At 61.0% G+C, this 115,343-nt stretch carries 100 protein-coding genes and 4 pseudogenes (2 of these 104 only partly in view); 46 read left to right on the top strand and 58 right to left on the bottom strand.

The features are described 5' to 3' along the window. From GQ59_RS21575 to GQ59_RS30700, 4 genes are all read right to left on the bottom strand, one after another. Positions 1-1,732: the 5' portion of an acetate--CoA ligase family protein gene (locus GQ59_RS21575; RefSeq protein ID WP_201772431.1), read on the bottom strand. Its footprint begins 410 nt before the window's first position; the window shows 1,732 of its 2,142 coding nt (coding positions 1-1,732); the start codon lies at positions 1,730-1,732; the stop codon falls past the left edge of the window. Positions 1,733-1,744: 12 nt separating this feature from the next. Further along, the gene (locus tag GQ59_RS21580) at positions 1,745-2,608 is read right to left on the bottom strand and encodes a p-hydroxycinnamoyl CoA hydratase/lyase (protein ID WP_037084884.1); all 864 of its coding nucleotides are present in this window, start codon (positions 2,606-2,608) and stop codon (positions 1,745-1,747) included. A gap of 114 nt (positions 2,609-2,722) precedes the next feature. Beyond that, a complete protein-coding gene (locus GQ59_RS21585) occupies positions 2,723-3,451 on the bottom strand; it encodes an SDR family oxidoreductase (RefSeq protein ID WP_037084886.1) in 729 nt (242 codons plus the stop codon). Between the two features lie 26 nt (positions 3,452-3,477). Further along, on the bottom strand, positions 3,478-4,269 hold the full coding sequence (locus GQ59_RS30700) for a helix-turn-helix transcriptional regulator (RefSeq protein WP_162183309.1): 792 nt from the start codon (positions 4,267-4,269) through the stop codon (positions 3,478-3,480). Between the two features lie 124 nt (positions 4,270-4,393). Here GQ59_RS30700 and GQ59_RS21595 point away from each other — a divergent pair, with 124 nt between their 5' ends. Continuing rightward, positions 4,394-4,927, top strand: a complete 534-nt coding sequence (locus GQ59_RS21595) for a VOC family protein (protein WP_037084889.1) — start codon at positions 4,394-4,396, stop codon at positions 4,925-4,927. Between the two features lie 170 nt (positions 4,928-5,097). On the opposite strand, the gene GQ59_RS21600 is transcribed toward GQ59_RS21595, so the two are convergent. Continuing rightward, on the bottom strand, positions 5,098-6,276 hold the full coding sequence (locus GQ59_RS21600; protein WP_037084891.1) for an alpha/beta hydrolase family protein: 1,179 nt from the start codon (positions 6,274-6,276) through the stop codon (positions 5,098-5,100). Between the two features lie 80 nt (positions 6,277-6,356). Then, positions 6,357-7,577, bottom strand: a complete 1,221-nt coding sequence (locus GQ59_RS21605) for an FAD-dependent monooxygenase (protein WP_037084895.1) — start codon at positions 7,575-7,577, stop codon at positions 6,357-6,359. A gap of 469 nt (positions 7,578-8,046) precedes the next feature. On the opposite strand from GQ59_RS21605, the gene GQ59_RS21610 reads away from it, so the two are divergent. From GQ59_RS21610 to GQ59_RS21630, 5 genes are all read left to right on the top strand, one after another. Beyond that, the gene (locus GQ59_RS21610) at positions 8,047-8,493 is read left to right on the top strand and encodes a tripartite tricarboxylate transporter TctB family protein (protein ID WP_051904119.1); all 447 of its coding nucleotides are present in this window, start codon (positions 8,047-8,049) and stop codon (positions 8,491-8,493) included. 3 nt (positions 8,494-8,496) lie between these two features. Beyond that, positions 8,497-10,002 (top strand): tripartite tricarboxylate transporter permease, encoded by a 1,506-nt coding sequence (locus GQ59_RS21615; RefSeq protein ID WP_037084897.1) that lies wholly within the window; start codon positions 8,497-8,499, stop codon positions 10,000-10,002. A 36-nt stretch (positions 10,003-10,038) separates the two neighbouring features. Then, positions 10,039-11,022: a Bug family tripartite tricarboxylate transporter substrate binding protein gene (locus GQ59_RS21620; RefSeq protein ID WP_037084899.1), complete on the top strand. Its 984-nt coding sequence runs from the start codon at positions 10,039-10,041 to the stop codon at positions 11,020-11,022. Between the two features lie 72 nt (positions 11,023-11,094). Further along, positions 11,095-12,072 carry a Bug family tripartite tricarboxylate transporter substrate binding protein gene (locus GQ59_RS21625; protein WP_037084901.1) on the top strand — a complete coding sequence of 326 codons (978 nt, stop codon included), beginning with the start codon at positions 11,095-11,097 and terminating at the stop codon, positions 12,070-12,072. 82 nt (positions 12,073-12,154) lie between these two features. Further along, entirely contained in the window at positions 12,155-13,138 is a 984-nt protein-coding gene (locus GQ59_RS21630) for a Bug family tripartite tricarboxylate transporter substrate binding protein (protein ID WP_037084905.1), read from the top strand. Positions 13,139-13,317: 179 nt separating this feature from the next. On the opposite strand, the gene GQ59_RS21635 is transcribed toward GQ59_RS21630, so the two are convergent. From GQ59_RS21635 to GQ59_RS21660, 6 genes are all read right to left on the bottom strand, one after another. Then, positions 13,318-14,130, bottom strand: a complete 813-nt coding sequence (locus GQ59_RS21635) for a class II aldolase/adducin family protein (RefSeq protein ID WP_084683250.1) — start codon at positions 14,128-14,130, stop codon at positions 13,318-13,320. A 12-nt stretch (positions 14,131-14,142) separates the two neighbouring features. After that, positions 14,143-15,096 carry an NAD(P)-dependent oxidoreductase gene (locus GQ59_RS21640; protein WP_051904120.1) on the bottom strand — a complete coding sequence of 318 codons (954 nt, stop codon included), beginning with the start codon at positions 15,094-15,096 and terminating at the stop codon, positions 14,143-14,145. 129 nt (positions 15,097-15,225) lie between these two features. Then, positions 15,226-16,824, bottom strand: a complete 1,599-nt coding sequence (locus tag GQ59_RS21645; RefSeq protein ID WP_037084909.1) for a thiamine pyrophosphate-dependent enzyme — start codon at positions 16,822-16,824, stop codon at positions 15,226-15,228. A 195-nt stretch (positions 16,825-17,019) separates the two neighbouring features. Beyond that, positions 17,020-18,249, bottom strand: coding sequence for an amidohydrolase family protein (locus tag GQ59_RS21650; RefSeq protein ID WP_007761608.1), 1,230 nt, complete (start codon positions 18,247-18,249; stop codon positions 17,020-17,022). 37 nt (positions 18,250-18,286) lie between these two features. After that, the gene (locus GQ59_RS21655; RefSeq protein WP_037084912.1) at positions 18,287-18,622 is read right to left on the bottom strand and encodes a hypothetical protein; all 336 of its coding nucleotides are present in this window, start codon (positions 18,620-18,622) and stop codon (positions 18,287-18,289) included. Beyond that, a complete protein-coding gene (locus GQ59_RS21660; protein WP_037084914.1) occupies positions 18,609-18,974 on the bottom strand; it encodes a Rieske (2Fe-2S) protein in 366 nt (121 codons plus the stop codon). Before GQ59_RS21660 ends, GQ59_RS21655 begins: the two co-directional genes overlap by 14 nt. Positions 18,975-19,068: 94 nt before the next feature. Between GQ59_RS21660 and GQ59_RS21665 the strand changes: the two genes are divergently transcribed. Beyond that, positions 19,069-19,875, top strand: a complete 807-nt coding sequence (locus GQ59_RS21665; RefSeq protein ID WP_051904121.1) for an IclR family transcriptional regulator — start codon at positions 19,069-19,071, stop codon at positions 19,873-19,875. 85 nt (positions 19,876-19,960) lie between these two features. After that, positions 19,961-20,452 carry a MarR family winged helix-turn-helix transcriptional regulator gene (locus GQ59_RS21670; protein WP_037084915.1) on the top strand — a complete coding sequence of 164 codons (492 nt, stop codon included), beginning with the start codon at positions 19,961-19,963 and terminating at the stop codon, positions 20,450-20,452. 255 nt (positions 20,453-20,707) lie between these two features. On the opposite strand, the gene GQ59_RS21675 is transcribed toward GQ59_RS21670, so the two are convergent. The 6 genes from GQ59_RS21675 to GQ59_RS21700 form a co-directional block, all read right to left on the bottom strand. Further along, positions 20,708-21,109 carry a response regulator transcription factor gene (locus GQ59_RS21675; RefSeq protein WP_037084919.1) on the bottom strand — a complete coding sequence of 134 codons (402 nt, stop codon included), beginning with the start codon at positions 21,107-21,109 and terminating at the stop codon, positions 20,708-20,710. Positions 21,110-21,120: 11 nt separating this feature from the next. Then, positions 21,121-22,827, bottom strand: a complete 1,707-nt coding sequence (locus tag GQ59_RS21680) for a sensor histidine kinase (protein WP_037085134.1) — start codon at positions 22,825-22,827, stop codon at positions 21,121-21,123. A 178-nt stretch (positions 22,828-23,005) separates the two neighbouring features. Then, positions 23,006-23,521: an RES family NAD+ phosphorylase gene (locus tag GQ59_RS21685; RefSeq protein WP_037084921.1), complete on the bottom strand. Its 516-nt coding sequence runs from the start codon at positions 23,519-23,521 to the stop codon at positions 23,006-23,008. Continuing rightward, positions 23,514-23,882: an antitoxin Xre/MbcA/ParS toxin-binding domain-containing protein gene (locus GQ59_RS21690; protein ID WP_037084924.1), complete on the bottom strand. Its 369-nt coding sequence runs from the start codon at positions 23,880-23,882 to the stop codon at positions 23,514-23,516. The genes GQ59_RS21685 and GQ59_RS21690 overlap by 8 nt, the downstream gene beginning before the upstream one ends. 75 nt (positions 23,883-23,957) lie before the next feature. Then, on the bottom strand, positions 23,958-24,602 hold the full coding sequence (gene scpB / locus GQ59_RS21695) for an SMC-Scp complex subunit ScpB (protein ID WP_037084927.1): 645 nt from the start codon (positions 24,600-24,602) through the stop codon (positions 23,958-23,960). A gap of 2 nt (positions 24,603-24,604) precedes the next feature. Further along, positions 24,605-25,513, bottom strand: coding sequence for a DUF1403 family protein (locus GQ59_RS21700; RefSeq protein WP_051904136.1), 909 nt, complete (start codon positions 25,511-25,513; stop codon positions 24,605-24,607). A gap of 349 nt (positions 25,514-25,862) precedes the next feature. Between GQ59_RS21700 and GQ59_RS21705 the strand changes: the two genes are divergently transcribed. The 3 genes from GQ59_RS21705 to recX all read left to right on the top strand — a co-directional run bounded on the left by GQ59_RS21705 (position 25,863) and on the right by recX (position 28,881). Beyond that, a complete protein-coding gene (locus tag GQ59_RS21705) occupies positions 25,863-27,377 on the top strand; it encodes a S10 family peptidase (protein WP_037084932.1) in 1,515 nt (504 codons plus the stop codon). Between the two features lie 121 nt (positions 27,378-27,498). Further along, a complete protein-coding gene (locus tag GQ59_RS21710) occupies positions 27,499-28,221 on the top strand; it encodes a L,D-transpeptidase (RefSeq protein WP_037085137.1) in 723 nt (240 codons plus the stop codon). Positions 28,222-28,320: 99 nt separating this feature from the next. After that, on the top strand, positions 28,321-28,881 hold the full coding sequence (gene recX, locus GQ59_RS21715) for a recombination regulator RecX (protein WP_037084933.1): 561 nt from the start codon (positions 28,321-28,323) through the stop codon (positions 28,879-28,881). A 24-nt stretch (positions 28,882-28,905) separates the two neighbouring features. On the opposite strand, the gene GQ59_RS21720 is transcribed toward recX, so the two are convergent. The 4 genes from GQ59_RS21720 to GQ59_RS21735 form a co-directional block, all read right to left on the bottom strand. Next, positions 28,906-29,373: a group III truncated hemoglobin gene (locus tag GQ59_RS21720; RefSeq protein WP_037084937.1), complete on the bottom strand. Its 468-nt coding sequence runs from the start codon at positions 29,371-29,373 to the stop codon at positions 28,906-28,908. Positions 29,374-29,635: 262 nt separating this feature from the next. After that, positions 29,636-30,841, bottom strand: a complete 1,206-nt coding sequence (gene pcaF, locus GQ59_RS21725; RefSeq protein WP_037084940.1) for a 3-oxoadipyl-CoA thiolase — start codon at positions 30,839-30,841, stop codon at positions 29,636-29,638. 11 nt (positions 30,842-30,852) lie between these two features. Beyond that, the gene (locus GQ59_RS21730; protein WP_037084943.1) at positions 30,853-31,542 is read right to left on the bottom strand and encodes a CoA transferase subunit B; all 690 of its coding nucleotides are present in this window, start codon (positions 31,540-31,542) and stop codon (positions 30,853-30,855) included. Beyond that, positions 31,539-32,261 (bottom strand): 3-oxoacid CoA-transferase subunit A, encoded by a 723-nt coding sequence (locus GQ59_RS21735; protein WP_037084946.1) that lies wholly within the window; start codon positions 32,259-32,261, stop codon positions 31,539-31,541. Before GQ59_RS21735 ends, GQ59_RS21730 begins: the two co-directional genes overlap by 4 nt. A 209-nt stretch (positions 32,262-32,470) precedes the next feature. On the opposite strand from GQ59_RS21735, the gene GQ59_RS21740 reads away from it, so the two are divergent. Together GQ59_RS21740 and GQ59_RS21745 are read left to right on the top strand one after the other, a co-directional pair. Then, on the top strand, positions 32,471-33,226 hold the full coding sequence (locus GQ59_RS21740; RefSeq protein WP_037084948.1) for an IclR family transcriptional regulator: 756 nt from the start codon (positions 32,471-32,473) through the stop codon (positions 33,224-33,226). Between the two features lie 85 nt (positions 33,227-33,311). Beyond that, positions 33,312-33,560, top strand: a complete 249-nt coding sequence (locus GQ59_RS21745) for a WGR domain-containing protein (protein WP_037084950.1) — start codon at positions 33,312-33,314, stop codon at positions 33,558-33,560. Positions 33,561-33,623: 63 nt separating this feature from the next. Here GQ59_RS21745 and pobA read toward each other — a convergent pair whose 3' ends face one another. Further along, on the bottom strand, positions 33,624-34,796 hold the full coding sequence (gene pobA, locus GQ59_RS21750; RefSeq protein WP_037084952.1) for a 4-hydroxybenzoate 3-monooxygenase: 1,173 nt from the start codon (positions 34,794-34,796) through the stop codon (positions 33,624-33,626). 116 nt (positions 34,797-34,912) lie between these two features. On the opposite strand from pobA, the gene GQ59_RS21755 reads away from it, so the two are divergent. The 5 genes and pseudogenes from GQ59_RS21755 (at position 34,913) to GQ59_RS21775 (ending at position 40,190) form a co-directional block, all read left to right on the top strand. Next, positions 34,913-35,809, top strand: coding sequence for a helix-turn-helix domain-containing protein (locus GQ59_RS21755; RefSeq protein WP_037084954.1), 897 nt, complete (start codon positions 34,913-34,915; stop codon positions 35,807-35,809). Between the two features lie 268 nt (positions 35,810-36,077). Then, positions 36,078-37,103 (top strand): ABC transporter substrate-binding protein, encoded by a 1,026-nt coding sequence (locus tag GQ59_RS21760; protein WP_037084955.1) that lies wholly within the window; start codon positions 36,078-36,080, stop codon positions 37,101-37,103. Positions 37,104-37,134: 31 nt separating this feature from the next. Further along, complete coding sequence (locus tag GQ59_RS21765; RefSeq protein ID WP_037084956.1) at positions 37,135-38,016, top strand: ABC transporter permease; 882 nt, start codon at positions 37,135-37,137, stop codon at positions 38,014-38,016. Further along, a pseudogene (locus GQ59_RS21770) lies at positions 37,992-38,740 on the top strand (ABC transporter ATP-binding protein). The gene GQ59_RS21765 and the pseudogene GQ59_RS21770 overlap by 25 nt, the downstream one beginning before the upstream one ends. Positions 38,741-38,813: 73 nt before the next feature. After that, positions 38,814-40,190 (top strand): LLM class flavin-dependent oxidoreductase, encoded by a 1,377-nt coding sequence (locus GQ59_RS21775; RefSeq protein WP_037084958.1) that lies wholly within the window; start codon positions 38,814-38,816, stop codon positions 40,188-40,190. Between the two features lie 99 nt (positions 40,191-40,289). On the opposite strand, the gene GQ59_RS21780 is transcribed toward GQ59_RS21775, so the two are convergent. From GQ59_RS21780 to GQ59_RS21815, 8 genes are all read right to left on the bottom strand, one after another. After that, positions 40,290-41,849, bottom strand: coding sequence for a putative bifunctional diguanylate cyclase/phosphodiesterase (locus tag GQ59_RS21780; RefSeq protein ID WP_037084961.1), 1,560 nt, complete (start codon positions 41,847-41,849; stop codon positions 40,290-40,292). Between the two features lie 196 nt (positions 41,850-42,045). Beyond that, positions 42,046-43,734, bottom strand: a complete 1,689-nt coding sequence (locus GQ59_RS21785) for an ATP-binding protein (protein ID WP_244448024.1) — start codon at positions 43,732-43,734, stop codon at positions 42,046-42,048. Further along, the gene (locus GQ59_RS21790; protein WP_051904123.1) at positions 43,718-45,238 is read right to left on the bottom strand and encodes an ATPase domain-containing protein; all 1,521 of its coding nucleotides are present in this window, start codon (positions 45,236-45,238) and stop codon (positions 43,718-43,720) included. Before GQ59_RS21790 ends, GQ59_RS21785 begins: the two co-directional genes overlap by 17 nt. A gap of 219 nt (positions 45,239-45,457) precedes the next feature. Beyond that, positions 45,458-46,522: a DUF2218 domain-containing protein gene (locus tag GQ59_RS21795; protein WP_037084965.1), complete on the bottom strand. Its 1,065-nt coding sequence runs from the start codon at positions 46,520-46,522 to the stop codon at positions 45,458-45,460. Further along, a complete protein-coding gene (locus tag GQ59_RS21800) occupies positions 46,519-47,346 on the bottom strand; it encodes an ABC transporter ATP-binding protein (RefSeq protein WP_037084966.1) in 828 nt (275 codons plus the stop codon). The genes GQ59_RS21795 and GQ59_RS21800 overlap by 4 nt, the downstream gene beginning before the upstream one ends. Then, entirely contained in the window at positions 47,343-48,383 is a 1,041-nt protein-coding gene (locus GQ59_RS21805; RefSeq protein ID WP_037084968.1) for a FecCD family ABC transporter permease, read from the bottom strand. The genes GQ59_RS21800 and GQ59_RS21805 overlap by 4 nt, the downstream gene beginning before the upstream one ends. Continuing rightward, complete coding sequence (locus GQ59_RS21810) at positions 48,380-49,423, bottom strand: FecCD family ABC transporter permease (RefSeq protein ID WP_037084970.1); 1,044 nt, start codon at positions 49,421-49,423, stop codon at positions 48,380-48,382. The genes GQ59_RS21805 and GQ59_RS21810 overlap by 4 nt, the downstream gene beginning before the upstream one ends. Then, positions 49,420-50,400 carry an iron-siderophore ABC transporter substrate-binding protein gene (locus GQ59_RS21815; RefSeq protein WP_432762603.1) on the bottom strand — a complete coding sequence of 327 codons (981 nt, stop codon included), beginning with the start codon at positions 50,398-50,400 and terminating at the stop codon, positions 49,420-49,422. Before GQ59_RS21815 ends, GQ59_RS21810 begins: the two co-directional genes overlap by 4 nt. A gap of 341 nt (positions 50,401-50,741) precedes the next feature. Between GQ59_RS21815 and GQ59_RS21820 the strand changes: the two genes are divergently transcribed. Then, the gene (locus GQ59_RS21820) at positions 50,742-52,898 is read left to right on the top strand and encodes a TonB-dependent siderophore receptor (RefSeq protein WP_037084973.1); all 2,157 of its coding nucleotides are present in this window, start codon (positions 50,742-50,744) and stop codon (positions 52,896-52,898) included. Positions 52,899-52,946: 48 nt separating this feature from the next. Here the strand turns inward: GQ59_RS21820 and GQ59_RS21825 are convergent, their stop codons facing one another. Further along, entirely contained in the window at positions 52,947-53,834 is an 888-nt protein-coding gene (locus tag GQ59_RS21825; protein WP_174459631.1) for a helix-turn-helix domain-containing protein, read from the bottom strand. Positions 53,835-54,169: 335 nt separating this feature from the next. On the opposite strand from GQ59_RS21825, the gene GQ59_RS21835 reads away from it, so the two are divergent. Next, positions 54,170-54,931, top strand: coding sequence for an SDR family oxidoreductase (locus GQ59_RS21835; protein ID WP_037085144.1), 762 nt, complete (start codon positions 54,170-54,172; stop codon positions 54,929-54,931). 47 nt (positions 54,932-54,978) lie between these two features. On the opposite strand, the gene kdgR is transcribed toward GQ59_RS21835, so the two are convergent. Next, positions 54,979-55,773 (bottom strand): DNA-binding transcriptional regulator KdgR, encoded by a 795-nt coding sequence (gene kdgR, locus GQ59_RS21840; RefSeq protein ID WP_037084980.1) that lies wholly within the window; start codon positions 55,771-55,773, stop codon positions 54,979-54,981. A 190-nt stretch (positions 55,774-55,963) separates the two neighbouring features. On the opposite strand from kdgR, the gene bglB reads away from it, so the two are divergent. From bglB to GQ59_RS21880, 8 genes are all read left to right on the top strand, one after another. After that, positions 55,964-57,082: a beta-galactosidase BglB gene (gene bglB / locus GQ59_RS21845; RefSeq protein WP_037084983.1), complete on the top strand. Its 1,119-nt coding sequence runs from the start codon at positions 55,964-55,966 to the stop codon at positions 57,080-57,082. 117 nt (positions 57,083-57,199) lie between these two features. After that, entirely contained in the window at positions 57,200-58,483 is a 1,284-nt protein-coding gene (locus GQ59_RS21850; protein WP_037084985.1) for an ABC transporter substrate-binding protein, read from the top strand. A 72-nt stretch (positions 58,484-58,555) separates the two neighbouring features. Beyond that, positions 58,556-59,449 (top strand): carbohydrate ABC transporter permease, encoded by an 894-nt coding sequence (locus GQ59_RS21855; protein ID WP_037084987.1) that lies wholly within the window; start codon positions 58,556-58,558, stop codon positions 59,447-59,449. Further along, positions 59,430-60,347 carry a carbohydrate ABC transporter permease gene (locus GQ59_RS21860; RefSeq protein ID WP_037084989.1) on the top strand — a complete coding sequence of 306 codons (918 nt, stop codon included), beginning with the start codon at positions 59,430-59,432 and terminating at the stop codon, positions 60,345-60,347. Before GQ59_RS21855 ends, GQ59_RS21860 begins: the two co-directional genes overlap by 20 nt. Before the next feature lie 12 nt (positions 60,348-60,359). Beyond that, complete coding sequence (locus GQ59_RS21865) at positions 60,360-61,454, top strand: ABC transporter ATP-binding protein (RefSeq protein WP_037084991.1); 1,095 nt, start codon at positions 60,360-60,362, stop codon at positions 61,452-61,454. A 35-nt stretch (positions 61,455-61,489) separates the two neighbouring features. After that, a complete protein-coding gene (locus GQ59_RS21870; protein ID WP_244448025.1) occupies positions 61,490-62,746 on the top strand; it encodes a Gfo/Idh/MocA family protein in 1,257 nt (418 codons plus the stop codon). A 5-nt stretch (positions 62,747-62,751) separates the two neighbouring features. Then, positions 62,752-63,774 (top strand): Gfo/Idh/MocA family protein, encoded by a 1,023-nt coding sequence (locus tag GQ59_RS21875; protein ID WP_037084995.1) that lies wholly within the window; start codon positions 62,752-62,754, stop codon positions 63,772-63,774. Next, positions 63,771-64,841, top strand: a complete 1,071-nt coding sequence (locus tag GQ59_RS21880; protein ID WP_037084996.1) for a Gfo/Idh/MocA family protein — start codon at positions 63,771-63,773, stop codon at positions 64,839-64,841. The genes GQ59_RS21875 and GQ59_RS21880 overlap by 4 nt, the downstream gene beginning before the upstream one ends. A 32-nt stretch (positions 64,842-64,873) precedes the next feature. Here the strand turns inward: GQ59_RS21880 and GQ59_RS21885 are convergent, their stop codons facing one another. Together GQ59_RS21885 and GQ59_RS21890 are read right to left on the bottom strand one after the other, a co-directional pair. Further along, positions 64,874-66,550: a response regulator gene (locus GQ59_RS21885; protein WP_037084998.1), complete on the bottom strand. Its 1,677-nt coding sequence runs from the start codon at positions 66,548-66,550 to the stop codon at positions 64,874-64,876. A 10-nt stretch (positions 66,551-66,560) separates the two neighbouring features. Further along, positions 66,561-72,785, bottom strand: a complete 6,225-nt coding sequence (locus tag GQ59_RS21890) for a HAMP domain-containing protein (RefSeq protein WP_152564422.1) — start codon at positions 72,783-72,785, stop codon at positions 66,561-66,563. A gap of 323 nt (positions 72,786-73,108) precedes the next feature. On the opposite strand from GQ59_RS21890, the gene GQ59_RS21895 reads away from it, so the two are divergent. Together GQ59_RS21895 and GQ59_RS21900 are read left to right on the top strand one after the other, a co-directional pair. Beyond that, the gene (locus GQ59_RS21895; RefSeq protein ID WP_037085147.1) at positions 73,109-74,137 is read left to right on the top strand and encodes a four-carbon acid sugar kinase family protein; all 1,029 of its coding nucleotides are present in this window, start codon (positions 73,109-73,111) and stop codon (positions 74,135-74,137) included. 3 nt (positions 74,138-74,140) lie between these two features. Next, a complete protein-coding gene (locus GQ59_RS21900) occupies positions 74,141-74,845 on the top strand; it encodes a FadR/GntR family transcriptional regulator (protein ID WP_037085000.1) in 705 nt (234 codons plus the stop codon). Between the two features lie 46 nt (positions 74,846-74,891). Here the strand turns inward: GQ59_RS21900 and GQ59_RS21905 are convergent, their stop codons facing one another. From GQ59_RS21905 to GQ59_RS21915, 3 genes are read right to left on the bottom strand one after another with little or no spacing between them, the layout of a single operon-like run. Beyond that, positions 74,892-76,010, bottom strand: coding sequence for an iron-containing alcohol dehydrogenase (locus tag GQ59_RS21905; protein ID WP_037085001.1), 1,119 nt, complete (start codon positions 76,008-76,010; stop codon positions 74,892-74,894). A gap of 10 nt (positions 76,011-76,020) precedes the next feature. Continuing rightward, entirely contained in the window at positions 76,021-76,968 is a 948-nt protein-coding gene (gene pdxA, locus GQ59_RS21910) for a 4-hydroxythreonine-4-phosphate dehydrogenase PdxA (protein ID WP_037085002.1), read from the bottom strand. Further along, a complete protein-coding gene (locus GQ59_RS21915) occupies positions 76,968-78,161 on the bottom strand; it encodes a sialidase family protein (RefSeq protein WP_037085004.1) in 1,194 nt (397 codons plus the stop codon). Before GQ59_RS21915 ends, pdxA begins: the two co-directional genes overlap by 1 nt. A 434-nt stretch (positions 78,162-78,595) precedes the next feature. Between GQ59_RS21915 and GQ59_RS21920 the strand changes: the two genes are divergently transcribed. From GQ59_RS21920 to GQ59_RS21940, 5 genes are all read left to right on the top strand, one after another. Beyond that, positions 78,596-80,092 carry an ABC transporter substrate-binding protein gene (locus GQ59_RS21920; protein ID WP_037085006.1) on the top strand — a complete coding sequence of 499 codons (1,497 nt, stop codon included), beginning with the start codon at positions 78,596-78,598 and terminating at the stop codon, positions 80,090-80,092. 83 nt (positions 80,093-80,175) lie between these two features. After that, positions 80,176-81,090, top strand: a complete 915-nt coding sequence (locus GQ59_RS21925) for an ABC transporter permease (protein ID WP_037085008.1) — start codon at positions 80,176-80,178, stop codon at positions 81,088-81,090. Between the two features lie 11 nt (positions 81,091-81,101). Continuing rightward, the gene (locus GQ59_RS21930) at positions 81,102-82,025 is read left to right on the top strand and encodes an ABC transporter permease (protein ID WP_037085009.1); all 924 of its coding nucleotides are present in this window, start codon (positions 81,102-81,104) and stop codon (positions 82,023-82,025) included. Then, positions 82,018-83,634 (top strand): ABC transporter ATP-binding protein, encoded by a 1,617-nt coding sequence (locus tag GQ59_RS21935; RefSeq protein ID WP_037085010.1) that lies wholly within the window; start codon positions 82,018-82,020, stop codon positions 83,632-83,634. The genes GQ59_RS21930 and GQ59_RS21935 overlap by 8 nt, the downstream gene beginning before the upstream one ends. Before the next feature lie 36 nt (positions 83,635-83,670). After that, positions 83,671-84,552, top strand: coding sequence for a dihydrodipicolinate synthase family protein (locus GQ59_RS21940; RefSeq protein ID WP_037085012.1), 882 nt, complete (start codon positions 83,671-83,673; stop codon positions 84,550-84,552). A 100-nt stretch (positions 84,553-84,652) separates the two neighbouring features. On the opposite strand, the gene GQ59_RS21945 is transcribed toward GQ59_RS21940, so the two are convergent. From GQ59_RS21945 to GQ59_RS21980, 8 genes are all read right to left on the bottom strand, one after another. Then, entirely contained in the window at positions 84,653-85,717 is a 1,065-nt protein-coding gene (locus GQ59_RS21945) for an ABC transporter ATP-binding protein (protein ID WP_037085014.1), read from the bottom strand. 20 nt (positions 85,718-85,737) lie between these two features. Beyond that, positions 85,738-86,541 (bottom strand): ABC transporter permease, encoded by an 804-nt coding sequence (locus tag GQ59_RS21950; protein ID WP_037085015.1) that lies wholly within the window; start codon positions 86,539-86,541, stop codon positions 85,738-85,740. A gap of 6 nt (positions 86,542-86,547) precedes the next feature. Beyond that, positions 86,548-87,396, bottom strand: a complete 849-nt coding sequence (locus GQ59_RS21955; protein ID WP_051904124.1) for an ABC transporter permease — start codon at positions 87,394-87,396, stop codon at positions 86,548-86,550. Between the two features lie 97 nt (positions 87,397-87,493). Continuing rightward, positions 87,494-88,534 (bottom strand): ABC transporter substrate-binding protein, encoded by a 1,041-nt coding sequence (locus GQ59_RS21960; RefSeq protein WP_051904125.1) that lies wholly within the window; start codon positions 88,532-88,534, stop codon positions 87,494-87,496. Beyond that, the gene (locus GQ59_RS21965) at positions 88,503-89,522 is read right to left on the bottom strand and encodes a dipeptidase (protein ID WP_051904126.1); all 1,020 of its coding nucleotides are present in this window, start codon (positions 89,520-89,522) and stop codon (positions 88,503-88,505) included. Before GQ59_RS21965 ends, GQ59_RS21960 begins: the two co-directional genes overlap by 32 nt. Continuing rightward, positions 89,519-90,256 (bottom strand): hypothetical protein, encoded by a 738-nt coding sequence (locus GQ59_RS21970; RefSeq protein ID WP_037085020.1) that lies wholly within the window; start codon positions 90,254-90,256, stop codon positions 89,519-89,521. Before GQ59_RS21970 ends, GQ59_RS21965 begins: the two co-directional genes overlap by 4 nt. Beyond that, a complete protein-coding gene (locus GQ59_RS21975; RefSeq protein ID WP_037085022.1) occupies positions 90,253-91,962 on the bottom strand; it encodes a hypothetical protein in 1,710 nt (569 codons plus the stop codon). Before GQ59_RS21975 ends, GQ59_RS21970 begins: the two co-directional genes overlap by 4 nt. A gap of 5 nt (positions 91,963-91,967) precedes the next feature. Further along, on the bottom strand, positions 91,968-92,726 hold the full coding sequence (locus GQ59_RS21980; RefSeq protein WP_051904127.1) for an IclR family transcriptional regulator: 759 nt from the start codon (positions 92,724-92,726) through the stop codon (positions 91,968-91,970). Positions 92,727-93,094: 368 nt separating this feature from the next. On the opposite strand from GQ59_RS21980, the gene GQ59_RS21985 reads away from it, so the two are divergent. The 3 genes from GQ59_RS21985 (at position 93,095) to GQ59_RS21995 (ending at position 95,385) form a co-directional block, all read left to right on the top strand. Beyond that, positions 93,095-93,868, top strand: a complete 774-nt coding sequence (locus GQ59_RS21985; RefSeq protein WP_037085023.1) for an amino acid ABC transporter substrate-binding protein — start codon at positions 93,095-93,097, stop codon at positions 93,866-93,868. A gap of 78 nt (positions 93,869-93,946) precedes the next feature. Continuing rightward, the gene (locus GQ59_RS21990) at positions 93,947-94,627 is read left to right on the top strand and encodes an amino acid ABC transporter permease (protein ID WP_037085025.1); all 681 of its coding nucleotides are present in this window, start codon (positions 93,947-93,949) and stop codon (positions 94,625-94,627) included. Continuing rightward, a complete protein-coding gene (locus GQ59_RS21995) occupies positions 94,624-95,385 on the top strand; it encodes an amino acid ABC transporter ATP-binding protein (RefSeq protein ID WP_037085027.1) in 762 nt (253 codons plus the stop codon). Before GQ59_RS21990 ends, GQ59_RS21995 begins: the two co-directional genes overlap by 4 nt. A gap of 344 nt (positions 95,386-95,729) precedes the next feature. On the opposite strand, the gene GQ59_RS22000 is transcribed toward GQ59_RS21995, so the two are convergent. The 4 genes from GQ59_RS22000 to GQ59_RS32385 form a co-directional block, all read right to left on the bottom strand. Further along, positions 95,730-96,023, bottom strand: coding sequence for a type II toxin-antitoxin system RelE/ParE family toxin (locus GQ59_RS22000; protein ID WP_037085028.1), 294 nt, complete (start codon positions 96,021-96,023; stop codon positions 95,730-95,732). After that, entirely contained in the window at positions 96,020-96,328 is a 309-nt protein-coding gene (locus tag GQ59_RS22005) for a type II toxin-antitoxin system RelB/DinJ family antitoxin (RefSeq protein WP_037085031.1), read from the bottom strand. Before GQ59_RS22005 ends, GQ59_RS22000 begins: the two co-directional genes overlap by 4 nt. A gap of 243 nt (positions 96,329-96,571) precedes the next feature. Beyond that, positions 96,572-96,814, bottom strand: coding sequence for a DUF982 domain-containing protein (locus tag GQ59_RS22010; protein ID WP_037085155.1), 243 nt, complete (start codon positions 96,812-96,814; stop codon positions 96,572-96,574). Positions 96,815-97,006: 192 nt separating this feature from the next. Continuing rightward, entirely contained in the window at positions 97,007-97,429 is a 423-nt protein-coding gene (locus tag GQ59_RS32385) for a hypothetical protein (protein ID WP_156376359.1), read from the bottom strand. A gap of 475 nt (positions 97,430-97,904) precedes the next feature. On the opposite strand from GQ59_RS32385, the gene GQ59_RS22025 reads away from it, so the two are divergent. Further along, complete coding sequence (locus GQ59_RS22025) at positions 97,905-98,123, top strand: helix-turn-helix domain-containing protein (protein ID WP_037085034.1); 219 nt, start codon at positions 97,905-97,907, stop codon at positions 98,121-98,123. 44 nt (positions 98,124-98,167) lie between these two features. Continuing rightward, positions 98,168-98,460 (top strand): annotated as a pseudogene (locus GQ59_RS22030) (J domain-containing protein); the annotation flags it as partial. Positions 98,461-98,590: 130 nt separating this feature from the next. Here GQ59_RS22030 and GQ59_RS22035 read toward each other — a convergent pair. After that, positions 98,591-100,131 (bottom strand): annotated as a pseudogene (locus GQ59_RS22035) (ISL3 family transposase). Between the two features lie 479 nt (positions 100,132-100,610). Here GQ59_RS22035 and GQ59_RS32045 point away from each other — a divergent pair. Further along, positions 100,611-100,880 (top strand): annotated as a pseudogene (locus GQ59_RS32045) (ATP dependent DNA ligase); the annotation flags it as partial. Between the two features lie 110 nt (positions 100,881-100,990). After that, positions 100,991-101,335 carry a hypothetical protein gene (locus tag GQ59_RS31380; protein ID WP_037085036.1) on the top strand — a complete coding sequence of 115 codons (345 nt, stop codon included), beginning with the start codon at positions 100,991-100,993 and terminating at the stop codon, positions 101,333-101,335. A gap of 625 nt (positions 101,336-101,960) precedes the next feature. Here the strand turns inward: GQ59_RS31380 and GQ59_RS22045 are convergent. The 7 genes from GQ59_RS22045 to GQ59_RS22075 all read right to left on the bottom strand — a co-directional run bounded on the left by GQ59_RS22045 (position 101,961) and on the right by GQ59_RS22075 (position 110,617). Next, positions 101,961-103,919 carry a methyl-accepting chemotaxis protein gene (locus GQ59_RS22045; protein ID WP_432762602.1) on the bottom strand — a complete coding sequence of 653 codons (1,959 nt, stop codon included), beginning with the start codon at positions 103,917-103,919 and terminating at the stop codon, positions 101,961-101,963. A gap of 438 nt (positions 103,920-104,357) precedes the next feature. Beyond that, entirely contained in the window at positions 104,358-105,557 is a 1,200-nt protein-coding gene (locus GQ59_RS22050) for an MFS transporter (protein WP_152564418.1), read from the bottom strand. Between the two features lie 68 nt (positions 105,558-105,625). Continuing rightward, positions 105,626-106,588, bottom strand: a complete 963-nt coding sequence (locus tag GQ59_RS22055) for an aldo/keto reductase (RefSeq protein WP_037085039.1) — start codon at positions 106,586-106,588, stop codon at positions 105,626-105,628. 57 nt (positions 106,589-106,645) lie between these two features. After that, positions 106,646-107,509: a fumarylacetoacetate hydrolase family protein gene (locus tag GQ59_RS22060; RefSeq protein ID WP_037085041.1), complete on the bottom strand. Its 864-nt coding sequence runs from the start codon at positions 107,507-107,509 to the stop codon at positions 106,646-106,648. 89 nt (positions 107,510-107,598) lie between these two features. Continuing rightward, the gene (locus GQ59_RS22065; protein ID WP_037085043.1) at positions 107,599-109,104 is read right to left on the bottom strand and encodes a tripartite tricarboxylate transporter permease; all 1,506 of its coding nucleotides are present in this window, start codon (positions 109,102-109,104) and stop codon (positions 107,599-107,601) included. 3 nt (positions 109,105-109,107) lie between these two features. Further along, positions 109,108-109,557 carry a tripartite tricarboxylate transporter TctB family protein gene (locus tag GQ59_RS22070; RefSeq protein ID WP_051904130.1) on the bottom strand — a complete coding sequence of 150 codons (450 nt, stop codon included), beginning with the start codon at positions 109,555-109,557 and terminating at the stop codon, positions 109,108-109,110. Between the two features lie 88 nt (positions 109,558-109,645). Further along, positions 109,646-110,617, bottom strand: a complete 972-nt coding sequence (locus tag GQ59_RS22075) for a Bug family tripartite tricarboxylate transporter substrate binding protein (protein ID WP_051904131.1) — start codon at positions 110,615-110,617, stop codon at positions 109,646-109,648. Positions 110,618-110,846: 229 nt separating this feature from the next. Here GQ59_RS22075 and GQ59_RS22080 point away from each other — a divergent pair, with 229 nt between their 5' ends. The 4 genes from GQ59_RS22080 to GQ59_RS22095 form a co-directional block, all read left to right on the top strand. After that, positions 110,847-111,938, top strand: a complete 1,092-nt coding sequence (locus GQ59_RS22080; RefSeq protein ID WP_037085046.1) for a LacI family DNA-binding transcriptional regulator — start codon at positions 110,847-110,849, stop codon at positions 111,936-111,938. A 76-nt stretch (positions 111,939-112,014) separates the two neighbouring features. After that, on the top strand, positions 112,015-114,147 hold the full coding sequence (locus tag GQ59_RS22085) for an acetate--CoA ligase family protein (RefSeq protein ID WP_037085048.1): 2,133 nt from the start codon (positions 112,015-112,017) through the stop codon (positions 114,145-114,147). 22 nt (positions 114,148-114,169) lie between these two features. Continuing rightward, a complete protein-coding gene (locus GQ59_RS22090; protein WP_037085049.1) occupies positions 114,170-115,312 on the top strand; it encodes a thiolase family protein in 1,143 nt (380 codons plus the stop codon). Next, on the top strand, positions 115,305-115,343 hold the start of the coding sequence (locus GQ59_RS22095) for a Zn-ribbon domain-containing OB-fold protein (RefSeq protein WP_051904132.1). Its footprint extends 390 nt past the window's final position; the window shows 39 of its 429 coding nt (coding positions 1-39); its start codon is at positions 115,305-115,307; its stop codon lies beyond the right edge, outside the window. The genes GQ59_RS22090 and GQ59_RS22095 overlap by 8 nt, the downstream gene beginning before the upstream one ends.

Raw genomic sequence — 115,343 nt, forward strand, 5'->3', positions numbered from 1 at the left:
CAATGCTGGCATACATCTTTTCATGCGCCGCCCGCAGCGCCGGTTCATCGGCGATATTGACAATAACGCCGCCCACATCGCTTTTGTGAGCAAGCTCGGCGGCCTGCGCCTTCATGACGACCGGATAACCGACATCGGCTGCGATCGTCGCTGCTTCGTCGGCGGACTTGGCCAAAGCGCCCTTCGGGATGTGGATGCCGAGATCGGTAAGGATCCGCTTTCCGTCATACTCGACCACGAGACCCGAAGGTGGCAGTTTGGCGATCCGTGCGCCTTCCGGCGCCCGGTCCTTCGTGGCGGCGAGCGCAGCCGCATAATTCATCACCACCGCCATGGCGCGCATGGCGCGTTCCGGCGAGCGGAAGAACGGAATGCCGCTCTCGCGCACCGCCTTCATGAAGGTCGGGTCGAGCGGATAATCGTCGCCGACGATGTTGAGGATGACCGGCTTTGTCGCGGTCGCGGCGACTGGGATGATGGCGTCGGACTTCTTGATCTGCATCGGCGGCGAGCCGCCCGCGTGCGACAGGAAGACGATGCCCACATTCGGATCCTTCAGCATGGATGCCGTGGACGTTCCGAAAATACCGGGATTGGAGAAGCCGGTCGTACCGATGTCGAACGGGTTGTCGACATGGACGTAGGGCGGCACTTGCGTTGCAAGCTCGGCATGCACCTCATCCGACAGCGTCGCGATCGGCAGGCCGACGCGTTCGCAGAAATCGAAGCACAGGCCGCGGATGGCGCCGGAATTGGTGACGATGCCCGCCTCGCCCGGCGGCGGCGACGGATAGCGGGCGAGGATCGCGGTGACGTCGAACAGTTCGTCGGTCGTCTCGACCAGGGCGACGGCCTCGTTGCGCACGGCCGTCTGCATCAGCGCATGGTCGCCGGCAAGCGCGCCGGTATGCGATTGCGCGGCTTGCTTGCCGCGCTCGCTGGAGCCGGGATGCAGCATCACGATCGGCTTGCCGAGCTCGCGGGCGCGCCGCGCGACGGTGAGGAACTTTTGCGGGTTTTTGACCTGTTCGACATAGACCGCGACGACGGCGTTGTCCTTGTCCTCGATCAGCCAGCCGACCAGGTCCTCGGCGGCGATCACCGCCTCGTTGCCGGTGGCGATCACATAGGAAACCGCGATTTCGCGGGAATGCATGGCGAAGCGGATATTGGCCGCCGTCGCGCCGCTCTGGGCGACGATCGCGACTCTGGAACGCTCGCCGACGCCTCGGAGGTCGACCGGCTCGAACGTCAGCGGAATGCCGTCGACATAGTTGGTATAGCCCATGCAGTTGGGTCCGAGCATCGCCATGCCCGCCTTGCGGCAGATCTCAGCAAGCTCATCCTGCTGCCGGCGGCCCTCCTCGCCGGCTTCGGCGAAACCGGAAGAGTAGACGATGACACCCGCCACATCGCGCTCGACGCAGGCAAGAACCGAGTCCCTGATCGCCACCTGGGGCACGATGAGGATCACCACGTCGACGTCATCAGGAAGGTCGCCGATGGTCTTCACGCAGGGGCGACCGTTGATCTCGTCGCGCGAACGGCTGACGAGATGCAGGTCGCCGGCATATTTGAAAAGTTCGAGATTGGCGAGCACGCCGCCGCCGATCGAGGCGGGATCCGGCGACGCGCCCACGATCGCGATCGATCGTGGGCGCAGAAGACGGTCAAGATCGAACGGCTTGGCCGGATCGAGCGTCTTGGGAGCGGTGGTCATCGTATCAGCCATGGGAGCCACTTCTTAATCGCGACGGTAGGCACCGAGGCCCGGGCGGAAGGATTTCTCGTCCAGGAACTGACTCATGCCGGTATTACGGCCGTTTTCCGGGTCGCGGAGTTCCGTCTGATCGGACTTCGCCATCAGGTACTCGCCGGCCTGTTCCCAGGTAAGGTCGCGGGTGAAACGGCAGGCTGTCTTGGCCTGGCGCAGCACGAAGGGGTTCTTGCCGATCAGCGTCATGGCGAGCTTGCGGGTCTCGGCCTTCAGCTCGTCCGACGAGACGGCCTTGTTGACCAGCTTCATTTCCGCGGCCTGCTGGCCGGTGAAAGTCTCCCCGGTCATGATGTAATACATCGCGTCGCGGAAGCTCATCGTCTCCAGCACCGACTTGGTGACGATACCGGCCGGGATGATGCCCCAGTTGATTTCAGAAAGGCCGAATATGGCATCTTCCGAGGCGATCGCCAGATCGCAACCGACCAGGAACTGGAAGGCGCCACCAAAACACCAGCCGTTGACCATGGAGATGGTCGGCTTCGGGAAATACATCATCCGGCGCCACTGCCATGCGGCGTTCGCCCGGAACAGGCGTTCACGCTGGATCGGCGGCACCTTGTCGGTGGCGCGGAAATATTCCTTCAGGTCCATGCCGGCCGAGAAGGATTCGCCTGCGCCGGTGACGACCATCACCTTGCAGCGGTCGTCTTCTTCCAGCGCGTCCATGATCGCGTTCATTTCCCAGACGATGCCGGGGTTGATGGCGTTGCGCTGCTTCGGACGGTTGAGCGTCACCCAGGCGATACCCTCGTCGAAATCCACGGTAACATATTCGCCCCACCTGCCATTGTTCTGGCCGGCGGCAGCGGATTCGGTCTGGTTTTCCATAGCAAATTCTCCCTACTGGGGAAATGGATATCAGGGACCCGAATATGCGTCAAGCGACTTTCAATTTCGGGTCTTGCGAAAAGAAAGCAGCTTGCTGCCGTACCGAACCGATGCTTAACCGCGGCCGAGGAATGGCATTTCGACCGGCAGGATGATGCTTTCGTAAAGGTTCACGTCGTCTGGCAGCGTCGCCATCAGCACGACGATCCGTGCTACATCCAGAGGCATCATCGTTGCGGGACGCACCTTGTCGGTAACGCCGGGAACCAGCGAGCTGACCGTCGAGCCCGGATGCACCATGGAGACCGCGATGCCGTGCTCGCGGCCGTCGACGGCGAGCGAACGGGTCAGGCCCTCGAGCGCGAACTTGCTTGCCGTATAGGCGGCGGTATGGCCGCGCGGAACCTTGGACGACAGGCTGCCCATGTTGATGATCCGGCCGCGCTTCTGTTCCTGCATGATGGTGAAGGCGGCGCGGCTGCAATAGAAGACCGAGTGCAGGTTTGCCCCGATCACCTCGTGCCAGCGCTCGTTGGTGAGCTTTTCGACCGGCGTATGATCCGCGATGCCGGCATTGTTGATCAGGATGTCGAGCCGGCCATATTTTTCCTTCACCGTCGCGAACAGCCTTTCGACCTGCGCGTCGTCGGTAACGTCGGTCGGTACGACGAACGCTTGGCCACCTTCGGCCTCGATCTCGGCCACCAGTTTTTCAAGCTTGTCGGCGCTGCGGGCGGCAAGCACGGTGACGGCACCCTCAGCGGCAATCGCCCTGGCGATACCCCAGCCTATCCCTGAGCTGGCGCCGGTGACGATGGCAATGCGGTCCTTGATCGAAATCATCTGAAATTCCTCCTCGAATTGATGCGCTAGGCGCGCGAAATTCCTTCATAAAGTGCTTCGAGCCCGCGCCGGTCGCTGACCCCGAGCTTGCGATAGGCGCGCTGGCGGTAGGTGACGATGCTCGAAAGCGCGAGCCCCACCTTTTCGGAAATTTCCCGATGCGTGCGGCCGAGCAGCAGGCCGGCGGAAACCTCGGCCTCACGGCCCGAAAGTGCAAAGCCCGCCTGCAGCAGCCGCCCGGCGATCTCCTGCTGCGGCGGATGCAGGGGCACCGCCTGCGGCCGGCCCTGCAGGCGCACATGCTTCACGACCATGGCCATCAGGAGCGGTGCGAAGCCTTCCAGCCGTTCAACCGCGGAGAGCGGGAACGGACCGCTTTCGCGGGTGCGATAGAGGCTGGCGAAGATCCGCGGTTCCTCCGAGTGATAGATGGTCAAGCGTTCGAGCACGTGGGCGCGCTCGTAGCAGTCGCGACGGTATTCGGGGTCGCGGATGCCGTTCCAGGCCTGGCGCACCACCTGCACCCTGGCAAGTCCGGGGCCTCCGTTCAGCATCTGGCGGGTCACTCGATCGCGTTGCCAGTAACGGCGGGCGTAATCGAGCGAGGCGCGCTCGGCAAAGCCCGGAATGGTCGAGTGATAACCGCAGGCGAAGAGATAGGTGAGCGACCCGTCTTCCTCGGCCTGGAAGGCGGAACAGAAATCGGTGCCGGCGATGCCGCGCAGGGTTTCCAGCAGTTTTTCGGGGAAGCCGGGCTCGCCGACCTCGTTCATGAGGGCGGCCATGACGGTCATGTTGTCTCCATCAAGAGCAGGCATTGACGCCTCCAGGGTTGAGAACAAATCTGTCGGGGGCATGTCCACCTGCGAGGTGGACATGGGAGGGTCGGCAAAGGCCTACCATCACGGCCAATGCAACAAGCCTGGATATGGAGGAACCACCATGGTCGACGCACCAAAGCTTCGCAAACTCTATCACTTTTCCTACCCCTGCCGCGATGGCGAGGAGACACGCAAGTTCTACGAGGATCTGCTTGGCCTGCCGCTGGTCAACTGCATGACCGCCGACAAGGTGCCTTCGACGGGCGAAGAAAAGCCCTACGCGCATTTCTTCTTCGAAATGGGCGACGGCTCCTATATGGCCTTCTTCGACCTCGGCGAAAACATCATGCCGCTTCCCTCGCCGAACACGCCGGACTGGGTCCAGCACTTCGCCATGGAAGTCGATTCGGTCGATGAAGTCCTGACGTTCAAGAAGCGGCTGCAGGATGCCGGCGTGAAGACGACCGACGTCATCGACCACGAGTTCATCAATTCGATCTACTTCTTCGACCCGAACGGCCTGCGCCTGGAAATCACCGCCCGCACGGAAGAACCGGGCTATCTGGAACAGGCCGCGTCGGAAGCCCACGACGCCATGAAGGCGTGGATTCAGAAGAAGGCCGGCATGATCGCCAGGAAGTCGGCCGCCGCTTGAGATAGCCAATTGGGGACCGGACGAATGTCGAGCCCCCAATCCCGCCATGAAGGCGGAAGATGAAATTGGAGCACCACCGTTCCGGAATGGACGGTGGTGCTTTTCATGAAAGCTCACGTTCAATCCTCCCGATGGTCTGGAACTCGCTCCCGACGAGCTCCAGATTGTCTTCAAGACAACAACCCCTGCCGCTTGCTCCAGTCCACCACCCGGTCGATGCAGGTTTTGAGAAGCTCCGGCTGACCGAGGTAATAGTGGGTCGCGTGCGGGATCGTCATGTATTCCTTGTTCTCGGTGGCGAGCGCCGCCCGGATCGTCGGATTGTGGGTCGCCGGGACCGCCTCGTCGGCATTGTTCTCGATCTGCAGTACCGGCGAGCGCTTGATCAGCGCCGCGTTCATCGGACCCTTGGCATTCGAGAGGTCGTAGCTCCATTGCGAAAGCCAGGAACGCAGCGTCGTGAAGCGGGCAAGCCCTACCGGACCGACATTGACCGTGCGCGGATCACCCATATAACTCCTGCCGATCGGCCGGTCGTTCGGGTCGATAGTGCCGTCGAACCAGCGCACGTCGCACATGGTGCGGTGAACGACAAAGGCGCGCTCCTGCTCGAACGAGCCACGGCGCTTCAGCTCCGCCAGCATGGCGAGCGCCCAGTGGGTGATCTTGCGGTTGCGGGCAACCTGGGCAGCCCGGAAGCGCTGGATGAATTCAGCCGAATAGGGCGGCTGGTGCGGGCATTCGGGCGAATAGATGTCGAATTCCGGGTCGCGCAGATCCGGGTCCAGTTCGTCGAGAACCGACGGGTCGAGCCATTCGGTCAGCGTTTCGGCACGTGACAGGTGGGCCGCGATGAAGATCACGCCGTCGGCGGGCCTCAGGCCCGCTTCAACGAGGTTGACCTCGTCGCCGGCCGGAGTGTGGGTGATCGTCGGGTTCTCGGCCTGTGCCTGATAGAACAGAGACAGCGAACCGCCCCCCGACCAGCCGACCAGCACGACCTTTTCGTAGCCGAGTTCGCCCCTGGCATAATCGAGCCACTTGCCGAGGTCGATTGCCACCTTCTCCATGATCAGGGCGGTGTCGTTCTTCGGATAACGGCTTGCGGCGCAGAGCACGTGCAGACCGGCATCCGCAAGCGCGGTCGGCATCGGCAGGAGCTGCAGCGTCGAGGTTGGGTGCATGAAGACATAGACCGTCTTCGACGGCGCATCGGCGCCGCGCAGGAGCTGGCCCTCGAGATTGACCCTGCCGGAATTGCCGGCAAAGCCGTAGGTCTCGGTGTATTTCGCGGTCTCCGGAAAGGAGACGATCAGCGGGATCCGCTGCCATTCCGCCTTGGTGGTCATGGTGTCCTACCCGTTACGCTTCGCCCGCTCAGCCGGCGGAACCGGCGAACGGGCTTTTGAGATTGAGCTGTGAATGCGCCTTAAGCGACCGCTTCCGGTGACCTGGTCCCCGCCACGACCGGCACCGAAGTGGCGTCATAGGTGAACAGCCATTCGTAGCGCTGGTTGATCTTGTCTTCCTGCCATTCGGCATTGACGTAATCCTCCGCGAGCTTCGGATCCTTCAGCGCGGCATTGTGGAAACGGCTGAGATTGCCTTCCGCGCCGCGGACGATCTTGCCGGTGCGCTCGACGCGGGCCGCCTCATAACCGGCGAAGGCCGCTTCATAATTGCCGTTGTTCTCGGCAAGCGCACGAGCGAGAACGAAGCCATCCTCGATCGCCATCACCGCGCCCTGGGCAAGGAACGGCAGGGTCGGATGGCAGGCGTCGCCGAGCAGCGTCACGCGGCCGCGGGTCCATTCGTCCATCGGCGGACGCAGCATCAAGGCCCATTTGTAGGGCACATCGATCGCCTTGATCATCGTGTGGATGTCTTCGTGCCAGCCTTCATAGTCGGCCAGGCATTCTTCCACAGTGCCTGCGACCGACCAGGATTCCACCTGCCAGTCGGCGCGCTCGACCACCGAAACGTAGTTCATCAGCTTGCCGCCGCGCAGCAGGTACTGGATGACGTGGCCGCCGGGGCCGATCCAGTTGGTGCCGACCGGGCGCAGCATGCGCTCCGGCAAGCGCTCGACCGGGATGACGCCGCGCCAGGCGACGATGCCGGTGAATTTCGGGTCGTCGCGGCCGAACAGTGTCTCGCGGATCTTCGAATGTACCCCATCGGCGCCGACCACGATATCCGAAGTGGCGGTGGTGCCGTCGGCGAAGGCGATGGTCGCCCCCTTGTCGTCCTGGGTTATCCCGACGCATTTCTTGGACAGCTTGATCGCATCGGGCTTGATGCGACGCACGCCGGCTGCCAGCGTCTGGTGCAGGTCGTTGCGGTGGATGGTGATATAGGGGAAGCCGTAGCGCTCGATGGAAAGCGGGCCGAGGTCGAACAGTTTCCAGGACTGCCCGGTGTTCCAGAGACGAATCTCCTTGCCCTGCGCCTGTGAGGCGATCGACATGATGTCCTCTTCGAGCCCGAGCGAAAACAGAACCCGCGTGCCGTTGGCGCTGACCTGGACGCCGGCGCCGACTTCCTTCAGTTCGATCGCCTGCTCGTAGACGTCGACGTCAAACCCCTGGCGGAGCAGCGACAATGCCGCTGTAAGCCCACCGATCCCTCCTCCCACAACAGAAATCTTCATTTAGTTATCCTTTGAAATTCTGCAGGCAATCTCTCCCGACGCGCATGCAGCTGTCAACTATTTTTGATAAAGTATAATTGACTTTGTTCAAAACCAATTTCATATCTGCCTGTACGAGCTTTCGGACAGGCCCTTGGGAGACGACGGCTGCAATTGAAAGTTTCAGTCCACAGATCAAAAACAGGAAAGGATGTCGCGAAATTACACCTGAGATATCTGGCTTCCTGATATGAATGCGATAGGATCGAATACGGTGGGCGGCTGTGATATCTGATCGGCACGGGAGACCGCGGAATTCGATTGACTGACAAGAGGAATACTCTTGTATATAGTCAAATCTAGTTGCCTATAGACGAATTCAGGGCTGCGAATTCGAGGCGCCGCCCGGGGAGCATGCATAATGACGGTTTGGCCGGCGCCCAAGAGGAGCCAGACCGGTTCACATAGTCGGGTTTTCAGGGAGGAAACCATGGTCATCAAAAGTCCGCAGGATTTCGGCGCGGGCATCTTGTTCATCCTTTTCGGCGCGGTTGGCCTCTATGTCGGGTCCGACCTCTCCTTCGGTTCCGCCCGCAACATGGGCCCTGGCTATTTCCCGATGATCATTTGCGGCCTGATCGCACTGATCGGGCTGATCGTCACGGCAAAGTCGCTGGCGATCGAAGGTCCGGCCATCGAACGCATACGGTTCCGCCCGATCATCTTCATCCTGCTGGCGATTGCCGCCTTCGGCATCCTGATCTCCGAAATCGGCGCGGTAATCTCCTCGATCCTGTTGATCATGTTCGCTGCCTATGCACGGCGCGACGTCAACCCCATCGAAACCGTCGTCTTCGCGGTCACCACGGCGGCGTTCGTCGTTATCATCTTCGTGTACGCGCTTGGGCAGCCGATGCCCGTCTGGTGGGGCAGGTAATCCATGGAAGTCTTTGAACACCTCGCAACCGGTTTCATGGCTGCAGGCTCTATCGAGAACCTGATGTTCTGTCTGATCGGCGTCGTACTCGGCACGCTGATCGGCGTTCTTCCTGGCATCGGCCCCATTCCTGCGCTTGCCATCCTGCTGCCGATCACCTTCGGGCTTGATCCGCTTTCGTCGCTGATCATGCTGGCCGGGATCTACTACGGGGCACAATATGGCGGCTCCACCACCTCGATCCTGGTCAATATGCCGGGTGAAGCCTCTTCGGTCGTGACCTGTATCGAGGGACATCAAATGGCCCGCAAGGGCCGCGCGGGTGCGGCGCTCGCGATCGCCGCCCTCGGCTCGTTCTTCGCCGGCACGATCGGCACCGTGTTCATCGCGGCCTTCGGTCCACCGCTCGCCTCGATCGCCCAGCAGTTCAATTCGCCGGATTATTTCGCACTAATGCTGCTCGGCCTCGTCATGGCGATCGTTCTGGCGCACGGTTCGGTCCTGAAGGCTGTCGCGATGGTGCTGATCGGCCTGCTGCTCGGCCTCGTCGGCACCGACATCAACACGGGTCTTACCCGCTATACCTTCGGCCTTTCGGGCCTCTGGGAAGGCATCGACTTCCTGCCGCTGGTCCTCGGCCTCTTCGGCATCGTGGAAATCATCCGCAATCTCGAGAACCCGCCGTCGCCGCGCGAAGCGATCAGCACCCGCATGCGTGACATGTGGCCGACCAAGAAGGAATTCAAGGAAGCCTATCCGGCCGCCCTCCGCGGCACGGGCCTCGGCTCGCTCCTCGGCATCCTGCCGGGCGGCGGCGCGGTTCTTGCCTCTTTCGCCAGCTATACGCTCGAAAAGAAGATCTCGAAAAACCCGCGCAAGTTTGGCACCGGCGCGGTCGAAGGTGTCGCGGGCCCGGAAGCGGCCAACAACGCTGCCGCCCAGACCTCGTTCATCCCGCTTCTGACGCTGGGCATTCCCTCGAACCCGATCATGGCGATCATGATGGGCGCGATGATCATCCAGGGCATCCAGCCGGGTGCGGCGGTCATGACCACCCGCCCCGACCTCTTTTGGGGCATGGTCGCATCGATGTGGATCGGCAACCTGATGCTCGTCGTCATCAACCTGCCGATGATCGGCATCTGGGTGAAGCTGCTCTCTGTTCCCTACCGCCTGCTCTACCCGGCGATCCTGCTGTTTTGCGCGATCGGCGTCTACTCGACGAGCACCGAGCCGTTCATGATGGTTCTGATGATCGTTTTCACGGTCTTCGGTTACATCCTCTTCAAGCTCGGCTGCGAGCCCGCACCCATGGTGCTCGGTTTCATCCTTGGCCCGTTGATGGAGGAAAACCTGCGCCGTTCGCTGGTCATCTCGCGCGGCGATCCGACGATCTTCATCGACCGTCCGATCTCGGCCACGCTTCTGGTGGCGACGGTCCTGATGCTCTGCCTGATCATCTTCCCGCAGTTCCGCAAGACACGCGAGGAGGCGTTCCAAGAGGAATAACGGGCATTCCGCAACAGTTTTTTGGAGGAGGAGCCAATGACTGAACAACATCTGAAACTGACAAGACGCACCCTGATTGCAGCGGCCACGATGGCCGCCGTTCTCCCCGGTGTCTCGTTCGCACAATCCAGCTATCCCAACGCCACGATCACCTTCGTATGCGCCTTTCCGGCCGGTAGCGGCGCCGACATTCTGGTCCGCTTCTTCTCCGAAAAGGTGGCGGCCGTTTCAAAGCAGACGGTGATCGTCGAGAACAAGCCGGGCGCCAACGGCAATATCGCTGCCGAATATGTCAGCCGCGCCAAGCCGGACGGCTACACGGTCTATGTCCATTCCGGCACCTCGACCGCGGCCAACATGTCGCTGTTCAAGAAACCTTCGATTGACGTCACTCAGGCGTTGCGCGGCGTCCAGTTCATCAACAAGCAGCCCTTCATGATCGCGGTCGCGGCGGACAGCCCGATCAAGGACATGAAGCAGCTTACCGAGCATCTGAAGGCCAAGGCGGGCGATGCCACCTATGGCTCGACCGCGACCTCGGGCAAGGTTCTCGCCGAAGTCTACCTGCAGCTGGCAGGGGTCTCGGCGACCGAAGTCGCCTACAAGACCGGCCCGGATTCACTGAACGACATCACCAGCGGCCAACTCGATTTCGCGGCGCTCGATCCGGTCTTCGCGCTCAGCCAGCAGCGCGAAGGGCGACTGCGGCTGCTTGCGGTCGGCTCGCCGCAGCGCATGAAGTCGACGCCCGAAATTCCGGCCATCAAGGAATATGGCCTCAATGTCGACCAGCTCGGATGGTGGGGTGTGTTCGTGCCGGCCAAGACGCCGGACGATGTGGTCCTGAAGCTGAACGCGCTGTTCCGCGACGTGCTCGACCAGCCGGCAACGGAAGCCTTCCTGAACAAGTTCGGTGGGGACGTCTACAAAGGAACGCCGAAGGAGGTCGACGAGCTTCTTGCGAAGACCGTCGAGGAGTGGCGTGCCTATGTGGCGCTGGCGAAGATCCCGCAAAACTGAGGCTTGTTCAACGGGCTTTGCGGGAAGCTTTTTTGGGAATGAATGGGGCGTTCAAGGGAGGAACTTGTACCGATGATCACTGAAATCTCACGCAGAAACCTGATGATGGCGACTGCCGCGGCCGCCGCGCTCGCGCCTTTTGGTGCCTTTGCGCAGGGCGCTTATCCGAACGGCCAGATCACTTTCGTCTGCGCCTTCCCGGCCGGCTCCGGTGCCGATGTCCTGGTCCGCTTCTTTGCCGACAAGTTCGCCAAGGTCTCCGGCCAGACGGTGATCGTCGAAAACAAGCCGGGGGCCGCCGGCAACATCGCCGCCATGTACACCGCCCGCGCCAAACCGGACGGATATACGATCTACGTCCATTCCGGCACCTCGACAGCGGCCAACATGTCGCTGTTCAAGGCGCCGCCGATCGACGTCGTCAAGGAACTGCAGACCACCTCCTTCATCAACAAGCAGGCCTTCATGTTCGTGGTGGCTTACGACAGCCCGATCAAGGACATGAAGGAACTGACCAGGGTGTTGAAGGAAAAGGGCAACAACGCCAGCTACGCAACGGCTGCCACGTCCGGCAAGGTTCTCGGAGAAATCTACAAGCAGGTTGCCGGTGTCGATCCGGTCGAAGTCTCGTTCAAGGACGCCAAGGATTCGCTCAACGACCTGCTGAGCGGCTCTCTCGACTACGGCGTCCACGACCCGGTCTTCTGCCTGTCGCAGGCCAACGAGAAGCGCGTCCGGATCCTCGCGACCGGTTCGCCGATACGGCTGAAGTCGCTGCCGAACATCCCGACCGCCAAGGAACAAGGTTACGACATCGACCAGCTTGGCTGGTGGGGTTCCTTCGTTCCGAAGGCGACGCCGAAGCCGGTGGTCGACAAGATCAACGCGCTGTTCAACGAGCTCCTGGCTCAACCCGATACCGTCGCTTTCCTCGCGAAATTCGGCGGCGACGTCTATGTCGGCACCCCGGACGAGGGTCAGGCGCTGCTCGCCAAGACCGTCGAGGAGTGGAAGACGTACGTGGCCATGGCCAAGATTCCGCAAAATTAATCAACCGATTCGAAAGACCCTCTCGCCATAGTGCGGCAGGTTCTTTCGCAGGGACCCTTACAAACCGCATAGGAGATAAAAAGTGACAAAATGGCTTAAGAAGATCGCGCAAGCCACCGCCGCCGTGGCGATGCTGGCGGTCGCACAGATTGCACATGTTACGCCCGCCCAGGCCGCCTATCCGGAGCAGACGGTCACCTTTGTCTGCGCCTTCCCGGCAGGTTCCGGCGCCGACGTTCTGGTCCGCTATTTCGCGGACAAGGTCTCCAAGGTCGCCGGCGCCACGATCATCGTCGAAAACAAGCCGGGTGCGCTCAGCAACATCGCCGCTGAATACACGTCGCGCTCCAAGCCGGACGGCTACACGATCTTCGTCCATTCCGGCAACTCGATCGCCGGCAACATGTGGATCATGAAGAAGCCGCCGATCGACGTCGGCAAGGACCTGATGACGATTGCGACCATCAACAAGCAGGCCTTCATGATCGCCGTCGCCAAGGACGCGCCCTACAAGGACCTGAAGGAACTGACCGCCGCCATGAAGGAAAAGGGCGACGGTGGCTCCTATGCCGTCAACGCCACTTCGGGCAAGGTCATGGCCGAAGTCTACAAGCAGAAAGCCGGCCTCGAGACCGTTTCGGTCCAGTACAAGACCGCGGCCGACTCGCTCAACGACATCACCAGCGGCGCAATGGACTTCGGCTCCTATGATCCGGTCTTCGCCCTCGCGCAGCAGCGCGAAGGCCGCTTCCGTCTTCTCGGCGTCGGCTCGCCGGAACGCATGAAGGGCGCTCCGAACATCCCGACCCTGAAGGAACAGGGCTTTGACGTCGACCAGCTCGGCTGGTGGGGTGCCATGGTTGCCAAGGGCACGCCGGAAGACATCACCACCAAGATCAACGGCTGGTTCAACACCGTTCTGCAGCAGCCGGAAACCCAGAAGTTCCTGGCAGACCAGGGCGGCGACCCCTTTATCTCTACCCCGGCCGAAGCCCAGGCTCTGATGATCAAGACGATCGCGGAGTGGAAGGACTACGTCGCCATCGCCCAGATCCCGCAGCAGTAAGGTGCGTTCGGGCGTGGCCTCAGAAATCGATCCGGTGAATCGATTTCAACGGCGAACGCCCGCGCCCCAGCGGAGGGCTGGCGGCGGCGAGAACCCAAAAGAAAGCCGGCGGAAACGCCGGCTTTTCATTGCGGAGAATGACGGGAAGACCTGCCTCTTCCCGCAGGGAGATCCCGGTGTCAGTCCCGATAGCTCGGATCGATCCGATCCAGCTTGCGCAACATCGCCGGCCATTCCTTCAGTCCCGGCTTGGCCGGCGACATCTCGTACATATGCGCGGTCAGTTCGGCGATCTTCTCCTGCGGGATCGTGAGGCCCTGCGGCTGGGCGGCCATGGCGGCGAGCTGGGCGCGGGCGGCCTTTTCCAGCCAGAAGGTCCAGACGAACGCCTCGCCGACACTTTCGCCTGATGTCAGCGTGCCGTGGTTCTTGAGGATCATGTTCTTGTGCGGGCCGAGGTCGTGGATCAGCCTTTCCTGCTCTTCCATATTGAGGGCCAGGCCCTCGTAGCCGTGATAGCCGATGCGGTTGTAGAAGAACATCGAATGCTGGGAGAGCGGCAGCAGGCCGCAATCGAGCATGGAAAGCGCCATGCCTGCCTCGGTATGCAAATGCATGACGCAGTTGAGCTCGTGGCGCGCCTTGTGCACGGCGTGGTGGATGACGAAACCGGCGCCGTTCACCGGATAGTCGGACTTGCCGATGATCTTCGCCTCGTGGTCGATCTTGACGAGGTTGCTCGCCTTGATCTCGTCGAAGGCCATCCCGAAGGGGTTGATCAGGAAGTGGTCTTCCGTGCCCGGGACGCGGGCCGAGATATGCGTGTAGATGAGGTCGTCCCAGCCGTAGAGTGCTGCGAGGCGATAGGCGGCGGCGAGATCGACGCGGACGGCCCATTCCTCGTCGGTGACCGAGGCGCGGTCGAACTCGGTAATGACTTCGCCGGACTGGTCCTGCCCTGCCAGTCCGATGACGTGACGTTGAAATGCCATGTTACTTCCTCCCTACAGTTCAAAAGCCCAGATCGCGATCGGGACCACCGGCGTCGGCAGTGGCGTTCCCTTGAAAAACGCTTGGACATTCTCGACCAGCAGAAGGGCCATGGCGAGGCGGGTTTCGGTGGTGGCACTGCCCTGGTGCGGCGTCATGATGACATTCGGCATCCACAGCAGTTTTTCCGAAACCCTCGGCTCGTTGGCGAACACGTCCAGGGCCGCAAAACCGAGCTTGCCGGATCTAAGCGCCTCCACCAGCGCCGGCTCGTCGACGATCGAACCGCGCGAAACGTTGACCAACGTCCCTTGAGGTCCGAGCGCCTCCAGCACTTCGCGGTTGACGATTTTTCTGGTGTCCTCGCCGCCGCGGCTGGCCACGACGAGAAAATCGCTCTCGTTTGCCATCGCAACGAGGTCCGGCATGTAGGTATAGGGGACGGGTTTCTGCCGCGGACCATGATAAGAAACCCGCATGCGAAAAGCGGCTGCCCGTTCTGCAATCGCCGCGCCGATATTGCCGAGCCCGATGATACCGATCGCCTTGTTCTTGAGCGACCGGCCGAGCGGCACCTTTGCCGCGATCGTCGTCCATCGACCGTCGCGGATATATTGGGTCTGGGGCACGATATCGCGGGCCGAGGCCAGCATCAGCGCCATGGCGAGGTCAGCGACATCCTCGGTGAGCAGGCCTGGCGTGTTGGAAATACCGATGCCGCGTGCCTTGACGGTCGGCATATGGATCGAGTCGATGCCGATGCCGTAACAGGCGACCAGCTTCAGATCAGGGAATTTTGCGAGTATATTCGCATCGGCGCCGACGCCTGGATCGGTGACCAGCACCTGCACGCCCGGTATCTCGCCGGCTGCAGCCAGATCCGCAACCGACATATGCCGCCCGCCCATGCCTTCGAGCGTCGAGACCACGGAAGCCGGCAGGACTGCCGTCAGCACTACGATACGCATGGTTTTCTGATCTGATGTCACGGAAACGATGCCCTCCCCGGATCGAAATCTTGGAGCCGACTTTATACGGCTCCCTGCCATGACGATAGGTCTTTTCGTTGATGTCGAACGGAATTCATCATCAACGGATTACCCGTGGATGAACTTCCAGGGGCTCACTTCGCTTTCGAGCGACAGCGGGACTTCGATCAGCCACGGGCCGCCGCGCGCAATCGCGGTCTCGATTGCCGTGCGGAGATCCTCCGGTGCAATCACCCGGGCGAAATCCACATGGAAGGCGGCCGCGAGCTTGTCGAAATCCGGGTTCTTCAGCTCCGAACCGATCAGTCGTCCGCCGAAAGCTTGGCTCTGGTCGCGCTTCACGTTGCCGAAGGCGGAGTTGTTGAAGACGACGGTGATGACGTCTATGCCGTATTGGGCGGCGGTGGCCAGCTCCTGGGCGGCGAACATGAAGCCGCCATCGCCGGCGATCGATACGACTGGCACGTCCGGCCGGGCCACCTTGACGCCGAGCGCGGTTGGAAAGCCGAAGCCGAGTGTGCCCTGGAAGCCGGTCGAGATGAAGGTGCGTGGTTCGTAGACCGGATAGCAGTACCAGGACGCAAAGCCGGACTGGCAGACCTCTTCGACAAGGATGCCATCATCGGGAAGGGCTGCACGGATCGCCTGCAGGTATCTGTAATGTGGCGAGATTTCCTGGATGGCTTGCGCCGTTCGCGCCCGCGCCTCTCGGATCGCTTCCTGCCAGTTGTTGGAAGGCGTCCGGGGCTTGAGCTCATCGAGTAACGCAGTGAGGGAGGTCTTCGCCCGGCCGAGTACGCCGAGGGCCTCCGGCGTACGGGTCAATTCTTCCGCGTCGATCTCCAGCCGGATCACCGGCACTTCGGCTCTCGGCTTCCAACGCCAGCCCGGCACCTCGAGCCGGGTGCCGATGCCGATGACGCAATCGACGAGCGGCCACAGCTCTCGCGCTTCGGCGATGGTGAGGCCAAGTTCGTGGCGGTTGGAGACCACGCCGCGTCCGGAACGAAAGCCGACCACCGGCGCATGCAGCATTTCGGCAAGCCGCAACACCTCGTCACGGGCCTCGAATGCGCCAGGACCGACGAAGATGATCGGTCGCTCAGCCCTGCCGATCACCGCCGCCGCTTCACCGATCGCCACATCGGCCACCGGATCCGGATGGTTTTCCAGCGGCCGGACGATCTCGAAATCACCCTCGGCTGTAAACTGTTCCCACGGCATTTCGACCGTCGCCGGCCCCGGCTTCAGCGAGCGCATCTCCCGGAAGGCATGGGCAATGGCGGCGGAAACACTGCCTGCCCGGTCCGCGCGTTCGGCCGATTTGGCGATGCCGGCGAGAACGGCGCGCTGGTCGCGCATCTCGTGCAGATGGCCGCGGCCCTTGCCGAGAAACGTGGTCGGCACCTGCCCGGTCAGGCATAGCACCGGCTCGTTGCTGCCCCAGGCCGTCAGCAGCGCAGCAGCCGTGTTGAGGACGCCTGGCCCCGGCACCACCGAATAGACGCCGGGGTTGCCCGAGGCGCGGGCGTAACCGAAGGCCATGTAGGCGCAGGTCTGCTCGTGCCGCGGCGTGATCACCCGCATGCCGTCGCGCTGAAAGGCGTCGAACAGGCCGTAGAGCTGGGCGCCTGGTATGCCGAAGACGGTGTCCACATCGTGGGCGCGCAGTGAAGCGACGATGGAATCGCCTCCGGTAATGGTCATGTGCCAGATTCCCTCTTCCCGATTTCAGTTGCTGCATAAAAGGAGATTGTGGCGCAGCGGTGCGAGGACCCCTCCCCGTTGTGGGAAGGGGACTTCGCTCCGCACAAAACCCCTCGAACCGGCCGGCCTCCCCACAAGGACGGGGGTTAGGACCGCAGCGGCCATATCCTCAACGCAAGTTGCTCGATTTCTTCGTCACAAGGTCTTACGCGGCGTCGGGTCGAGATTGAACAGTTTTGCCGCGTTCAGTCCCAGGATATTCCGCTTCGCCTGTTCGCTCAGGAACGGCAGGTCGTAGATCTCCTGCGGCAGGTCGAAATCGAAATGCGGCCAGTCGGATGCAAACAGGAGCTGGCTCTCGGCATTAATCATCTCCAGCGTCAGCTGCAGCGCCTTCATGTTCACCGTTTCCATCGGCTGGGTCGTGTACCAGCAGTTTTCGCGCATGTATTCGCTCGGCAGTTTCTTAAGCTGCGGGGCTTCCGACGGTCGCATAAGGTACTGGTCGTCGAGACGCTGCATCAGGAACGGGATCCAGGCGAGCCCACTTTCCACCCAGATGCTTTTGAGTTTCGGAAACCGCTCCGGAATGCCGTTGAGGATCCAGTTGGTCATGTGCACCATGTTGCACCAGACGAAGCCGAGCGCATGCATGCCGAGGAAGCGGTTGATGGTCGCCAGCGACTGGTCCTGCCAGTGATAGGCGGCGTGGAAGGCGATCGGAAGGTTGCGCTCTTCGAGCATCGCATAGATGCGCATGTAGTCGTTGTGGTGTACCGCCTTGTGGCGGACGGACGGAACGCAGAAGCCGATGACCCCCGGCTGGCCGGAAAATTCCTCGATGGTGCGTTCTGCTTCCTTGGGCACGTTGAAAGGCAGGTAGGCGAGCGTCTTCAGCCGGTCGTCCTTGGAGAGCACCTTGTCGATCAGCCAGCGATTATAGGCGCGGCCGAGATAGACTTCCATTTCCGGCTGCGGATGCAGGCCCAGCGTCAGCATCGGCGTCGGGAACAGCACCATGTAGTCGACGCCGAGCGCGCTCATCGCCCGGCGCGACAGCGTGACATCGCGATGCACTCCGTCATCGACCTTTTCGCGGATGCCGGCCTGGTGCGGAATGCGGCCGCCGACATCCTGGTATTTGAGGCCCATGTCGCCGTTGAGGCCATAGGAGGCGGTGCCCATCTTCTCGTCGTGGAAGAGCATCGCCTGATGGCGGATGACCGGGTCCTCGATATATTGCACCAGTTCGTGCCAGGAAATCGTCTCGGTGTGGTGGGCATCCACATCGCAGATCAGCCAGTCCTCGAAACCGCGCTTTTTGGCGGCCCGGTTGGCATGCGCGAGGATGTCGCGCGTATCGGTGAAGACGTCGATCTGCTGCACCGGCAATTCGCGGGCGCGATCCTTGTTGGAAATATCCATGTTCGCTCTCCTCAGGCGAAAGAGTGGATTTTATCGTTCAAAGCTCATCCGGCCGGCGACGGTACCAGAGCGCCAGTTCCATCGGCCCGAGATGCAGGGCGCGCAGGATTTCGGAAACGGCCGACAGCGCCTCGGTAGCGGTCACCGTCTCGTCGCGGGTGCCGGTCAGCGGCCGGAACGTACGTTCCTCGCCGTCACTTTTGGCGACGTAAAGTCGGATCGCCGCCGTCATCATCCGCGCCACCGCCTCGTCGGAGACGCGCGATGCCTCGCCGTTTTCGAGCAGCTCGGCCGTCGCCTTCTCGATCTCGGCGGTGGCGTCCTCGATCCAGCCATAGGGATCGTTGCGCAGGGTGGGTTCAGAGGACGACATAGATCTGTCCCTCCCGGATCGCCAGTTCGGCGCGGTGCAGGCGGTATTTGGCCGGCCCGGCATTGCGGCCGGTTTCCAGGTTGAACTCCCAGCCGTGCCACGGACAGGCCACATGCATGTTTTCTTCATTGTATTGAAGCGTCCGCACCTCCTGCCTTTCATCGACGGGCTCGATGACCTGCGGATAGATGCGGCCCTGACAGATTGGCCCCTGCCGATGCGGGCACATGTTGTGCCAGGCATGCAGCGCACCCTTCACCCGAAAAATGCCGATCTCCCGTTCCCCGCAGGCCACGACCTTGCGGCCGCCATCGGCAATCTCATCCTCCGAACAAACCAGATATTCCGCCAAGGTTTCCTCCTTATCCTTCGCGCCGATTTCAATATTCTTGAAATCATTCAGTTATATTGTATAAAGATGGATGAAGACGTCAAGCGGAGAGGTCATGGACGCGTCGGTAAAACAAAAAACGGCAAGCAAGGACCCGGAAACCAAGGGCGTCGGCATCCAGTCGCTTGAAAAGGGACTGAAGGTGCTGACGGCAATCCAGCATGCCGGCCGCGCCATGCGGCTGAACGATATCGCGGCCGCCGCCGGCATGACGCCGAGCATGGCGCATGGTTATCTGGTCAGCCTGGTGCGCACCGGTTTTGTCGCTCAGGACCGGCTGTCCGGCCTTTACGATCTCGGCGATTCCGCGTTGCAGCTCGGCCTGGCCTCGCTTTCGCGCACCGATTTCCTCAGCCTTGCCCGCGCGACGATCTCGCAGCTTGCCGCCGAACTCGGCGAGACGGTGACGCTGGCGGTGTGGAACGGCGATGCGCCTGTCGTGGTCGACAAGATCGAAGGTCGCTCCGACAGCGTCTACGAGATCAAGGTCGGTTCGCTGGTGCGGCTGTGGCCGACGGCGACCGGCCGGGTTTTCATGGCCAACCTGCCGAACGCCGAGTGGGAACATCATCTGCGCGCCATGATGCAACAGGAGGGCAAAGCGGAAGCCTCGGCCGCGCGTTTCATAACCGAACTCACGGATGTCCGCCGCGAAGGTTATGCCTCAACGCTGCCGGCCACAGTGCCGGATTTTTCTGCCGTTGCCGCTCCCGTCTTCGATCACCGGGCGCACCTGAAAGCGGTCATCACCGTACTCGGTCGCCAGGATGGCTTCGATATTGCGCCTTCGGGCCTGCCGCTGACCGCCACGCTGCGTGCTGCCAGGTCCCTGTCGGTGCGGCTCGGCGCTTCAGTAAGTTGAGGGTATCGTCCAACCCGACTTGTGCGGCTGCGTTTTCTCCGCTACCCCGCTCATATAACCGTTTTGAAGAGGTCGCCGCATCGTGATGGCTGAAGACATCAAGCCCGAAGAAGCAAGCACCAGCGACTGGGTGATGCAGCAGCCCCGGGCAATCTACTTCCTGAACCAGGCAAATCATGCCGTGCGCAGCCGGCTGGAGGCGGCGCTGTCGGCGCTGCAGATGACCGGTATCCAGTATACGGTGCTGAGCGTGATCGGCAGCCGCGACGGCCTTTCCTCGGCCGAACTGTCGCGCCGTTTCTTCGTGACACCGCAGACGATGAACGAGCTGATCGGCGGGCTGCAGCGCCGCAATCTCATCACCCGCAAGGAAGATCCGGCCAACCGCCGCATCCTGCGCATGAGCCTGACGACCGAAGGCAAGCGGATGATCAAAGCCTGCGATGCAGCGGCCGACACCGTCGAGCGCGAAGTGTTTTCGTTCCTGCCACAGGAAAGCTACCAGCAGCTCCGCGACCTTTGTCGTCTCGTCGCCCGCAATCTTCGCGAACGCGACGAACCCTCGAAGGGTGAGTGACGAGAGCCTCGCCTCGGCGAAAGTTTTTCGTCATCACCGCGCAAGCCTTTGGCGCCGATGCTTTACAAAACGTTGATTTGACGGCGGCATAGCGTCGGTTCTTAGGTTCCCAGAGCCGCCATGATGACGGTTAGAGGCTCGCGCCCAGCTTAAATTAGGGCCGCGGGCCTCGTCCGGAAATCGTCGCAAACTCACAGCGGTGCATCGATAAGCTCGACGCCCGCTGCAGACTGCTCACGCCGCCTTGCCTTGAAATCAAAGCGCCCGGCCGACCGCCCGGTCGTTTTCGAGGCGGGCGATGCATCCGGCGAGCTTTGCCAACAGAAGATCGAAATCGATCGGCTTGGTTAGATAGTCCGCCGCCCCTGCCCGCAGGCCCGTCAACACGTTGTCCTTGTCGGTCAAGGCCGACAGCAGGATGAAGGGTATATTGAAAAGCTCGGCATGGTTCATCTGGATTTCTGCCAGCAGCTGATGACCGTCCATCACGGGCATCGAAATGTCGCAGATGACGATGTCCGGCCAATACGCCAGGATGGCTTCGAGACCCTCTTGCCCGTTGGCCGCCTCCAGAGTTGCAAATCCGGCGTCCGCCAGTTCCTCAACGATGAGCTGGCGGATATCCGCTTCGTCGTCGATGCATAATACGGTAATCATCCTGCCATTCCCTAAGCTGCACGTTTGATGAGATTTGCAAGCGGTCCCTTGTTCGGGAGCGCCACCGTGAATGTCGTTCCCCGGCCGAGTACACTCTCGACGGAGATCGAACCGCCATGCAGGTCGACGATCTGCTTGACGAGGTTAAGGCCGATGCCCGTGCCGGCAATGCCGGTCGCGCTGCGGGCTCGGTAGTAGGGCTGGAAAAGCTTCGGCAGGTCCTCGGCATCCATGCCGATGCCGGCATCCTGGATCGATACATAGGACACGCCGTTCTTCGTCGAGGTCCGGATATGGATGTCCGGCGCCTGCGGCGCATATTTGACGGCATTCGAAAGCAGGTTGGTGAAGACCTGTTCGATCGTGGTGCGATCGGCGAGGATCGTCTCCGGCAGTTGCGAAAGGTCCCGGTGAATCGTGTGAGATTTACGAACATCCATCTGTCGGGCACAGCAGGATTCGATGATTTCCGCCAGCGAGAGACGTTCCGGCTGCAGTGTCGTCTTGCCGGTCTCCAGCCGGCCCGCCGACAGGATGCTCTCCATCAGGTCGACCATGCGCAGCACGGCGGCGCGGATCTGGGCCGACTTTTCTTCCACATACTCGGGTTTCTGGTTGGTTTTCGTGCGCGACAGGCGCTGCGCCGCAGCATCGATGATGGCAAGCGGCGTGCGGAACTCATGGGAAGCCATGCTCACGAACTGACGCTGCAGGGCATTCACATGCCGTTCCTGTGCCAGAAGCCTGTCCAGTTCCTCCCGCTGGCGCTCGATCTCCGCCGTCCGGAGCCTGACGCTCTCTTCGAGCTGGTCGCGGTGGCGCATCAGTGCCAGACGGCTCTCGGAGAGGTCGAGGGTTGTCTTGCGCAGGCCCATGCCCAGGAAGATCACCACCCCCATCGCCACGATGATGCCGGCAATGCCAACCGGAGCGATTTGCTCGATGAGCATCAGGCCCGGTCGAATGGGCTGCCATGCCATATATCCAAGCGTCGAGCCGGCAGTGGCCATGACCGGAATGGCTGCAGTTGATTCAGCAGCGTCGGTGGTAAAATGCAGCGTCTCGATCCGGGCGTAACGAGCGATCTTCTCGACCGCGCTGGCATCCAGAAATCTTACGGCAACCGCAATGAATTCCTTGCCGGGGGCGACCGAGACCTCGTCGCTGCTCGGGACGATCGGTCTTGCGCTGACGACAGCCGGCCGGCCGGCGATCGAGAGGATCTTCTCCGCAAAAATCTCGGCAAGCACCGGGGGATTGGAATCGCCGGGTGCGATCCGTCTGTGGAGCGCCGCGCGGATGTCTTCCCGCAAGGCCGCCGCAGCCATTTCATCGCCCAGAAAGGTCAGGGCCGCAATATCCTCGCCGTCCCGCATGGCGAAGACGAGTTCGTTGCGCTCGTTGAACACGTAAGTGCGGTCATGGCTGAAATATTTGTGCATCCATGTACCGATATTGTCGGCAATCCATGGGTGATCGTCTTTGGCGACAAGCAGGACCGCGTCGTTCCATACCGTGACGCTTTCCAGTTCATGCTGTACAGCTTTCACCTGCTCGTCGAGGCCCTGTTCGACGTAACCCTTCTGCCGGGTCAAGGCGAGATCGTCCACCTTCGCCGAGGCAAGCCACATGAAGCCGGCGAGAAGCAGCGCCGTCAGGGCCGTCAGCAAAGTCAGCACGATCGTGACGTGCGATGTGATACGAATGTTCTGCTGCATATGCACCGCTTTCTCTCGGTTCATCATGCACTCAAAACATTACATTCCACTAAATTTTAAATGCCAAGGTTGAACGGAGTATTTTCCATACAGCTGTGGGTGTGACATCGAGCGACCTTGATTTCATGCCGCGTCGGATCGATTCCATTCGTTGAGAGAAACTACGCCGCTTTCCCAGCTATAACCAGGAAGCCGGGCCTTTCGGTAGTCGACCGTCGGGGTCGGTGACCGTGAGCTTCGGCTGGTCCTTGCCGTTCCAGCGCCAGAGAGCGACGCAGGTTCCGCCCGGCGACATGAAGGATGGATAAACGACGCCATCATGGCCCTCCTGGTGCAGCCTCTCTCTGAGGAGATGCGTTGACGGTGACCGCCCGGCGTCGAGGTCATCGCGCCATTCGCAGCGGTGGATTGTCTCGTCGATACCGAAGCCGTCCAAAACCTCGGGGCTGGTCAGATCCGCGAGTCGCGCGCGCTCGAGTCGAAGCTGCGCGATCAGGGCGGGGTGCTGTACGAAGCCCTGATTGTACTCCGCCCAGGCCGTGGAAAGCTCGCGCGCCGCATAGATGGTCGCTACGCCGACCGGGTTCCATCGGCCGCCGAAACGGGCGGCGCCCTCCCCGGAAAGCGGCGCATGCGCCCAGCGCGGCACATAGGCACGCCAAAGGATTATCGGTTCAGAGACCAATTCAGGCATAAACGCCGGAGCGCACCGCCTCCAGATAGGCGAGCACCTTGTCGGCCTTGCCCTCGCCGACGAGGTCATAGGCCGTCTTGCCGGCCCAGCCGGGGATCGGCTGATGCTTGAACCAAATCGCCGCGCGGTTCTCGTCGCCGGCCATCTCGCTCGCCATCGCCAGAATGCGAACGACAGGGGAGAGCGCCAGATCGACCTTGCGGGCGCCGCTTTTGGCCGTCAGCGTGTTGCGGGCGACACCGATCAGTTTTGCCAGTTCCGCATGCGTCAGGCCGAGAAGATCGGACACCCGCCGCGCCGATAGAAGCGCGGACTGGGGTTCACGGAAAGCGGCGGCGCCGACTTCAAAAGCATGAGCCATTCGAAATTCCTGATCCAGTTTTGATCATCTGCCGCTCAATATGAGCCCAATATCCGCACATTTCAAGCACTACGGCTAGTCGTCGTCGTCTTCCAGTTCCGGCTCCACGAAATCGTCGACCGGCAGCGTGCGGCTCAGCAGTCCGGCGTCCTCCAGCATTTCCGTATCCGGCAGGTCGCGCAACGTGTCGAAGCCGAAGGCGGTGAGGAAGGCCGGTGTAGTGATATAGGTATATGGCGCACCGGGCGTCGGACTGCGCGGACCAGAGGCGAGGAAGCCGAGCTGCCGAAGCGTCGCGATCGTATCGCGGCTTACCTCGCGCCCGAAAATCTTTGAAATTTCGGCGCGCGTCACCGGCTGGAAATAACCGACCGTCATCAGCACCAAGGCCTGGTGATCGGTCAGATCTGCCGGAGGGGCATTGGCGGCGCCGGAGGCATGAATGACATCGGCGAACTCCGGCCGGGTGCGATGCTGCCAGCCGCCGGAGACCGCGACGAGTTCATAGGGTCGACCGTCGAGCGCCTCCCGGATCTCCTCGATGATCGCTTCGATATCGCAGTCCTCGCCGACGACGCGCTCCAGCACCTTTCGGGTGACCGGCTCAGAAGAGGCAAAGATCACCGCCTCCACCCGCGCCGCCCATTGGCGATGCCGCGCCTCCTGCGGCAGGTGGAGAAGCTCCTTGTCGAGTACGATTTGCCGCGCCCGCTTCGCCATGCTCAGAGCCCGTAGATGCGGAAGGTGGGGCGGCCGGAAAGCTCGCGCACCGCTTCCAGCTGCTGCAGCCTCTCGAACAGTCGGCGCGACGCAAAACGGGAAAGGTTCGGCGTTTGCAGCGAGCCCGACACGGCGTCATCGGAGAGCAGCAGGCGCAGCCCGTCCTCCGCCCCTTTGGCACGCAGCTTCGGCGTGACGACGGCAAGTCGCTCGGCGCGCCGGGCAATCTCAGCTGCCAGCCGGCCGGCTTCGGTCGCGGCATGCACGAGAGCCAGGCAGATCGCCCGGTCGAACCCGTCTTCGCCGGGCCGGATGCGGCCGCGCCCGCCTTCGGCGCGGAACACCGAAGAAAAGCGCTGGCTCATCAGCAGCGGCACCGGCACGGACCAGCGCAGCTTCTGCGCCAGAAGCAGATCGGCAAGCCACCAGCCGAGCGCTTCGGCATCCGGGCGGATCGTGTGCGTCTCGCGGATGATCGCCGCGGCCGCGAACGGCCCGGCTGATCCTGTCAGGCCGAGGTCGTCAAAAGTCTGCGCAAGGGTTGCCATCGGCTCGTCCCATTTGATGCCGAGCATGCCGGCCGTCGCCTGCAGCACCTCCGCATCGAGCGTGGCCGCACGCGAGCCAAGCCGCTTCCAGGCCGAAAGGATCTGCCCGGCCGGACCCGGATCGTCCCCCGGCTTGCGCAGCAGCCAGGCGTCGCGCAGCCCCGTCTCGTCTTCCGAACGCCCCGCAAGCCGTACCGCCGCCGTCGCGCATTTCAGCGCCATCCGCTGCCGCCAGGCGCCGGCCCAGTCAGGTTCGGCCCGAACGATCTGGTCGAGCGGATAAAGCGCGCCACCCGCCATGAAGGCCGCATCCGCGGTGTCTGCGGCAAAGGTCTGGGGACCTGCCCAGCGAACGGCCGGCATGGGCTGAAACGGCGTCTTCGGAGATACGGCCTTGGGAATCATGGCGACGAGCGTAAATTTTATGTGCGCTTGTGGCCATCGATCGCGTGGAAATCCGCACCGTCAGCCTGCGGATTTGCACCGATATTTGCAATTTTCGCTCCGCGACACCGGAATGGGCCTGTTCGGTCACGGGAGAGTGTGGCGGAATCCTCGCGATATTGGTAGGCGCCGCTGCTAAAACGCTGAAAATCAGCGAACCGAGTCCCCTGTCCCCGTCGATCAATAGGAGTTGAGTTTTGCGGATCGGCGCGCCGCCCTACATAGGGTGCGGCTGGTCAAGGAGGATTTCAGTTTGACGTTTCATCGGATGATCGCATGTCTCGCCATAGTCCTGGCCCTTTCAGCGCCAGTTCTGGCGCAGCAGCCGCGCGGCGGCGACGAGAACCGCGAGCGCGGCAGTCAGACGGAGCAGAGCGCCGGCGGCGGCATATTCAGCCTGATCCCGGCCGATTCCACCACGGAACATGTCTTCAAGGCGCCTTCCGGCAATCTCGCCTATACGGCGACAGCCGGCACGCTCGATCTGTTCGGTCAGGACGGCAACCGCTCGGCGAAGATCTTCTATACCGCCTATATCGCCAGGGACCGGTCACCAGGGCGGCCGCTCACCTTCGCCTTCAACGGCGGCCCGGGCGCTGCCTCCGCCTATCTGCATCTCGGCCTGGTCGGCCCGAAAATCCTGGAATTCGGCGCGACCGGCGACAACGGCACGACGCCTCAGCTGAAGGACAACCCGGAAAGCTGGCTCGCCTTCACCGATCTCGTGCTGATCGATCCGGTCGGTACCGGCTGGAGCCGCGCCGCCAGCAACGATGCGGCCGGCAGCTATTACGGCGTGCGGCAGGATGCCGACAGCCTATCCAAGGCGATCGCGCTCTACGTCCAGAAGAACAACCGGCTCGATGCCCCGAAATACCTGCTCGGCGAAAGTTATGGCGGTTTTCGCGCCGCCAAGGTCGCCGTGTCTCTGAAGAACAGTCAGGGCATGCTGGCTTCGGGCATCATCATGCTATCGCCACTGGTGGAAGGCCGTTTCCTCGCCAATTCCGACGATCCCTTGAGCGCGGCGCTGCAGCTTCCCTCGCTCGCCGCAGCCGAGCTGGAGCGCCGCAACCAGTTCACGCCGGAAAAGCTTGCCGATGCCGAGCGTTTCGCCATCGGTGACTATCTCGTGGGACTTGCCGGCCCCTCCCCCACCGGCCAGACGGCCGATACGCTCTATGGCCGGGTTTCCGAACTCACCGGCATTCCGAAGGACATCGTTGCCCGCACCCGCGGTTTCGTCGGCGATGTCTATGCCAAGCAGATGGGGGGAACGGGAAAGATCGTCAGCCCCTATGACGCGGCCTACGCGGTGCCGGATGCCTATCCGGAAGATGCCGTCACCCGCAACGACGACCCGATCCTCGAAGGTTACACGCGTGCCTATGGCGCCGCCTTTGCCGCCTATGCCCGCAACGAGCTCGGGTTTGCGAGTGAAATGACCTATTCGCTGCTGAACGAGGACGTGAACCGTCGCTGGGAATGGAACGGTAGCCGTGGCGGCGACTCGCGCTCGCTCGCCAGCGCGTCGACGGATATCCGCGACCTGCTGTCTGTCATCCCGTCCTTCAAGCTGATGATCGCCCACGGCTACAGCGACGCGCTGACGCCTTACGGTGCCAGCCGCTACGTGATTGACCACCTCCCGCCTGAACTCGCTGCCGGCCGCACCGAGCTCAAGGTCTATCGCGGCGGACACATGTTCTACACCAGGCCGGATTCGCGCAGGAGCTTTGCGGAGGACGTCAGGGCGTTTTACGAGGCCAAGGGGACGGATTGAATTTGCCCGCCTTTCGATGACGGCAAGGTCACCGTGATGTGAATGCATCGCGCCTTGCTGGTTTGGGCCCGAAACCGCTACTAGCTCACATACGTTGATTTTCAGAAAGATCTTTCGGTCCATGACCAGCGAATACCAGATGTCGCGGCGCGCCTTCGTGATAGGCTCCATCTCGATGACCGCGACGCTTGCCGGCTGCGCTACCACTGCTGAACGGGCTCCCGTGCCGGAAATGGCCCGCCGCCCGATCGAGCCTCCGAGCGAAGCGGAGCTGCAGGCCAGGTACGCTGCCGTCGAGGATAGCGGCCATCTCCTGCCGGCTATCCCCTACAAGCAGATCGACCCGAAATATTATCGCCAGCGCGTGGTCGATCCGACCGGCGAACTGCCGGGCACGGTTGTCGTCGATACGCCCGGCCGTTTTCTCTACGTGGTGGAGCCCGGTGGCACCGCAATGCGCTACGGCGTCGGCATCGGCAAGGACGGTTTTGCCTGGCAGGGCGAAGGCGTCATTCACTGGCGCCAGCCCTGGCCGCGCTGGAAGCCGCCGAACGAGATGGTCGCACGACAGCCGAGCCTCAAGAAGTTCTCCATCGAGAACGGCGGCATGGATCCGGGTATCAAGAACCCGCTTGGTGCGCGGGCGCTTTACATCTTCCAGAATGGCCAGGATACACTCTACCGGCTGCATGGCTCGCCGGAATGGGCTTCCATCGGCAAGGCGACGTCGTCGGGCTGCGTGCGTCTGGTCAACCAGGACGTCATGGATCTCTATACGCGCGTCCCATATCACGCCCGGATCGTCGTACACCAAGATGTGCTTAAAGCCGTTCCCTCCGTATGACGCGACAGCCGAGATGATGTTGTTTCGCCGCGGCTGCATGATGTAAGAAGTCCGGCGCCGCATCGCGGGAAGCGGCGGTAAAAGCGGTCGGAGGCTTAACTGGATCTAGACGACGAGACGCCGCAATCCGATGCACCGACGCCGCGCATGCTCTCCTGGGCGCGCAATTCGACGATCTATCGCATAAACCGGCGCATGCACACGGAAAAGCAGCTTTTCGACGCCATATCGCGCAAGGCACGTGAGAAATTCGAGGATATCGGCGAGGTCCAGGTCAGGGCGCTTGCCGAGTTCGCCGTGAAGTTCGCCTATGATAACAAGGCGCTGGATGATGCCGCCTTTGCCGAGATGAGCGCTCGCTCGGGCATGCGCGGCGGCAGGTCACGGCGGATGATCGCCCAGAAACTATCGCAGAAAGGCGTGGCGAGCGGCACGGTCGCAGCTGCCGTTGCCGAAGCGGACGACTTCCGTGCCGCCCTTATCCTCGCCCGCAAGCGCGCATTCGGGCCGTTCCGCAAGGCCGAACTCGACGAAAAGCGCAAGGCAAAGGAGTTTTCCGCCTTTGCCAGGGCAGGCTTCAGCTTCGATATAGGAAGAAAAATCTTCGAGATGTCGATCGAGGATGCCGAAGAAGCACTCGATGCCGGCCGCCATTTCTAGGCGTGAGGGCGGAGTTCCCGCGGGTCAGGCTTGCTTGAGCGCAGGGTCGTCAAGCGCCGGATTGTAGAAAAGCGACAGCGTCAGGCTTCGCGCGATCCGGTCCGCCGTCGCCATGAACCAGGCTTTCGCCTCCGGGCTCGGAGCAATGTCGTCCAGCGTCGCGGCAAACAGCTCCAGCCATTTCGGAAAAAGCTCGGGCGTCATATTGGCGACGCCCAGATGCGCCTGGACCGGCTTTCCGCCATAGGCACCGTTGCGGAAAGCGACGGAGGACCAGAAGCTCTTCATCTTCGCCATATGCTCCGGCCAGCGCCCTGAAAGCCGTTCGTCGAATACGGGTCCCAGTTCCGGATGCGCCAGAATACGGCCGTAAAATGTATCGACCAGCGTGCCGATGAAGGCGGCGTCGATGCCGATCGCCTTCATTTCCGCTTCCGCTCGTTCCCGGATCGCCGCGATATGCGCCGCGCGCCCCTGCAATTCGTCGCTCATCTCAAAACCTTGGGTTCCGCCGCATTTGCGACCCGCCTTATATAGGCTTTGCGGATGCGGGACCCAAGGCCTGATGCCCAGTTGCGACGATGTGTCAGAGACCGGCGCGGGTAATTCAGCTGCGCAGCAGCATATCCCTTTTAATGCGGCGTGCAGGTGAACTAGATCTGGGACGACCCCATCGGCGTCAAACCTACCCTCGGCCACATTTTCTGGAAAACGGGGAGCTCCCTCCTCCTTGAGGAAAGGGAGAGGCTTTGGATCACACGCGTTCCAGGGCCACTGCAATCCCCTGCCCGACGCCGATGCACATCGTCGCGAGCGCGTATCTGCCCTTGCGGAGCGACAGTTCCAGCGCTGCCGTGCCGGAGATGCGGGCGCCGGACATGCCGAGCGGGTGGCCGAGCGCGATCGCGCCGCCGTTCGGGTTGATATGTTCGGCATCTTCCTGCAGGCCGAGTTCGCGCAGGACGGCGATGCCCTGGCTCGCAAAGGCTTCGTTGAGCTCGATCACGTCGAAATCCTTCGGCGAAATCCCCAGGCGGGCACAGAGCTTCTGGGTGGCAGGCGCGGGGCCGATGCCCATAATGCGCGGCGGAACGCCGGCGGTGGCGCCACCCATGATGCGGGCGATCGGGGTCAGGCCGTATTTCTTCGCCGCCGCTTCCGACGCGATGATCAGGGCTGCCGCACCGTCGTTGACACCTGACGCGTTGCCGGCGGTGACCGTCGCACCCTCGATCCTGTTGAGCACCTTGAGCTTGGCGAGCGCTTCCATGTTGGTCGCGCGCGGATGTTCGTCCTTCGAGACGACCACCGGATCACCCTTGCGCTGCGGGATGGTCACCGAGGTGATTTCCTTGGCGAGACGGCCGTTCTCCTGAGCCGCCGAGGCTTTCGCCTGGCTGCGGACAGCAAACGCGTCCTGGTCCTCGCGCGAAACCTTGTAATCGATCGCCACGTTGTCGCCGGTTTCCGGCATGGAATCGACGCCATACTGCTTCTTCATCAGCGGATTGACGAAACGCCAGCCGATCGTCGTGTCGTAGATCTCGGCATTGCGCGAAAACGCAGTGTCTGCTTTCGGCATGACGAAGGGTGCGCGGCTCATGCTTTCGACGCCGCCGGCAATCATCAGTTCCGCCTCGCCGGCCTTGATGGCGCGGGCAGCGGTGATGACCGCGTCCATGCCCGAACCGCAGAGGCGGTTCATGGTGGTGCCGCCGACGCTGACCGGCAGGCCGGCAAGCAACGACGCCATGCGGGCGACGTTGCGGTTGTCTTCGCCGGCCTGGTTGGCGCAGCCGTAAATGACGTCGGCAACCGCTTCCCAGTCGACGGAGGCATTGCGTTCCATCAACGCTTTCAGGGGGATGGCCCCAAGGTCGTCGGCACGAACTGAGGAGAGCGAGCCGCCGAAACGGCCGATCGGAGTGCGGATATAATCGCAGATATAGGCTTCGGTCATGATCTTCTCTCTCACAGTTTCGGCACAACGAGATCGGCGACCGGCCCATCGATGTAGAGGCGCGCGCCGGTCATGGCCTGCAGCTCTTCGACTGTCATATCGGCAAGCTTTTCGCGCAGGACGAAATGCTTTCCGACGATGTCGATGACGGCATGGCTCGTATAGACCCGAGTGATACAGGCAACGCCGGTCAACGGAAAGGTACAAGCTTCAACTAATTTCGGCTCGCCGTTCTTGGTGACGTGTTCGGTAATGACGCAAACCTGCTTTGCGCCGTGCACGAGGTCCATGGCGCCGCCGACGGCCGGTACGCCCTTGGAGCCGACCCGCCAGTTGGCAAGGTCGCCGTTCTGCGCCACCTGCAGCGCACCTAATATGGCGACGTCGAGATGGCCGCCGCGCACCATGGCAAAGCTGTCGGCGTGGTGGAAGAAGGCAGCGCCCGGCTTCAGCGTCACGGCCTTCTTGCCGGCGTTGATCAGGTCCCAGTCCTCCTCGCCTTCAGCCGGCGCTTCGCCGAAGTTCAGGATGCCGTTTTCGGTGTGGAAGATCGCCTCACGGCCGGGCGGCTGGTAGCGGGCGACCATTTCCGGAAAACCGATGCCGAGGTTCACATAGGCGCCGTCCTTTATGTCCTGGGCGGCGCGCCAGGCGATCTGGGCGTTGGAAAGCTTGATGTCTTCTCGGGTGTTGAGGGTCATAGCTGGGCTCCTGGTACGTAAGCCACTCCGGCGCGAATGAGGACTTCTTCCTGCTGCGGATCGGGAACTTCGACGACACGGTCGATGAAGATACCGGGCGTCACCACATGCTCGGGATCAATGCCGCCAGGCGGCACGATCTTCGACACCTGCACGATCGTCTTGGCGGCGGCCATGCACATCAGCGGGTTAAAGTTGCGGCCGGCCTTGTTGTAGGTGAGGTTGCCGAGGGGATCGCCGAGCTGCGCCTTGACGATGGCGAAATCGGCTTTCAGCCAGCGCTCCTGCACATAGTGGCGGCCGTCAAACTCGGCGATCACCTTGCCGTTGGCAAGCTCGGTGCCATAGGCAGTCGGCGTGTAGAAGGCCGGTATGCCGGCGCCGCCGGCGCGGATGCGCTCGGCAAGGGTGCCCTGCGGCACGAGTTCGAGCTCGATCTGGCCTGCAAGATACCGGTCGGTGAAGGCGCGCGGGTCCGACGACTTCGGAAACGAGCAGATCATCTTGCGGACCATGCCAGCGTCGATCATCGCGGCGATGCCGATGCGACCGTTGCCGGCATTGTTGTTGATGACGGTCAAGTCCTTGATACCCTTGTCGATCAGGGCATGGATCAGCTCGATCGGCGCGCCTGATCCGCCAAAACCGCCGATCATGATGGTCGCGCCATCACCGATCTCGGAGACGGCTTCCGCCGTGCTCCCGATTGTCTTGTCCATACGGGATATCTCCTTCGCTATACCCGGCGAACTTGCCCGCCGTGCCTCCGCGAAAACAGATAGATCAGCAGGGGAAAGACAGCAAGAAGTATGTGCGATAATTGACCTTTGTTCATATATCGCACATATTGTTCGAACCAGGGATGCAGAGCCTGCACATCCTCGCGGCTTCACATTGCGTCGACAAAGGGCGAGACACAGGGAATATCATGCGGGAAACGGATTTCGTCAGCGGCTTCGCGCGGGGCCTGAAGGTCATCGAGGCGTTCGGCGAAACGACGCCGCGGCTGGCGATCGCTGACGTGGCAAAGGCGACCGGGCTTGACCGGGCGACGGCCCGCCGTTGCCTGCTGACCTTGGCCGAGCTCGGCTACGCCGATTATGACGGAAAATTCTTCGTCTTGACGCCGAAGATTTTGCGGCTTGGCCATGCCTATCTCTCCGCCACCCCCCTGCCCCACATCGTCCAGCCCTTTCTCGACAAACTCGCCGAGGAGGTTCGCCAGAGCGCATCCGCGAGCGTGCTCGATGGAACGGAGGTCGTCTATATCGCCCGCGCCTCGCAGAAGCGGGTGATGTCGATCAACCTGATGCCCGGCAGCCGCCTTCCCGCCTATTGCGCCTCGATGGGCCGCGTCCTGCTGGCGGCCCTGCCAGAGAACGAAAGCCTGGCACTCCTGAAACAGAGCAACCTGAAATCCTTCACCCCCCGGACGCTGACCGATCCTGTCCGGCTGATGGAGGAGCTTGCCCACGTTCGCGAACAGGGTTTCGCGGTCATCGACCAGGAACTGGAACTCGGCCTCTGCTCGATTGCGGTGCCGCTGGAAAACGATCGCGGCCGGGTGGTCGCCGCGATCAATATCGGCGCACCGGCGGCAAGCGTCCCCGCGGCCGAAATGGCCGAGCGTTATCTGGAACCGCTGAAGGGCGTTGCAAGGCTTCTGAAATCCCTGCTGCGCTGAACCCATCAACTCCGTGAATCGATGAGGCCGGATCGATTCAATCATGTCGTTGGACGGCAGAATCCGGACTTGCGATTCTGCGGGCATGACCAACGAACCGCTTCTCCTCACCCGCCGCGACCCCACCCGCAACATGGCCCGCTTTTACGTGCTTACGGTCGAGCCCGATCTTTTCGATGGCGCAGCACTCACCCGCAACTGGGGCCGCATCGGCACCAAGGGGCGTTTCCACATCGACCTGTTCGGCTCGCGGCAGGAAGCAGAGCGCCGGTGTTTGGCACTTGCCCGCAGCAAGGTGAAACGGGGTTATCAGCAGAAAGCGGAGACTGGCTGACAGCTCTCCATTTCGAGCAGCCGCGTTTGTGGCATTGCCGATCTGTGATCGATCGATGCCGCGTCAGAAGGGCAAGCCCACGTAGTTTTCCGCAAGCGCCGTCGAAGCTGCCCGCGAATGGGTCAGATAATCCAGCTCGGCTTCCTGAATCCTCTGGTCGAATTCGCCTGTCCCGGGAAAACGGTGCATTATCGTCGTCATCCACCAGGAGAAGCGCACCGCCTTCCATACGCGCGCAAGCGCTCTCTCGGAATAGGCGTCGATGCCCGCGCCTGCACCGTCCAGATAGTGCTCCCGCAGCCCTTTGAAGAGGTAATGCACGTCGCTTGCAGCTAGATTCAAGCCCTTGGCTCCCGTCGGCGGCACGATATGCGCTGCATCGCCGACGAGGAACATGCTGCCGAACCGCATCGGCTCGGCAACGAACGAGCGCAACGGTGCGATCGATTTCTCGAAGGACGGCGCGGTAATCAACGCCTGCGCGTGATGCGCAGGCAGGCGGCGGCGAAGTTCGTCCCAGAATCGGTCGTCGCTCCAGTCCTCGATCTTCTCGTCGAGGGCGCACTGGATATAATAGCGGCTGCGGGTCGCCGATCGCATTGAACAAAGCGCGAAGCCCCGAGGATGGTTTGCATAGATCAGTTCATGATTGACGGGTGCGACCTCCGCCAGGATACCGAGCCATCCGAACGGATAAATCTTCTCGAAAACACGGATTGCGCTTTCCGGCACGGCGTTGCGGCTTGGGCCGTGAAAACCATCGCAGCCGGCGATAAAATCGCAGTCAATGCGATGCGTCGTGCCATCCTTTTCATAGGTGACGTAGGGCAAGCGACCATCGAAATCATGCGGCCGGACATTGCCCGCCTCATAGATTGTCACGGCACCACTCTTTTCGCGGCTTACCATCAGATCGCGCGTCACTTCCGTCTGGCCATAGACCATGACCCGCTTGCCGCCGGTCAGGCCATGCAGGTCGATGCGGTGATCACGGCCATCGAAGGTGAGTGAGAAACCTTCGTGCGGCAGGCCTTCGGCGTGCAGCCGCGCGCCGGCCCCGGCCTGGTCGATCAGCCCGACCGTACCTTCCTCCAACACGCCGGCACGGACCCGCCCGAGGATGTAATCCTTGCCGACACGATCAAGGATGATGTTGTCGATACCGGCTCCCGTCAGAAGCTGGCCAAGCAAGAGGCCCGACGGTCCGGAGCCGATAATGGCGACCTGCGTTCTCATGCATCTCCTCCCGAGAGTTTTCGTTTTGGCAAATTGTGCTCGCCTTCCCCATTCGCGGCAATGGACATTCGGGCCAAAAAATTGGACAAACCGAACATCGAGGCCGGAGATATCCGATGAACAGGCACATACCGATTTACCAGCTGTACGGAGAGGATCCAGGCAAACGGAATGATTTCTGGCTGCATTGCGAAACCATCAGGTCGAGAAGCAGCCGCCACCAGTGGGAAATCCGCCTTCACCGACATGAGGCATTCTTTCAGATACTGTACATCGAAGCGGGGTCAGGCGACGCGACCTTCGGCAGCGAAACCTATCCCATCCGGCCACCGTCGATAGTCACCGTCCCTCCCGGCCTCAGTCACGGCTTCCGGTTCTCCCGCGATATCGAGGGACTGGTCATCACCATCCTGAGCTCCCATCTTGGGCACCAGCCGGGAGAGCGCAGCCGCTTCGGCGAATGGCTTGCGACACCGCGCCTTACCCCACTCGACCCGCCGAATGCCGATGCAGCCTACGTGGTGCAAACGCTGAAACGAATTGGCGAGGAGTTTGATCACCGCAATAACGGACGTCACGAACTTCTGACTTCCTACGTAAAGCTCGCCCTGAGGCTGACCGCGCGCATCTCTCATGCGGACAACCTCAACCAGCTCCCCGCGAACGAAGGCGAGCGGCGGATGGACATGCTGAATGGCCTGATCCAGCAGCATTTCCGCTCGCACAAGCCGATATCCTTTTATGCGGGCGAACTTGGCATCTCGCTGACACATCTCAACCGCATTGTCCGGTCGATGGCGGGGTGCACCGCGCACGACCTGCTCACCGCAAAACTGATCGAAGAGTCCAAGCGCGAACTCGTCTTCTCCCTCGCCTCCGTGCAGGAGGTTGGCCATCGCCTCGGCTTTTCCGACCCTGCCTATTTCTCGCGTTTTTTCGTGAAGCAGACGGGCGAAACGCCGCGCGCCTGGCGCCTGCGAGAAATCCAAGCGCTGGACAAGGCATCTTTCTAAGAGCAACGCGTTGCAACGCGCAAGCCCCTCTCTTTGCTGCAAGCGATGAGCTGCAGTTCATCCCTCGGCAGGCGCTTTAGCCGCAGATCGAGAAATCGGGAGGCCGCCATCAAGGGCGTCGGTTCTCATGTCGATGATCGACATGTTGGGACGATATTTCACTATCCGGCGCATTCTTAAATTAAATAGTCTATTTGTTTTATAGAAAATATCTCACCCTTCCGAGCATCGATTTCCGGATCCTGCAACGACAAGGGGAAAATCAACAATGACATTGGTAAAAACAGTGAGAACCGTGCTGTTCGGCCTGCTTGCCTTCGGCTCCATAAGCGGGGTGGTCATGGCCCAGACAAATGCGCCCCTTCTTCCGAAGGTGCCGCCCGGGACAGTCCTGACGATCGGGGATCCGGTGACGCAAAAGGCGCTGGAAGTCTCAGGCCTGATCAAGGAGCTGTCGTTTGAAGTCAAATGGGCAAATATCAGTGGGGGCCCACAAACGTCGGAAGCATTCCGCGCCAAGGCACTCGACGTCGGGTCGGTTGCGGAAATTCCGTCGATCTTCGCCAACTGGAACAATCTGCCCGTTCGCAACATCGCCTATCGCGAACGCCGCGACCCCATTGCCAATCCCATTTACCGTTTCGGAGTGGCGCCCGGCGCCGGCGTCAAGACGCTGGCCGACTTCCGCGGCAAGCGCATCGCGTTCAGCCCCGGCCAGGCCCAGGGAGCACTGGTTCTCCGCGCACTTAAGGCCGCAGGTCTCAAGAAAAGTGACGTCACGCTGGTAGAACTGCCGAGCACCGGCGACGTCTATCCGAAGGCGCTGGCCAGCAAACAGGTCGATGTCGCGCCGCTCGGGGGCGTCTACATCCGGCGCTATATCGCCCAGTACGGCGGCGATGGAGCAACGCTCGTCGAACACGGGCTGCGCGATGATCCAGCTCATCTCTATGCACCGCAATGGGTGCTGGACGATCCGGCAAAGGCTGCGGCTCTTGCGGAATATGTCGGGCTTTGGGCACGCGCCACCGAGTGGGTGAACAAGAACCCGGAAATCTGGATCAAGGAATATTATGTCGGTCAGCAGGGCCTCAGCCAGGACGACGGCGAATATCTCGTCGAGCTGACGGGGGAACAGGTCGTTTCCGGAGACTGGAGCGAGGTGAAGAAACGCCACCAGCAGACGATCAATCTGTTGGCGGCGGAGCTCGGCTACAAGCCCTTCGACGTGGAAAAGATCTTCGACAACCGCTTCGAGAAAACCGCCTCCGCCGCCTTGGCGAAAAGCCAGTAATCCACGCATCATCCAAGAGGAGATCTGAAGCATGGCAACCATTTGGGATGCGGATGAGGTGAAATCGTCCCGGCCGTCCAGCCGTGAAAGTGCATATACCATTCCGGCCGTGGCGAGGCCCCGCACGTCCCGGAGCCGCCGGAGACTGGGACCGGGACCGGCGATACCCTTCGGACTGCAGATCGGGCCGGCATTGCTGGTGCTCTTCTGGGTGGCCGGATCGGCTCTCGGTTGGATCGACCCGCGCATACTCTCTGCGCCCTGGACGGTCGTCGAAGCCTTTGGAAGGCTGATCGAACAGGGGCGACTGCAGGACAATTTCGTGACTTCGGCCACACGCGCCCTGCTTGGCCTCAGCATCGGCCTGGTCATCGGCACGATCCTTGCCGTCACCGCCGGTCTTTCCCGGATCGGCGAAGCGCTGATCGACGGTCCCGTCCAGATCAAGCGCGCCATCCCGACGCTCGCTCTGATCCCCCTGCTGATCCTGTGGTTCGGCATCGGCGAAGGCATGAAGGTCACGACGATCGCCCTTGCCGTGATCATACCCATTTACATCCACACCCATAATGCCCTGCGCAGCATCGACAGCCGCTATGTCGAACTGGCCGAGACCCTGCGCATGAGCCAGAAAGACTTCATCTTCCAGGTGGTGCTGCCGGGCGCATTGCCCGGCTTTCTCCTGGGTCTGCGGTTTGCCGTCACTCTCTGCTGGGTTTCCCTTGTCGTGGTCGAGCAGATCAACGCCACCAGCGGGCTCGGCTACATGATCGAACTCGCCCGCAACTATGGGCAAACCGATGTCATCCTCGTCGGCCTGGTTGTCTACGTGCTGCTCGGCCTCGTCTCGGACGGTCTCGTCCGCCTGCTCGAACGGAGGGTCCTCTCATGGCGCCGCACTCTAGCCAACTGACATCCGCATCCAGAACCGTGCATGTCCGCAACCTCATGCGCCGGTTCGCCACCAAGACGATCCTGGATCGCGTGGATCTCGATATCGCCGAGGGGAGTTCGTCGCCCTCCTCGGCAGGAGCGGCTCCGGCAAAAGCACTTTCCTCAAGGCGCTCGCCGGCCTCGATCACGACGTCGAGGGAACCGGGACGCTTGAAACCCCGGAAAACCTTTCGGTGGTTTTCCAGGATGCGCGACTTCTGCCCTGGCGCACAGTCATCCAGAATGTCACGCTCGGTATGCCGGGGGCTGCCGGGCAGGAAGCAGGCAGAAAGGCATTGGCCGAGGTGGGCCTTGAGGGGCGCGAGGCGGCCTGGCCCAACCAGCTCTCGGGCGGCGAGCAGCAGAGAGTCGCCCTTGCACGCTCGCTGGTCCGCCAGCCGTCCCTGCTGCTGGCCGACGAGCCGTTCGGCGCCCTCGACGCACTGACCCGGCTGAAGATGCACGACCTGCTGCGGGAATTGTGCGCAAGGCACCGCCCGGCCGTGTTGCTCGTCACCCACGACGTCGACGAGGCAATCTCGCTCGCCGACCGAATACTGGTTCTCGACGAGGGCCATCTGATCGAGGACCTGCGGATCGATCTGCCGACACCCCGCGATCACGGCGATCTGCGCTTCGCAAAGATCCGCACCCAGCTTTTAAGTCGCCTCGGGGTCGAAACTCCCGGACGGCGAGCCGCCTGAAATCCAACGGAAGTTGTCATCATGACCAGCAAGGGTCAGCTCAATCTCAACGCCTCGAACGGGGGACACGTCAATGAGTAAACAGAAGAGACAAATGCGGCTTGGGGCCTTCATCATGGCGACGGGCCATCATGTGGCAGCCTGGCGCCATCCGGCCTCGCAGGCCGACGCGGGACTGAACATCGATCACTACCGCGAACTGGCCCAGACGGCGGAACGCGGCAAGTTCGATCTAGTCTTCGTGGCCGACAGTCCGGCCGGCTGGGAGCGTGCCAAGGACCCGGAAGCGCTTCGGCGTTCCTCGCAGGGTGCCCATTTCGAACCCGTGACTCTATGGGCGGCTCTGTCGCAGACCACGAGCCATATCGGCTTTGTCGCTACCGCTTCCACCACCTACGAAGACCCTTATCTTCTGGCGCGCAAATTTGCCTCGCTCGATTATATCTCCAAGGGTCGGGCGGCGTGGAATGTGGTCACGACCGGAGCGGACGTCTCCAAGAACTTCTCCATCCCCGGCCATCCCGCCCATGCGGACCGCTACGCGCGGGCCGAGGAATTCGTCGATCTCGTGAAGGGGTTGTGGGATTCCTATGAAGACGACGCCTTCATCCTCGACAAGGAAAGCGGCGTTTATCTCGATCCCGACAAGGTGCATCTCGTCGACCACAAGGGCCAGTTCTTCTCGGTCACCGGTCCGCTCAATGTCGGCCGTCCCGTGCAGGGTTACCCGGTCATCGTGCAGGCCGGCGCATCGGAACCCGGCCGCGAGCTTGCGGCGAGAACCGCAGAAATGATCTTCACCGCCAATCAGACGCTCGAAGATGCCCAGGAATTCTATTCCGACGTCAGGGGACGACTTGCCCGCTATGGACGCAGCCAGGACGACCTCTTGATCAGTCCGGGCATATTCCCCGTTCTCGGAGGCACCGAAAAGGAGGCACAGGAGAACTACGACTATATCCAGTCGCTCGTTCATCCCTCCATCGCCTGGAACATCCTCGCCCGCCACTACAAGGGCGTCGACCTTTCCGGCTATTCCCTGGACGATCCTGCTCCACCTCTGCCGCAGGATACGGAACTCAACAAGAGCCGCCTCAAGCTGGTTACCGATCTGGTGTCGCGAAACAATCTGACGCTGCGCCAGTTCTATCTGGCCGTCGCGACCGCCCGCGGCCATCGCACGGTGATCGGCACGCCGGAGCAGATTGCCGACGCGATGCAGCAATGGTTCGAGAACGGCGCTGCCGACGCCTTCAACATCATGCCGCCGATCCTGCCCGCCGGATTGACGGACTTCGTCGATCAGGTCGTGCCGATCCTGCGCAAGCGTGGCCTTTTCCGGCATGAATATGAAGGAACAACCTTGCGGGAGAACCTCGGCCTCAAGCGCCCGCAGAACGGCTTCGTGCTTCGGTCACAGCTTGGGCCGGAGGCACGGGTAGCCGTATAGCTCCCGCGTCACATTAAATCTCCTGGCCGTGAAGATGGCGACAACGCCAATACGTCTCGGCCAGGACCTTTGGCTGGTCTCTCCGCGGCAGATTTTCGCTCAGGCGCTCAATGCCCGCTTGCGGTCGTGGACGAAGCCGATGACTTCCGATTGCGGCATCGCCTTGCCGAAGATATAGCCCTGCCCGATATCGCAGCCCTGGCCAAGGAAGTAGGCGAGCTGGGCGTTCTCCTCGATCCCCTCGACAGTGGTCTTGAGGTTGAGACTACGGCTTAAGCCAAGCACGGCATCGATGATCTTGGCGCTCTTGTCGTTATGGGTGAAGCTCGACACAAAACTTTTGTCGATCTTGATCTTGTCAAACTTGAAGCGTGCCAACTGCGCCAGGCTTGAATATCCGGTTCCGAAATCATCGAGCGCCACCTGGATGCCGGCGGCATGAAATTGCTCGATCGTTGTAGCGGCAAGGTCCGGGTCGTCGATCAGGGCGTTTTCGGTAATCTCGATTTCCAGCCTCGATGACTGTAGGCCGGTCTGTTGCAGGATGTGGAGAACACGGCTTGCGAGCAGCCTGTCTTCCATCTGGACAGGCGACACGTTGAAGGAGAGCGACAATGTTCCCGGCCAAAGCTGCGCATCGCGGCAGGCTTTCGACAGAAGCTGCTCGAAGAGCGTGGTAATGAGGCCTGTCTCTTCGGCCACGGCAATGAAGTGTTGCGGCGAAACGAATACGCCGTCCTTGTTCCACCGGGCAAGCGCTTCGAAACCGCAGAGTTCACCTGTCCTGAGATTGATCAGCGGCTGGTAGAACGGGTCGATCTTGCCCTCGTCGATGGCGCGGCGAAGGTCGCCTTCGAGCTTGGCCCGCTCGGAAACCTTCTCCTGCATCTCGGGCTGGAACAGAGAATATTGATTGTGACCCCGGCTCTTCGCCTCGTACAGCGCGACATCCGACCGGTGGCAGACGTCCTCGAGCGAGCTGCCGTGGTCCGGCAGGCGTGCATAACCGACGCTGGCACCGACCTCCGTCAGCAGTGTACCGATCCGGACCGGCCGGGAAACCGAATGGATGAGCAGCTGCGCGAAGAGCTCTTCCTTTTCCGGCGAGAGGTTGCGTGCCACGGCGACGAATTCGTCGCCACCGAAGCGGAAGACGCATTCGTATTCAGCCAATGCGCAGATGCGCCGCGACACTTCCTTCAAAAGGATATCGCCCCCCTGGTGACCAAGAAGGTCATTGACCTTCTTGAAGCCGTCGAGATCTAACGAAAATACCGTTGCGGTCTGGGGCCCGTTGTCGTCACCGGTTTCCTGCAGCTTTTCATCGGGGTGCGAAAGAACGAACCTGTCGAAGGCATAGCGGTTGGGAAGTTTCGTCAGATGATCGTGCGTGGCAATATGGTCAGCCTCATCGAAGGCCTTCCGGCGATTCATCATTTCATTACGCATATCGAGAATGCGCAGCACCGAATAGGCAAAGCTCGCAAGACCGGCAACGATCAGTACAATGATGATGAGGTGGGCTTTCCCCGCACTGACCGACTGAACCAGCCTTAGCAGCATATCGTCATAGACTATACAACCGACGAGCAACAGCATCGCGGCGGCTGCCACCTGCGCCAGCTGTCTGCCAGCCTTGCTTTCCAGAAAATCCTGCATCTACTCCTCCAACCCTGCGATCCTAGGATAAATGATTAAAGGATTTGTTATTCAGAGTTGTAAGATAGCGCGTTACTGCTGGAGCGACGGCCCCAAACGGCGTGAATATGATTCTCGAATTGCGACGGATATCTCCTGGTCGACGAGGCGGTCGCTTCGTTCGACTGAAGGGGAGGAACTGTCGGCTCTGGCGGCATTAATTTACGTCGTGCCGGGATAGTGCGCCCCTGAGGGCCTCTGACAGCTCGGCCAATTGATAGGGTTTGCGCAGGATCTTGATGCCTTGCGCCTCTGCCGCTTGCTTGGTGACCTCCGAATATCCGCTCGTCAACAGGATCGGCAGGTCCAAGCGGCGCGCTCGAATTTCTCTGGCCAGCTCCACGCCGTTCATTCCTCCGGGCATCATGATGTCCGAAAACACCACGTCGACCCGCCGCCCGTTGGCAAGAGCCCCCAGAGCGGCCGCCGCTGTCGCAGCCCGCACCACCTGAAAACCGAGATCTTCCAGCATCTCGCTGACAAGAGCCGCGACTTCGTCGTCATCTTCAACCAGGAGGACGCTTCCCGCCGAAGCGGGGGGGCGTCGCGCGACATGCAGATCCACGTGCTGATGATCCGGTCGAGGCTCCTTCGAGGAACGGGGCAGGAAGAGGGTTATTTTCGTCCCTCGGCCGACTTCGCTTTGGAGTTCTATCTTGCCTCCAGATTGCTGGACGAAACCGTGTACCTGCGCAAGGCCAAGGCCGGACCCCTTGCCGATATCCTTCGTGGTAAAGAACGGTTCAAACACGCGCGCCTGCACCTCTCGGGTCATTCCGGAGCCGTTGTCGCTAACGGACAGGGTGACGAAATCTTTCGTGGAGCCGCCTTGATCCAGGAGCGGAAGATTTTCAGCATGGATTTCGATCGTGCCGCCTCTCGGCATTGCGTCGCGGGCGTTGACAGCAAGGTTGAGAACAACAAGCTCAAGCTCGCTTGCGTCGACCTCGACCGGCCACAGGTCGGGTGAAAATTCGAGCGTGACGTGGACATCGCCCCTCAGGCTGCGGTCGAGCAGTTCGCGCATACCTCCGATCTGGCGGGCCAGATCGATCGTCTGCGGCTGCAGTTCCTGACGCCGGGAAAAAGCCAGAAGCTGCCGTGTCAGGCCGGATCCGCGTTCGGCGGCTTGACGCATCCCGTCCATCAACCGTTTGCGCCTGGCGGGGTCCGTCTGGCGGTCGAGCATTTCCAGCCCTCCGGAAATGACCATCAGCAGATTGTTGAAATCGTGAGCCACCCCCCCGGTCAGCTGACCGATCGCTTCGATCTTCTGAGCCTGCCGAAGCTTCTCCTCAACATGCGCACGCACCGTCATCTGGTCGCGCAGGGCCTCATTGGCGGCCTTGAGCTCCTGGGTACGCAATATGACCTGCTTCTCCAGCTCCTGCGCGGCCTGCTCGCGCTCCGCCAGCAGTCCACGCAACTCCAACTGCCGGGCTCTTGCACGAAGCGCGGATTGTATCGTGCTGACAAGGGTCTGGGCCTGGACCGGCCGTTCCAGGAGAGCCACGTTGCGCAAGGAGTTGATCAGTCTTTGCCGCCACGCCTCGATAGCGGCCTGTTCCTGGCGGCTGGTCAGGAGGATGAAGGGAAGATCCGACCATGGCGGCTGGTCCGCAACCCATTTGAACAGGAGGCTGGCGTCTTGTCCAAACAGGGCTTCTTCAGCAATGAACCCGGCCGCAGCACCGGCCTGCAACGCGGCTACAAGGCTTTGAAGATCGTCGCAGGTCTTTGCCGCGATGCCGCTCCGGTTAAGCAAGCCGACGGAGGCGGCTGCATCTCTGCCGACCGGTGCAAAGACAATAACGGGTTCGGGTTGGTCTTCACTTGGCGCCATCATTTCCGTCTGCTGAACTCGTTACAGGAGCGGCTGAAAAGTGCGGCGAGCCGGCCAGCACGCCGGTGAACTCCAAGGTTGGCGGCCCGAGCCTTATGCCGTTGTCGGACAGGTTGAACTCGCGCACGCTGTGCTCGTGCCTGCCGCTTCGCTTTTTCACGACGGATATCGCTCGGCGCACGGTCCCCTGCACTTCGAAATATCGCAACATGACGACGGAATCGCTGAGATAGCTCAAGTCGAGCGGAGCTTCGAGCGGGCCTACGAGCCCATGCTGAGCAAGGACAAGGATGGTAAGTACGCCACGCTGGCCAAGGTAGGTCAGCAGTTCATGCATCTGCAGGATCAGAAAACGCTCGTCCGGCATCGCGTTCATGTAGCCGTTCAAACTGTCGATGACGACGACGCGCGCCCCGTCGACCTCCACGCTTTTCTGGACGTTGGCGGTGAACTCCCCCGGGGAAAGTTCTGCGGGATCGATCTGCTGCAACCGGATCAACCCGCTATCCAGGTGGGTTTGGAGATCGAAACCCAAATTCCTGGCCCGCGCCTGCAGCGTTCCACGCCCTTCGTCGAAGGCATAAATGACGGCATGTTCGCCGCGGTCCGCCGCCGCCAAGGCATAGGTCAAGGCAAGTGACGACTTTCCCACCCCGGCGGCACCCAGAAACAGGACGTTGGTACCCCGCTCAAGACCGCCGCCCAGCATGTCGTCGATTTCCTTGTTCCCGCTGGAGGTGAACGCGTCGTCGAAAGCCTGATGATGCTCCGCGGCGATGAGGCGCGGAAAAATGTGGAGACCGCCCTTCTCGATCGTGAAATCATGGTAGCCGCCGCGGAACTTGATGCCACGCATCTTGACGACCCGCATGCGACGCCGTTCGGCGCCGAAGTCGATCGCCAACTGCTCCAGCAGCACGACCCCGTGCGAAATCGAATGGAGTTGCAGATCGTTCTGTTGAGACGACAGATCATCAAGAAGAATGACCGTGCACTGCCGGCTGGCGAAGAAGTGCTTCAGTGCCAGGACCTGGCGCCGGTAACGCAGGGGACTGTGCGCGAGGAGGCGCAATTCCGAAAGGCTGTCGATGACCACGCGCTTCGGGTTAAGTTCGGAGACGCGATCGAGAATGAGTTTCGTCGTCTCGTTGAGCTCCATTTCCGCCGGATGAAAGACCGTCAATTCGCGGTCGGGATCGAGCGTTGTTTCCGGAGGGACGAGCTCGAATACCTCTAATCCCTTGAGGGACCAGCCGTGACGGGAGGCGACAAGCTGCAGTTCGCGTTCCGTCTCGGAAAGTGTGATGTAAAGCACCTGCTCTCCCTGGCGGACACCTTCGAGCAGAAATTGCAGGGCGATCGTGGTTTTCCCCGTCCCAGGTCGGCCCTCGTAAAGATAAAGCCGGTTTTCATCGAGGCCGCCGTCGAGGATCGTATCGAGACCGGGCACGCCGCTCGATATACGCGCAGGGTCGATAAACTCCGCCTCTTCGAACCGTTCTGTCATGTTCAACCTTTGCAGTGGAAACCCTTGAGCAAGTTCATATAGATCGCGGAGGACAAGCCTCAAGAGGGCGGCCAGCAGCGTGCCGGCAGCTTCGACGTGCCCCGTTAGTCGCCTCTTGGAACGAGTTCGCAGAGCGGCTTTACCCGTCGGCGGTGATATCGGTGGCCAACCGCCTCCTGCGCGACAAATGCGAACAAGGATCGCCCGGCACACCGGGGGTTAGGCGGAATGTCGTTCCCAGTACCAGGCCACATACATCTTCTTTTTGTCGGGCCTGCGACTTTTCAGGAAGGCGCGGATGGAACGCACATCCTCCTTTTCGCAGGCGACCCAGACGAAGGTCTCGTCGTCGATGGAAGTGATCGCTTTCTTGGCCTCCTCGGCAAGAATGCCTTTCGCTCCGGCCGCATAACTCCGCCGATGCAGCCAGCGGACATCCAATGAACCCGCTGACGGAAGCGGCTGTTCCTCCGCCTCATCCAGCACTTCGATGATAGCTTGCATCCGGGTGCCCGGCGCCACTTCGGCTGCGATCCGGGCGATGGCTGGAAGAGCACTTTCGTCGCCGACCAGAAGAATGGACTGTGCTGCCGGAAGACTGCCGCCTCCGGGCCCGAGCAGCGCTACTTTTTCTCCGGGCTGCACGTCGCGGGCGAAGTCGGCTCCGGGTGTCGCAACGTGGGTTTCCGGATGTTGCAGGAAGTCGATCCACAATTCCCGGCGTTCGATATCGACGGCGCGGATCGTGTATATGCGGACCAGAATCTCGTCTTCTCCCTCGGGCCAGGCGACGCGACCGTCCTGGCGGATTCCCGGCCATACTGGCTGCCTTCCCTTCGGGGGGACTAGAAGGCGAACGTGCATGTCGCCGCCGAGGAACGGTGCGACATCGGCGCAGGTAAACTTCACGCGCCGCATGTGAGGGGTCACATCCTCCGCCGAGACAACCGACACCTCGTGAATATTCGGCAGCACTGCGAGGGACGAATGCTCCGACCACGTCAATTCAAACGGATCCTCCCCTGCAAAGTAAAACAGGTGTTCCGCAATCATCGTCCGATTCAGTTGCAACGCCGCTTCCGACTCGCATGCCAGTTCGATCAGGAGCTTGCTGTCTGCCAGCCGAATGCTTGTGGTGCTGCTCGTGCTCTTCAGCAGGGCATGGTTCTCGCTTCGCTGCACGTCGGCATGCTCAACAAAGTGCTCGCAGATTTCGTCGAGCATGCGTTCGGCATCCTTTGGCAGCGCAATGCCTGACAACCTGAGCGGCTGAACTGCATTCATGACCGGTTCTCCTTTAAATCTTGCCCCTCCGCCATCCGATGGCGACCGATCGGCAGCATGATCGGCCGGCCCGATGTCGGGTCGGTAATGACGCGGCTCTCGAGCCCGAAGACTTGCCGCACGTTCTCTTCCGTCAGCACGTCCTCGGGCGCGCCTGCGACATGCACGCGTCCCTCGGCTATCGCGACGAGGTAGTCCGCGTAGCGCGCCGCAAGATTGAGGTCGTGCAGGACCATGACGACCGTGGTTCCCCGCGCGTGGTTGAGATCCGTCAGCAGATCGAGAACTTCGACCTGGTGATTGATGTCGAGAAACGTCGTCGGTTCGTCCAGCAGCAGGACGTCGGTCTGCTGCGCCAGCGCCATGGCGATCCAGACGCGCTGACGCTGCCCACCGGAAAGCTCGTCCACCGGCCGCTCGGCAAGCTCGACGGTCTTGGTTGCCGTGAGCGCGCTCTCGACGGCTTCATCGTCCTTGCGCGTCCAACGTGAAAACAGGCTTTGATGCGGATGCCGCCCACGGCTGACGAGATCGGCGACGGTAATGCCCTCCGGGGCGATCGGCGACTGGGGAAGCAACCCCAGTGTCCGGGCCAGCTCCCGGGATGGGACACGGTGAATCGATTTGCCGTCCAGCAACACATGCCCCTGGCTTGGCGAGATGAGCCGGGACATGGTGCGCAAGAGCGTGGACTTGCCGCAGGCATTGGCACCGACGACAGCGGTAATCTTGCCGGGCGGCACGGCAAGATCCAGCGCATGCAGGATTTCGACATCGCTGTAACCGGCCGAAAGCCGGCTGGCGGTCAGAGAATGAATAGTCATAGCGAGCCTCCCATCCGGTTGGCGCGCACGATCTGATAGATCAGATAGGGAGCGCCCAGTGCTCCGGTCACCACGCCCACCGGATAACGGCCTGGCAGGAGGAATTGACCGACGTAATCACCGCCCAGGACAAGTATCGCTCCGATCAACGCCGCCGGTATCAGCAACGATCCGTTGCGTCCGACGACCCGGGAGGCGATCGGTCCTGACAGGAAGGCCACAAAGGCAACCGGCCCCGTCACCGCCGTCGCGGATGCAATCATGCCGACGGCTGCGACGATAACCAGCATCCGGGTCCTTGCCACCTTGACCCCCAGGGCCGCGGCCGTGTCGTCACCCAGGCGAAGCGCCTCCAGCTCGCGTGTCCGGACGAGCAGCAGCCCGCCGAACGTCACCAGCGCCAGAAGAAGTGGAAGCGCCTGGCCGAGCTGCGCTCCGTTGACGCTGCCGGTCAGCCAGCGCATTGCTTCCTGAAGGTTCCAGGCAGGAGCGCTGGAGAGGATATAACCGACGATGCTTTCCAGCATGGCGGAGATGCCGATGCCGACGAGGATGAGCCGCGTTCCCGCCACTCCATCGCGGAATGACAGGGCGTAGACCAGCAGCGCCACGCCGAGGCCGGCGACAACAGCAAGGACCGAAACGATCGGCCCACTCAACGACAGGACAACGATGGCGAACACGGCCGCAGCGCTTGCGCCCGACGTGATCCCGATGATGTCCGGGCTGGCAAGGGGATTGCGCAGCATGATCTGGAACGTGACGCCGCCGAGCCCAAAGGCCAGTCCGGCGAGAACGGAAAGGACCGAGCGCGGCAGCCTCAGCTTGCCGACCGTAAAGGCAGCGCCTGGGACATCATCTCCGAGCAGGACGCGGATCACGTCCCCGGGCGGCGTGAAGGACTGGCCGAGCGACAAGGTCACCGCAAAGAGGGCGACCATGATAGCCAGCAGAATGGCGATCACGAAAACGTGCCGGCGCGCCCGGCGGCGGCGGTTTTCAACGAGGAGATCGATGGTTGGGGAAAGCGCTGTCACAGTTCCCGAACCCGCTGCCGGCTGACGATCCAGATGAAGAACGGCGCCCCGACGAGGGCCGTGATGATCCCGACCTCGATCTCGGCTGGCCTGGTGACGATACGCCCGACGACATCCGCCGCCAGCAGCAGGCAAGCGCCGCCGAGCGCGGAAAACGGCAGCAACCACCGGTGATCGACCCCGACCAGCAGGCGGAAGACATGCGGCACGACCAGTCCGAGGAAGCCGATGGGCCCACAAACTGCCGTTGTTGCCCCGCACAGCAAGATGGCGCCGAATGAGGCGACGGCGCGGGCAACGGCGACGCGCTCCCCAAGTCCTGCCGCCACGTCGTCGCCCAAAGCCAGCGAGTTCAGCTTTCGCGCCGACAGAAGGCTGACCACGAAACCGACGGCAAGAAACGGCAGCACCGGAACAATGCGTTCAAAGGTCGCTCCGCTCACACCGCCGATCTGCCAGGAGCGGATGCCGCCCGCGATATCGGCGCGCGGCAACACCAGGGCGATCACCATGGAGGAGAAGGCAACCGACGTTGCGGCTCCGGCCAGCGCGAGCTTCAACGGGGTTGCCCCGCCACGCCCAAGCGATCCGATCGTGTAAACGAAAACTGCCGAACACCCCGCTCCGAGGATCGCAGCCCAGATGTAGGCCTGCGCGGAGGACATATCGAACAAGGCGACGCCGGTCACGACGGCCAGCGATGCTCCCATATTGACGCCCAGAATGCCCGGATCGGCAAGAGGATTGCGGGTCACGCCCTGCATGATCGCTCCGGCAAGCCCGAGTGCGGCTCCGGCAAGTACGGCAAGTACCGTCCTCGGGATACGCACGCTCACCGCCGCCTGGCCGATGCTGTCGACCTGCCCCGCGAGCGCCGCCACGACATCGCTCCAGCCCACTTCGCGGGTGCCGGTCGTTACCGAGAGCGCACAGAAGCCGGAAAGGGCCACGACCAATCCGGCCAGCCAGAGGCCGCGGGCCCGGTTCGAACGTCGAGAGACGAGCGCCGGCAAGAACGATCGTATGATACCGGCCGTCATTTGGACTTTCTGGCCGCTTCCGCAAGCAGATCCACATAGTCCTTCAAGACCCACGAGATAGATAGCGGTGTCGGATTTGCCGCGGTGCCGATCGGGTTGCGCCCCAGCATGACGAGTGCGCCCTTGTCCACGGCCGGCATTCTCGACATCAAGGGGTTCGCCGCCAGCGCATCGAGTAGCTTCTGGCTTCCATAGGTGACGACGATATCCACGTCGTCAAAGACATCGATGCGCTCGGCACTGACAGAGCCGGCGAATTTTCCGGCCTTCGAAGCTTCAACGACGCTCTTGGGCGATTTCAGGCCAAGATCCTCGAAGAACCTCACCCGGGTATCGTGCGTCGTATAGAAGTTGACGGTGCTCAGGTCCGTCGCATCCAGATGGGTAATGAACATCGCCGATTTACCCTGAAGCTCAGGATGCCCGCCTACCACCTTGGCGATGTCGGCTTCGATCTTGGCGATCAATGCCTCGCCTTGCGTGGCCATGCCCATGCCGGCGCTGTTCAAGCGGATCATGTCACGCCAGTCGGTCGACCACGGCGCTTCCGGATAGGCGACGACCGGGGCAATCTGGCTCAGCGTGTCGTATTCCGATTGACTCAATCCGGAATAGGACGCCAGGATCAGATCGGGCCTCGTGGCGGCCACCGCCTCGAAATCGATGCCGTCCCCTTCGTCGAAAAGCACCGGTTTGCCGGCGTGGAGCGCGGCCAGCCTTTCGGCTACCCAAGGCAATACCCCATCGCCGTCATCGTCGCCGAAATTGGCCCTGGCAAAGCCAACAGGTACGACACCGAGCGCCAGCGGCACTTCATGATTTGCCCAGGCGACTGTCGCTACCCGCACCGGCTTTTGCGGAATGATCGTCGTGCCGAACGCATGCTTGATGGTGACGGGATATATCGTTCCCTCGGCCGCCCGGGCGCCTGCCCCGGCGGCGCCGAACGCAACAATCCAGATGCATATCGCCGTCATTTTCACGGCCGAAAGCAATAACCGCAGCATCGTCGAACTCCGCAGATTTTAAGTGGACTTCCACTTTCAGGTTAAGGGAGCCCCGTCAACCGCCCTCCACGCCTGTACCGACAAGAGCACTGAGATTTCCGTGGGATCCTACAAAGCGCGGAGAATTTACAATACTGGATAAACATGCTCAAGTTAATAGCCGTCCCGGGGCATATCAGACCAAGCCATTGCGGCCGCATGACCGGGAGGGATCCCTCGCGGGCGGGTTGCGAGGATGTCGTTCGATGATTCCCCCAGACCTGGCATCAGTCTCGGCGATCTCTCGCCCAATCAACTTCTGGAACGTGAATATGGACAACGAAAGAACAAGCGCTCGCTCGAGACAGGCCCTTATCCGCTATCGGAATGCGGTCCTTCTGGGTTGCACGGCGCTTGTCGCCTTCACGCCGACCATTGTGCTTGGCCAGGAAAATGCGACCGCCGATACGACACTCGAACCGATCGTCATCCAGGGCAGCGGCGCCGGCCTCGATACCGACAACGATTCGAAGTCGATCGTCGCGACGAAGACGACCGGCGTTGGCAAGATGCCTGCTGATATCCTGGAAACGCCCGCTTCGGTCTCGGTCATCACGTCCAAGGAAGTCCGGGAACGCGGCGCGGACAGCGTGGAGCAGGTCGTGCAATATACCGCCGGCGTGGTTACGGACTATTACGGTTCGGACGATCGCTACGACTATTTCAAGATCCGCGGTTTCACGCCCTTTACATATCGAGACGGACTGGTCGTAGGTAGAACCTGGAGCGGAATTCGGGAAGAACCCTATGCCCTCGAGCGCATCGAGGTGCTGAGGGGCGCCAACTCCACGGGATTCGGGGTTTCCGATCCCGGCGGCTCGGTGAATTATGTCACCAAGCGGCCGAAAAGCGAGCGTTTCGGCGAGATCTATGGCACCGGCGGTTCCTTCAATCACAAGGAGGCCGGTTTCGACTTCGGCGACAACATCACCGAGGATGACACACTCTCATACCGCCTGACCGGCAAGTTGCAGCGGTCGGACGCCGAATACGACTATTCGCAGGATGACGAAAACTTCATCATGGGCGGCCTCACCTGGCGCCCCACGGCTGCGACAAGCCTTTCATTCGTCTTTGATCACCTCGACAAGGACGGCACGCCCAGCGGCGGCGGCCATCCGCGGGGTACGAATCTCGACAGGGATCGTTTCTTCGGCGAGCCGGACTACAACTACGATACGACGAACAGGAACACGTACAGTGTCATGCTCGACCACGATTTCGGGAATGGCCTGACCTTCAATTCCAACGCGCGCTACAGCAAGTCGGATACCGGATTCGGATACGCCTATATTTACGATACGTTGGGTGCTAACGACCCGGCCGATACCGTGGTGGACCGTATTTTCTTCGGCGGGAAGGGTTCAAACCAACAGTTCGTCATCGACGCGCATCTGCTCTATGAGGCGAGCTTCGATCAGGTGGAAAGTCGTACTCTGGTTGGAATCGATCACAACAAGATCAAAACCGACAACAAAAGCTATGCTTTGTATCCGCCGATCTGGAGTGGCACGGCGCCCGGCATCGACTGGCAGAGCCCAGTCCCTTCAGGTGTGCCCGGCTCCATTCCGCTCGTCACCAGCAGGACGAACGACCAGACAACAAAGGCCGTTTACGTCCAGCAGGACCTGATCTTCTTCGACAAGCTGACAGCAAGCGTCGGCCTTCGCAATGATTGGCTCGACCTGAGAGAAACAAACCGGATTGCGGGCACTACGGCGTCGGGTGACTACAGCGAACTCAGCAAACGCCTCGGCCTGAGTTACAAGATCACCGAAGAACTGGCGGCCTATGTCAGCTATGCCGAATCCGTTGCGCCGCCAACTACGGGCAACGAACCGACGGTTGGCAAGCAGTATGAAGCCGGGATCAAGTATCGGCCGGATGCCTTCCCTGCCCTGTTCACTGCCTCCATCTACGATCTGACGATGGAAAACATCACGACCTACGAACCTCCAACGTACCTGCCAGCGACGGTCGACAAGATCCGGCATCGCGGTATCGATCTCGAAGCCAAGGCGGAAGTCACCGACAACATCAACCTCATCGCATCCTATTCCTATATCGATTCAAATATCGTCGAGAACGGCGGCACCTATGATGGCAAGCGCTTCGCGCAGGTTCCGGAGCACCTGGCTTCGGTATGGGGCACTTACACGATAGAGGGCAATGGAAGCCGCGGCGATATGACGTTCGGTGTCGGTGCCCGCTATACGGGTTCGTATTATTTCGACAACGCAAATACCCGGAAGTCGGACGGAGCCATCGTCTTCGACGCCGCCTTCACCTACAAGATCCAGGAGAACACGACGTTCCAGCTTAACGCCAGCAATCTGTTCGACGAGAAGCATATCGCCAACGATGACGGCGGCGCTTATTACTACAATCCCGGCCGCGCAATCTATGCAACGCTGCGCCAGACCTGGTAGCGCACCTGTCATGCCCGGCAAACATACCGGGCATGACAGTTTCCTGGCCTAGTGGGTTTGTCGCATCCGGCGCCAGGCCGCAGGCGTATCGCCGGCAATCTGCCTGAACGCCTTCGTCAAATGTGCCTGGTCGGTGAAACCCAGCTGGGCCGCTATCTCGGCGACGGCCAGATCGCTTTCAACGAGCAGACTTTTCGCCAGGTCGATGCGCCTGGCGAGTTGCCACTGCAGCGGCGTTTTACCGGTGGTCTGTTTGAATACATTGGCAAACCAGCTCTCCGAGAGGCCGACGGTTGCAGCCATTTCGGCAACCGTCAGGCGGCTGTCGCTCAAGCCGTCGATTCGTGACACCAACTTGTTCATCTGTGCCTGGGTCAGCCTGCCATTGGCTTTTTCGGCTTCATGGTCGGGTATGTCGAGAAGACCAGCGACGATGCTGCCCACGAGGCTTTCGCCATAAACCGCGTGCCTTGACGGGCTGGATATCTCGTCGACCAGCAGACCCGCCAGCGTTTCGATGGCACCGACATCCTGAAGCTCCACAGGCCGGCGCACGGCGGCCAGAGCGGCGGAGGCCCCAACCGAGGGCGACAGGAACCGGAGCAACCGATCCCTATGCATATGCAGGTTGAGGTGCGAAAAGCGGTGCTTGGTTTCGCTGCTGGTCCACATCGGAACGCCGGCTGGCACATAGACGGCGCGGGTCATCGGACGGTAGTGCTGCGAGCCGTCTTGGTTCGACATGCGAATTCGAGACGATACGTCATTGAAGAAAATCATGATGCGCGGGTCGTCCGCCAAATAATAGCCGGTGGCGCCCGACTGGCTTTCCGCTTCCCAGAAGACGCTGACCAACCCGTCGAAACGACGCCACTTGACCGGAGCGACAACCTTTATACCCTCCGTATGCCAAGCCATGGAATGCCAATAACTCAACGCCGCAATCCTTCGCCATCTGCCATTAGAAACACCGAACCCGCCACGAGGCGTCGCGACCAGCTTGCTCAGGTGGCATCTATTAATATGATAATCACGGTCAGGTATATAAAGTCTCCAGACGGATAGTAAAGGTCCGCAAAGCCCGCGGCCTCGCGACGGCGGCACCTTCCTTCTTGACAAAGGGTGTATCCGACCTCCACCTCACCCGGTCATAGGGATAGATCTTTGCGAACCAGGTCAGTCGGCATCGGGGTCTGATCCAGCGCTTGATCCTCGTCACGATTATCATGGATACCCTTCCCGGTATTCAGGCCATGCGGGAGAAATTTTCGATGAACGTCCGACATCCACTTTTCGACCTGCACGGGCGCCATGCCGTCCTCACCGGCTCGAGCCGGGGCCTCGGCTTTGCGATGGCACGCGGACTTGCGTCCGCCGGAGCCCGGGTCACGCTGAACGGGCGCGACGAGGCGACGCTTTCCGCGGCCGTGAGCCAATTGAAGACGGAGGGGTACCAGGCCAGCGGGCTGGTCTGCGACATCACCAAGGCCGAAGAGACAGAGGCTGCGTTCGCAGGCCTCGACGGGGTCGATATCCTCGTCAACAATGCCGGCGTTCAGATCCGTGCGCCCTTCCTCGAGCATGGCACCGAAACCTGGCGGCGGATGTTCGACACCCATGTGATGGGCGCAGTGCTTCCCTCGCAAGCCGTGCTGCCCGGCATGATCGAACGCGGTGGCGGCAAGATCATCAACATATGCTCGCTGATGAGCGAGGTCGGCCGCAAGACCGTCGTGCCCTACACGACCATGAAGGGTGCACTGAAAATGCTGACCCGCGGCATGGCGACGGAGTTCGCCCGGCACAACATTCAGGTCAACGGCATCGGCCCTGGCTATTTCGCGACAGAGATGAACCGCGCGCTGATGGAGGATCCCACATTCGACGCCTTCGTGAAGAACCGCACGCCCGCCGCTCGTTGGGGCAAGCCGGAGGAACTTTCGGGTGCAGCGATCTTTCTGGCTTCTCCGGCATCGGATTTCGTCAACGGCCAAGTGCTCTACGTCGATGGCGGCATTCTGGCGGCTCTTTGAGCCGCCTCGCTTCCGCGATGTCTGGCCGGCATTGAACTTACCAGGCGCTAGTTGTTTGTGGGCTGGTAACCGAGCCCGGCGGAAGCGGTGAGCCCTGCCGTGCGCAGGAGGTCGACATATTCGGACTTCCGGCTTTCATCGAAGCGGAACATCGGAAAGGAAATCGACATCGCGGCGATCGGTTTTCCGAGATAGTTGAAGATCGGCGCCGCCATGCATCGCACCCCCGCCTCGCTCTCTTCCACCTCCTCGGCAAAACCACGACTGCGGGTCATCTGCAATTGGGCAAACAATTCCTGCGGATCGGTGATGGTGCGCGGCGCGAGCTTCGTCAGCTCCATCTTGCCGATCCGCTCCCGGATTTCGTCGTCGTCGCGCCATGCAAGAAGCGCCTTCCCAAGCGAGGTGCTGTGCAGCGGATTACGCAGCCCGAGCGTCGATTTCATCGAGAGACTGTAGGCGGAATCGTATTTGTGAATGTAGACGACCTTCTGGTCCCGATCATCGAGAATGCCGAGATTGACGGACTCGCCGGTCACCCGGGAGAGCTTTCCCATCGCCTGGTCCGCCACACGCAGCAGATCCGTCTGCTCGGTTAGCGATCGAGCGCCGAGGCTGAAAAGTTTCAGCGTCAGTCCGTATTTTTCCGTCTCCGCATCCTGCTCCACATAGCCGAGCTCAACCATGGTCTGCAGCAGCCGATGCGCCGTGGTCTTCGACGTCATGGCGCGTTGAGCGAGATCGGCGAGGCTCACCTTCTTCCCCTCGACCAAGGCCTCCATCACGGCGAAGACCTTTAGAACGGCGGCAACATTTTCGGTTTTTGGGTTCAGCTCTGACATAGCATGTTCTATTTTTTTCGAAATGATATTCTGGAATTTGCACAAAGCTGTGTCAAGATAAAGGATGGAGATGGGCACCTCTCTGCTTCACAATCAGAATGCACAGAAAAACCCGGTTGAAAAGCCGCAAGGAGTGTGATTTCCTAAAATCCGGAATAACGTTCCGAATATTTTTGGGAGGACGGCCGGCATGCATCCGCTGCTGCGGCAAAAGCAACACCTGATCCAGCGCAGCGACGTCTGTGGTCTCATCGATCGGCTGATCGACAACCTCGTCCATATCGAGGATCGCACCGGTGAGTTCCTCCTGCGCCTCGATGACGGCCGGGTGATCGACACCAAGGGCTGGGCGGGCTGGGAATGGACCCACGGCGTCGCGCTTTTCGGCCTTCTCAAATATTGGCAGCTGACCGGCAATCAGAAGGTGATGGACATCATCGTCGACTGGTTTGAAGCCCGGCTTGCTGAAGGTACCCCCACAAAGAACATCAACACGGTCGCACCGTTTCTGACGCTTGCCCATCTCTATGAACTCACCGGGGATGCTCGGTGGCGGCCCTACCTGGAAACATGGGCCGAATGGGTGATGCACGAGATGCCGCGTACCCGCGAAGGTGGGCTCCAGCATATCGTCTATAACAGCGTCAATGATCAGCAGATGTGGGACGACACGCTGATGATGAGCGTGCTGCCGCTTGCCAAAATCGGCCTCGTGCTCAAACGGCCGGAGTTCGTGGAAGAGGCGAAATACCAGTTCCTGGTCCACGCCCAATATCTCTGCGACACGCAGACCGGCCTCTGGTTCCACGGCTGGACGTTCGACGGCAATCATAATTTTGCCCGCGCGAGATGGGCACGCGGCAATAGCTGGATCACGATCGCCATTCCGGAATTCATCGAACTCCTGGATCTTACCGAAAGCGACCCCCTTCGCCGCCATCTCGTGTCCCTGCTCGGCCGGCAGGCAGCGGCGCTGAAACTCCACCAGCACCCATCGGGCCTGTGGCACACGCTGATCGATGATAGGTCGAGCTACCTGGAAGCCTCGGCGACCGCCGGCTTCGCCTATGGCCTGATGAAGGGCGTACGCAAGCGGTATCTGGGCACCGAGTATCTGGAAACAGCCGAGCAGGCCATGAAAGGCGTGATCGACAATATCAGCCCCGAGGGAGAGCTCCAGCAGGTCTCTTTCGGGACGGCGATGGGCAGCGATCTCGATTTCTACCGGCAGATCAAGCTGACATCCATGCCTTACGGGCAGGCGATGGCGATGCTCTGCCTAACCGAGCTTTTGCGCAGCTTCATCTAGAAAGCTGCGCCGAGGAAGAATGGGGCGTGTCCGGCAGGAGGAGCCGGCATGCGACAAGCCATCAACAACCGCATCCGGCGCCCGAGAGGCGATACGGGTTAGAAGGAGGAGGACGAAATGACCAAACTGACGAGACGAGCATTGTTGGGCACCATGGGAGCGACTGCCGCCGCTGCCGCACTTCCGGCCATGCCGGCGTTTGCTGCCGATCGCACCATCCGCCACTATTGGTGGGGCAATCCCGAGCGCGACAAGCGCACCTTTGCCGTCATCGACACATTCCAGAAGAAGAACGTCGGGATCGCGGTCTCCGGCGAAACGATCGGTTGGGGCGACTACTGGACTAAAATGGCGACCCAGACTGCAGGCCGGAACATGGCCGACCTCGTGCAGATGGACTACCGGTTCCTGTTCGAATACGTCAATCGCGGGGCGCTGAAGCCCCTCGACGAATTCGTCGGCAAGAGCCTGATGATCGCCGATTTCGACAAGGGGCCTCTTGACGGCGGCAAGGTCGATGGAAAGCTTTATGCTCTCAACATCGGCTCGAACAGCCAGGTCATGGTCCACAATACGCGCGCCTTCCAGGAGGCGGGTATCGATGCAGACCTGATCAACTGGACCTGGGACGACTTTGCCAAGGCGTGCGAAAAGATCACCGCCAAGTCCGGCGGCAAGATGAAGGGGTCGGACGATCTGTCCCTGATGATCGAGACCTTCGAATCCTGGGTGCGCCAGAACGGTCGGGAATTCTACAGCCCCGACGGCAAGGTCACCGCGACAGCCGGCGACGTCACCAGCTGGTGGCAGATGTGGGCCGATCTGCGCAAGGCGGGGGTTGTTCGCGACAAGAACAAGACCGTCATCCTCGATCCGCCGATCGCCGAGTCGGGTATTGCCGTCGGCGACACCGCCATGTCCCACTACTGGTCCAATCAGTTGGTCGGCATCCAGGCTGTGGCAAAGGACAAGATCGGCGCTGCCATGGTGCCCCACAAGGCGGGCGGCAAGCCTGGCCAGTTCATCAAGCCCTCGATGTTCCTGTCCCTCAGCCGAGACGCCAAGGATACGGCGGCCGCAATTGCCTACATGAACGCCTGGGTCAACGATCCTGAGATTACCGGCATTCTTGGTCTCGAACGCGGTATTCCTTGTTCGCCGAAAATCCGCGCAGCGCTGGCCCCGAAGCTCACGGAAGTCGAAAAGCTCTCCGTCGACTATTTCACGGCTATCCAGAGCAAGGTGGGCCCGCTGCCGGTACCCGCCCCCAAGGGAGCGGGAGAGGTACGAGACGCCTTCATGCGTATCGGCACCGATGTCGTGCTTGGCAAGGTGGAAGTCGCCAAAGCCGCCAGCACCTTCATCGAGGATGCCCAGGCAATCATCGAACGCGCCCAGTAATCGGCGCGGGAATATCAAGGCCCCGGCGGCGCCTGCCGCCGGGGCTTCTCTTCCGACAACAAGGTCGTTTCGATGAAACGTTTTTTTGCCCGCAATGCGCCGGCCTATGTGTTTCTTCTTCCATGGCTGATCGGATTTTTCCTGCTCGCCCTGGGGCCGATTCTTGCGTCGCTTTATCTTTCCTTCACCCGCTATGACATGGTGAGCGCGCCCCGATGGATCGGTTGGGGCAATTACGAATACATGTTCACGCGGGACCGGCGCTTCTGGAAAGCGCTGGAAGTGACGTTTACCTATGTCGCCCTGGCTGTGCCCGCCCGCCTGATCATGGCTCTCGGCGTCGCGATGCTGCTCGACAAGGGTCTGCGCACGATCGGCCTTTACCGCGCCATCTTCTATCTGCCGTCCCTGCTCGGCGCTTCCATTGCCATCGCCATCCTGTGGCGGCAGCTTTTCGCTGCCGATGGCGTCGTCAATCAGGTTCTGGCGATGGTGGGAATTCAGGGAGCCTCGTGGATCACCGATCCCGATACCTCACTTTATACGCTGGTGGTGCTGGCCATGTGGCAGTTCGGCTCGCCTATGCTGATCTTTCTGGCGGGCCTGCGCGGCATACCGCGCGATCTTTACGAGGCGGCGGAAATCGACGGGACGCCCGGCTGGCGGCAATTCACCCGCATCACCTTGCCGCTTCTTGCTCCGGTGATCTTCTTCAATCTGGTGCTGCAGACCATCGATTCCTTCAAGACCTTTTCCAGCGCCTTCATTATCTCCAACGGCACCGGCGCTCCGGCGGACAGCCTCCTGTTTTATACGGTCTACCTGTTCAACGAGGCCTTCAAATTCTTCCGCATGGGTTATGCATCGGCGCTTGCCTGGTTCCTGCTGGTCATCATAGCGACCTTTACCGCGATCGCTTTCTTCACTTCCAAATATTGGGTGCACTATGAAAACGAGCGCGACTGAGCTGGAGCTCGCAATCCAGATGGACGAGGCCGCGCGCGTAGCTCACCAGCTGCGGCTGAAGCGCGACAGACAAGACCGCAACGGCCGGATCCTGAAGCATATCTTCCTGATCATCGTGTCATGCGTCATGCTCTATCCGCTGTTCTGGCTGCTCGCTTCCTCCTTCAAGCCGGAAAACGAGATCTTCGGCAGCCTGACGCTCTGGCCTTCCGAGTTTCAGTTCGAGAACTACACGAAAGGCTGGTACGCCCTGCCGATTTCCTTCACGGTCTTCTACGTGAACTCGGCAATCGTCACAGGCCTGTCGGTGATCGGCAATCTGGTCTCCTGCTCGTTCGCGGCCTATGCCTTCGCACGGCTGAACTTCAACGGGCGCAGCTTCTTCTTCGCGCTGATGATGATGACCCTGATGATCCCCTATCACGTGGTTCTCATCCCTCAATATGTTCAGTTCCTGAATCTCGGCTGGGTCGACACCTATCTTCCTTTGGTGGTGCCGCGCTTCCTTGCCTCCGATGCCTTTTTCATCTTTCTGATGGTGCAGTTCTTTCGGCAGCTGCCCCGTGAGTTGGACGAAGCCGCCATGATCGACGGCTGTTCGCCCTTCAAGATCTATTGGGCAATCATATTGCCGCTTTCGCTGCCAGCCATGGGCACGGCGGCGATCTTTTCGCTGATCTGGGTTTGGGAGGATTTCCTCGCCCCGCTCATCTACCTCAACGACATCAAGAGCTACACCGTGCCACTGGCGCTTCGCCTCTTCCTTGATCAGGAAGGGCAGTCCGCCTACGGCCAGATGTTCGCGATGTCGGTTCTTTCACTGGTCCCGGTCGTCATCTTCTTCGTCCTGTTCCAGAAACTCATCGTGCGCGGCATCGCCACCTCCGGAATGAAATAGGGAACAAGACGCATGGCAGGATTGACGCTTCGAAACGTCGGCAAGCGCTATGGAGCGCTGTCCATCATCCAGGGGCTGAATCTGGACATCCACGACGGGGAGTTTCTTGTTCTCGTCGGCCCATCGGGCTGCGGAAAGTCGACGCTCCTGCGGATGATCGCGGGCCTCGAAGACATCACCGAAGGAACGATCTCGATCGGCGGCAAGGTCGTTAACGATTTGCCCGCTTCGAAGCGTGAGCTTTCCATGGTCTTTCAAAGCTACGCTCTCTATCCGCATATGAGCGTGCGAAAGAACCTGGCTTTCGGCCTTCAGAACTTCAAGGTATCGCGCTCCGAGGTGGAGCGGCGGGTGGCAGACGCCGCGCGTATCCTGCAGATCGAGCAGCTTATGGACCGCAAGCCGCGCCAGCTTTCGGGTGGCCAGAAGCAACGCGTCGCCATCGGCAGGTCGATCGTGCGCGAACCGCAGCTTTTCCTGTTCGACGAGCCGCTTTCCAATCTGGACGCGGAACTGCGCGTGCAGATGCGGGCGGAACTGGCTTCGCTCTACGCCCGCCTCGGCACCACCATGATCTATGTGACCCATGACCAGGTGGAAGCGATGACCATGGCAAGCCGGATCGTGGTCCTGCGGGGTGGCAAGATCGAGCAGCTCGGCACGCCCCAGGAACTCTACACGCGACCGCAAAACCTCTTCGTGGCGGGTTTCATCGGTTCTCCGAAGATCAACATGCTGCAGGCGAAAGCGACGCGCGAAGCGGGCAGGACCGTGGTATCGGTGGCCGGCATGCCCGATTTTGCGATCGCCGAGCTTCCGACCGACGATCAGGCCCTGACTTTATGCGTGCGGCCTTCGTCTCTACGCATCGGCAATGGCGATGTCACAGGCCAAGGCACGATCCGGCTGGTGGAATACCTTGGCAGCGAGACCCTGTTGCATATCACCCTGTCTTCAGGCCAGGTGCTGCTGGCCAGCGACAATGGACGGACGCCTTACCGAATGGGTGATCCGGTCGCCATCGGTTTCGACCTCTCCGACCTCCACTATTTCGATGGCGCAGGAAAACGCATCGAACCCACCCAGAAAGAAAGCCAAGCACAGTGAAGATCGCCATTGTTGGATGCGGTTCACGGCATCAGATGTTCCGCAATTCCGTTGTTGAAGATTATGCCGACAGACATGAGATTGTTGCACTCTGCGATAGCAACGCGCATCGTCTCGGCGAAGCGGCCCAAGCGGCCTCAAAGCCCGGAACGAACGGTGTCGCCACCTACCTCGCCGCCGATTTCGACCGGCTGATTGCGGAACAGAAGCCGGATACGGTCGTCGTCGCAACGCCTGATTTCCTGCATGCCGATTACATCGTTCGTGCCTTCGAGGCCGGCTGCGACGTCATCTGCGAAAAGCCGCTGACAATCGATCTCAGCCGTCTCAAGCAGATCGTCGATGCCCAGGCGCGCACCGGCCGAAAGGTCACCGTGACCTTCAACTACCGCTATTCGCCGGCACGCACCCAGATCAAGGAACTTATTTCATCGGGAGCGATCGGCACGGTAACGGCGGTCGATTTCCGCTGGCACCTCGACCGGGTTCACGGTGCAGATTATTTCCGCCGCTGGCACCGCCAAAAGGAGAATTCGGGCGGGCTCCTGGTCCACAAATCGACCCACCATTTCGATCTTCTCAATTGGTGGCTGGGAACCGCGCCGACGGAAGTCCTGGCCTCCGGCCGGCGCGTCTTTTATCGGCCGGAAACGGCGGTGGACCTTGGTCTCGCGGGCCGTGGGCCACGCTGCAGCGACTGTCCCGTGGCCCACAAGTGCGATTTCCGGCTCGACCTTGCAGCCGACGAAAACCTGCGCAAACTCTACGTGGAGGCTGAGCACGAAGACGGCTATTTCCGAGACCTTTGCGTATTCGATGAAGAGATCGGCATCGAGGATACGATGCAGGCGCATATCCGCTACGCCTCGGGCGTCACCGCCAATTACACCCTGACTGCCTATTCCCCCTGGGAAGGGCTGGAAATCAAGTTTCAGGGTACCAAGGGCGACATCACCCATCGCCATGTCGAGGTCCACGGGGTGTTCGGCGGTAAACGCGCCCATGCGGATGAAGATGCGATCACCACGGAACTTCACCTGGCCGGCGAGCCTCCCCGCCAGCTTGCCGTTCCGAAGGCAACAGGGGATCACGGCGGCGCGGATCCGGTCATGCTGGGGTATATCTTCGATCCGGAAAGCATGCAGCCCGACCCCTACGGCCGTGCCTCCGATCATGTCGCCGGCGCCTGGTCCATCCTGACCGGCATCGCCGCCAACGCTTCCATCGAAACGGGCTCGTTGGTCAACATACAATCGATGCTTCGCGCTCGCGGCATCCACCTGAACAGGTAGTTCCCATGGCTTTCAACCTTCGCATCGGCGTCATCGGCATCGACCACGGACATATCTACGGGATGATCAACGGCATGCTGGATGCCGGCGTCACGCTCGTTGCATGGACAACCGGCGAGGAGACCCCGGAGACAGTCCGCAAGACGTTCCAGGAAACCTATCCGGATCTGCCCGCCCGCTCGATGCAGGCCATCCTCGACGACGAAAGCATTTCCCTTGTCCTTTTGTCCGGGATCAACAGCGAGCGCGCTGACGTCGCGGTGGCAGCGATGTCGCACGGCAAGGACGTTCTGGTCGACAAACCCGGCTGCACCAGCCTGGAACAGCTGGCAGACATCCAACGCACCGTCGGGGAGACCGGGCGACGTTGGGTCGTGTCCTTTTCGGAACGCGTCTCAGTCGAGAGCGCCACTCTGGCGGATCAGTTGATTACTGAGGGTCGGATCGGCAAGGTGGCTCAAACGGTTGGCCTTGGGCCGCATCGCCTGAATGCCCATCTCAGGCCGGATTGGTTTTGGGACCGGACCCGCTGCGGCGGGATTCTTGCCGACATCTGCGCCCACCAGTTCGACCAGTTCCTCCATTATACCGGATCGACCGAGGCCCGCATTGTTTCCGCCCATGTGACCAATGTCGCAAATCCGGATCGGCCTGCATTTCAAGATTTCGGCGAAGTGCTGCTGGAGGGCAATGGCGGGCGTGGTTACGCCCGCGTCGACTGGCTGACGCCGGACGGTCTTCCTGTCTGGGGCGACGGCAGGATGACCATTCTGGGGACGGAAGGTTATATCGAGCTGCGCAAATACATCGATATCGCCGGTCGCGACGGTCAGGACCACGTTTTTGTCGTCGATAAGTCGGGCGTGCAGCGTTTCGAGGCGAGAGGCTCCGGAAAGCCCTTCTTCGCCCGCCTGGTTGCCGATGTGGAAAGGCGCACCGAGACGGCCATGGCCCAGTCCCATGCGTTGCTTGCAACCCGGTTGGGACTGCAGGCGCAACTCATCGCCGAAGAGAAATTAGACCGATGACGAAACGCATCCGTGTCGCCGTGATCGGCGCGGGTATAGGCAAGGCGCATATCGCCGCTTATGCGCAACTGGCCGATCTTTTCGACGTCCGCTACGTCTGCGACCTCAACCTGGCTCGCGCCGAGGACGCGGCGCAGCAGGCTCCGGGCAGCCGGGTCGTTTCCGACATCAACGAGGTCTTCTCCGACCCCTCCGTGGATCTGGTCGACATCTGCCTGCCGCCGCAACTGCATGCGTCGATGACGCTTGCCGCACTGGAAGCAGGAAAGCATGTGGTCTGCGAAAAGCCCCTTGCCGGTTCAATAACCGAGGTGCGCCGCATCACTGAGCTTTCCGCACGAACGGGGCGGCAGGTCTTTCCCGTATTCCAGTATCGCTATGGCGCCGGCTATCGGGCAGCACATGAATTGAAGGTCCGGGGTCTCCTGGGCCGGCCTTACGTGGTGGCACTGGAAACACATTGGCAACGCGGATCCGATTATTACGCAGAGCGCTGGCGGGGCACGTGGAAAGGCGAGCTCGGCGGCGTGCTCGTCAGTCATGCATGTCATATCCACAATCTGGCGACTCATCTCGTGGGAGATGTCGTCAAGGTTGCTGCCTTCCTTGATACCCGCGTCAATCCGATCGAGACCGAAGATTGTGCCGTGCTTTCGATGCGCACTGCAACGGGGGCGCTGATCACGTCCTCAATCACCTTGGGTGCCGCCGGAAACAGTTCGCGGCTGAGGATGTGTTTCGAGCATGTCACCGTCACGTCGGGCACGGAACCCTATCAGATAGGGGCAGGACCGTGGAAGTTCGACGCCACCGACGCATCGCGGCAGCCCGAGATCGACGCGGCAACTCAAGATCTACCCGACGTCCGGCCACGATTTCCGGGACTATTCTCAGATGTCCATGCACGTCTTACCGGCGAACCTGACCTCTACCTGCCGTCGCTTCAGGAAAGCTATCACTCGATCGAGCTTGTTACGGCCATCTACGCATCGGCAAGGGAAGGCCGGATCGTACGCCTGCCGCTTTCCGCGGACCACCCCCTCGCCGCAGGCTGGCTGCCGGTCTGAACAGCGCAGACAATCGCAGAGCGCGAGGTTGCTCAGGCGGCCGTCGCCCGCTCAGCCACCGCGCGATGCACTGCCGTCTGGAGTTGTTCTTGAGTGAACGGTTTCGTCATCCGCGGAAGATCCGAAAGCTCTTGATCTTCGTGCAGCTCAACATATCCGGAGGCCAGGATCACCGGCAAGCCCGGATAGGAGGCGAGAATCCGGCGTGCCAGTTCCGCTCCGGTCATGCCCGGCATGGCGTGGTCCGTGATGACGAGGTCGAACTTCCGGTCAGAGCCGAGGATCTCGAGTGCGGCGGCGGCCGAGGATGCCTCCGTGGCGACATGGCCAAGATCCTCCAGCATTGCCGACGTTCCCATGCTGACGAGTGAATCGTCGTCGACCACCAGCACCGTCAGTGCATGCGGCACATCGGGAGCAGCGTCCTGCGATGTAGTCTCCGGTGACGCCGCCGCCACCGCAATATTTTCGGCGACCGGCAACCACAAGGACACCGTCGTTCCCTCTCCCTTCACGCTCGACAGGTCCAGGATGCCACCCGATTGAGCCGCCAGGCCGTGCACCATGGAAAGGCCCAGACCGGTCCCCTTTCCAAGCCCCTTCGTCGTAAAAAACGGCTCGGCCGCGCGGGCCACCGTCGCTTCGTCCATCCCCTCTCCGGTATCGGAAACCGAGATTCGCACGTATCGACCGGCGGCCAGGCGGCCGTGCCTCGATACATCTTTCTCCTCTGCGGTCACCATGATCGTTCCGCCCCCGATCATCGCGTCCCGCGCGTTCACGAACAGATTAAGGAGAGCAAGTTCGAGCTGATTGCTATCGACCAACAACTGCGGAAGTCGCGGCGGAATATCTTTTCCGATATCGACCCCAGGTCCCAGCGCCTTGCTCAGCAGGTCTTGAATGTTTTCGAAGAGTTCGGCGAAATCGACCGCATGCGGCTTCAGTTCCTGGCGGCGCGCGAATGCCAGCAGCCGTTGGGTCAAAGCCGCGCCGCGCTCGGCCGCCTGTATCGCATTGGCGATCAGCCGCTCGCTCTTCTCATCGATGGGAAGCCGCTTCTTCAGGAGGTTCAAGCTACCCAGTACCGCCATCAGCAGATTGTTGAAATCGTGGGCGACGCCGCCGGTCAGCTGGCCGATCGTGTCCAGCTTTTGCGCCTCGAACAATTGAGCAAGCGCCTCTTCGCGCTCCCGCGTCCTCTGGTCGATCCGTTCTTCGAGTTCCTCATTGAGCTGACGGAGCTGGTTCGAAGACGCTTCGAGCTCGGCAGTGCGTTCCCGAACCCTATCCTCGAGGTCGGCGTTCAATCGCTCAAGTTCCCTCGTCTTCCGGTACAGGTCCGCGAATACTCGTACCTTGGCCCGCAGAACCTCCGGAACGATGGGTACGGAGACATAATCGACGGCACCCGCCGCATAGCCCCGCAGCCGGTCCGGTTCGGCCATCATGACCGCCGACACAAAAATGATCGCGGTATGCTGGTATCGGGGGTGTTCCCTGATCATGCTGACGAGCTCGAAGCCATCCTGCTCCGGCATGCAGACATCCACGAGAATGACCGCGATATCGTTGCGCAGGAGATGCTCCAAGGCCTCTCTGCCCGACTGGGCCTTGATCAGATTCTCGCCAAGTTCCTGCAGCACGACTTCATAGCTGAGGAGCTTTGCTGGCTGATCATCCACGAGGAGGATATTGACGGGGTTCATGGCCATATCCCTAGCGATGCAACCACATGCGGAGGGCGGAAAGCAATTGCTCCGTATTGACCGGCTTTGCCAGATAATCCGACGCACCCGCCTCCAGACACTTTTCGCGGTCTCCCTTCATTGCCTTTGCGGTCAGCGCAAGGATGGGGAGGCGCCGGAACCTGGGGTCCGAGCGGATCACCTGCATCGTTTCGTAACCGTCCATTCCAGGCATCATGATGTCCATCAGAACGATCGCAACAGCCGGTTCCCTGTGAATGACGTCAATGGCTTCGCTGCCGGTCGTTGCTGTCAGAACCCTCATGCCGCGGCGCTCCAGAACGCTGCTGAGAGCAAAGATATTGCGGGCGTCGTCGTCCACCAGCAGAACGGTCTCCCCAATCAGATCCTCATCGGAACTGTGAAGTTCTTCAAGCATCGCTTGCTTGGCGGCCGGCATATCGGCAACGACCCGGTGGAGGAAAAGTGCAGTCTCATCGAGGAGACGCTCGGGGGACTCCACACCTTTCACGACGACGCTGCGCGCCATCGTATGGAGCTGTGCGTCCTCTTCCGGCGAAAGCTCGCGGCCTGTGAATACCACGACCGGAACCTCGGCAATGTCACTGTCGTCGCGGATCCTTTCGAGAACTTCGAAGCCCGACATGTCAGGCAGGGTAAGATCGAGAACGACGCAGTCGGCCGGATCCTGCTTAAGCGCGGCCAGCGCCTCGGCGCCCGAGCCTACACTTTCGATGTCGATGTCATCATGGCTGAGCAGAGCGGTCACGCTCAGCCGCTCCGCCTCACTGTCTTCAACGAGCAGAAGCCGCTTGCGACGGGGTTCGGCATAGTTCTTCAGCCGCAGGAATGCCTTTCCGAGGCTGTCGGTGGTTGTGGGCTTGCTCATGAAGGCGAAGGCGCCGCGTGTGAGGCCATGCTGGCGGTCCTCGTCAAGGCTGATGATCTGGACCGGAATATGCCGCGTCGCCGCGCTCTGCTTGAGCTGGCTCAGCACCGTCCAGCCGAGCATATCCGGCAGGAAGATGTCGAGGGATATCGCAGCGGGTTTGTATTCCTGCGCAAAATTCAACGCTTCGCTGCCACGCGCAGCCACGAGGACCTTGAACCCGCTGTCATGGGCGAGATCCACAAGCACGCGGGCGTAATGAGGATCGTCCTCGACGATCAACAGAACCGCATCCCCTGGCTTGATATCGCCGCGATCGTCTTCGACCTGTTCTATGGATTTGTCGGCGCGGCGCGCGGCGGCTGCCTCCGCAAGTTGCACGACATTGCTTTGCGCCGGCAGGGATCTCGACGCGGGGGAAGCGCCAACATATGTCAGCGGCAGGTAGAGTACGAACGTGCTGCCAACACCGGGGGCGCTGCGCAGCTGGATTTCGCCGCCCAGAAGATTCGCGAGCTCGCGGCTGATCGCTAGACCCAGGCCGGTGCCGCCGTATTTCCGGCTGGTCGAGGCGTCTGCCTGTTGGAACGCCTCGAATATGATGCGCTGCTTTTCCGGCGGTATGCCGATCCCCGTATCGGTGACCTCGAAGGCAATGACGGAGGGAGCATGTTTGAGAGAAGGATGATCCAGAGACCAGCCTTCCGTCACCGGAGCGACTTTCAGCGTGACGCCCCCTTGCGCGGTGAACTTGAAGGCGTTGGACAACAGGTTCTTGAGAATCTGCTGCAGCCGCTTGGAGTCGGTGATGATGCTTCTCGGCACATCTTCGCCGATCTCGACCATGTAGCTGAGATCGCGGTTTTCCGCCTCATGCCGGAACGGCCTCGACATCATCTCCAGCAGGTTTGTGATGAATATCTCCTCGGCATCGACCGAAACGGTCCCCGACTCGATTTTGGAGAGGTCGAGAATATCACTGATCAGGTTGAGGAGATCGGTGCCAGCCCCATGGATCGTCTTTGCAAACTCCACCTGCTTGCCGGAAAGGTTGCCGTCGGGGTTTTCTCCCAGCTGCTGGCCGAGGATAAGGATCGAGTTGAGCGGCGTGCGCAGTTCGTGCGACATGTTGGCGAGGAACTCTGACTTGTATTTCGATGTGAGCGCAAGCTCGGTCGCCTTTTCCTCCAGCGCGCGACGGGCCTGCTCGATTTCCTGGTTCTTCGCCTCGACCTCGACGTTTCGTTCTTCGAGCTGCTGCGCCTTTTGCTCAAGCTGCTCGTTGGTCTGCTGCAACTCCCTCTGCTGCGTCTGAAGCTCGGTCGCAAGCTGTTGGGATTGTTTGAGCAGGCCTTCCGTCTGCATCGTCGCCTCGATCGAGTTGAGCACGATGCCGATCGAAGTCGTCAGCTGGTCGAGGAAAGAAAGCTGCAGCTCGGTGAATTCGCCGGCCGAAGCAAGCTCGATCACCGCCTTGACCTGCCCTTCGAAGTGAACCGGCAGAACGATCGCGCTCTTGGGAAGGGTCGAGAAAACCCCCGAGCTGATGGGAACGACATTGTCGGGAAGGTTGGTAACCAGAATGCGACGGGCATCGATAGCGCATTGCCCCACCAGGCCCTGACCGAATTCCAGCCGCCGCGGATGTGCCGCACCGACCCCGTCCGCATAACTGGACAGCAGAGACAGGGTTGGCTGGCGATCCTCCGCGTCCACCTGATAGATCACGCCTTGATGTGCCCCGACGAGAGGCGCCAGTTCCGAAAGCAGCATTTTCCCGACCAGCGTCAGGTCGCGCTGCCCCTGGAGCATGTTGGTGAATCTCGCCAGGTTCGTCTTCAGCCAGTCCTGCTCGGTATTCTGCTCCGTCGTCAGGCGCAGGTTGCCGATCATCGTATTGATGTTGTCCTTGAGCTCGGCAACTTCACCGCGCGCTTCCACCTGGATCGACCGCGTCAAGTCGCCCTTGGTTACGGCGGTTGCGACCTCGGCGATAGCACGGACCTGGGTGGTCAGGTTGGCCGCGAGCAGATTGACGTTACCGGTCAGGTCTTTCCATGTACCGGCGGTGCCCGGCACGTTCGCCTGACCGCCGAGGCGGCCTTCGACGCCAACCTCGCGAGCCACCGTGGTGACCTGGTCGGCGAAGGTCGCGAGCGTATTGGTCATGTTGTTGATGGTTTCGGCAAGCGCCGCGACCTCACCCTTGGATGCGACGGTGAGGTTCTGCTTGAGATCGCCGTTGGCGACGGCGGTCACCACCTTGACGATGCCGCGCACCTGTTCAGTCAGGTTGGCGGCCATGACGTTGACCGTGTCGGTCAAGTCTTTCCACGTCCCTGCCACGCCGGGCACCTGCGCCTGCCCACCGAGCTTGCCCTCGGTGCCGACTTCGCGCGCCACGCGCGTCACTTCGCCCGCAAAGGCATTGAGCTGATCCACCATCGTGTTGATCGTGTTCTTCAGTTCCAGGATTTCGCCCTTCACATCCACAGTGATCTTGCGCGACAGATCGCCTCGGGCGACGGCTGTCGTCACTTCGGCAATATTGCGGACCTGCGTGGTGAGATTGGCGGCAAGCAGGTTGACGTTGTCGGTCAGGTCTTTCCAGGTGCCGGCGACTCCCGGCACGACCGCCTGGCCGCCAAGACGGCCATCGGTGCCGACCTCACGTGCCACGCGCGTCACTTCGCCCGCAAACGATCGAAGCTGATCGACCATGGTGTTGAGGGTGTCTTTCAGCAACAGGATTTCACCACGAACATCGACGGTGATCTTGCGCGACAAGTCGCCATTGGCAATCGCGGTGGCGACCTCGGCGATATTGCGGACCTGTGCCGTCAGGTTGCCGGCCATCGAGTTGACGCTGTCAGTCAGGTCCTTCCAGGTGCCGGCGACGCCTGACACCTGCGCCTGGCCGCCGAGCTTGCCTTCGGTACCGACCTCGCGTGCGACACGTGTCACTTCACCGGCAAAAGCGTTCAGCTGATCCACCATCGTGTTGATGGTGTTCTTCAGTTCCAGGATTTCGCCCTTCACGTCGACGGTGATCTTGCGCGACAGATCTCCTCGGGCAACCGCAGTCGTCACTTCCGCGATGTTTCGCACCTGGCCGGTAAGGTTGGAGGCCATCGAGTTGACGTTCTCGGTCAAATCCTTCCAGGTACCGGCAACGCCCGGCACCTGAGCCTGGCCGCCCAGCTTGCCTTCGGTGCCCACTTCACGCGCCACACGCGTCACCTCCGAAGCGAACCGGTTGAGCTGGTCCACCATCGTGTTGAGGGTTTCCTTGAGCTGAAGGATTTCCCCCTTCACGTCGACGGTGATCTTGCGCGAGAGGTCGCCGTTGGCGATCGCCGTCGAGACCTCGGCGATATTGCGGACCTGGGCCGTCAGGTTGCCGGCCATCGAGTTCACCGAATCCGTCAGATCCTTCCACGTGCCGGCAACACCCAGAACGTTCGCCTGGCCCCCGAGCCGCCCTTCAGTCCCAACCTCTCGGGCGACACGCGTCACCTCCCCGGCAAAGCCGTTGAGCTGATCCACCATCGTGTTGATGGTCTCCTTCAGCTCCAGAATTTCACCGGACACCGTCACGGTGATCTTCTTCGACAGGTCGCCCTGGGCGACGGCGGTCGCAACCTCGGCGATGTTTCGCACCTGACCAGTCAGGTTGGAGGCCATCGAGTTGACCGAGTCTGTCAGGTCCTTCCAGGTTCCCGCGACGCCGCGCACGTTGGCCTGACCGCCAAGCCGGCCTTCTGTCCCCACTTCGCGCGCGACACGCGTCACTTCGGATGCAAATGCGTTGAGCTGGTCGACCATGGTGTTGATGGTCTCCTTCAGCTCCAGAATTTCACCCTTCACGTCGACGGTGATCTTCTTCGACAAGTCGCCATTGGCGATTGCCGTGGAGACTTCGGCGATGTTGCGCACCTGTGCCGTCAAGTTCCCGGCCATGGAGTTGACGTTCTCCGTCAGGTCCTTCCAGGTTCCGGCGACGCCGCGAACGTTTGCCTGCCCGCCGAGCCGACCCTCCGTCCCCACTTCGCGGGCGACGCGGGTCACTTCCGAGGCGAAGGCATTCAGCTGATCGACCATCGTGTTGATGGTTTCCTTCAGCTCAAGGATTTCGCCGGAAACCGTGACAGTGATCTTCTTCGACAAGTCGCCGTTGGCGATTGCCGTCGACACTTCGGCGATGTTTCGCACCTGCGCCGTAAGATTGGACGCCATGGAATTGACGTTGTCGGTGAGGTCCTTCCAGGTTCCGGCGACGCCCGGCACCTGGGCCTGGCCGCCGAGACGGCCTTCGGTGCCGACTTCGCGGGCGACGCGCGTCACCTCGCCGGCAAAGCCGTTGAGCTGGTCGACCATCGTGTTGATGGTTTCCTTCAGCTCAAGGATTTCGCCGGAGACGTCGACAGTGATCTTGCGTGAAAGGTCGCCGCGGGCGACGGCGGTGGTGACCTGCGCGATGTTTCGCACCTGCGCCGTCAGGTTGCCGCACATCGCGTTGACCGAGTCGGTCAAATCCTTCCACGTGCCCGCAACGCCCGGCACGAGCGCCTGGCCACCCAGCTTTCCTTCCGTACCGACCTCCCGGGCAACGCGCGTCACTTCCGACGCGAAGGAGCGGAGCTGATCGACCATGGTGTTGATGGCTTCCTTCAGCTGCAGGATTTCGCCGCGCACATCGACGGTGATCTTTTTGGAAAGATCACCATTGGCGACTGCAATCGTGACGTCTGCAATATTGCGAACCTGAGCGGTCAGGTTCGAAGCCATCGAATTGACGCTCTCGGTGAGGTCTTTCCAAACGCCGGTGACTTCCGGAACCTGAGCCTGGCCACCCAGCTTGCCATCGGTACCGACCTCGCGGGCCACTCGCGTCACTTCGGATGTGAAGACGCTTAGCTGCTTGATCATCGTGTTGACGATCTCGGCCGAACGCAGGAATTCCCCTTTCAAGGGTCGCCCATCGACGTCAAGCGGAACCGTTTGCAGGAGGTCGCCCTTGGCGACGGCCGTGATCGTCCGGGTAACGGCGGTCGTCGGCCACAGCAGATCGTCGATCAGGGTATTGATCGACCCTTCCATATCCGCCCAGGCTCCGTCAGAGAGTCCAAATCTGACGCGCGTGCTGGTGCGCCCATCCCGCCCGACCACCTGGCCGACATTTTCGAGCTGCGCCGCCATTTTCTGGTTGGCCGCGATGATATCGTTCAATGTATCTGCAATTTTTCCTGTGACGCCGGTCATGTCGGACCGCATCCGGACCGAAAAGTCTCCCCGTCTCATCGCCAGGAGAGCTTCAAGCAGGGCGCGGGCGTCTTCGTCCGCCATCACCGCCACATCGACCTCCGAAAGGTCATCCGAATCTACGCCACTGCGCTGAACGTCATTGCCCTGTCTAGCCACAGAACCCCCCTGCCCTAAAATCCAGATGAATCTAGTGCGCGATTTTAAAAAGACTACAGGCTGGGCTTACCAAGCCTCCTGCGTCATTTGGAGCGCGGGACAGGGCCGATCCGCTTTCAAATTGGCATATCCAACCGACCCGATCGCGACAGACGAGGAATAGAAGATTTGTCAAATATGTTAGTTAGCTTATTGACAATATGAGCAAATTTCGCTCAAAAAGATAACAACAGATTATGTGGTCCATTATGCTGGTTATTCTTGCTGACGACCTGACTGGCGCGCTTGATTGCGCGGCGCCGTTTGCCGGCAGGGGTTTGCATACTGAAATCGCGTTAAGCGTCGAGGCTATCGGATCAGCCTTGCAACTGAGACCCGCGGTTCTTTCAATTAACCTCGGAACTCGGGAAGTCGAGGCGGAGGCTGCGCGGCAGGCAACTGCTGCGGCCCTGTCGTCTCTTCCATCGGGCATCGTTCTGTTCAAGAAGGTCGATTCCCGCCTCAAGGGCAATATCGCCGCAGAGCTCGACGCCATGCCTTTTCACCTGGCGCTCGTCGCACCTGCGATACCTGATTTCGGACGAAACGTCCGAAGGGGACATGTCGAAGGTTTCGGCCTGGACAAGCCGCTGAATGTCGCCGACGCGCTTGGCGTTCATGCCGAACGCGCCATCATTCCCGATACGCTTTCACAGGAAGACATGTCCGCGGCCCTGACAATCGGCCATGAGGCCGGGGCCGATCTTCTTGTCGGCGCCAGGGGTCTAGCCGAGGCGCTGGCCTGTCACATGACAGACCGTCCGGTCGCCGAGCCAGCCCTTCCTGAACCCGGCCCCGCCCTTTTTGTCATCGGCTCCAGAGATCCGATCACGCTGGCGCAAGTCGAGGAACTGCGGCAGGCGGTCGTGCCTGACTATATTGCCGCGCCGAACGGGCGCCCGGAGAAGATCGCACCGCCCCAGCATTCCGTGACGCTGGTTCAGGCCACGCCGGATGGCAAGGACGATCCGCCGCTTCTGGTATCGGACCGGCTGGCGGCGAGCATCGTCCCGGACATGACGGCGCCGGTCGCCACCCTGCTTCTTTCGGGCGGCGCGACTGCCGAGGCTGTCTTGAAGGCAATGAATGTCTCAAGGTTCCGGCTTCTCGGCGAATGTCTGCCGGGCCTTGGCTTGGCTTATATCGAAGGCCAATGCATCATCGCCAAATCCGGCGGATTCGGCACGCCGGGCACATTGTGCCAGATAGCAAGAATAGCCATGGGCGAGAAGGGTTGAACGATGGGGCTTGAGAGCGGTACTGCCCGCAAGGGCCTTCCCGATATCGTCTTTGAACGGATGTTGCGCGCGATCAAGTCGGGGGCATACAGGCCGGACGAACGGTTGCCGACCGAACATGAGCTGGCCAACGAATTCGAAGTGTCGCGGCCGATCGTCCGGGAAGCGCTGAGACGGTTGCGCGAGCAGGGACTGATCTATTCGAGGCGCGGCGCCGGCAGCTTCGTGCGTGCGCTCGGCCTACGTGAGCCGCTCGGATTCGGCCAGCTGGAAAACGTCGCCGATCTCCTCAACTGTTATGAGTTCCGCATGACGCTTGAACCTGCTGCTGCTGCTGCAGCGGCAGGGCGTCACGACAAGGAAAGCCTGGCGGCGATAAAGCGGGCCCTGGAATTGCTGCGCGATGCAACGAACCGCCAGGCCCATCGCGAGGACGCCGACTATCAGTTCCATCTGGCTATCGCGCGAGCAGCTCAGAACAGCTACTTCTCGACGGCGATGGAAGCCCTGAAAGATCACATCGCCGTGGGCATGAAATTCCACGGAGCCTCCGTGAAAAGAGAGGCAACCGGGCTGGCGAAAGTGTTCGGCGAGCATGAGGCGATTGCCGATGCGATCACGCGCGGAGACCAGGAAGCGGCGCGGCAATTGATGCTGGACCACTTGAAAGGTTCACGCGAACGACTTTTTCAGTCGTCGCACCGGTGAAACCGATAGATGTCATCCGGCAACCCATGGCCGGATGATCGTCGCTTCAAAATGCCGCCTCGTAGATACCCAGCACATCGCGGACGCTCATTTCGGCCGGGTTGTTGTCCATCAGCCGACGGATCGCATGCGCCTCCGAAGCGTAGAGGGAAAGCTCCTCCTGCCTGGCGCCGTGAGCGGCCAGCGACATCTGGATGCCAAGCGCTCCGCAGAAGTCGCATGCTGACGATCGCAATTCGTCCGAGGAGAGATTGTCCCCGAGACCGAGCGCTGCAGCCACTTCCGCAGTCTTCGCGGCAACGACCGACTGGTTGAAAGCCAGTACATGCGGGAAAACGATGGCATTCGCCAGGCCGTGCGGCAGGTTGAGCCGCGTCCCCAGCGGATAGGCGATCGCGTGGCCGGCCGCGGTATTGACCGGGCCGAGGCAAATGCCCCCGTAATAGGAAGCGAGCATCAGCCCTTCGCGGGCCTCCGTATCCTGCCCGTCCTTCACCGCCCGAGCCAGATATCGGCCGACCAGCCCAAAACCCATGCGAGCAAAACCGTCGATCATCGGATGGGCACGGCGGTTGGTAAAGGCTTCGACGCAATGCGCCATGGCATCGACACCCGTCGCGGCGGTCACGGCCGGAGGCACCGAATAGGTCAGTTCGGGATCAAGCACGGCGAAATCGGCGATCATGTGCGAACTCTCCACGGCGATCTTGGTCCGCTTGACCGGATCGGTGATGAGCGAACGGATGCCGGCCTCCGAGCCGGTGCCCGCGGTGGTCGCGACCTGGGCAAGCCGCGTGCGTCGACCGGCGACGCGATTGGGACCGGCAACGTCGTCGAGGGTCTGCTCGGAATCCCACAGCACCGCGACGAGCTTGGCAACGTCCAATACGGATCCACCGCCGAGGCCGACGATCAGTTGCGGACGAGCCTTGCGGGCAGCCGCCAGTGCAGCATCCAGGGTCGAGGTATCCGGCTCGCCCGGAATGGCGTCGAATACCGAAAACCGGCCAGGTAACTGCAGACGGTCGGCGAAGCCTGCCGTGATCGGCGTGGCAATCACCAGGGTCGAGTCGACGTCGCCAGCCCAGACGCCAACCTGGCTGATCGTTCCTGCACCGACGGCGAGGCGCAGGGGCTGGTGGAGTGTGATGGGTGCAATGGCCATGACGCTTTCCTTATCGGACCCCCGCCACGAGCTTGCGCGCGTAGGCGATGGCAGAATTCATGTTGCCGTGATTGGCAATCCCCTTGCCGGCGATATCGAACGCGGTGCCGTGGTCGACGGAGGTGCGGTCGATCGGCAGATCGACAGAAACGTTGACGGCCGTATCGAAGGCGACGAGCTTGATCGGGATATGACCCTGATCGTGATACTGCGCGACGACCAGGTCGAAGGCGCCCGAATAGGCCCGGTGGAAAACCGTATCGGCGGAAATCGGACCATGAACCTCGATGCCTTCGGCGCGGGCGGCCGCCACGGCCGGCGCGATCTGATCGTCGTCCTCCGTGCCGAAGAGACCGTTTTCGCCGCAATGGGGATTGATGCCGGCAACCGCAATGCGCGGACGTTCATAACCGATGCGCTTCAGATGCGCGTCACCGGCGCGGATCGTCGCCAGAACCCGTTCCGTCGTAGCGCGCCGGATAGCTTCCTGCAGGGAGACGTGCGTGGAGACATGGATCACCTTCAGGCGATCGGACGCCAGCAGCATGTATGCCGCTGCCGAACCGGTCAGGCTGCGCAACATGCCCGTGTGGCCATCGTAGTGATGACCTGCAAGGTTGAGCGCTTCCTTGTTGATCGGCGCCGTGACGATGCAGCCGATCGAGCCGGCCTCGGCATCACGTACGGCGCGCTCGATGAAGCGGAACGCCGCATCGCCGGCGAGCGCCGACAACTGCCCCCAGGGCAGAGGCGCTCCCTCCACCGGAAGGTCGACGACGTAGGGCGCGAGATCGAGCGTGACTCCGACCGCATCGCGGGCCGCCTCCAGCGTCGCAAGATTGCCGTAGACCCGCGTTGCGGAGCGATCGGCGTCCGACATCTCGGCCAGGGCCTTGACTGTTATCTCCGGACCGACGCCACAGGGGTCACCCATGGTGATACCAATGATATTGCTCATCAAATTCTCCCGTCAGTCGCGTCTGCCCAGCCCGAAGCCAGGCTCACGTATTTGATTGCCCGCCTATGATAGGTATAGGCGATGTGCAATGTCCCGTCCGGCGCTTCCAGTAGCCACGGATAGGACATTTCCTTGTTCCGGCCATCGGTGGAATCGTTGGACAGGCAGGTGCCCGGCCCGTCTTCGATCAGGATACGGACTGGGAAGCCTAGACCACCATCATTCGAAATGCAGACACAGACCGGCGCCCGGGGCACGCCCCAGACGGGCACGCATCCACCTGTGGGATCCGCATCCGGCCTTTCGTCGCTCTCGCCGAGCTCGTCGTAAAGCGAAGCACGGCGATCGTTCGACTGAGCCGCGTTTACCGGGTTGCAGATCATCGCAAGCCGACCGTCCTTCAACCGAATAACCGCAATCGAAGAATTGTTGTTCGGCACATCCGTTGCCTCGGGCACCGACCAGGATCGGCCGCCGTCGTCGCTTTCGCTCCGGTAGACGAAATCCGCCTGCCTTCGGCGGAAAAATGCCGCGTGACCGCCTGCCGGCAAGGCAACGGGACTCATGTGGACGCAGCCGGTCGATTGCGGCAATTCTTCGAGGCGCCAGGTTTTCCCGGCATCTGTCGAAATCCCGATAGCCGCCGTGTCATGGCTTCCATTCCATTTCTGGCCCGGCCGCTGAACGCAGCGGAAGATCGGCAAAAGCCATGCGCCATCACCCCGCACCGACAACGGAGCCCGGATAAAACATCCTTTCGGCAGTCCGAGATAGGTGCCCGCCTCCGCTGTCAGCCTTGTCGGGTCGCCTTGATCGCGCCGGATCTCGGCCATCCGGATACGGCATTCGTCCTGATTACCGGAAGGCTGCGACGTGTGGAAAAGCCAGAGCCGGCCATCGGGCGCGGCAAACAGAACCGGATTCTGCTCCGAATGTGCGTCATCGAAACTCAGCCTCTGCGGCGGGCCCCAAAGATCCGAGCCGGGCAGGAGGACGGACGCGAAAATGGATATGTCGGACTTGCCCTCCAGCGAGCCGCCGAACCAGGCGCAGATCAACGCGCCGTCGGCGAGGAGATGCAGGAAGCTTGCATGGTTCTGGACCATAGGGGAAGGCAGCAAGGCTTCGCGCCTGCCGGCGGCCACCATCCGTACCGTGCCGGTCATTGCTGCCGCTATTTCATCAGGGCTCATAAAGCTCTCCTCTCGGCGCTGAGAATTGCCAGAAACACAAAGTTGTCAAGTTTTATAATATGCGCAAGCCGCAGGTTTCGAGTGCTGCTGTCACCATAACAATCTGGAATATAACAATATTTTCACGGATTAATTTTTCTCGAAAAATTACATCACAAAACAATTTGACAAAGTGTTTGGGACGGAACATGGTTTGGAGGAGAATAGCACAGGAGGAATAGGCGATCGCGGTGCAGCGAAATATGTGGCCCTGCCGTCAGGAGAAATTTTCGGTCCAGGCTCCGGACACTCCACGATAGAGCCTCTAAATCGCCATCGGTCTTCCTTCACGGGTCGGCTCGCCAATCACCAAATCAGCCGTTCATCCACCGGGCCACGGCAGGTCGATCGGGACGGTGTCTGATCAATATATATTCACTTGGGAGGTGAACTACATGAAGAAGATGCTGATGACCGCGCTGATCCTGGGATCTGCGCTTGCGCCGGCTTACGCAGGGTCCGGTCCCATCAAGATCGTGCTGCCAGAGGAAGCCGATCTGCTGGAGCCTTGCATGGCTACCCGCTCCAATATCGGCCGTATCATCATGGAGAATGTCAGCGAAACGCTGACCGAGCTCGATGTTCGCGGCAAGAAGGGTGTCATGCCGCGCCTTGCCGAGAAATGGGAGCAGACCCAGGACGGCAGCTGGCGGTTCCATCTCCGACAGGGCGTTAAGTTCTCCAACGGAACGACGTTCGACGCCAAGGATGTGAAGCATAGCTTCGACCGCGTGATGAGCGACAAGAACGCCTGCGAATCCCGCCGCTATTTCGGCGGCATGAAGATCAGTGCCAATGTCGTCGATCCCTACACGATCGATTTCAAGGCCGACCCGGCCCAGCCGATCCTGCCCTTGCTGATGTCGCTGGTGACGATCGTTCCGGAAGAAACCCCGCTGGCATTCATTCGCGAGCCGATCGGAACCGGCCCCTATGCGCTGAAAAACTGGACGCCGGGTCAGCAGATCGTACTGGCCGCCCGCAGCGACTACTGGGGCGCCAAGCCGCAGGTAACCGAGGCGACCTATCTCTTCCGCTCCGATCCGTCCGTGCGTGCGGCGATGGTGAAGGCCGGCGAAGCGGATCTTTCTCCGTCGATCTCGCAGCTGGATGCGACCGATCCGAAGACCGACTTCTCCTATCTCGACAGCGAGACGGTCTATCTGCGTCTCGACCACAACATTCAGCCGCTGAATGACGTGCGGGTTCGCAAGGCGCTCAATCTGGCCATCGATCGTCAGGCATTCATCGGCACACTGGTGCCGGACGGTGCCGTTCTGGCGACGGCGCTGGTTCCGCCGACCACGCAGGGCTGGAACCCGGACGTCAAGGTGTTCCCCTATGATCCGGCAGGTGCCAAGAAGCTTCTCGCGGAGGCCAAGGCCGCCGGCGTGAAGGTCGATACGCCGATCACGCTGATCGCCCGCACGGCAAACTTCCCGAATGTTACCGAAATCATGGAAGCGGTTCAGTCGCAGCTCCAGGAAGTCGGCTTCAAGGTCGATCTGAAGTTTGTCGAAGTGGCCGAGCACGAGAGCTACTATTCCAAGCCCTTCAAGGAAGGTCGTGGCCCGATCATCGTCGCCGCCATGCACGACAACTCCAAGGGCGATCCGTCCTTCACCATGTTCTTCAAATATGCCTCTCAGGGTACGCAATCGGGCTTTACCGACCCCAAGGTCGACGACCTGATCAAGCGCGCCTCGGCGGCGGTCGGCGACGAACGTGCGAAGCTTTGGTCGCAGCTGATCGCCTACCTGCATGACGACGTGGTTGCAGACGCCCTTCTCTTCCACATGGTCGGCTTCTCGCGAGTTTCGCCGCGTATCGAATTCAAACCGACGATCGCGACAAATTCGATGCTGCAATTGTCCGAGATCGGCATCAAATAGTCAGCGGAAACCGGCTGCCGGATTTCCAATCACGACCCAAAGGCGGCGGGTATCTATCCGCCGCCATAATAGTCGAGGGCGACATGCTCAGTTTCATTCGTAAGCGCTCCGTGGCGAGCTTGATTTCACTGGTTGGGCTGCTTGTCCTGGTGTTCTTCCTGTCCCGCCTGACGGGCGATCCGGCCGCGCTCTTCCTGCCCGTCGAGGCTTCGGCCGAAATGAAGCAGCAGTTCCGCGAGCTTCACGGGTTGAACGACCCACTCATGGTCCAGTTCGGACGTTATGTCGGCGACGTGGTAACCGGGAATCTCGGAGAATCGCTGCGCAAGGCACGGCCGGCGCTGGGTGTGGTGACGGAGGCCTTCGTGTGGACGCTTTGGCTTGCCGTGATCACCATGTCGCTCGTCACGGCCGCCGCCATCGTTGTCGGCTCGCTCGCCGCTTTTCGTTCCGGTGGTTTCTTCGACCGGCTCTCCTCGATCATTTCACTCGTTGGCGCATCGGTCCCGGATTTCTGGCTGGCCATCGTCGCGATCGTCGTCTTCTCCGTTAACCTCGCATGGCTGCCGACCTCCGGCACGGGGTCGATCCTGCACTGGATCCTGCCGATCGCCGTGCTGTTCGTCCGTCCCTTCGGCATCATCGTGCAGGTGGTGCGCGGCTCGATGATCGGCGCGCTCTCCTCCGCCTATGTGAAGACGGCCCGCGCAAAAGGCGTCAAGGCCGGCCCGATCATCTTCATCCACGCCCTGCGCAACGCCATGCTGCCGGTCATCACCGTCATCGGGGATCAGGCCGCGAGCCTCCTGAACGGCGCCGTGGTCATCGAGACCATCTTCGGTTTCCCGGGGGTCGGCAAGCTGATGATCGACTCGATCCTGCAGCGGGATTTCAACGTCGTCCTTGCCGCGATCCTGGTGACCGCGCTGGCGATCTTCCTCATGAACCTGCTGATCGACCTTGCCTATGCGCTTCTCGATCCGCGCATCCGTCATTGAGGAGCGCAAGGATGACTGTTTCCACCCCCGACACGACGATCACCCACGAGCCTCCCTTCCCGGTCCGCATGGCGCGAATGCTCTGGGCCGATAAGTTCGCCTTATGCGCGGTCATCTTCCTGCTCGTGATCATCGTGCTTGCCCTGGTCGGGCCATCCTGGCTTGGGGAGCTCGCCACCAAGCAGAATCTGCGCGGCCGCAACCTCGCGCCGTTCGACTGGAGCCGTGAATGGGTGTGGTGGATGGGGGCAGATGCTCTCGGCCGGCCGCTGCTCGCCCGCATCATCGTCGCGACGCAGAATACGATCATGGTCGCCGCCGGCGCGGTCATCCTGTCGTCGATCACCGGCACGCTGCTCGGACTCGTCGCCGGCTTTTCATCACCTCGCATCGGGCAGGTGATCATGCGCCTGGCAGACGTGATCATGTCCTTCCCCTCGCTGTTGATCGCGGTGATCGTCCTCTATCTCCTGGGTTCCTCGATCCTGAACCTGGTCGCTGTCCTGTCGATCACCCGCATCCCCGTTTACCTCCGCACCACCCGCGCCGAAGTGCTGGAGATCCGCGAGCGGATGTTCGTGCAGGCAGCGCGGGTGATGGGCGCTTCGCAGAACCGCATTCTGTTCCGTCACATCCTGCCGGTCGTTTTCCCGACGCTTACCACGCTGGCGACGCTGGACTTTGCCTATGTCATGCTTGCCGAAAGCGCGTTGTCCTTCCTCGGCATCGGCATCCAGCCTCCCGCGATCACCTGGGGGCTGATGATTTCCCAGGGGCGCCAGTATCTTACCAATGCCTGGTGGCTGTCATTCTGGCCCGGCCTGGCAATCATCATGACCACCTTGTCGCTCAACCTTTTGTCGAACTGGCTGCGCATCGCGCTCGACCCCGTTCAGCGCTGGCGCCTGGAAATGAAAGGCCGAAAGAATGGCTGAGCACCTGCTGGAAGTCCGCAACCTTTCGGTCGAATTCCACACGGCCGCCGGCGTCGTGCATGCCGTGCGAAACATCTCCTATCATCTCGACCGCGGCGAGACGCTGGCGATCCTCGGCGAAAGCGGCTCGGGCAAGTCGGTTTCGTCGGCGGCGATCATGAACCTCATCGACATGCCGCCCGGGCGGATCAGTGCCGGGCAGATCCTGCTTGACGGCAAGGACCTGCTGACCATGCCGCCCCAGGCGCGCCGCGAGGCAAACGGGCGGCGGATCGCCATGATCTTTCAGGACCCGCTCAGCCACCTGAACCCGGTCTATACCGTCGGATGGCAGATCCGCGAAGCGATGACGACCCACGGCATGCCGGCCGAACAGGCCAGGAGCGAAGCTTTGCGTCTGTTGACGCGGGTCGGCATTCCCGATCCGAAAGGCGCCATGGGCAAATATCCGCACGAATTTTCCGGCGGCCAGCGTCAGCGGGTGATGATTGCCATGGCGCTTGCGCTGCGGCCCGATCTGCTGATCGCCGACGAGCCGACCACAGCGCTCGATGTGACGGTCCAGGCCGAGGTGCTGGCGCTGTTGAAGGAGCTGCAGCGGGAAACCGGCATGGGCGTGCTGATCATCACCCATGATCTCGGTGTGGTGGCCGACATCGCCGATCGCGTGGTCGTCATGGAAAAAGGCGAACTGGTCGAGACCGGCACGGTCCGCGACGTCTACAAGAACCCGACGCATCCCTATACCAAAAAGCTGATCGGCGCCGCCCCCGGAAAAGGCGAGATGCACATCGCGCAGATTTCGGGCGAACCGCTGCTCAGTGTCCGGGACATACGCAAACGCTACGGCTCTTTCGATGCGCTGAAGGGCGTCTCGTTCGATCTCAGGGCCGGCGAAACCATGGCAATCGTCGGCGAAAGCGGCTCGGGCAAATCGACGCTCGCCCGCGTTCTTCTGAGGCTGGACGAGCCGGATGCCGGCACCGCGCATTGGAAGGGACGCGATCTCTTCACGCTCTCGCCATCGGAACTCTACAAGCTCCGACGCGATCTTCAGATGGTCTTCCAGGATCCCACCCAGTCGCTCAATCCGCGCATGACGGTATTCCAGCTCGTCTCCGAAGCATGGGCCATTCATCCCGATATCCTGCCGAAACGCCAGTGGCGGGAACGGGTCGCGGAGCTGCTGGCGCAGGTCGGCCTCTCAGTCGAACACATGAGCCGTTATCCGCACCAGTTCTCGGGCGGACAGCGGCAGAGGATTGCAATCGCCCGGGCGCTGGCGCTCGAACCGCAGCTGATCGTCTGCGACGAGGCGGTGTCGGCGCTCGACGTGTCGGTGCAGGCTCAGGTCATCGCGCTTCTCGACAAGCTGCGCCGGGACATGGGCATCTCCTTCATCTTCATCGCCCACGATCTGCCTGTGGTCCGCGACTTCGCGGATTACGTCATGGTGATGCAGAAGGGTGAAGTGGTGGAATTGGGCACCGTTCGGGAGATCTTCGAGGCGCCCCGTGAAGCCTATACAAAAGCGCTCCTGGCGGCGAGCCTCGATCCGGACCCGGATGTTCAGGCCGAACACCGGGCAGCCCGTCTCAAACGTGCCTGATATAACGCCGATCGGCGGATAAGCGGAGTTGATTGAATGACCAGAAATGCCTTTGTCGCACTCGTGACCTGCTTCAACGAAGACGAGACGATCAACTTTGAGGCGACCCGCGCGCAGGTGCGCCGGCAGGTGGCGGCGGGCAACAACATCATGTGCGCCGGCACTAACGGCGATTTCACGGCTCTCACCCATGAAGAAAAGATCCGCCTGACCGAACACGTGGTCGACGAGGTTGCGGGTCGCGCCAAAGTCATCGTCAATGCCGGGATGCCGGCTACATTCGAGACAGTGCAACTGGCCAAAGAGTTCGATCGGATCGGCGTCGACGGCATCGCCGTCATCACCCCCTTCTTCATCGCCTGCACCCAGGACGGGCTGGTCCGCCATTTCTCGACGGTCGCGGATACGGTCAAGACGCCGGTCTATCTCTATGACATCCCGGCCCGGACCCAGAACCATATCGAGCCGGCGACGGCCGCAAAGCTTGCCGGGCACGGCAATATCGCCGGCATCAAGGATTCTGGCGGCGCTCAGGAAACTCTGGCAGCCTACCTTCAGGTCTCGAAAGAAAACCCGGGCTTCGAGGTCTACTCCGGTCCCGACCACCTCGTCCTGTGGTCGCTGCAGAACGGTGCGGCTGGCTGCATATCAGGCCTCGGAAACGCCCTGCCGCACGTGCTCGCCGGCATCCTTGCAGCCTTCAACTCCGGCGACATTGCGGAAGCGGAACGTCAGCAGGCGATCTATACCGCCTTCCGCACCGACCTTTATGCACTGGGCTTTGCGCCCGCCATGGTCAAGCGTTCGCTTTACCTGCAGGACAAATCAGTCGGCGCGAGCAGGCAGCCTGCCCTGCTTCCAGACGAGGCTCAGGACGAGGAAATAAGAGAGATCCTGAAGAAGTACGAGCTGCTGTAGGGTTTCGACTTCGAGGCGCAACATGTGCTTTGAATGGAGGAGCGGAATAGCGTTTGCTGACGTGAGGCCTCGCCAGTTTACGAGATCCTTCGAGTGCACCCTATTTGGTGATGACGAAGACCGCGTCCGGCGCCCAGCTGATCCAGCATTCCTCGCCTTCCTTGATGATCACCACATCGGCACCGAGCACTCTGACGCGCATGGGGATATCCCCTGCCCGTCCGATCACGAGTGCGTTGTCGCCGTAGTTGACGATCGTCTCGACGATCATGCGGACGTTCTTGCGGCCCTCGATCGGGCTGCGCGACAGCTTGATATGCTCCGGGCGGATCAGAAGCGTCACCTTTTGACCGTCGGCAAGAGCATCTTCGCCAGCGTATTGGAAGGCTCCAAGCGTCGGGTTCTCGGCCGTTTTGCCGGCCCCGCTGGTGATGATTGCCGGGATCAGGTTGCTCTCGCCGATGAAGGCGGCGACGAAGGAGGTCTGCGGGCGATGGTAGATATCGAGCGGCGGCGCGACCTGCTCGATACGTCCCTTCTCGAACACCACGATGCGATCGGACATCGACATGGCTTCCGACTGGTCGTGGGTCACGAAGATGGTCGTCACGCCGAGGCTGCGCTGGATGCGCTTGATCTCGATCTGCATCTGCTCACGCAGGTTCTTGTCGAGCGCGCCGAGCGGCTCGTCGAGCAGAAGCAGCGAAGGCTCGAAAACGAGGGCGCGGGCGAGCGCAACCCGCTGCTGCTGGCCGCCGGACAGTTCCTTCGGATGACGATGACCAAAACCCTTGAGGCCGACGAGAAACAGCATGTCCTCCGCCTGCCTCAAGCCCTGCGAGCGGCTGACGCCACGCATCTGCAGGGGGAAATAGACATTCTCCACCGCCGTCTTGTGCGGAAACAAGGCGTAGTTCTGGAACACGATCCCGATATTGCGCTCATGCGGCGCAAGCCCTGAGATCGACCGACCGCCGATCTCCACCTTGCCGCCGCTCGCCTTTTCGAAACCGGCGATGATCATCAGGGTCGTCGTTTTGCCGGAGCCGCTCGGTCCGAGGAAGGTCACGAACTCCCCCTTGTCGACCGACAGGCTCACGTCGTCGAGCGCCGTGAAATGCCCGTAGGTCTTGGTGATGTTGGAGAGTTGCAGGTAGTTCGTCATGGGAGAAGTCCTTGCGAGGATCAATGCGCGCCGGCCGGTCGGCTCGGCTTGGGAGCGCGACTGCGCAGCGCGCTGGCGAAATAGGGAGCCGCGATGCCGATCAGCACGACGAAGAACAGCAGCGTCGAGATGACGGCGATCACCGGATCGGCCTCCTGGCGGATGCTGTCGAACATCTTGCGCGGCAGGGTCTCTGCGTCGCGGCCCGAGATGAAGATCGCGACCACAGTCTCGTCGAAGGACTGGATGAAGGCGAAAAGAGAGCTGATGACCAGCCCCGGCCGTAGAATTGGCAATGTCACGTGCAGGAAGGTCTTCGCGGGACTGGCGCCGAGGCTTAGCGCGGCGCGTTCAAGATTTCGGTCGAAGCCTTTGAGATTGGCCGAAAGGACGAGGAAGGCGATCGGCACCGACAGGCAGGTATGCGCCAGGATGACGCCGAGATGGCTGTGCACCAGCCCGAGATCGCCGAAGTAGGAATAGTAGCCGACCGCCATGACGATATGCGGCACCGCCATCGGCATCAGCATCATCAGGTCGGCAAAACCCTTGCCGCGAAACTTGTGGCGCACCAGGGCGAAGGTTGCCGGCACGACCAGGGCCATGGTGAGAATGGTCGTCGCGGTCGCGATCAGGATGCTGTTCCAGGTGGGTATCAGCCAGTCCGTGTTGGTGAAATAAGCGCGATAATAACCGAACCAATAGCCCGGCGGCGGGAACTGCAGCGAACTCGCATTCGAAAACGACATCGGCACGACGATGACGAGCGGGGCTGCAATGAAGAGCACGACGACGAAGCCGGCCCAGCGCATGAACGTATTCATGTTCGGTCACCCCCAGAGTTTGTCGAGGCCGAAGCGGCGATGATAGATAGTGAGGATGATGAGCGTCACGACGAGCAGGATCATCGCCATGGCGGAGCCCAGACCGAAGGCCAGGAATTCCTCGATCTGGTGGCCGATCAGGCCGGCGACCATCTGCTCGCGCGGGCTGCCGAGCAGAACCGGCGTCACATAGAACCCGAGGCAGATGACGAAGACGAGAACCGAACCATTGGCGATGCCGGGCGCCGTCAGCGGCAGGTAGACATGCCGGAACAGCGACCAGCCCCTGGCGCCGAGGCTTTCCGCCGAGCGGATCAGCGCCGGATCGATCTTCTTCATGACCGTGTAGATGTTCATGATCATGTAGGGGGCCAGGATATGCACCATGGCGAGCGTCGAGGAGAACCGCGTGAAGAGAAGCTGCGGTGGTCTATCGACACCTACCATCTGCAGGAAGGCGATCAGCGGGCCATTGTTGCCGAGCAGAACCATCCATGAATAGGTGCGGACGAGGAAACTCGTCCAGAAGCTCATGGTGACGAGCAGCAGGATCAGCATTGCCGTGCGCGGTTTCGAATGCGCCATCAGATAGGCCAGCGGATAACCGACCAGAAGGCAGCAGAGCGTCACGAAGGCCGCAGTCACGAAGGTGTTCAGGAAGACGCGCTGGTAAAGCGCGCCGGTGAGGACCTTCTGGTAGTTGGCAAGCGAGACCTTCGGTTCGGTGAAGCTCATGATCGCCACGTCGGCGAGCGGCACGGCGAAGAAGATGAGCATGTAGAGGCCGAGGGGCGCGAGCAGCAGCCAGGGCCAGATGTTGGTCTTTTCCGTCAGTTTTGAAAGGCTGATGCCCATTGCCGTTCCCTTTTTATGGCAGGCAGGGTCGTTGCGGCATCGCGCGGTCGTTCCGCGCGATGCCGGCTAGCAGGTCAAATTGATCCAGGAGAGTGGATCAGCTCGCGACCCACTCCTCGAAACGTTCGGCGAGCTCCGCCGGGTCTATGCCCAAATTCGCCATGTCCTGCTCGAAGGTCAGCTTGTAGTTGTCCGGCGAGGTCGGCATGCGCTTGGCATCCGCCGGATCGACGAACTGGTTGGAGGCCGGGTTCAGCGCGCCATAGTCCGCAGCTTTGGAGAAGCCGGCGAGCGGTTTGGCACTGGTAGCGAACTCAACGAATTTCCTGGCGTTCTCGAGGTTGGGGGTCTTTTTGGCGACAACCCAATAGGCGCGTTCGATTTCGCCCTGGTTCCAGGTCATGGCAACCGGAGCGCCAGCCTTCTCAGCCTCGAAATAACGGCCGTGCCAGATGCCGATCATGTCGATCTCCCCGTCACGCAGGATCTGCGTCGACTGGGCCCCGGCAGTCCACCAGACGCGGATATGCGGCTTGATCTTGTCGAGCGACTTGAAGGCCCGGTCCACATCGAGCGGATAGAGATCCTTGACCGCGACACCGTCTGCCAGAAGCGCGATCGGGATGACGCGCGACGCATAACGCTGCAACGAGCGCCCGCCGGGAAATTTCTCGACGTTCCAGAAATCGGCCCAGGTCTTCGGAGTGTCCTTATATTTATCCTTGCGCCAGGCCATGACGGTCGCGAACGCATGCGAAGCGACACCGTTTTCGAAGAGGCCGCCTTTGTAAGGCTCCGTCAGTTTTTCAATGATGCCGGCCTGGTTGGCGCGCACCAGTTCGCCGCCGCCGAGCGTGGTGACGTCGAATTCGTAGGTGCCGGTCTTCACCTGCTGGGCGAGCTTGGCGAACGAGACCGGAGAAACCGTCTTCACCTGAATGCCGGTTTCAGCGGTGAACGGATCGATGAGATGGGTCTTTGCGGCAGCTTCCCAGGGACCGCCCCAGGTGTTCACGTAGAGGATCTTTTCCTGCGCGCGAGCGAGATAGGGAGCGGCGAGCGAAGCGGTTACCGCAACGCCGGCCGTCTTCAGGAAACGGCGGCGGTCAGGCATGAGAAATGTCTTCATTGCAGTCATTGCAGTTCTCCTCTTTTATGATTTTCCTGAAAGTGGCTTCGTAGAGCCGCAGCCAGTTCTTGTGGGCGATCTTTGCGACCTCTTGCTCCGAAAAGCCCACTGCGCGCAGACCGTCCGGGATCACCCTGATGTCTTCGACCTTCTGGAACCATTCCGGCGGCGCGGCCTTGAGCGGCTTGCCGGCGGCGCTCGCGCCATAATCCTCGCCACGGGTCCAACGGCCCTTGCGCATCCAGGCATAGTCCGGGGCAGTGAAATTGTGGCTCTTGTCGGTGCCGATCGCGACGGAATCGATGCCGGCAATGTCGACCGTGCGGGCAACCATCGTGCACCACGCCTCGATCGAGGCGCAGAACTCGTCGCCGGTGATGTTGCGGTAGGCGGCGCAGCCGATCACACCGCCGGTATCCTTCAGCGCCCGGATGACGTCATCCGACTTGTTGCGCTTGTGCATGAACAGCGACTGGGCATTGGCATGGGTGACGGCGATCGGCTTTTCGGAAGCCTTGATGGCATCGAGCGTCGTGCGGTCGCCGACATGGCTGCAATCGACCAGAATGCCGGCCGCGTTCATCTCGCGCACAACTTCCCTGCCGAAGCGCGCCAGGCCGGAATCCTCGGCCTCATAACAGGAGCCGCCGAGTTCATTCTGGTTGTTGTAGGTGAGCTGCACCACGCGCACGCCGAGTTCGGCGAACATCTCGACGAAGCGGACGCGGCCTTCGAACAGGTTGCTGTTCTGAAAGCCCATAATGACGGCGAGCTTGCCGGCGTCGGAAATGCGGGTGATGTCACCCGCCGTCAGTGCGATCTCGGCGATATCGGAATTGTCGCTGACCAGATCGCGCCAGCGGCCGATCTGGTCCATCGATTCGACGGTTCCTTCCCAGAACCCACAGGTATTGACGACCCCGCCGACGTCCCCTGCCCTCAGAGATTCAAAGGCGGCGCGATCGAAATGCCCGCATTGCAAACCATCGATGATCATGATCTTGCGCTTTCCTTCTGGCGTTCGGCCTTTTCGCGTTCAGAGAGCTTGGAGGACAGGAACGAGACGTCAGTCTCGTCGTCATTGTCCTTACGGCCGATGACGGTACCGTCCTCGTTGACGATCATCGGGCCGGCGTGGCGGCGCGAGACGATGCTATCGGTTGCTAGCGCCTGCTTTGCCAGGTGGTAGATGCGCCACCAGAGGTCGGTCTCGATTTCGGTGCCGTTTTCAAGAAGCGCCCAGAGGAGGGGATCGTCTTTGCGGACGTCGCCGGTGACAGCGGCCGGAACGGCCTTCAGCACGTTGCCGGACACGGAGATCGAAAGCCCCGACCGACCACCGAAACCCGTTGCAATCGCGAGCTCTTCCGGGTCCGTCGCACCTGCAACGGTCAGTTCCGCCGATCCGAACCGGGCCGTGAGTTCGCCAAGCAGATCGATTGCGGTCGGCAGCACGAACCAGACGTGTTCGCTCGCTGCATCGAGAGCGACGCGGTTGCCGTCTTCGGAGGCAATCGCGATACGGGCGGGAGCCGCTGACTTGAAGCGACCGAACCGCTGTTCGAACAGCTTGAACCCGCCAAGGCCGAGCTTCTGCGAATACATCGGAAAGTCGCAGACCGTGAGGAAGAAGCCCTTGGAAAGGCTGCTGAGCGAAAAAATCCGCTCGGACATCAGCCGCATTTCGCGAGGCATGACGCGCATGGAGGGAGAAAAATGCGAGGAGGTCATAGGACAGGTTCCGCCGGATAATACCAGGTGCCGGTGTAGCCGGCACGCAAATCGTCGGGGGTCGGTGCGCCGTGATAGAGCACGCCGCGCAGGTTGCGGCTCAGGAAGTCACGGGTCTTGTCGATGCCGTGGATGCCGACATTCATCAGCCGCACGAGATCGATCGGCACGAAAGCCTCCGCGTTGATGTTGACGCGGGGCGTGTGATAGCCCTGTCCGCGCAGGCTCTGAATGCGGGCCGCCATGTAGCGATGTTCGGGATGCTTCATCAGGAAGCGGGCAACACTGAGCGAGCCCTCCGCCCTGCCGAGATCGGCAAAAAGGGACTGGATGTTGCCGCAGACGTCGAGGCCGAGATCGAGCGCATCGGGGACCTCCTCGCGGGCGCCGCGGCGCGGTTCCTCCGCCGTCTCCGACTTGTACCAGACATATTTATAGGCCTCGGGGCCGGCCATGTCGGTGTCGAGCGCCCACTGATATTCGTCACGAACGAGTGCTATCAGCTGTTCTACGGTCTCAGCTGGCGAGACGATAAACTCGTCAGGACCATCAATCGCGGCCAGGAGCCTATCGGCCTCTTCCGGCACCAGCTCGATCAGCAACGACAGGAACGTTTCGAAGGCCTCGGGGATGAGCCTGGCTTCGAATTCGGCTGCAAGCACATCAAGCGGGAAATCCGTGTCACGGCCAAACACAGTGCCGCTGCGGCGGAATTCTTCGAGTGCTGCCACGACCTTTTCGAGGTCGGCCGCCACATCGGCGCTGGACGCAAATGTCTCGTAGACCATCTGGTCTTGTTTGCGAAAGACAATTGCCTGACGGACAAGGTCGAGCAGCCTCGCGATGCGGGCATCCGACGCGTCGAGCTCCAGCGCGCGCGCCATTGCGATCGCGCCTTCGCGTGCAGACAGAAGCCCGTTGATCAGGCGCGGATGTTTGTGGACGAAGAAGATGAGGCCGAGCGCCGAACCATTGCCGACGCCGATATAGCGGCGAAGCTGCGGGTCGAGACGCACGGCGGTCTCCGATTTCTTGGCCGCCAGATGTTCGACGAGATCGCAGGAGAATTCCCGCATCAGGTAGGCCGTCAGCAACTGGGCCTGCAGTACCCCACCGAGCGCGTGGCGTGATCCGAGCGACGGGAAGGAGCGCGTCCCGAACGTGCCGTTGCCGTCGAGGCCGGTATTGCGCATCAGGTAGCAGACCTTGGAAAGATCAGCGACCAAGGGCTGGCGGCCTTCTGCAAGCGCTTCGAGCGTCTGGTCGAAGACCCGCATCGAGCGGTTCGACCGGCACCAGATCAGCGTGCCGGCGGTTGCCCGGCCCGTATAGAGCTTCGGAATCTCCCGTCGCGCCGTTTCGATCTCCGCTTCGGTCGCCGGTCCTTCGATCAGCGCCCCCATCATATCCCAGGCCTGGCCGATGATGCGGCCGGTGCGGGCCGTCCGGCTCGGCGGGCGGGAAAAGCCGATGAAGGAAAATTCCTGGTCAGGCGCCTTGATGGAATAGACGACGATGCCTTCGGCATGTTCATCCACGTCGAAGAGGACATTGGAAATGTCCCAGCGCTCGCGGATCATCTTGTTCATGAACGCGCGTGTGCCGCTGAGCCGGCTCGGCTGGATCGCCGCCAGCCGCGAGGTCTTCATCACCTCGTCGCCCGGGCGCGGCTGTGGCATCGCCACCTGTTCGGAAGTCGCGGTCATGACCGTCAACGTTCTCCCTGCTGCATTTTCGTGATGGTGCGGGCGGTTTCGAGAAGCGGCTCGCGGAAGCTTTCGAGGGCGAAGCGCATCTCCGGCATGACCAGCGAGATCGTCGATGTGCACTTGCCGTGGAGATCGAAGATCGGCGCGGCGATTGCGACGACGCCGCTGTGTGTGTAGCCGCTCGACAAGGCGTAGCCATTGGCGCGGGCTTCGCCCAGAAGCTCTTCTGAAGCGAGCGGTTCGCCGCTCTCCTTCAGGCGGGCGAGCGTCACTTCGTCTGCGAAGGCGGTCAGGATGCGGCCGGATGCGGAACCCTCGAGCGACATGGTCGTGCCGATCTTCTGTTCCGCCCGCAGCACGCTTTCGGATTCGACGCGCGAGACGATGCAAGGCACCCCGCGATCGAGCACCGCCAGCGAAGCCGTCTCCTTCACCCGATGAACCAGCATTTCGATGATCGGCTGAACCCGCGTTCCGAGATTGGCCTGCTCCATGGCCGCCGCGGCAAGCCGGCAGGCGTGCATCGAGAGCCGATAGCGCATCTCGCGATCCTGCTCGACCCAGCCTGCTTCGATCAAAGTCAACAGCCGCTGGTAGGCGGTCGGTCGCGACAGCTCCATTGCAGACGCGATCTCCGGCAGCTTCATGCCGCGAGCGCTGGAGGCAAGCACGTCCAGCACGGCCATGGTCTTCAGGACCGTGGAGAGCGGGCGGACGCCGCCGTTTTCTTCTTGTATTCTATTTGAATATATCGTATCCATGTAGAATATAATCTGGCCGTCATTGATTTATGTCAATCGCGCCGGAGGCGATTGCGCGCGAAAAAGGGTGCGTTCATCGCTAAAGTGTTCAGGGTGTTCGGAATTTTTTTGCGTGGCTTTCAGCGCGCTTTAGGCAACGACCCTGCCCAGCAACGCAAATCTACACTCCTGACGTGTATCTACATACGAGGATGGAATTCGCGGCTGCCCGGTTGGCTGCCACCCCTGGCTACCATGGGAAAGGGATGGGCGCACTGCGTGAGCAAAATATTCGCATTTGCCGTCTTTATTTGCGGTTTTCTTTCAATCGCCACGTCCTATTTTCTGTCATCTAGTCGCCAGCAAGCACTGCTGAAAGGATGACCTAAATGTTCCGGCTGAAAACCATTATCGCTGCGGCCCTTATTCATGCGGCGGCCCTTACGCCGTCCTTCGCCGGCGAAAACCTCGCTGCCATCAAATCCTCCGGTATCTTCAAGATCGGTACGGAGGGGACCTACGCGCCGTTCACCTTCCATGACGCAAGCGGCAAGCTCGTCGGTTTCGACGTGGAGATCGGACAAGCCGTTGCCGCGAAAATCGGCGTCAAGGCCGAGTTCCTGGAAGGCAAGTGGGACGGCCTTATCGCGGGTCTCGACGCCAAGCGTTACGATGCCGTCATCAACCAGGTCGGCATCACTGAAGCCCGCAAGCAGAAATACGATTTCTCCGAGCCCTACATCGCTTCCAAGGCGGTGCTGATCGTTCGCCAGGACAACAGCGACATCAAGGGCTTCGCAGATCTCAAGGGCAAAAAATCCGCCCAGTCCCTGACCAGCAATTTCGGCAGGATCGCCGAACAAGCGGGCGCAGAACTCGTGGGCACGGACGGCTTCGACCAGTCGATCCAGCTTGTGCTGACACGCCGCGCCGACGCGACGATCAATGACAGCCTCTCCTTCCTGGATTTCAAGAAGCAGAAGCCCGACGCGCCGGTAAAGATCGCAGCACAGCAGGACAATGCCGACTATTCCGGCATCATCATCCGCAAAGGCGAACCGGAACTGCTCGCAGCGATCAACAAGGCATTGGCAGACATCAAGGCCGACGGTACCTACCAGAAGATTTCCGACAAATATTTCGGGCAGGACGTCTCCAAGTAAGCTGCCAAGTCGTTCCTGAATGCATGAATCCAGCGTCCGGCGCCTGCGCCGGACGCGTCATTTTTTGAGGATCACATCGTGCCGCATTGGCTTCAATTGATGTCGGATTCACTTCCGACCCTCCTATGGGCGGGCATCCGCTTTACGGTTCCGCTGACATTGCTGTCCTTCTTCTTGGGGCTCATCCTCGGCCTGATCACGGCGGTTACGCGGCTCTTCGGCCCGGCACCACTTGCGCTCATCGCCCGGTTTTACGTCTGGGTGATCCGCGGCACGCCGCTTCTTGTGCAGCTTTTCGTGATCTTCTACGGTCTGCCGAGCATCGGCATCCTGCTTGACGCCTTCCCCGCTGCGCTGATCGGTTTTACCTTGAATATCGGCGCCTACAGTTCCGAAATCATCCGCGCAGTCATCTCCTCGGTCCCGAAGGGGCAGTGGGAAGCGGCCTATTCGATCGGCATGTCATGGCGCCAGGCGATGAGCCGCACCATCCTGCCGCAGGCGGCGCGCGTCGCCGTGCCGCCGCTTTCGAATACCTTCATCTCGCTCGTCAAGGATACGTCACTTGCCGCGGCGATCACAGTGCCGGAGCTCTTCCAGGCGGCCCAGCGGATCGTCGCGACGACCTACGAACCGCTGATCCTCTATATCGAGGCGGCCCTGATCTATCTGGCCTTGAGCTCGGTGCTGTCGTCGTTGCAGAACAGACTTGAAAAGCGTTTCGCCCGTTATGGCGGCATGATGGAGTCAAACCGATGATCGAGCTTTCCAACATCGAAAAGCGGTTCGGCGATGCGGTCATCCTGAAGGACGTCAGCCTCGGCATCCCCGAGGGAAGTGTCACTGCACTGATCGGTCCCTCCGGCGGCGGCAAGAGCACGCTGCTCCGCTGCATCAACCTCCTCGAGATACCCACGGCCGGTTCCGTCCGCATCGGCGATGAAAAGCTCGACTTCGAGCCCGGCATCAAGATCGGCTGGACGTCGATCCAGAAGATCCGCCGCCAGACCGGCATGGTCTTCCAGAACTTTCAGCTCTTTCCGCATCGCACAGCGATCGAGAACGTCATGGAAGGGCTGACGACCGTTCTCAAATGGCCGCGCGAAAAGGCCCATAGCCGCGCCAGCGAACTGCTAACCAAGGTAGGAATGGCGCATAAGACCGACGCCTGGCCGTCAGAGCTTTCCGGCGGACAACAACAAAGGGTGGCGATCGCCCGGGCGCTTGCACCTTCGCCCCGCGTTCTTCTTTGCGACGAACCGACCTCTGCTCTCGATCCCGAACTGTCCGCCGAAGTCATCGATGTGCTTGGACGGCTCGCAGCCGAGGGCACGACGATGGTGATGGCGACACACGACCTGCGCCTTGCCTCGCGGATCGCCAATCACGTGGTTTTCCTCGAGAGTGGGAAAGTGGTCGAATCCGGCAGAGCGGAAGCGATCTTTGGTGATCCGAGACAGGACCGCACGAAGAGCTTCATCTCATCGATCAACGCGGCGCAGACGACGCATATCTAGGCGCCGTTCTTCCCGCCGAACGTGGGCGCCGGGCCTGCGCTTCCACATGCCGACGGATGACAAATCCGAATTGTGAAACGGCACCGAAGGTTGCCCCCCTTCAAAAGGCTGTAAGCACCTGACTATCCTTGCAAACTCGCAAAGAGGGCGGGGTCATCATCGGCGCCGATCGTGACCCACCCGATCTGCATTTCATCTCAGTAGATCAAGACCTTACGGGACCGCGATAGGGGTCAACCTTTGATGCCGGTTCACAACGCAGTGATAAATCAACGTTCTTCCATCAATCAATGCGGATTTCCAAGTGCTCCCAAGATGATGGGCGAAATTGCTGCCCTGAGGCGTCAATCTTCGGGAAGAGCATCCGGCCATTGCTGCGCCCCATGGAGGACACGCAGTACGCGGACTGTCGTCTCTGTCACTGTATAGGCGGCGACATAAGGCGTACCGGAAACGACCAGTTCGCGTGTCCCCACAATCCGGCCGGGACGACCGCTTTCCGGGAAGTCCTGAAGTCGACGGGCCGCAACCACGATCCGTTCATCAACCGTGATCGCGGCGACAGGATTATCGGCCTCAATATGCGTGAATATATCATCGCGATCAGAGAGCGCGAAGGCGGACCAGACGAGCTTCACGTTTTCAGGTCGCGTGCTCTGTGCCGGGCCGCTGCTCGACGCTCCGCGAAATGCGCCTCGGCCTCATTGTCCGGGATGTCGGGCCGCGTGTCGCTCAGGGCCTCCAACACCTTGGCCCGGAACCAAGCATCATGTCCCTCGCTGCTGGTCACCAACTCAAGCGGTAGGGAGCCTTCGTTGGCAGTTCGGGTCAGCAGGATCCGAACTGCATCGGACACTGTCAGCCCCATGCTTTCGAGCACGGCGGACGCGCGATCCCGGACCTCGGCGTCAATGCGGGTCTGAACGAGAGCATTAGCGGCCATAAGCAGTTTCCTCTGTTACGCGCAATGTAATGCAACCGAATGACAAAAACCAGAGGGCTCAACATGCTGGAGATGTTTTTGCATACATAGGACCACAGATAGACCTGCCTGCAGTAGGCTGCGCACGTCATCCGCGCGAAACCTAAAACCCACCCAAGTATGCTGCGCAAGCCGCTCTAGCATGACGTCGTCTTGAACCGATACGGACCTTCGACCCGGTCGTGGCGTCGACGGCCTGGACGCTCAGCGAAGAATGCCCGCATCGCTCGCGGCCGCTCTGAAAGCTGATGCCGCCGTGGACGGATCGCCTCGACCTTCGGCAGCTTCCATGCAGGCTCGCTTGGCTAAAGCAAAGAAGTCTCCTCCCTTTTGTGGCCAGCAAGTCATCAAGTATGCCAAGGCGTCCCGGCTGCCGCGAATGCTCTTGAAGTGATCGCCCGGGCCAATAACGACCTCAACTGGCTCATCCCAGAGATCATGGTCCATCAGCTGCTCCATGGGTTCCGACCTTTGAGGAACGCGAGTGGTCAGGGCTCGTTCCGGGGTTAGGGCTTTGGTCCCAAACACGGCAGAGATCCACAGCGCTACCGGCCGCCCCTCGGTTGATCCCGAGCTGATGATGCGGATGCTGATTGCCGGCCACTCCCTGTGCATATACTGGCCGGGAGGTGGTATTACTCAGATCGCATTTGGACCTGCGCAAATCCGCACCAGATCGGCAAGGATCGTCCGAAGCTCCGGCCACGGCGCTTCCTGGAGGGCAGAGCGTGGATCCTCCATTTCCAGGAGGGAATGCAGCTTCACCGCGACGCCGGCGACGGATTGAGGCGCGGTGCTCCACAATTCCTTGGCCAACGCCTCCTCGGCACCTGCGATTTCCTCCTCGGCTTTTTTCGCCCTCGTATATCCGAGCCGCCTGTCCGCCGTCTTCCATTCGCTCCGGCTTGCGGCCAGTGCGGCCCTTGCTTGCCGCCGCATTTCATCCTGATCCGCGTTCGGCAAAAGACGGTCGATCTCCCGACCGGAATAGGCCCAGATGAAACCACAGTCTTCGGAGAGCAGGACTCTCGTGCGGGGGAAACTTCCGAATTCTTGAAGCAACTCCGTCTCGAGTTTTTGCTGCCGGCGGCAGGCTTCCCCGCAGAGTCTGTGGGCAACCAGCCAATCTCTCCAAAGTGATACCACCGGATCGTCTTGCTCCGATCTCTCCGTCCGCACCATTGCACCTGCCGGGGCGGGCGCCATCGCGATCGAAGCCGCAACGCGTGTAAGAAAGTTTCTGCGCGTGGTCGCTGGAGAGGCATCCCTATTCCCGGAAGAGGCCATTGGAACCGCCTCCGATCACAACAAGATCCGTGAGCAGGCCCACGGTGATTTTCGGCGGGTGATTGCAGACAAAGTTCTGCTATTCTCAGAATCAGCCATGATCCAAGCTCCAGAAACCAGGTTGTGGTTGAGCCTCACGCTAAGGACGAAGGCTGGGTCAATTCGTAACAGGGATACGATAACGGTAGATGATTTGCATTTCAATAAGAAATCGTAGCGGTGATACGAATTGAAACCGATCCAGTGCAAAATGGCTCGGACAGCTCTTGGCTGGGGCACGCGTGATCTAGCCAGGAACGCCGGGGTTTCCCCAGACACGATTGCGAGACTCGAACGAGGTGAGAACTTGCGCGCCTCGACAATTTCTGCTGTCCAGAGCGCCATCGAAGCAGCCGGTATCGAATTCATTCCCGAGAATGGCGGCGGCGTAGGTGTACGTTTCGCGCGGGCGACCGAGCACGAGAAGTAGCGCCACTGTTCGAGACGCCCGACGGCAGTTAGATACCGCCCCGGACGAGAATCAATCGAGTTACAGAACCCCCTCTCCCATCCAAGGCCCGATCAAGCTCAGCAAAAGCGATCAATGCGCGAAAGAGTGCAGCCGAGCGGCAAGCGCCGTTGAAGCAAAAGCATTCGAGACGCTCGGCATTTCACCCGACGCGACACCTGAAGAGATCAGGAGGCGCTACAAGGAGAAACTCAAGATGCACCACCCGGACGCCGATCAAGGCGATCGCAATTCGGAAGACGAGCTCCGGGCGGCCATAGAAGCTCATAAGATCCTCAAGCTCAACGGCTTCTGTTGAAACTTGGCGACGTTGCTTTCTTCTGTTGACGCCCCGGTTCCCGGCACTCCGTTTGTCCGCGACGTCAAATAAACCACCTGACTTTCAAGGTGAAAGACAACTGTCGTTTTGCATTTAACCGGGCTCTTCCTCACTTTGTGTGGAGCCGTGGCAGCATTCGTGCCTTCAGCAGTTCGGGACCTGCCCTACCGTACATCGAGCGCTTGAGGGTCTTGAGGCGGTTGATCTGGCCTTCGGCCTGTCCGTTGCTCCAAGGTAGCTCGACGGCGTTGTTGACGGCATCGAGGTCCCTGCGCAGGACGCGAGCGAACCGCATGATCGGAATGAGTTCGGAATCGATCGCATCGTCGATCCACGCATCCAGTGGCGCCGATGTCTTGCCGCGAAGAATGCCGTTGAAGCGCATCGCCAGGCGTCGCATCTCGGCGAACGCCTCAGATCCCTGCTTCAGGGCATCGACTTTCCTTGCCTGCCAGTCCGTCAGCAGGCCTCGCGGCTTGATGCACAGCGCTGCGGCAACCACTGGCGAAATCGCATGACCGGTGTCCGGATCTCGAACCGCTTCCAGCTTCGACGCGACTGGCGGAACATCATTGCCCTGTCCCCTTTCGGCCCGCCGCCAAGCTCCGAGCAACCGCTCCAGATTGGCGAAGCTGCCGGTGTAGCCGCGCTGCTTGACGTCATGAAACAGATGCCGTCCGCGCCGATTCCCATCCTTCCAGCATTGGGCAAGGAAGGCTTCGAAATACCATGGTGATGTGGGGTTCAGTGCCGACCGTCGCCTGTCTGGCGGAGCCTTGAACTTGAGCCACTTCGTTACGCTGCGACGTTCATAGCCGGTCCGTCTGGCGATCTCGCTGTAGGACAGCCCTTCCTGGCGCAAAGCATGAAGCATGTCGAATATTTCCTGGCGGGATTGCCTATGCGAAAGACGGGCGCGCCGGCGATGCGTCGCAGCGTCAACAATTGCGTCCTCCGATCGGCGACCTGCTTGGCCTTCGGTGCGCCTTCACGGGTGGCCTGCGCATACAGGCCGCAGCGGTCGCGACTGACGACCTCGATGGAGGGATGGTCACGCAGCCACTTGGCGGCACTCTCGACGCTGCGATCATCCAGTATGTCGATGACCGAGCGTCGCTCGAGATCGACCATGATGGTCCCATAACTCGTCGCCCGCCGCCAGCTCCAATCATCAATACCGACCACCCGTATCTCGGAACTGCGTTGAGCCGCCGCAGCATCCCGCTTCAACTGCCGCAGAATGGTGTCGTCGCTGACCGGCATGCCGAGCCGCTCCATCAACCGCTCACCAGGACGGCCGCCGGCGCTGTGGCCGAGCAAGCCGACAATCTCCCCGACCCTTCTCGTCCGGCGCGCATAAGGAGCAGCGATCGTCGGCAGTCGGTCGGTGAACGTTCGTCGTGCGCAGTCCCCATGTGCACATCGCCAGCGGCTCACCAAGAGTTTCACTGTCACCGACTGACCCTGGACCGGCAGATTCCGGAGACTACGGCGAGACCAGCCATGCCTACTTCGGCTTCGCCGTCCACAATCGGGGCAGATGCCGATCGCGGATCCAGCGGCGGAAACAATCCACCTGTCGTCAACAGTGAGCGCGACACCCAGTATCTTGACCCCTGGGCCGGGCGACCATTTCGAATTTGTTCGCATGCCCGCCCATAGCGACAACCTTGCTAACGACAGGTGAACCACACAAAGTGAGGAAGAACCCGTTTAAGTGCCAAACGACACCGGATTTCCGCCCAGAGCCGTTGGAAGCGTCACTTATGGTCCCTCATCGCCAAAACCTGTCACGCCGTGTCCGAGCGTTCATGGGATGGATCGAAGAGGTGCCCGGCCTTATCTCGAATAGCTTGGTCGCCGCTCAGCGCCAGAAGGAGACATCCGCCTGGGCGCCGATCAAGGTCGCTCCTCCCTGCACCTTCAGACTAAGGCGACGCCACGGCGACAGTGGCCGCGTCGCACGATCATCGCTGAACCTGGCTCGGCTTATGTGATGGCTAGCGACGCAAGAACCCTCTGGGCGCATTCCATCCCGTCGATCGACGAGCTTCGGTATTCAGTACTTTGCTCGAACTGAAACCCGGGACATGAAGGTAGGCAATGCCGGTTGCGTTCGAAAAAAGAGGGCTGCGGCGTATCTGAAGAAGACGCTGGATCAGCTAAAGACGAGGACGCCGGTGGTTCCGGTGAAAGGCAAGAACTACGCGTTTCCGCAGCCGACATTGATCGCGGAGATGGAATTCCGCGACTGGACGGACGACGGCAACCTGCGGCAGACATCTTACAAAGGCCTTCGGGATATTCAGGACATTCGTCATCAGCCAGCTTCACGACAACGGATACGGCACCAGCGGCATTGTCTGAGTCGTCGTCCTTGGCATCGAAGATATTGGTAATCTGCCTAACGCGACAGTCGCTGGGCGCAGTTGTATTTATTCCCGTGGACTCAGTGAAAATAGAGTGCAAGAAGGATCAGCACCCATCTCACAACCCCCGAGGACCGAATATGAAATTCAATGGCATACGTCTGGCTCTTGCTACCGCTGCTTATACTATCGCGTCGACTGCGCTTGTGCCTAATGGCGCGCATGCAGCAGAGTACTCTTTCACAGCTACCAACGGAACCAAATCTCCCGTTACCAAAGTACTCGTGTCGGAAAACAAGAAGGACTGGGGATACTTCGACATTGGCAGCGGCATCAAACCAGGTACCACCGTAGATCTCGTATGGGACAAAAGCACAAATAGCGAAAGCTGCACTCAATGGGTCAAGGCAAACTTTGCAGACGGCAGCGAGTCTGAACCCGCCAAGTTCGATTTCTGCGAAGATGGACTTGAGATCGAGTTCTAAATTCACATAGCCCACAGTGACGGGTGACCGCCTCAAGGGCGGTCACGATGCGCTTCGAACTCAGCGTGACGAGCGCCTGCCTTATCCCCGACGCTTCAACTCTGCCTCGATTGCAGCATTAGCTTCCTCGCCATTGCTGATTGGTTTATCGCTGAGCTTTGTCGCGAGGTAGCGGCGCTCCTGTCAATTGAGATCGCGCCAGCCGCCGGGGATTGTCACGCCATCCGCTGGCGTCGAATGCACTAGCACCACCGGTCTCACCGCCCACGATCAGGTCAGCAATGGCCTTCTGCGCACCGATCTTGTAGGCCTGAATTTGGGAAGACGGTATCGCGATCGTGTCCCTTAAAGCTCGGATTGCCGTCACTGCGAGCGCCAATAGACGCTGTCGTTCAGATCTGCCCAGGCTCTCAATCTCGTTGGCGGCTCGCACCAATTCGGAATGAAGTCGGTCGTGGAGCTCATCGTAGCTTGTTTCGATCGGACCATTTCGGCTTAAATCGTAAAGGCGGCCAAGGTGGGACGCTGACGGGAGGACGTGGAAAAAAGGCTTTCTTTCCAAATGACCACTGTTCTGGCGATCGCAAAAACGGGAGCTGTTATAGCTCCCGTTCCCACTGCCTGATCAGAACTCTTCCCAACTTTCGTTATTGGCGGCAACGGCTGCAGAGCCTTTGCCGGTAAATGCCCGGGCGATCTTGTTCACCATCCCGCGGGCAGGCGAAGTGACGGGCGCCGATTCGCTGCTCGTCGTTAAGGGCCTGCTGCGGGGCGGCGCATGGTCGGAAGGTGCAGCGCCCACATGGAATCGCGAGACGAGCTCGCGCAGGCGGCCCGCCTCGGTGGCGAGTGTTGCACCGGCCGCATTGGCCTCTTCCACCATGGCGGCGTTCTGCTGGGTCACCTGGTCCATCTGATTGACCGCAGTGTTGACCTCCGACAGACCCACCGATTGCTCGCGCGATGAGGTCGCAATCGCATCCATATGCTGGTTGATGGTGACGATATAGGCCTCAATCGTCTTGAGCGCTTCGCCCGTCTGCCTGACAAGATGCACGCCGTTGCCGACTTGCACGGACGAGTTGCGAATGAGATCCTTGATCTCTTTGGCAGCCGTGGCTGACCGCTGCGCGAGCTCGCGCACTTCCTGCGCAACAACCGCAAAGCCCTTGCCGGCTTCGCCGGCGCGTGCAGCTTCCACACCAGCGTTCAACGCCAGAAGGTTGGTCTGAAAGGCAATATCGTCGATCACGCCGATGATGCTGGAGATCTGGTTCGATGACTGCTCGATCTTGCCCATGGCATCGACCGCATTCGCGACCACAGCACCCGACAGGCGGGCGCTGTCGTTTGCCTGGATCGCCACCGTGCGGGCCTCTTCAGCACGCCTGGAAGAACTGGCGACATTGGCGGTGATCTCGTCGAGCGCTGCGGCGGTTTCTTCCAGTGAGGCTGCCTGCTGTTCGGTGCGCTTTGAGAGATCATCAGCACTCTGGCTGATCTCGCGCGAACCGGAGTCGATCGAATTCGTCGTTTCCGCGACGGACGACATCGTGTCCTTCAACTGCCCGACCGCTTGATTGAAGTCGGCTCGCAGGCTCTCGAACTCTTGGGCGAAAGAATGCGACAGCTCAAAAGACAGGTTGCCAGCGGCAAGCTGCTTGAGCCCTTCGGCCAGGCCCGAGGTTGCCTGTGCCATGGCTTCGGCCCGAAGACGTTCCTGCTCCGCTGTTCGGCGACGCTGCTCTTCCGATTGCGACCGCTGGGTGTTCGCTTCCTGCTCCAACCGGCGGTTTTCTAGCGCGTTGGTTCGGAACACCTCGACGGCGGCCGCCATCTCGCCGATCTCATCGACCCGACCGGCGAACGGAATGGCCGTTTCGGCATCACCGCTTGCGAGCCTTTTCATTGAGGCGGTTATCGCCTGAATGGGGCGGATCATTGTCGCCGACAATAGCAACAGTGAAGCGGCAATGACAATGATAGTGGCCGCGAGGCCAACGACAATGCTCCAGAACGTGTGGTTGGCTGCGTTTGCAGAGGCCGCGGCGCGCTCGTCAAGCAGCGAGGCTTCTTCGTCGGATATCTCTTTCGCGATCGCGCGGATGGAGTCCATGTAAGTCTTGCCTGCGCCTGAGACCTCCATCGCCCGAGCCTGATCAACGGTTTTGGCATCGCGCATCAGCGCGATTTCTTTGCTCATAACCTCCCGGCTCCAACCTTTCACCTGGCCTTCAAGGTCCGTCAGCCTCTTCTGCTGAAGAGCATTGTCAGAGGTCAGGCTTTTGGTCTGTTCGAAGGCTGCCCTGAACTGAGCTTCGCCAGCTTTTTGAGGATCGAGAAACTTTTCGTCCCCCGCCAGCAAATAACCCCGCAAGCCGGTCTCCTGATTGACCATTCCAGCGATCATACCGTCAACTGCTCTAAGAACTTGATACGTATGCTCGGTCCAGACGGTCGCCTCCTGCTGAGTGGTAGACGAATTGACTGTGACGAGATTGACGGTAAGACCAACAAGGAGGATTAAGCTGAACGATGCGACAAGCTTGATCATGGTCCGAAGGTTAGCAATAAGGACAAACACCATATTCTCCAGGGCGGGGGGCTCCCGCTTCATGCAGATTCATTGCAATAGGGAACAGGTGAGTCCATCTTCATACGGACCCCTTAATTTAGAGGGGCTTTGATTAAAAAACAGTGAAATACCAACTGATCCTGGCAGCCGAAACCTCAAAGGCGGCAACTAAGTTGGGAGGCCTTGAATGGATCCGAACCGGTGACCGGTGCCCAAAATCGCTAACTGGTCCTAAACCGTTAGTTCGCAGATCCTTAGAGCGCACTCGTGGAACACTATCCTGACTTTCGAGCCGCCAGGGATGCAGCTCCCCAACTTATTACGACCGGTCGCGCATATGCGGTATCTCCATCTTCTCCTAACAACCGGGGCCATCACCGCCTGACCTTTAACCACGTCGTCCTTTAAATAGTCACAACCACTGCCAGATGGCCCGTTGGGCCAGCGTCAGGGCTGGCTCGTATCGGTTCGCAGGGCCGAGTGGCTGCAATAGGCAAGACCATACAATCCTACCGACAGGAGCAGGAACACCGACGAGACACCTGCCCCGGCGGCAACCACGCCGACCGACATGGGCAACAGGAACTGCGCCAGGCGATTGCCGGTGAGGCGCAGCGACAATACCAGTCCGCGGCTCGTCGGGGGCACAATGCTGGTGACCCAGGACATCGAGATCGGCGTGGCCAGCCCGATGCCAATCCCGATCAGCACCAAGGCCAATCCAAACACCCATTCCGATGGCGGCAGACCAAGCAGCGTCAGCCCCAGGCCCGTCGCCAGCAGTGCCCCCACCAGCAGGACACGGCGGCCAAGCCGGGAAAGCAGCCAGCCGAAGCACAGACGCGAAAGCAGCGAAGCCAGCGCCCGCACCATCAGCAGAGTGGCGATGGTGGTGGCCGGGATCAGCGCCTGTGCACCAAGCACGGGCAGGTAGATCACTAGCAGGTCGACCGCGCATATGACCCCGACTCCGGCCAGTATGGCGGAGACCACACCTTTCTGGCCAAGCAACTGGCGAACCGGAAGCTGGATTTCGGGTTTGCTGTCGACGGCCGTCCTGGCGGCGGGCCGCATCAGCAGGACGCAGCCAAGGCTTATTACGCCCACCACCGTCGCCGCCGCGAACAGGCGCCCCGTATGAGGCACTGTTCCCGCGCCGGCAAACAGGGCAACCACCAGAGGCGCGACAATATGGGAAAACGAAATGAACGCGGTGTAGTGACCGAACATACGTTCGCGAAGGGCATCGGTGGGCTGATCGGCCGCCGTGGCGTGCTGCGACAGCAGGCAGAGCAGATGCCCGGTGCCGAGAAACGCAGTCAAGCCAAGGAGAGCAAGGGCCGAGTTTCCGGCAACCAACAGCCCAAAGACCGATATCAGCACGCAGCCGGCACCCAGCAGGAATGCGCCGCGCGCGCCATTCGTATCGATCCTGGAGCCCACGCGCGTGGCGAGGAGTAACGGCAGCAGCGAAAATACGGCCCCCACGGCGCCGATATAGAGGTCCGACAGACCCATCTCGACGATCCTGTATGACGTCGTCACCCGCGCGACCATGATCACCACCTGGTGGAGCATGACATGGAGCACGAAGGTGCTGACGGCGAAGCTCGGCAATTGCCATTTGGGCGTGAATCTTCTTGTCAAACCCGCCTCCGGTTACAGCTCGCGCACGTCATCGCAGGCTCCAGGCCGTTTGCTGTGGCAGGGGGCGTTCACACGGGGTCACCGGTGGCCGTACGAACGCGGCCAAATGCGTCCGACAGGCATTTTAGAATCTCCAACGGAAGCGGGGCGCCGTGTATCGCTTCGATATTCTCATCGAGATGAGCTATACTTCCGGTACCTGTCATCACCACATCGATGCCGGGGGTATGCCGGCAGAAGCGATAAGCCGCCTCGGTATAGGATCGAGCGATGCCTGGCGCCAGCAGGAAGTCGAGCGGCTCGGCCGCGTCCAGGACCCCGGCCTCCACCTCGCCTTGTGCCACCAAATGTTGAACCAGATTGCGCAAACCCTCTGCATGGGCCAGGGCGCCCCGGACGGCATACATGCACATCACGCCTTTGCCCTTCTCCTTGGCCTGAGGCAGGATCAGTTGCGCGGCAGAGGGATTCACATAGTTGTGCCCCAGCATCAGCACATCCCAGGCGTCGTCATCAACCGCCTGCCTCATCACCTCCCGCTTGGTATCGACGCCGAAGGCCTCTGTTATGCCGAGGAATCCTATTTTCCCTGCTTCCTGCAAGAGCTGCATCTCGGGCACCAGATGGTCCCGGCAATAGGCATATTGGTGGGGCCTCACACCGTGAAGATGCAGAATGTCGATCTTTTCCGTGCCAAGCGCACGAAGGCTTGCCTCGACGCTTTGCAACACCATCGACGGCTCGATGAAATCAGTGCTCTCATAGGACGAGCCCGGCAGGGTCGGGCGAAGCTTGCTCGACAGGACGACACGGTCGCGCAATTCGGCAAGTGCCGCCCCCACGACGGGCTCCGTGCCATAAACAGGGGCGGTATCCAGGATCGTCACGCCCCGATCTACGGCGGCGCGTACCAGATCAATCGCGTGCTGCTCAGAAGAGCCTGTTTTTAGACCAAGGCGGCTAGGTCCGCCGGCACCAAGGGCAACCACGCTGACATCCAGGCCGGTACGTCCGAGATTTACCTTTTGCATGTTGTTCCGTTCGCCGCGCAAGAAGATGAGCTGGTTCGCCTCGGGCCGCAGGTGGCGTCAGGTGCCCGCGCCTGCCTTTGGTGTGATGACCGGATTGACGAGGCAGCCCACGACACCGATATCGACCTCGATCCAGTCTCCGTCCCTAAGATAGACTGGAGGTTGCCGCCGATCGCCGACGCCTCCCGGCGTTCCCGTAACGATGACGTCGCCGGGCGCAAGCGGGGTGAATGTCGAGCAATAGGCGATCAATTTCTCGATCGGGAAAATCAGATCCGATAGCTTCGCATCCTGCATGACCTGGCCGTTGAGGCGCAACTGGATCGGCAGTTGCCGGTAGTCGCCGACTTCGTCCGGCGTCACGAGCGCCGGCCCGAATCCGCCGGTGGCAGGGAAGTTCTTGCCCGGCGTGAACTGGCTGGTGTGGCGCTGCCAGTCGCGCACGGAGCCGTCGTTGTAGCAGGCATAACCGGCGACCAGATCAAGTGCGTGTTCCTCGCGCACCTGATAGCCGGCGGCGCGGATGACGATGGCGAGTTCAGCCTCGTAGTCGAAACGGTCTGAAATGGCGGGCTTGTGCAGAGGCTGCCGGTGGCCGACCTGTGATTCGGCAAAGCGCGTGAAGACCGTCGGAAATCCTGAAGTCGGACGCGCGGTTTCGGCACGGTGATCCTCGTAGTTGAGCCCGATGCACAATATCTTTCCCGGGTCGGGAACGACCGGTAGCAACCGGACCTGCTCCACAGGTATGTCGTCCAATGACTCTTGCCATGTGCCGGCCTGCGCAAGTAGTCCAGCCGCGATCGCCTGCTTCAAAGTGACCACGTCAGGCGAAAGCTTGCCGGTGAGATCGACAATGCGATCCCCCCTCAATAGACCGAAACCTTGCCGATCGTGGTGACTGAAACTCACAAATCTCATTAAAAAACCCTCTGGATGTTCGCGGGGCAGCTCTCCGGGCGGGGCAGCGTCCGAAATGGACGAAACCCTTGGTTAGGATGTCGTGCCGCTCAAGCCTCTTCCTCGAAGGCGACCTTGCGCCCTTGGCGTATCTGCGGCAGCACGATGATCAGGCACATGACGGCCGCCACGGACAACATCACCACGGACAGCGGGCTGCGATAGAATATCGCCAGATCACCGTTCGACAGGAGCAGCGATCGGCGAAAGTGCTCCTCCATCAGGGGACCGAGGATGAAACCGAGCAGCAACGGCGCCGCTTCCGCCCGCATGCGCCAGAACAGGCAGCCCAGCACGGTGAAGCCGGCGGCAATGTAGATCGGCAGGACCCGGTTCTCGATGCTGAACAATCCGACGCAGCAGACGGCGAGAATGATCGGGAAGAGCACCCAGTAGTGGACCTGGATAAGCCGCACCCACAACGGAATGAGAGGCAGATTCAGCACTACCAGCATGGCATTGCCAATCCACATCGAGGCAATCAGGCCCCAGAAGATTTCCGGATTGGACACCATCACATAGGGGCCGGGTGCGATATTGTGCACCATGAGCGCGCCGATCATCAGCGCCATGACGCCGTTGCTGGGAATACCGAGGGTGAGCATGGGGATGAACGAGGTCTGAGCGCCGGCATTGTTGGCGGCTTCCGGACCGGCAAGCCCGGCCACGGCACCATGGCCGAATTCCTCGGGTTTCTTGGAGACACGCTTCTCGACGGCATAGGATGCAAACGACGAGATCATGGCGCCGCCCCCCGGCAACAGGCCGAGCAGCGAGCCGATGGCGGTGCCCCGCAGGACCGGAAACACGGATTGTTTGAATTCCTTGGCCGTCATCGTCAGGCTGCGCAGAGAGGGGGCCGTGACCTCTCGGGTCTGATTGCTGCGAATATTGGCGACGATATCGGTGAAGGCGAAAAGCCCCATGGCCACGGCAACGAATTCGATTCCCTCCGTGAGCGAGAAGGATCCGAAGGTGAAGCGATAGGTTCCGCTGTTCACATCGGCGCCAACTAGACCGAGGATCAGCCCGGTCAAGACCATGGCGACGCCCTTGATGAAGGAACCGTGGGCCAGCAGCGTGGCGGCGGTGAGCCCCAACACCATCATCGCGAAATATTCGACCGGTCCGAACAGAAAGGCTACTTCCGCCAACACGGGCGAAAACGCGGCGATCAGCAGCGTGGCGACCGTTCCGGCGAAGAACGACCCTAACGCGGCAATGGCCAGAGCGGCGCCGGCCCGGCCCCTGCGCGCCATCTGGTGCCCGTCGAGGCAAGATACCACGGAGGAGGACTCACCGGGCAAGTTGACCAGGATCGCGGTGGTGGAGCCACCATACTGCGCGCCGTAATAGATGCCGGCGATCATGATCAGGCCGGAAACTGGCTCGAGCGTATAGGTCAATGGCAGCAGCATGGCGATGGTCGCCAGCGGGCCAAGCCCTGGAAGCATGCCGATCGCGGTGCCAACCAGGACACCGATGAAGCAAAAGAGGAGGTTGTTGAGCGAGAGCGCCGCGTGGAAGCCTATATCGAGGTTATTGAAGAATTCCATGGGTCAAACCGCGAGCAAGGGCACAGACATGCCGAGGAAATAGACAAACACGCCGTAGCAGAAGGCGAGCAACCCGAGGCTGAGCGCGATTACCCGTTTCCAGGTAAAATGCTCCGACGCCCACATGGCGATTGCGACCTGGACCGGAAGAGCGACAAGCAGACCCACCGTAAGCAGCAGAAATGCGAATACCAGGATCGACAGGCTGATCAGGATCGTCGGCCGGAGCGGCAGCGGCCTGGCCTTCTCGCCTCCACCCAGTATCCCTTTTGCCAGGATGATGGCTCCCAGAACGGCCAGAATCGACCCCAAAATGAAGGGGAACATCCCGGGTCCCATCGCGGCTATCGTGCCCATCCGGTATTGCAGCGACAGCGCTGCTGTAGCGGCGCCGAAAAAAGTGAAGAATAATCCGGCCTCGATATCGGCCCGCCCGTTCGTCTTGAAGATCACCTTGAGAACCTCACTGGCATATGTGGAGCAAGCTTCGAGGCCGGGCCAAATGCCTTGAGCACGCGGCCCGGCCTCTTCCGGTCACGATTTACTCGGGCTTCAGGCCGATATTCTCGATGATGGTCTTGCTCTTCGCCATCTCCGTTTCGAGATAGGGTTTTGCCTCGGCGGCCGTGCTTGCGATGCCCTGGATGTTCTGGCCGGCCAGTCGATCCTTCACCTCTTTTTCCGCAAAGATCTTCGTCAGCGCGCTATTCAGCTTGTCGGTGATCTGAGATGGCGTTTCCGGAGGGGCGATCAGTGCCAGCCAATTCTGGTACTCGTAGCCCGGAACGGAGTCGGCGATGGGCGGGATCTTCTCCGTGCCCATCTCGCCGGTGCCGGTATGGGCGAAGAACTTCATCTTGCCGCCTTCGGCAAAGGGGCGCACTGTCTCGTAACCGGAAAGCACCATGTCGACAAACCCACCGGCGACGTTGTTGAGACTTTCGCCAGCCCCCTTGAAGGGGATCTCACGGATCTCGATGCCGGCGGTGCTGTTCAGCAGCCCCAGGGCCAGCTGGGCGCCGGAGCCACGGCCTGAAGAACCCGCCGTCAACTTGCCGGGATTGGCCTTGGCATAGGCGATCAGTTCCCTCATGTCCTTGAAAGGCAAGTCGCTTCGGACGCCGAGAACAAAAGGATACGAGGTCAGGATAGACACCGGGACCAGCTTGTTGGTGTCGTAGGGAAGATTGGCGTACAAGAATGGGTTGTTGGCGATCGCCCCCGTCACCACCATCAGGGTGTGGCCGTCCGGCTTGGCCTGCGACAGCAAGGCGGTGCCGATCACGGAATTGCTGCCGGGATGGTTTTCCTTGACGATCGGTTGACCCAGCATCTGCGAGAGCTTGTCGGAAAATACCGCAGCCGCCGCATCCGTGCCGCCGCCCGGAGCATAGGGAATGATGAATTTGATGGGTTGCGTCGGATATTCCTGGGCCATGGCGGTACCGCCCGATACCCCTAATGCAACTACGAAAGCCGCCTTCAGCCCCAAAGCGCGGATAATCTGTTTCATTGGCTCCTCCTCCCGATTTGAGCATGTGTCGCCGTGCATCCGGGTAGCATCGCTACGCCACGAAGCACCGAACCCTTGGAAATCTCCCGACGCTCCCTCCGTCAGTAGCTTGCCAGGAGAGAACACTAGCGAAGCAGGACAACGTTGTCTATGATGTTTTAGATGCTATTATGTGTAATCTGCGGCGTTACGTGACGACGGCTGCACAAGGGGATGGAAAAGCAACGAGATGGCGGATGAAAGAGAACCGAGAAACCCGACATTGGTCGACGTGGCCAAAGCGGCAGACGTTTCCGTGAGCACGGCCGCGCGCGTGTTGCGCAAATCCGGCTACCCGGTGGACATCAAGCTCAAGGAAAAGGTGGACGCTGCGGCAAAATCCCTCGGTTATGTCCCCAATCTTGTGGCGCGACGCCTACGTGGCGGCAAGCAAGGGGTCGTGGGCCTTGTCATCGGCGACATGCTCGACGCCCATTACGGCATGATAGCGGAAACGGTTACCCAGCGCGCCGAAACCGCCCACTCCACATTCGCCATGGTCTGCAACATGCAGCGCGATCCCCTGTTGGAAATCAAATACCTGCGGAAATTGCTGGAATACCGGGTCGACGGCATAATTTTAGCCGGCGGCGGCTTTGATCAGTGGACGCATCATGAGGCACTGGCGGAGACCGTCGAGGAGTTGAAGCGTGCCGGCACGATAATCACGTCGCTCATGCCCCGGAACATCGAAGTCCCTGTTTTCTCAGCGGATAACGAAGCCATAGGCCTGACAAAGGCCCAGTTTATCGTGCAAAACGGCCATACAAAGATCGGCATTTTGCTGGGTCCTGCCCGCAACCAGATGACCAAGCTTCGCATGCAGGCTATGACGAGCCACCTCTCCGGCTGCTCGGTGGATTACGCCATTGCCAACATCGAATCCACGCCCGAGGCGGGTGCGCTGGGTGCCGCCGAAATGCTGACGCGCAACCCCGATTTCACGGCCCTGATCTGCGGGTCCGATGCCATTGCCTTCGGCGCAATCAACCATCTGCGTGCGGAAGGCATCGACATTCCGGGACGGATTTCCGTCATGGGACTCGGCAATACAAGGCTTGCCACGCTCTGCACCCCGGCACTGACCACCGTGGAAATGAATTTCGATCAGGCGGGGCGGGCAGCCTTGGATTTCATTGCCTCCCACGACCCCTCGGCCGCTCACGCCCCGGGCGAAGTCATCCCCCATTCGCTGGTCCTGAGAGAGTCCTTCTCCCGACTTGACGGCGTTGTGCCACAAGACATGGCGCCTTTCGGAGCCCGCGAAAACGCACAATCATGAAGCAGGCGTTCTTGACACCGGAGCGAAGCGCCCGTAAGGCAAGACAACGTTGTCTGAACAGAACTGGTGATATCCCATGATCTCGAATTCGTCCAAGATCCGGACAGCCCTATCGAGCCCAAGGGCTATTGCGGTCGCCGGCGCATCGGAACTGGAGGGCGGCAACTATTATGGCGCTCGCGTGCTGGCAAACCTGGTGCAGGGTGGCGCAAGGGCGCAGATCTACCCCGTCAACCCACGCCTTGCCGGGACCAGGCTCCATGAACTGCCGGTCTACAGCTCTCTCTCGGATCTGCCGACCACGCCGGATCTCGTCTTCGTGGTAACGCCGACAAAGTTCGTGATCCCGACCCTCGAGGAGGCTGCCGGAATGGGCGTTGCGACGGCGGTGGTCGTGACCGCCGAGAGCGGCAACGAAGACGAACGGCGCATTTTTCGCGAGCGGGTTGCGCAGATCGCAAGATCCTCCGGCATGAGGATTATCGGGCCAAACTCCATGGGCGTGATGAACGGCATGCTTAGTCTGAATGGAAGTTTCGCATCCGGCACGGCTAACGGCCGGGTTCCTCCCGGCAGCATTGCCTGCCTTTCACAAAGCGGCGCCACCCTCTCGGCCATGTTGCAATGGTTCGGCGATTCGAGCGTCGGCTTCTCCTGGATGATCAGCACGGGAGACGAAAGCGCGACCGGCATCGAGCCGTTGATGGAAGCCATGGTCGATGACCCGGAAGTCCGATCGATCATGTTGTTTCTGGAAGGGGTTAGTGACGGCGCCGCCTTCCGCCGTGCCGCACTAGGCGCAAGAATAGCCGGCAAGCCTGTGACAATGCTGCAGGTCGGCAAATCGGGCAAGGGCCGTGAGGCCGTCGCCTCCCACACCGGACGCGTTGCCGGAACACGGGAGGTGTTTTCCGGTCTCGCTCGTGAAACCGGCATCATCGAGACCGAGGGCTTTGTCGAATTCTTCGCCACGGCGCGGACGCTGTCCCAAAGGCCAACGCGCCGGAACAACCTTCCCCGCAACCGCAGGGCTGCATTGCTTTCGGTGTCGGGCGGCGCCGCTTCGCTTGGGGCGGACCAGATATACTCAATGGGCTGGGAACTGCCGGGCTTCTCCGCGGTGACGACCGCGGCGCTGATGGAGGCGACCGGGCAGCCGGGCGTCCATAATCCCGCCGACCTCGGCGGTGTGTGGCGCAACCCCGACAAGATGACCAAGGCAATCACCACAATCGCAAAGGACGAGGGCACCGACACGATCTTCATCTCGATGGGTGCCGGTGGTGTGTTCGCGCAGGCGGTCGCGGAGGCTATTGTCAGGGGTGCCGATGCCGTCACCCAGGACGTTTTCGTCGCCTGGGTCGGGATGACGGATGTCGTGCACAAGACTTTTGACCGGGCCTCCGTCCCGGCTTTTCATGACCTCCCCCTCGCCGTGGCGGCCGCGGAGGCCTGCGCCAAATTCAGCCAGAACCAGAGGGACGTGGCACAGGCAGCGGAGTTGATCGACGTCCTGGCACAGGCACCCGCCGCTGCCCCGCGCACGGCTGGCGGTTCGGGCCACTGGACGGTTACAGAAGCCTTGAGCGACCTTAAGGAGGCGGGCCTGCCCTGTGCCGCTTTCGACGTGGTCGCTTCGCTGGATTCTGGGGAGATCGGTGCAGCTGCGTCACGGATCGGTTTCCCGGTGGTGCTCAAGCTCAGTTCGCCAGACCTCAACCACAAATCCGATGAAGGTGGTGTCGCTGTCGGCCTGAAGGATATGAAGGCGGTGGAGGCCGCCGCCGCGGCGTTCGAGGATATCGCCCATCGCCTGCGGTTAAATCATGTCCGCGTGCTGGTTCAGAAGATGGAGCGCGGCATCGAACTGCTTGTCGGCATCAAGCGCGACCCATCCTTTGGGCTGGTTCTCGTCACCGGGCTGGGCGGAACCCTTGCCGAACTTCATAGCGAAGTCGCCGCAACGGTGCTGCCGACGACACGAGCGATGCTGAGCGATCTTTTGTCAAGAAATAATAGGGTGAATGCGCTGTTGGACGGCTATCGCGGACAGCTCGGCGCCAATCGGGAGGCGCTGCTGTCGTTTCTGGAGGCCTTCGCCCGGTGGGCAGAGGAGAAGGGCGAGGCATTGCAAGAGGTCGATCTGAACCCGGTGATGGTGTCGGGGGACCACATATCCATCGTCGACGCACGGGTCGTCTGGAATTGAAGCGGTAAAGGGAGGAAAACAAGTGCCGGGTGGAGACAACGGAGCCTCGATCATCGGGGTCGGCAATACACGATACAGCAGGAAGGCGGATGGGTCAGCCGAACTGCTGGCAATTGAGGCCGTGCTAGCCGCAGCCGCCGACGCCGGGATCGACCCCAGGCAGATCGACGGCATCATTCCCTATCCTGGCCATGTTGGCGATGACGTCATCCAGGCCGAGCTGGGGCTAAGTCCGCGCTTTCGCACGACGGTCGACATGGGCGGCTGCAGCGCCGTTTCAGCCCTGCGCATCGCCTCCATGGCGGTAATGAGCGGGGCGGCCAGGCATGTGCTGCTGTTTCGCGGGCTGAAGGGAAGCTCCGGAGCACGCAAGGCGGATCGACCTTCGTTTCTCCCCGGTCAACCGTTCCGGCGCCATCTCGAGCATGTCTATGGGATTAACACCCCGGCTCAGCGTTATGCAGTGCTGTGCCAGCGCTACAAGCACGAATACGGGCTCGACCGACGCACCCTTGGCGAAATCGCCATTGCCGCGCGGGCGCATGCCAATCTGAACCCCGGGGCCCAGATGTATGGCCGTGAGCTAACCATGGAGGATTATCTCGCCGGCCGGCTGATCGCCGATCCCTATACGCTGTTCGATTGCTGCCTTGAAACGGATGGCGCGAGCGCCGTGATCGTTTCGGCCCGCAATGACGGCCGCGATATCCGCATTCTCTCGGTTGCCGAGGCGCAAGGAAACTCTCCCGACGACACATCCAACCGGGAGCCATTCCTGGAAATAGGACTTACCCAGGCAGCCAACGATGTGTGGGCGGACCTGGGCGTCGGCCCTGAGGACATGGACGCCGCCATGATCTACGACTGCTTCACCTTCGAGGTGCTGCATCAGATCGAAGAGGCCGGTTTTGCCAGACACGGCGAAGCTGCCACGCTGATCGCCGATGGCGGTATCCGCCTGGGCGGAAAGCTCCCGATCAATACCCATGGTGGCATGCTTTCCGAGGCGCATCAGGCGGGCCTCAATCATGTCGTCGAGGCGGTTCGGCAGTTGCGCGGCGAATGCGGCGCCCGCCAGGTGCAAAACGCCCGGCTTGTTGCCGTGACCGGCTGGGGCCAACTGGGCGACGGCAGTTTCGCAGTTCTTGGAGGAAAACATGTTTGATTTCGACCAAATTCCGGTGCCAGACCTGACC

Origin of the sequence: Neorhizobium vignae, from assembly GCF_000732195.1 — a bacterium.
GTDB classification, from domain to species: domain Bacteria; phylum Pseudomonadota; class Alphaproteobacteria; order Rhizobiales; family Rhizobiaceae; genus Neorhizobium; species Neorhizobium vignae.

Coding starts and splice junctions, on each gene's coding strand:
- GQ59_RS21995 (WP_037085027.1), top strand. CDS start 94,624: ATGATCGAGCTTTCCAACATCGAAAAGCGGTTCGGCGATGCGGTCATC.
- GQ59_RS21710 (WP_037085137.1), top strand. CDS start 27,499: ATGACCAGCGAATACCAGATGTCGCGGCGCGCCTTCGTGATAGGCTCC.
- GQ59_RS21865 (WP_037084991.1), top strand. CDS start 60,360: ATGGCAGGATTGACGCTTCGAAACGTCGGCAAGCGCTATGGAGCGCTG.
- GQ59_RS21735 (WP_037084946.1), bottom strand. CDS start 32,261: ATGGACAAGACAATCGGGAGCACGGCGGAAGCCGTCTCCGAGATCGGT.
- GQ59_RS21945 (WP_037085014.1), bottom strand. CDS start 85,717: ATGACGAACTACCTGCAACTCTCCAACATCACCAAGACCTACGGGCAT.
- bglB (WP_037084983.1), top strand. CDS start 55,964: ATGCATCCGCTGCTGCGGCAAAAGCAACACCTGATCCAGCGCAGCGAC.
- GQ59_RS21740 (WP_037084948.1), top strand. CDS start 32,471: ATGCGGGAAACGGATTTCGTCAGCGGCTTCGCGCGGGGCCTGAAGGTC.
- GQ59_RS21950 (WP_037085015.1), bottom strand. CDS start 86,541: ATGAATACGTTCATGCGCTGGGCCGGCTTCGTCGTCGTGCTCTTCATT.
- GQ59_RS22060 (WP_037085041.1), bottom strand. CDS start 107,509: ATGAGATTTGTGAGTTTCAGTCACCACGATCGGCAAGGTTTCGGTCTA.
- GQ59_RS21875 (WP_037084995.1), top strand. CDS start 62,752: ATGGCTTTCAACCTTCGCATCGGCGTCATCGGCATCGACCACGGACAT.
- GQ59_RS21665 (WP_051904121.1), top strand. CDS start 19,069: ATGGACGCGTCGGTAAAACAAAAAACGGCAAGCAAGGACCCGGAAACC.
- GQ59_RS21745 (WP_037084950.1), top strand. CDS start 33,312: ATGACCAACGAACCGCTTCTCCTCACCCGCCGCGACCCCACCCGCAAC.
- pobA (WP_037084952.1), bottom strand. CDS start 34,796: ATGAGAACGCAGGTCGCCATTATCGGCTCCGGACCGTCGGGCCTCTTG.
- GQ59_RS21625 (WP_037084901.1), top strand. CDS start 11,095: ATGATCACTGAAATCTCACGCAGAAACCTGATGATGGCGACTGCCGCG.
- GQ59_RS21595 (WP_037084889.1), top strand. CDS start 4,394: ATGGTCGACGCACCAAAGCTTCGCAAACTCTATCACTTTTCCTACCCC.
- pcaF (WP_037084940.1), bottom strand. CDS start 30,841: ATGACCGAAGCCTATATCTGCGATTATATCCGCACTCCGATCGGCCGT.
- GQ59_RS21935 (WP_037085010.1), top strand. CDS start 82,018: ATGGCTGAGCACCTGCTGGAAGTCCGCAACCTTTCGGTCGAATTCCAC.
- GQ59_RS21930 (WP_037085009.1), top strand. CDS start 81,102: ATGACTGTTTCCACCCCCGACACGACGATCACCCACGAGCCTCCCTTC.
- GQ59_RS21820 (WP_037084973.1), top strand. CDS start 50,742: ATGGACAACGAAAGAACAAGCGCTCGCTCGAGACAGGCCCTTATCCGC.
- GQ59_RS21730 (WP_037084943.1), bottom strand. CDS start 31,542: ATGACCCTCAACACCCGAGAAGACATCAAGCTTTCCAACGCCCAGATC.
- GQ59_RS22085 (WP_037085048.1), top strand. CDS start 112,015: ATGATCTCGAATTCGTCCAAGATCCGGACAGCCCTATCGAGCCCAAGG.
- GQ59_RS21700 (WP_051904136.1), bottom strand. CDS start 25,513: ATGCCGGCCGTTCGCTGGGCAGGTCCCCAGACCTTTGCCGCAGACACC.
- GQ59_RS21615 (WP_037084897.1), top strand. CDS start 8,497: ATGGAAGTCTTTGAACACCTCGCAACCGGTTTCATGGCTGCAGGCTCT.
- GQ59_RS21925 (WP_037085008.1), top strand. CDS start 80,176: ATGCTCAGTTTCATTCGTAAGCGCTCCGTGGCGAGCTTGATTTCACTG.
- GQ59_RS21895 (WP_037085147.1), top strand. CDS start 73,109: ATGCTGGTTATTCTTGCTGACGACCTGACTGGCGCGCTTGATTGCGCG.
- GQ59_RS21985 (WP_037085023.1), top strand. CDS start 93,095: ATGTTCCGGCTGAAAACCATTATCGCTGCGGCCCTTATTCATGCGGCG.
- GQ59_RS21850 (WP_037084985.1), top strand. CDS start 57,200: ATGACCAAACTGACGAGACGAGCATTGTTGGGCACCATGGGAGCGACT.
- GQ59_RS21810 (WP_037084970.1), bottom strand. CDS start 49,423: ATGACGGCCGGTATCATACGATCGTTCTTGCCGGCGCTCGTCTCTCGA.
- GQ59_RS21890 (WP_152564422.1), bottom strand. CDS start 72,785: ATGGCGGACGAAGACGCCCGCGCCCTGCTTGAAGCTCTCCTGGCGATG.
- GQ59_RS21610 (WP_051904119.1), top strand. CDS start 8,047: ATGGTCATCAAAAGTCCGCAGGATTTCGGCGCGGGCATCTTGTTCATC.
- GQ59_RS21670 (WP_037084915.1), top strand. CDS start 19,961: ATGGCTGAAGACATCAAGCCCGAAGAAGCAAGCACCAGCGACTGGGTG.
- GQ59_RS21835 (WP_037085144.1), top strand. CDS start 54,170: ATGAACGTCCGACATCCACTTTTCGACCTGCACGGGCGCCATGCCGTC.
- GQ59_RS21675 (WP_037084919.1), bottom strand. CDS start 21,109: ATGATTACCGTATTATGCATCGACGACGAAGCGGATATCCGCCAGCTC.
- GQ59_RS21785 (WP_244448024.1), bottom strand. CDS start 43,734: ATGATGGCGCCAAGTGAAGACCAACCCGAACCCGTTATTGTCTTTGCA.
- GQ59_RS21780 (WP_037084961.1), bottom strand. CDS start 41,849: ATGCAGGATTTTCTGGAAAGCAAGGCTGGCAGACAGCTGGCGCAGGTG.
- GQ59_RS21645 (WP_037084909.1), bottom strand. CDS start 16,824: ATGACCATTACCGGAGGCGATTCCATCGTCGCTTCACTGCGCGCCCAC.
- GQ59_RS21915 (WP_037085004.1), bottom strand. CDS start 78,161: ATGAGCCCTGATGAAATAGCGGCAGCAATGACCGGCACGGTACGGATG.
- GQ59_RS21965 (WP_051904126.1), bottom strand. CDS start 89,522: ATGATCATCGATGGTTTGCAATGCGGGCATTTCGATCGCGCCGCCTTT.
- GQ59_RS22010 (WP_037085155.1), bottom strand. CDS start 96,814: ATGGACCATGATCTCTGGGATGAGCCAGTTGAGGTCGTTATTGGCCCG.
- GQ59_RS21685 (WP_037084921.1), bottom strand. CDS start 23,521: ATGCCTGAATTGGTCTCTGAACCGATAATCCTTTGGCGTGCCTATGTG.
- GQ59_RS21765 (WP_037084956.1), top strand. CDS start 37,135: ATGGCAACCATTTGGGATGCGGATGAGGTGAAATCGTCCCGGCCGTCC.
- GQ59_RS21600 (WP_037084891.1), bottom strand. CDS start 6,276: ATGACCACCAAGGCGGAATGGCAGCGGATCCCGCTGATCGTCTCCTTT.
- GQ59_RS30700 (WP_162183309.1), bottom strand. CDS start 4,269: ATGCCTGCTCTTGATGGAGACAACATGACCGTCATGGCCGCCCTCATG.
- GQ59_RS21855 (WP_037084987.1), top strand. CDS start 58,556: ATGAAACGTTTTTTTGCCCGCAATGCGCCGGCCTATGTGTTTCTTCTT.
- GQ59_RS22025 (WP_037085034.1), top strand. CDS start 97,905: ATGGCTCGGACAGCTCTTGGCTGGGGCACGCGTGATCTAGCCAGGAAC.
- pdxA (WP_037085002.1), bottom strand. CDS start 76,968: ATGAGCAATATCATTGGTATCACCATGGGTGACCCCTGTGGCGTCGGT.
- GQ59_RS21650 (WP_007761608.1), bottom strand. CDS start 18,249: ATGGATATTTCCAACAAGGATCGCGCCCGCGAATTGCCGGTGCAGCAG.
- GQ59_RS21795 (WP_037084965.1), bottom strand. CDS start 46,522: ATGAATGCAGTTCAGCCGCTCAGGTTGTCAGGCATTGCGCTGCCAAAG.
- GQ59_RS21580 (WP_037084884.1), bottom strand. CDS start 2,608: ATGGAAAACCAGACCGAATCCGCTGCCGCCGGCCAGAACAATGGCAGG.
- GQ59_RS21775 (WP_037084958.1), top strand. CDS start 38,814: ATGAGTAAACAGAAGAGACAAATGCGGCTTGGGGCCTTCATCATGGCG.
- GQ59_RS21885 (WP_037084998.1), bottom strand. CDS start 66,550: ATGAACCCCGTCAATATCCTCCTCGTGGATGATCAGCCAGCAAAGCTC.
- GQ59_RS21680 (WP_037085134.1), bottom strand. CDS start 22,827: ATGCAGCAGAACATTCGTATCACATCGCACGTCACGATCGTGCTGACT.
- GQ59_RS21720 (WP_037084937.1), bottom strand. CDS start 29,373: ATGAGCGACGAATTGCAGGGGCGCGCGGCGCATATCGCGGCGATCCGG.
- GQ59_RS21955 (WP_051904124.1), bottom strand. CDS start 87,396: ATGGGCATCAGCCTTTCAAAACTGACGGAAAAGACCAACATCTGGCCC.
- GQ59_RS21635 (WP_084683250.1), bottom strand. CDS start 14,130: ATGGCATTTCAACGTCACGTCATCGGACTGGCAGGGCAGGACCAGTCC.
- GQ59_RS21760 (WP_037084955.1), top strand. CDS start 36,078: ATGACATTGGTAAAAACAGTGAGAACCGTGCTGTTCGGCCTGCTTGCC.
- GQ59_RS21920 (WP_037085006.1), top strand. CDS start 78,596: ATGAAGAAGATGCTGATGACCGCGCTGATCCTGGGATCTGCGCTTGCG.
- GQ59_RS21900 (WP_037085000.1), top strand. CDS start 74,141: ATGGGGCTTGAGAGCGGTACTGCCCGCAAGGGCCTTCCCGATATCGTC.
- GQ59_RS21860 (WP_037084989.1), top strand. CDS start 59,430: ATGAAAACGAGCGCGACTGAGCTGGAGCTCGCAATCCAGATGGACGAG.
- GQ59_RS21755 (WP_037084954.1), top strand. CDS start 34,913: ATGAACAGGCACATACCGATTTACCAGCTGTACGGAGAGGATCCAGGC.
- GQ59_RS21880 (WP_037084996.1), top strand. CDS start 63,771: ATGACGAAACGCATCCGTGTCGCCGTGATCGGCGCGGGTATAGGCAAG.
- GQ59_RS21960 (WP_051904125.1), bottom strand. CDS start 88,534: ATGACTGCAATGAAGACATTTCTCATGCCTGACCGCCGCCGTTTCCTG.
- GQ59_RS22065 (WP_037085043.1), bottom strand. CDS start 109,104: ATGGAATTCTTCAATAACCTCGATATAGGCTTCCACGCGGCGCTCTCG.
- GQ59_RS21790 (WP_051904123.1), bottom strand. CDS start 45,238: ATGACAGAACGGTTCGAAGAGGCGGAGTTTATCGACCCTGCGCGTATA.
- GQ59_RS21640 (WP_051904120.1), bottom strand. CDS start 15,096: ATGCGTATCGTAGTGCTGACGGCAGTCCTGCCGGCTTCCGTGGTCTCG.
- GQ59_RS21585 (WP_037084886.1), bottom strand. CDS start 3,451: ATGATTTCGATCAAGGACCGCATTGCCATCGTCACCGGCGCCAGCTCA.
- GQ59_RS21970 (WP_037085020.1), bottom strand. CDS start 90,256: ATGACCTCCTCGCATTTTTCTCCCTCCATGCGCGTCATGCCTCGCGAA.
- GQ59_RS21705 (WP_037084932.1), top strand. CDS start 25,863: ATGATCGCATGTCTCGCCATAGTCCTGGCCCTTTCAGCGCCAGTTCTG.
- GQ59_RS21655 (WP_037084912.1), bottom strand. CDS start 18,622: ATGTCGTCCTCTGAACCCACCCTGCGCAACGATCCCTATGGCTGGATC.
- GQ59_RS22075 (WP_051904131.1), bottom strand. CDS start 110,617: ATGAAACAGATTATCCGCGCTTTGGGGCTGAAGGCGGCTTTCGTAGTT.
- GQ59_RS21815 (WP_432762603.1), bottom strand. CDS start 50,400: ATGACGGCGATATGCATCTGGATTGTTGCGTTCGGCGCCGCCGGGGCA.
- scpB (WP_037084927.1), bottom strand. CDS start 24,602: ATGGCGAAGCGGGCGCGGCAAATCGTACTCGACAAGGAGCTTCTCCAC.
- GQ59_RS22055 (WP_037085039.1), bottom strand. CDS start 106,588: ATGCAAAAGGTAAATCTCGGACGTACCGGCCTGGATGTCAGCGTGGTT.
- GQ59_RS21800 (WP_037084966.1), bottom strand. CDS start 47,346: ATGACTATTCATTCTCTGACCGCCAGCCGGCTTTCGGCCGGTTACAGC.
- GQ59_RS21940 (WP_037085012.1), top strand. CDS start 83,671: ATGACCAGAAATGCCTTTGTCGCACTCGTGACCTGCTTCAACGAAGAC.
- GQ59_RS31380 (WP_037085036.1), top strand. CDS start 100,991: ATGAAATTCAATGGCATACGTCTGGCTCTTGCTACCGCTGCTTATACT.
- GQ59_RS21905 (WP_037085001.1), bottom strand. CDS start 76,010: ATGGCCATTGCACCCATCACACTCCACCAGCCCCTGCGCCTCGCCGTC.
- GQ59_RS21980 (WP_051904127.1), bottom strand. CDS start 92,726: ATGGATACGATATATTCAAATAGAATACAAGAAGAAAACGGCGGCGTC.
- GQ59_RS21870 (WP_244448025.1), top strand. CDS start 61,490: ATGTTCCGCAATTCCGTTGTTGAAGATTATGCCGACAGACATGAGATT.
- GQ59_RS21620 (WP_037084899.1), top strand. CDS start 10,039: ATGACTGAACAACATCTGAAACTGACAAGACGCACCCTGATTGCAGCG.
- kdgR (WP_037084980.1), bottom strand. CDS start 55,773: ATGTCAGAGCTGAACCCAAAAACCGAAAATGTTGCCGCCGTTCTAAAG.
- GQ59_RS21690 (WP_037084924.1), bottom strand. CDS start 23,882: ATGGCTCATGCTTTTGAAGTCGGCGCCGCCGCTTTCCGTGAACCCCAG.
- GQ59_RS22005 (WP_037085031.1), bottom strand. CDS start 96,328: ATGGCCGCTAATGCTCTCGTTCAGACCCGCATTGACGCCGAGGTCCGG.
- GQ59_RS22080 (WP_037085046.1), top strand. CDS start 110,847: ATGGCGGATGAAAGAGAACCGAGAAACCCGACATTGGTCGACGTGGCC.
- GQ59_RS21605 (WP_037084895.1), bottom strand. CDS start 7,577: ATGAAGATTTCTGTTGTGGGAGGAGGGATCGGTGGGCTTACAGCGGCA.
- GQ59_RS21975 (WP_037085022.1), bottom strand. CDS start 91,962: ATGACCGCGACTTCCGAACAGGTGGCGATGCCACAGCCGCGCCCGGGC.